The 99,233-nt window shown below is 74.6% G+C and carries 85 protein-coding genes and 3 pseudogenes; 48 read left to right on the top strand and 40 right to left on the bottom strand.

Features of this window, described 5'->3' with window-relative positions:
* Window positions 1–188: 188 nt before the first annotated feature.
* From KBZ10_RS21320 to KBZ10_RS21295, 6 genes are all read left to right on the top strand, one after another.
* Window positions 189–1,469, top strand: a complete 1,281-nt coding sequence (locus KBZ10_RS21320; RefSeq protein WP_210989280.1) for an ROK family transcriptional regulator — start codon at window positions 189–191, stop codon at window positions 1,467–1,469.
* Between the two features lie 264 nt (window positions 1,470–1,733).
* The gene (locus KBZ10_RS21315) at window positions 1,734–2,996 is read left to right on the top strand and encodes an ABC transporter substrate-binding protein (protein ID WP_210989279.1); all 1,263 of its coding nucleotides are present in this window, start codon (window positions 1,734–1,736) and stop codon (window positions 2,994–2,996) included.
* Between the two features lie 16 nt (window positions 2,997–3,012).
* Entirely contained in the window at window positions 3,013–3,996 is a 984-nt protein-coding gene (locus tag KBZ10_RS21310) for a carbohydrate ABC transporter permease (RefSeq protein WP_210989294.1), read from the top strand.
* Complete coding sequence (locus tag KBZ10_RS21305) at window positions 3,993–4,862, top strand: carbohydrate ABC transporter permease (RefSeq protein ID WP_210989278.1); 870 nt, start codon at window positions 3,993–3,995, stop codon at window positions 4,860–4,862. Before KBZ10_RS21310 ends, KBZ10_RS21305 begins: the two co-directional genes overlap by 4 nt.
* Window positions 4,863–4,874: 12 nt before the next feature.
* Entirely contained in the window at window positions 4,875–8,030 is a 3,156-nt protein-coding gene (locus KBZ10_RS21300) for a glycoside hydrolase family 2 TIM barrel-domain containing protein (RefSeq protein WP_210989277.1), read from the top strand.
* Between the two features lie 245 nt (window positions 8,031–8,275).
* On the top strand, window positions 8,276–8,785 hold the full coding sequence (locus tag KBZ10_RS21295) for a GNAT family N-acetyltransferase (protein ID WP_210989276.1): 510 nt from the start codon (window positions 8,276–8,278) through the stop codon (window positions 8,783–8,785).
* A 126-nt stretch (window positions 8,786–8,911) separates the two neighbouring features.
* Here KBZ10_RS21295 and KBZ10_RS21290 read toward each other — a convergent pair.
* The 4 genes and pseudogenes from KBZ10_RS21290 to KBZ10_RS21275 all read right to left on the bottom strand — a co-directional run.
* A pseudogene (locus KBZ10_RS21290) lies at window positions 8,912–9,241 on the bottom strand (YnfA family protein); the annotation flags it as partial.
* A 516-nt stretch (window positions 9,242–9,757) separates the two neighbouring features.
* Window positions 9,758–11,608, bottom strand: coding sequence for a DUF2264 domain-containing protein (locus tag KBZ10_RS21285; RefSeq protein WP_210989292.1), 1,851 nt, complete (start codon window positions 11,606–11,608; stop codon window positions 9,758–9,760).
* 369 nt (window positions 11,609–11,977) lie between these two features.
* Window positions 11,978–13,402 carry an RICIN domain-containing protein gene (locus KBZ10_RS21280; protein WP_374223391.1) on the bottom strand — a complete coding sequence of 475 codons (1,425 nt, stop codon included), beginning with the start codon at window positions 13,400–13,402 and terminating at the stop codon, window positions 11,978–11,980.
* 139 nt (window positions 13,403–13,541) lie between these two features.
* Window positions 13,542–14,621 (bottom strand): family 43 glycosylhydrolase, encoded by a 1,080-nt coding sequence (locus tag KBZ10_RS21275; protein ID WP_210989275.1) that lies wholly within the window; start codon window positions 14,619–14,621, stop codon window positions 13,542–13,544.
* A 312-nt stretch (window positions 14,622–14,933) separates the two neighbouring features.
* Between KBZ10_RS21275 and KBZ10_RS21270 the strand changes: the two genes are divergently transcribed.
* Both KBZ10_RS21270 and KBZ10_RS21265 read left to right on the top strand, forming a co-directional pair.
* On the top strand, window positions 14,934–16,115 hold the full coding sequence (locus tag KBZ10_RS21270; RefSeq protein ID WP_210989274.1) for a LacI family DNA-binding transcriptional regulator: 1,182 nt from the start codon (window positions 14,934–14,936) through the stop codon (window positions 16,113–16,115).
* 118 nt (window positions 16,116–16,233) lie between these two features.
* Complete coding sequence (locus KBZ10_RS21265) at window positions 16,234–17,463, top strand: sorbosone dehydrogenase family protein (protein ID WP_210989273.1); 1,230 nt, start codon at window positions 16,234–16,236, stop codon at window positions 17,461–17,463.
* Between the two features lie 480 nt (window positions 17,464–17,943).
* On the opposite strand, the gene KBZ10_RS21260 is transcribed toward KBZ10_RS21265, so the two are convergent.
* Together KBZ10_RS21260 and KBZ10_RS21255 are read right to left on the bottom strand one after the other, a co-directional pair.
* Window positions 17,944–18,738 (bottom strand): SDR family NAD(P)-dependent oxidoreductase, encoded by a 795-nt coding sequence (locus tag KBZ10_RS21260; RefSeq protein WP_210989272.1) that lies wholly within the window; start codon window positions 18,736–18,738, stop codon window positions 17,944–17,946.
* A gap of 663 nt (window positions 18,739–19,401) precedes the next feature.
* The gene (locus KBZ10_RS21255; protein ID WP_210989271.1) at window positions 19,402–20,625 is read right to left on the bottom strand and encodes a right-handed parallel beta-helix repeat-containing protein; all 1,224 of its coding nucleotides are present in this window, start codon (window positions 20,623–20,625) and stop codon (window positions 19,402–19,404) included.
* 729 nt (window positions 20,626–21,354) lie between these two features.
* On the opposite strand from KBZ10_RS21255, the gene KBZ10_RS21250 reads away from it, so the two are divergent.
* The 8 genes and pseudogenes from KBZ10_RS21250 to KBZ10_RS30635 all read left to right on the top strand — a co-directional run.
* Window positions 21,355–24,255, top strand: coding sequence for a Na+/H+ antiporter subunit A (locus KBZ10_RS21250; RefSeq protein ID WP_210989270.1), 2,901 nt, complete (start codon window positions 21,355–21,357; stop codon window positions 24,253–24,255).
* Complete coding sequence (locus KBZ10_RS21245; RefSeq protein WP_210989269.1) at window positions 24,252–24,734, top strand: Na(+)/H(+) antiporter subunit C; 483 nt, start codon at window positions 24,252–24,254, stop codon at window positions 24,732–24,734. Before KBZ10_RS21250 ends, KBZ10_RS21245 begins: the two co-directional genes overlap by 4 nt.
* Window positions 24,731–26,263 carry a Na+/H+ antiporter subunit D gene (locus KBZ10_RS21240; protein WP_210989268.1) on the top strand — a complete coding sequence of 511 codons (1,533 nt, stop codon included), beginning with the start codon at window positions 24,731–24,733 and terminating at the stop codon, window positions 26,261–26,263. The genes KBZ10_RS21245 and KBZ10_RS21240 overlap by 4 nt, the downstream gene beginning before the upstream one ends.
* Window positions 26,260–26,823 (top strand): Na+/H+ antiporter subunit E, encoded by a 564-nt coding sequence (locus KBZ10_RS21235; protein ID WP_210989267.1) that lies wholly within the window; start codon window positions 26,260–26,262, stop codon window positions 26,821–26,823. Before KBZ10_RS21240 ends, KBZ10_RS21235 begins: the two co-directional genes overlap by 4 nt.
* Window positions 26,820–27,086 carry a monovalent cation/H+ antiporter complex subunit F gene (locus tag KBZ10_RS21230; protein WP_210989266.1) on the top strand — a complete coding sequence of 89 codons (267 nt, stop codon included), beginning with the start codon at window positions 26,820–26,822 and terminating at the stop codon, window positions 27,084–27,086. Before KBZ10_RS21235 ends, KBZ10_RS21230 begins: the two co-directional genes overlap by 4 nt.
* The gene (gene mnhG, locus KBZ10_RS21225; RefSeq protein WP_210989265.1) at window positions 27,083–27,442 is read left to right on the top strand and encodes a monovalent cation/H(+) antiporter subunit G; all 360 of its coding nucleotides are present in this window, start codon (window positions 27,083–27,085) and stop codon (window positions 27,440–27,442) included. The genes KBZ10_RS21230 and mnhG overlap by 4 nt, the downstream gene beginning before the upstream one ends.
* A 143-nt stretch (window positions 27,443–27,585) precedes the next feature.
* Complete coding sequence (locus KBZ10_RS21220) at window positions 27,586–28,863, top strand: sodium:proton antiporter (RefSeq protein ID WP_210989264.1); 1,278 nt, start codon at window positions 27,586–27,588, stop codon at window positions 28,861–28,863.
* A 490-nt stretch (window positions 28,864–29,353) separates the two neighbouring features.
* Window positions 29,354–29,632: pseudogene (locus tag KBZ10_RS30635) on the top strand (Tn3 family transposase); the annotation flags it as partial.
* A 75-nt stretch (window positions 29,633–29,707) separates the two neighbouring features.
* Here KBZ10_RS30635 and KBZ10_RS21210 read toward each other — a convergent pair.
* Together KBZ10_RS21210 and KBZ10_RS21205 are read right to left on the bottom strand one after the other, a co-directional pair.
* Window positions 29,708–29,926 carry a DUF5133 domain-containing protein gene (locus KBZ10_RS21210; protein ID WP_210989263.1) on the bottom strand — a complete coding sequence of 73 codons (219 nt, stop codon included), beginning with the start codon at window positions 29,924–29,926 and terminating at the stop codon, window positions 29,708–29,710.
* A 219-nt stretch (window positions 29,927–30,145) separates the two neighbouring features.
* A complete protein-coding gene (locus tag KBZ10_RS21205) occupies window positions 30,146–31,114 on the bottom strand; it encodes a LysR family transcriptional regulator (protein ID WP_210989262.1) in 969 nt (322 codons plus the stop codon).
* A 189-nt stretch (window positions 31,115–31,303) separates the two neighbouring features.
* Here KBZ10_RS21205 and KBZ10_RS21200 point away from each other — a divergent pair, with 189 nt between their 5' ends.
* Window positions 31,304–31,846, top strand: a complete 543-nt coding sequence (locus KBZ10_RS21200; RefSeq protein ID WP_247702723.1) for a DUF6817 domain-containing protein — start codon at window positions 31,304–31,306, stop codon at window positions 31,844–31,846.
* Window positions 31,847–31,990: 144 nt separating this feature from the next.
* On the opposite strand, the gene KBZ10_RS21195 is transcribed toward KBZ10_RS21200, so the two are convergent.
* Window positions 31,991–32,830 (bottom strand): endonuclease I family protein, encoded by an 840-nt coding sequence (locus KBZ10_RS21195; protein WP_210989261.1) that lies wholly within the window; start codon window positions 32,828–32,830, stop codon window positions 31,991–31,993.
* Window positions 32,831–33,256: 426 nt separating this feature from the next.
* On the opposite strand from KBZ10_RS21195, the gene KBZ10_RS21190 reads away from it, so the two are divergent.
* From KBZ10_RS21190 to KBZ10_RS21180, 3 genes are read left to right on the top strand one after another with little or no spacing between them, the layout of a single operon-like run.
* Entirely contained in the window at window positions 33,257–34,468 is a 1,212-nt protein-coding gene (locus KBZ10_RS21190; protein WP_210989289.1) for a PP2C family protein-serine/threonine phosphatase, read from the top strand.
* Entirely contained in the window at window positions 34,465–36,135 is a 1,671-nt protein-coding gene (locus KBZ10_RS21185; protein ID WP_374223390.1) for a CHASE3 domain-containing protein, read from the top strand. Before KBZ10_RS21190 ends, KBZ10_RS21185 begins: the two co-directional genes overlap by 4 nt.
* Window positions 36,132–36,566 carry a response regulator gene (locus KBZ10_RS21180; protein WP_043468273.1) on the top strand — a complete coding sequence of 145 codons (435 nt, stop codon included), beginning with the start codon at window positions 36,132–36,134 and terminating at the stop codon, window positions 36,564–36,566. The genes KBZ10_RS21185 and KBZ10_RS21180 overlap by 4 nt, the downstream gene beginning before the upstream one ends.
* Window positions 36,567–36,620: 54 nt before the next feature.
* Here KBZ10_RS21180 and KBZ10_RS21175 read toward each other — a convergent pair whose 3' ends face one another.
* Window positions 36,621–37,448: an NAD(P)H-dependent oxidoreductase gene (locus KBZ10_RS21175; protein ID WP_210989259.1), complete on the bottom strand. Its 828-nt coding sequence runs from the start codon at window positions 37,446–37,448 to the stop codon at window positions 36,621–36,623.
* 122 nt (window positions 37,449–37,570) lie between these two features.
* On the opposite strand from KBZ10_RS21175, the gene KBZ10_RS21170 reads away from it, so the two are divergent.
* A complete protein-coding gene (locus KBZ10_RS21170; protein ID WP_210989258.1) occupies window positions 37,571–38,554 on the top strand; it encodes a GlxA family transcriptional regulator in 984 nt (327 codons plus the stop codon).
* A gap of 76 nt (window positions 38,555–38,630) precedes the next feature.
* Window positions 38,631–39,416 carry an NAD(P)-binding domain-containing protein gene (locus KBZ10_RS21165; RefSeq protein ID WP_307847537.1) on the top strand — a complete coding sequence of 262 codons (786 nt, stop codon included), beginning with the start codon at window positions 38,631–38,633 and terminating at the stop codon, window positions 39,414–39,416.
* Window positions 39,417–39,532: 116 nt separating this feature from the next.
* Here KBZ10_RS21165 and KBZ10_RS21160 read toward each other — a convergent pair whose 3' ends face one another.
* Entirely contained in the window at window positions 39,533–40,747 is a 1,215-nt protein-coding gene (locus KBZ10_RS21160; protein WP_210989256.1) for a phosphatidylserine/phosphatidylglycerophosphate/cardiolipin synthase family protein, read from the bottom strand.
* A 226-nt stretch (window positions 40,748–40,973) separates the two neighbouring features.
* Here KBZ10_RS21160 and KBZ10_RS21155 point away from each other — a divergent pair, with 226 nt between their 5' ends.
* The 5 genes from KBZ10_RS21155 (at window position 40,974) to KBZ10_RS21135 (ending at window position 43,646) form a co-directional block, all read left to right on the top strand.
* Entirely contained in the window at window positions 40,974–41,201 is a 228-nt protein-coding gene (locus KBZ10_RS21155) for a hypothetical protein (protein WP_210989255.1), read from the top strand.
* Window positions 41,202–41,503: 302 nt separating this feature from the next.
* Window positions 41,504–41,752 (top strand): hypothetical protein, encoded by a 249-nt coding sequence (locus KBZ10_RS21150; RefSeq protein WP_210989254.1) that lies wholly within the window; start codon window positions 41,504–41,506, stop codon window positions 41,750–41,752.
* A 158-nt stretch (window positions 41,753–41,910) separates the two neighbouring features.
* Window positions 41,911–42,078, top strand: a complete 168-nt coding sequence (locus KBZ10_RS21145; RefSeq protein ID WP_210989253.1) for a hypothetical protein — start codon at window positions 41,911–41,913, stop codon at window positions 42,076–42,078.
* Window positions 42,079–42,242: 164 nt separating this feature from the next.
* Complete coding sequence (locus tag KBZ10_RS21140) at window positions 42,243–42,758, top strand: DUF6098 family protein (RefSeq protein ID WP_210989252.1); 516 nt, start codon at window positions 42,243–42,245, stop codon at window positions 42,756–42,758.
* 132 nt (window positions 42,759–42,890) lie between these two features.
* Window positions 42,891–43,646, top strand: a complete 756-nt coding sequence (locus KBZ10_RS21135) for a ZIP family metal transporter (protein WP_210989251.1) — start codon at window positions 42,891–42,893, stop codon at window positions 43,644–43,646.
* A gap of 73 nt (window positions 43,647–43,719) precedes the next feature.
* Here KBZ10_RS21135 and KBZ10_RS21130 read toward each other — a convergent pair whose 3' ends face one another.
* On the bottom strand, window positions 43,720–45,048 hold the full coding sequence (locus KBZ10_RS21130) for an acyltransferase family protein (protein WP_210989250.1): 1,329 nt from the start codon (window positions 45,046–45,048) through the stop codon (window positions 43,720–43,722).
* A 280-nt stretch (window positions 45,049–45,328) separates the two neighbouring features.
* Between KBZ10_RS21130 and KBZ10_RS21125 the strand changes: the two genes are divergently transcribed.
* The 4 genes from KBZ10_RS21125 (at window position 45,329) to KBZ10_RS21110 (ending at window position 48,070) form a co-directional block, all read left to right on the top strand.
* Entirely contained in the window at window positions 45,329–45,796 is a 468-nt protein-coding gene (locus tag KBZ10_RS21125; protein ID WP_210989249.1) for a PPOX class F420-dependent oxidoreductase, read from the top strand.
* 178 nt (window positions 45,797–45,974) lie between these two features.
* Window positions 45,975–46,325 carry a hypothetical protein gene (locus tag KBZ10_RS21120; protein ID WP_210989248.1) on the top strand — a complete coding sequence of 117 codons (351 nt, stop codon included), beginning with the start codon at window positions 45,975–45,977 and terminating at the stop codon, window positions 46,323–46,325.
* A gap of 219 nt (window positions 46,326–46,544) precedes the next feature.
* On the top strand, window positions 46,545–47,483 hold the full coding sequence (locus KBZ10_RS21115) for a polysaccharide pyruvyl transferase family protein (protein WP_247702722.1): 939 nt from the start codon (window positions 46,545–46,547) through the stop codon (window positions 47,481–47,483).
* A gap of 83 nt (window positions 47,484–47,566) precedes the next feature.
* Window positions 47,567–48,070, top strand: a complete 504-nt coding sequence (locus tag KBZ10_RS21110) for a metallophosphoesterase (protein ID WP_210989287.1) — start codon at window positions 47,567–47,569, stop codon at window positions 48,068–48,070.
* Between the two features lie 42 nt (window positions 48,071–48,112).
* On the opposite strand, the gene KBZ10_RS21105 is transcribed toward KBZ10_RS21110, so the two are convergent.
* Window positions 48,113–48,334 carry a hypothetical protein gene (locus KBZ10_RS21105; RefSeq protein ID WP_210989247.1) on the bottom strand — a complete coding sequence of 74 codons (222 nt, stop codon included), beginning with the start codon at window positions 48,332–48,334 and terminating at the stop codon, window positions 48,113–48,115.
* Window positions 48,335–48,709: 375 nt separating this feature from the next.
* On the opposite strand from KBZ10_RS21105, the gene KBZ10_RS21100 reads away from it, so the two are divergent.
* Genes KBZ10_RS21100 through KBZ10_RS30360 form a run of 3 tightly spaced genes read left to right on the top strand, consistent with a single transcriptional unit; the run spans window position 48,710 to window position 52,947 of the window.
* A complete protein-coding gene (locus tag KBZ10_RS21100; RefSeq protein WP_210989246.1) occupies window positions 48,710–51,205 on the top strand; it encodes a molybdopterin oxidoreductase family protein in 2,496 nt (831 codons plus the stop codon).
* Window positions 51,202–51,702, top strand: a complete 501-nt coding sequence (locus KBZ10_RS21095) for a hypothetical protein (protein WP_210989245.1) — start codon at window positions 51,202–51,204, stop codon at window positions 51,700–51,702. Before KBZ10_RS21100 ends, KBZ10_RS21095 begins: the two co-directional genes overlap by 4 nt.
* A gap of 21 nt (window positions 51,703–51,723) precedes the next feature.
* Window positions 51,724–52,947, top strand: a complete 1,224-nt coding sequence (locus tag KBZ10_RS30360) for a PP2C family protein-serine/threonine phosphatase (protein WP_210989244.1) — start codon at window positions 51,724–51,726, stop codon at window positions 52,945–52,947.
* 28 nt (window positions 52,948–52,975) lie between these two features.
* Here the strand turns inward: KBZ10_RS30360 and KBZ10_RS21085 are convergent, their stop codons facing one another.
* Complete coding sequence (locus KBZ10_RS21085) at window positions 52,976–54,631, bottom strand: FAD-binding dehydrogenase (protein ID WP_210989243.1); 1,656 nt, start codon at window positions 54,629–54,631, stop codon at window positions 52,976–52,978.
* Window positions 54,632–54,895: 264 nt separating this feature from the next.
* Here KBZ10_RS21085 and KBZ10_RS21080 point away from each other — a divergent pair, with 264 nt between their 5' ends.
* The gene (locus tag KBZ10_RS21080) at window positions 54,896–56,110 is read left to right on the top strand and encodes an alpha-hydroxy-acid oxidizing protein (RefSeq protein WP_210989242.1); all 1,215 of its coding nucleotides are present in this window, start codon (window positions 54,896–54,898) and stop codon (window positions 56,108–56,110) included.
* Between the two features lie 315 nt (window positions 56,111–56,425).
* Here the strand turns inward: KBZ10_RS21080 and KBZ10_RS21075 are convergent, their stop codons facing one another.
* Window positions 56,426–57,079, bottom strand: coding sequence for a phosphoribosyltransferase (locus KBZ10_RS21075; protein ID WP_210989241.1), 654 nt, complete (start codon window positions 57,077–57,079; stop codon window positions 56,426–56,428).
* A gap of 79 nt (window positions 57,080–57,158) precedes the next feature.
* The gene (locus KBZ10_RS21070; RefSeq protein ID WP_210989240.1) at window positions 57,159–57,836 is read right to left on the bottom strand and encodes a dienelactone hydrolase family protein; all 678 of its coding nucleotides are present in this window, start codon (window positions 57,834–57,836) and stop codon (window positions 57,159–57,161) included.
* Window positions 57,837–58,284: 448 nt separating this feature from the next.
* On the opposite strand from KBZ10_RS21070, the gene KBZ10_RS21065 reads away from it, so the two are divergent.
* On the top strand, window positions 58,285–58,809 hold the full coding sequence (locus tag KBZ10_RS21065; RefSeq protein WP_210989239.1) for a hypothetical protein: 525 nt from the start codon (window positions 58,285–58,287) through the stop codon (window positions 58,807–58,809).
* Between the two features lie 176 nt (window positions 58,810–58,985).
* Here KBZ10_RS21065 and KBZ10_RS21060 read toward each other — a convergent pair whose 3' ends face one another.
* The gene (locus tag KBZ10_RS21060) at window positions 58,986–59,489 is read right to left on the bottom strand and encodes a hypothetical protein (protein WP_210989238.1); all 504 of its coding nucleotides are present in this window, start codon (window positions 59,487–59,489) and stop codon (window positions 58,986–58,988) included.
* Between the two features lie 332 nt (window positions 59,490–59,821).
* On the opposite strand from KBZ10_RS21060, the gene ctaD reads away from it, so the two are divergent.
* From ctaD to KBZ10_RS21040, 4 genes are read left to right on the top strand one after another with little or no spacing between them, the layout of a single operon-like run.
* Complete coding sequence (ctaD, locus tag KBZ10_RS21055; RefSeq protein ID WP_307847538.1) at window positions 59,822–61,483, top strand: cytochrome c oxidase subunit I; 1,662 nt, start codon at window positions 59,822–59,824, stop codon at window positions 61,481–61,483.
* Window positions 61,483–61,869, top strand: a complete 387-nt coding sequence (locus KBZ10_RS21050; protein ID WP_210989237.1) for a cytochrome c oxidase subunit 4 — start codon at window positions 61,483–61,485, stop codon at window positions 61,867–61,869. The genes ctaD and KBZ10_RS21050 overlap by 1 nt, the downstream gene beginning before the upstream one ends.
* Window positions 61,870–61,923: 54 nt before the next feature.
* Window positions 61,924–63,498, top strand: a complete 1,575-nt coding sequence (locus KBZ10_RS21045) for a ubiquinol-cytochrome c reductase cytochrome b subunit (protein WP_210989236.1) — start codon at window positions 61,924–61,926, stop codon at window positions 63,496–63,498.
* 42 nt (window positions 63,499–63,540) lie between these two features.
* Entirely contained in the window at window positions 63,541–64,557 is a 1,017-nt protein-coding gene (locus tag KBZ10_RS21040; RefSeq protein WP_210989235.1) for an SDR family oxidoreductase, read from the top strand.
* A 41-nt stretch (window positions 64,558–64,598) separates the two neighbouring features.
* Here KBZ10_RS21040 and KBZ10_RS21035 read toward each other — a convergent pair whose 3' ends face one another.
* The 8 genes from KBZ10_RS21035 to KBZ10_RS21000 all read right to left on the bottom strand — a co-directional run bounded on the left by KBZ10_RS21035 (window position 64,599) and on the right by KBZ10_RS21000 (window position 73,380).
* The gene (locus KBZ10_RS21035) at window positions 64,599–66,341 is read right to left on the bottom strand and encodes a glycoside hydrolase family 15 protein (protein ID WP_307847536.1); all 1,743 of its coding nucleotides are present in this window, start codon (window positions 66,339–66,341) and stop codon (window positions 64,599–64,601) included.
* A 10-nt stretch (window positions 66,342–66,351) separates the two neighbouring features.
* A complete protein-coding gene (locus tag KBZ10_RS21030) occupies window positions 66,352–68,154 on the bottom strand; it encodes a thiamine pyrophosphate-requiring protein (protein ID WP_210989234.1) in 1,803 nt (600 codons plus the stop codon).
* A 39-nt stretch (window positions 68,155–68,193) separates the two neighbouring features.
* The gene (locus KBZ10_RS21025) at window positions 68,194–68,757 is read right to left on the bottom strand and encodes a hemerythrin domain-containing protein (RefSeq protein WP_210989233.1); all 564 of its coding nucleotides are present in this window, start codon (window positions 68,755–68,757) and stop codon (window positions 68,194–68,196) included.
* A gap of 137 nt (window positions 68,758–68,894) precedes the next feature.
* Entirely contained in the window at window positions 68,895–70,448 is a 1,554-nt protein-coding gene (gene hpnR / locus KBZ10_RS21020; RefSeq protein ID WP_210989232.1) for a hopanoid C-3 methylase HpnR, read from the bottom strand.
* Complete coding sequence (locus KBZ10_RS21015) at window positions 70,439–72,160, bottom strand: enoyl-CoA hydratase-related protein (RefSeq protein ID WP_210989231.1); 1,722 nt, start codon at window positions 72,158–72,160, stop codon at window positions 70,439–70,441. Before KBZ10_RS21015 ends, hpnR begins: the two co-directional genes overlap by 10 nt.
* Window positions 72,161–72,472: 312 nt before the next feature.
* Window positions 72,473–72,826: a hypothetical protein gene (locus tag KBZ10_RS21010; protein ID WP_210989230.1), complete on the bottom strand. Its 354-nt coding sequence runs from the start codon at window positions 72,824–72,826 to the stop codon at window positions 72,473–72,475.
* A gap of 78 nt (window positions 72,827–72,904) precedes the next feature.
* Complete coding sequence (locus tag KBZ10_RS21005; protein ID WP_210989229.1) at window positions 72,905–73,141, bottom strand: hypothetical protein; 237 nt, start codon at window positions 73,139–73,141, stop codon at window positions 72,905–72,907.
* Window positions 73,138–73,380, bottom strand: a complete 243-nt coding sequence (locus KBZ10_RS21000; protein ID WP_158711015.1) for a hypothetical protein — start codon at window positions 73,378–73,380, stop codon at window positions 73,138–73,140. The genes KBZ10_RS21005 and KBZ10_RS21000 overlap by 4 nt, the downstream gene beginning before the upstream one ends.
* A 261-nt stretch (window positions 73,381–73,641) precedes the next feature.
* Between KBZ10_RS21000 and KBZ10_RS20995 the strand changes: the two genes are divergently transcribed.
* Both KBZ10_RS20995 and KBZ10_RS20990 read left to right on the top strand, forming a co-directional pair.
* Entirely contained in the window at window positions 73,642–73,890 is a 249-nt protein-coding gene (locus KBZ10_RS20995; protein WP_210989228.1) for a DUF397 domain-containing protein, read from the top strand.
* Between the two features lie 91 nt (window positions 73,891–73,981).
* The gene (locus KBZ10_RS20990; RefSeq protein ID WP_210989227.1) at window positions 73,982–74,890 is read left to right on the top strand and encodes a helix-turn-helix transcriptional regulator; all 909 of its coding nucleotides are present in this window, start codon (window positions 73,982–73,984) and stop codon (window positions 74,888–74,890) included.
* A gap of 116 nt (window positions 74,891–75,006) precedes the next feature.
* On the opposite strand, the gene KBZ10_RS20985 is transcribed toward KBZ10_RS20990, so the two are convergent.
* Both KBZ10_RS20985 and KBZ10_RS20980 read right to left on the bottom strand, forming a co-directional pair.
* Complete coding sequence (locus KBZ10_RS20985) at window positions 75,007–75,786, bottom strand: DUF309 domain-containing protein (RefSeq protein WP_307847535.1); 780 nt, start codon at window positions 75,784–75,786, stop codon at window positions 75,007–75,009.
* A 436-nt stretch (window positions 75,787–76,222) separates the two neighbouring features.
* The gene (locus KBZ10_RS20980; RefSeq protein WP_210989226.1) at window positions 76,223–76,591 is read right to left on the bottom strand and encodes a hypothetical protein; all 369 of its coding nucleotides are present in this window, start codon (window positions 76,589–76,591) and stop codon (window positions 76,223–76,225) included.
* 428 nt (window positions 76,592–77,019) lie between these two features.
* On the opposite strand from KBZ10_RS20980, the gene KBZ10_RS20975 reads away from it, so the two are divergent.
* The 3 genes from KBZ10_RS20975 to KBZ10_RS20965 all read left to right on the top strand — a co-directional run bounded on the left by KBZ10_RS20975 (window position 77,020) and on the right by KBZ10_RS20965 (window position 80,897).
* Window positions 77,020–79,011: a glycogen debranching N-terminal domain-containing protein gene (locus KBZ10_RS20975; RefSeq protein WP_210989225.1), complete on the top strand. Its 1,992-nt coding sequence runs from the start codon at window positions 77,020–77,022 to the stop codon at window positions 79,009–79,011.
* Window positions 79,012–79,218: 207 nt separating this feature from the next.
* Window positions 79,219–80,103: a DUF2382 domain-containing protein gene (locus tag KBZ10_RS20970; protein WP_210989224.1), complete on the top strand. Its 885-nt coding sequence runs from the start codon at window positions 79,219–79,221 to the stop codon at window positions 80,101–80,103.
* A gap of 341 nt (window positions 80,104–80,444) precedes the next feature.
* Window positions 80,445–80,897, top strand: coding sequence for a DUF5709 domain-containing protein (locus KBZ10_RS20965; RefSeq protein ID WP_210989223.1), 453 nt, complete (start codon window positions 80,445–80,447; stop codon window positions 80,895–80,897).
* A gap of 597 nt (window positions 80,898–81,494) precedes the next feature.
* Here KBZ10_RS20965 and KBZ10_RS20960 read toward each other — a convergent pair.
* From KBZ10_RS20960 to KBZ10_RS20925, 8 genes and pseudogenes are all read right to left on the bottom strand, one after another.
* Window positions 81,495–81,632, bottom strand: a complete 138-nt coding sequence (locus KBZ10_RS20960) for a hypothetical protein (RefSeq protein ID WP_167466201.1) — start codon at window positions 81,630–81,632, stop codon at window positions 81,495–81,497.
* Window positions 81,633–81,823: 191 nt separating this feature from the next.
* Window positions 81,824–82,879, bottom strand: coding sequence for a glycosyltransferase family 9 protein (locus tag KBZ10_RS20955; RefSeq protein WP_210989222.1), 1,056 nt, complete (start codon window positions 82,877–82,879; stop codon window positions 81,824–81,826).
* Window positions 82,876–84,615, bottom strand: a complete 1,740-nt coding sequence (gene rfaE2 / locus KBZ10_RS20950) for a D-glycero-beta-D-manno-heptose 1-phosphate adenylyltransferase (protein ID WP_210989221.1) — start codon at window positions 84,613–84,615, stop codon at window positions 82,876–82,878. The genes KBZ10_RS20955 and rfaE2 overlap by 4 nt, the downstream gene beginning before the upstream one ends.
* Before the next feature lie 94 nt (window positions 84,616–84,709).
* On the bottom strand, window positions 84,710–85,444 hold the full coding sequence (locus KBZ10_RS20945) for an SIS domain-containing protein (protein WP_210989220.1): 735 nt from the start codon (window positions 85,442–85,444) through the stop codon (window positions 84,710–84,712).
* Between the two features lie 58 nt (window positions 85,445–85,502).
* Window positions 85,503–86,744 (bottom strand): glycosyltransferase, encoded by a 1,242-nt coding sequence (locus KBZ10_RS20940; protein ID WP_210989219.1) that lies wholly within the window; start codon window positions 86,742–86,744, stop codon window positions 85,503–85,505.
* Window positions 86,741–87,706 carry a glycosyltransferase gene (locus KBZ10_RS20935; RefSeq protein ID WP_210989218.1) on the bottom strand — a complete coding sequence of 322 codons (966 nt, stop codon included), beginning with the start codon at window positions 87,704–87,706 and terminating at the stop codon, window positions 86,741–86,743. Before KBZ10_RS20935 ends, KBZ10_RS20940 begins: the two co-directional genes overlap by 4 nt.
* Window positions 87,707–88,113: 407 nt before the next feature.
* Window positions 88,114–89,103 (bottom strand): annotated as a pseudogene (locus tag KBZ10_RS20930) (glycosyltransferase family 9 protein); the annotation flags it as partial.
* Window positions 89,103–89,834, bottom strand: a complete 732-nt coding sequence (locus tag KBZ10_RS20925) for a D-glycero-alpha-D-manno-heptose-1,7-bisphosphate 7-phosphatase (protein ID WP_374223389.1) — start codon at window positions 89,832–89,834, stop codon at window positions 89,103–89,105. The gene KBZ10_RS20925 and the pseudogene KBZ10_RS20930, both read right to left, overlap by 1 nt.
* Before the next feature lie 751 nt (window positions 89,835–90,585).
* On the opposite strand from KBZ10_RS20925, the gene KBZ10_RS20920 reads away from it, so the two are divergent.
* Window positions 90,586–92,046 carry an SGNH/GDSL hydrolase family protein gene (locus tag KBZ10_RS20920; RefSeq protein ID WP_210989217.1) on the top strand — a complete coding sequence of 487 codons (1,461 nt, stop codon included), beginning with the start codon at window positions 90,586–90,588 and terminating at the stop codon, window positions 92,044–92,046.
* A gap of 136 nt (window positions 92,047–92,182) precedes the next feature.
* Here the strand turns inward: KBZ10_RS20920 and KBZ10_RS20915 are convergent, their stop codons facing one another.
* Both KBZ10_RS20915 and KBZ10_RS20910 read right to left on the bottom strand, forming a co-directional pair.
* On the bottom strand, window positions 92,183–92,389 hold the full coding sequence (locus KBZ10_RS20915) for a DUF397 domain-containing protein (RefSeq protein WP_210989216.1): 207 nt from the start codon (window positions 92,387–92,389) through the stop codon (window positions 92,183–92,185).
* A complete protein-coding gene (locus KBZ10_RS20910; protein WP_210989215.1) occupies window positions 92,386–93,222 on the bottom strand; it encodes a helix-turn-helix transcriptional regulator in 837 nt (278 codons plus the stop codon). Before KBZ10_RS20910 ends, KBZ10_RS20915 begins: the two co-directional genes overlap by 4 nt.
* Before the next feature lie 505 nt (window positions 93,223–93,727).
* Here KBZ10_RS20910 and KBZ10_RS20905 point away from each other — a divergent pair.
* The gene (locus tag KBZ10_RS20905; RefSeq protein ID WP_307847534.1) at window positions 93,728–94,312 is read left to right on the top strand and encodes an ATP-binding protein; all 585 of its coding nucleotides are present in this window, start codon (window positions 93,728–93,730) and stop codon (window positions 94,310–94,312) included.
* A 33-nt stretch (window positions 94,313–94,345) separates the two neighbouring features.
* On the opposite strand, the gene KBZ10_RS20900 is transcribed toward KBZ10_RS20905, so the two are convergent.
* Window positions 94,346–94,909, bottom strand: coding sequence for a GNAT family N-acetyltransferase (locus KBZ10_RS20900; RefSeq protein ID WP_307847533.1), 564 nt, complete (start codon window positions 94,907–94,909; stop codon window positions 94,346–94,348).
* A gap of 158 nt (window positions 94,910–95,067) precedes the next feature.
* The gene (locus KBZ10_RS20895) at window positions 95,068–95,418 is read right to left on the bottom strand and encodes a hypothetical protein (RefSeq protein ID WP_307847532.1); all 351 of its coding nucleotides are present in this window, start codon (window positions 95,416–95,418) and stop codon (window positions 95,068–95,070) included.
* Between the two features lie 261 nt (window positions 95,419–95,679).
* Here KBZ10_RS20895 and KBZ10_RS20890 point away from each other — a divergent pair, with 261 nt between their 5' ends.
* A complete protein-coding gene (locus tag KBZ10_RS20890; RefSeq protein WP_210989213.1) occupies window positions 95,680–96,606 on the top strand; it encodes an AraC family transcriptional regulator in 927 nt (308 codons plus the stop codon).
* Between the two features lie 187 nt (window positions 96,607–96,793).
* Here KBZ10_RS20890 and KBZ10_RS20885 read toward each other — a convergent pair.
* Window positions 96,794–99,233 (bottom strand): IPT/TIG domain-containing protein (locus tag KBZ10_RS20885; protein ID WP_210989212.1); only part of this gene is annotated, 2,440 nt, incomplete at its 5' end.

The raw sequence follows: 99,233 nt of genomic DNA, 5'->3' as shown, positions 1-99,233 counted from the left end.
CGCGGGGGGGGGGGCGCCGCCCGCCCCCCCCGCCACGTGCGTGCCGCCGGAGGCACCGGTGGCCCCCGGCGGCGGGCCCCGCCCGCTTCCTCCGACCCTTTTCCCAACCGCTTGTCGAACCCCGCCCCGGGCGCATAGCCTGGCGCCTCGCCGGGGAGGGCGAGGGCGCGAGGGCGGAGGGCCACGCCGTGAGACGTACGTCCCGGGACATCCGCACCGCGAACCGTTACGGAGTACTGCGGCAGATCATCGCCCACTCCCCCGTCTCCCGCCAGGAACTGGCCGCCGCCACCGGTCTCAGCCTGGCGACGGTCGCCAACCTCGTCGGGGAACTGCTGGCACTCGGCCTGCTCACCGAGGTGGGCTTCGAGGAGTCCGCGGGGGGCCGGCCGCGCGGGCTGGTCGCCGTCAACACGTCGGGCGGCGCTCTGGTCGGGGTCGACGTGGCGGAGACCTACGTCCATGTGGAGCTGTTCGATCCGGCGCTGAACGTCCTGGCCCGGGCCGACGAGGAGCTGCGCCCCGGCGAGAACGGTCCGCGGCAGGTCGCCGGCCACATCGTGGCGGCCGTCGAGTCGGTGACGGGTCAGGGCGGGAGGGGCAGCGGGACCGGCGGCGGGGACCGCCGGATCCTCGGGGTGGGTGTCAGCGTGCCCGGCCAGGTGGACCGCGAGGGCGGGGTCTCGGTCTACGCCCCCAACTGGGACTGGCACGAGGTCCCCCTACTGAGCCTGCTGGCCGGCCGTCTCCCCCACCCGCTGCACCTCGACAACCCGCTCCGCGCCTGCACGGTGGCCGAGTTGTGGTTCGGCGCCGCCCGGGACCGCGGCGACGCCGTCGTCGTCAACCTCGGTACGGGGGTGGGGGCCGGCCTCGCGCTCGGCGGCTCGCTCCACCGGGGCGTCACCAACAGCGCCGGCGAGTGGGGCCACACCACCCTCGTCCTCGACGGCCGTCCGTGCCACTGCGGCAACCGCGGCTGCGTGGAGGCCTACGTCGGCGCGCCCGCCATCATGCGCCGGCTGCGCGAGCTCGACCCCGGCAGCCCGCTGCTGCACCCGGGAGACCAGACCGCCACGATCGCGGCCCTCGCCCGGGCGGCGGGCGAGGGGGACCCGGTGGCGGTCGCGGCGGTCCGCGAGACGGCCCGCTTCCTCGGTGCCGGGATCGCCGACCTCGTCAACCTGCTCAACCCGGAAGTGATCGTGCTCAGCAGCTGGGTCGCCGCCCTGCTCGGGGAACACCTGCTCGGGGAGGTACGGGACGTGGTGGCGCGGCACGCGCTGGCCCGGCCGCTGGCCGGCACCGAGATCGTGCTCAGCCCGGTCCCCACCAATCCGGTCAGCCTCGGCGCCGCGACCTTCGCCCTGGAGGGTTTCCTCACCTCCGTGGGCCGCCGGCCCCGGAGCCCCGGCGCGCCGCTCCCGCCTCCGGGCGCACCCGCCGGGACGAGCCCGGCCGGCATCTGAACCCCGGGCGGCGCGGGGCCCGTACGGGGCGGCGGTGTGCCGTGCGCCGCCCCCCGCTCGTCCGGGATCCCGAACCGCCGTCCCGCGTTCCGGGGCCGTCGGCGCCTCCCGGCGAGAAGACTTCCTCCAACCCCTTGCCGAAGCCCTGGACGATGGCTAGCGTCCCGCACCACAACGGCAGTACCGCACCACGGCACCACGGCGACGAGCACCCCGACGTGCTTCGCGCAGCAGTGAGTTGAGCCGCTACAGACGGGACGTCACATGCCGGCCATCAGCAGCAGTCAGTGGGACCGCCGCGATCTCCTCCGCGCCGCCGGAGGGATCGCCGCCCTGGGCGCGCTGTCCGCCTGCGGCTCCGGCACCGGGCGCGGGGGCGGGGGTCCGGGCCGGTCGATCAAGCAGATGTACCACGCCTACGGCGAGCCGGGCACGCAGCAGGCCGCCCGGAAGTTCGCCGGGGCGTACAAGGACGCGGACGTCTCGGTGCAGTGGATACCGGGCGAGTACGAGAAGAAGCTGTTCACCGCACTGCTGTCGTCCGACGGGCCGGACGTCTTCGAGTTCCATCCGCAGATCCACATGGCGCGCGAGCGGCAGATCGTGCCGCTCGACGACATCCTCGAAGGCGTCGAGGACGACTTCAACGAGGCGGACATCGCCTCCCACACCATCGACGGCAAGGTCTACGGGGTGCGGATGATCGACGATCCGCAGTTCCTCTACTACCGCAAGTCCCTGCTGGAGAAGGCCGGAATCGAGCCGCCGGACACCCTCGACGCACTGATCGAGGCGGCCGGTGAGCTCACCACGGACACGGTGAAGGGCCTCTGCCTCGGGCAGACCCTGCAGCCGATCCAGAACCCGCTGATCTGGTCCACCGGCGCCGAACTCCTCACCCCGGACAACGAGATCGCCTACCACACCGGCGAGGTGGTCGAGGCGCTGCGCAAACTGCGCCGGCTGTACGCGGGCAGGGCCCTGCTCAAGGGCGCGCCCACCGAGCACTGGGACCCGGCCTCCTTCAACCAGGGCCTGTGCGCGATGCAGTGGTGCGGCATGTGGGCGATGCCGCAGATCCTCAAGGCCCACGGCGACGACGTCGGCATCATGCCGTGGCCGTCGTCCGGCGGTCCGAAGGGCCGCCCGGCGGTCTACAACGGGGGCTGGTCGGCATTCGTCTCGGCGAAGGCGAAGGACGTCGACGCGGCCAAGGCGTTCGTGAAGTGGCTGTGGATCGACCGGAAGGAATTCCAGCGCGAGTGGTGCCTGGACTACGGCTTCCACATCCCGCCGCGGAAGTCGGTGGCCGCCGGCGCGGAGGAGCTCGGGTCGGGGCTGGCGGCGGAGGGGGTCGAACTCTTCAACAGCGCCGGCATCTTCGACAACCCGTCCTGGACCCAGGCGATGATCACCACGCTCACCGATGTCATGGCCAACGCCGTCCGGAGCGACGGCGATCCGGAGGCCGAGCTCGACAAGGCGGACCGGAAGATCGGGCGTGAGCTCGACACGATCTTCGGCTGAGGGCGGGGCCACCACCATGGCGACACCCCTGCGACGGCCGGCCGGGCGCGTCCGGCGCGCCGCCCCGGACCGCCGCGGGCGGGCGGCGAGGCGGCCCCGGGAGGGGAGCGCGGCGGGGCGCGGGCACGCCCTCGCCTTCTGGCTGTTCACCGGCCCGTTCCTGGCCGGGCTGCTCGTCTTCGTCCACCTCCCGATCGGCTGGAGCCTGTGGCTCAGCCTCTTCGAGGCGCGCTCCACCGTGACACCCACGGAGTTCGTGGGGCTCGGCAACTACCTGACGATGCTCTCCGACGGCGACTTCCTGCGCAGTCTGGGCACCTTCACGGTCTTCGCCCTCTTCGCCGTCCCGCTCACCTTCGCCCTGTCGCTGGGGCTGGCCCTGCTCGTGCACCGCGTCCGCTTCCTGCGGGCGTTCTTCCGGTCCGCGTTCTTCCTGCCGACGGCGTGCAGTTATGTGGCCGCCTCGCTGGTGTGGAAGATGTCGGTCTTCAACGGGGTCCGCTTCGGGCTGGCCAACACCGTTCTCGGGTGGCTCGGCCTGGACTCCGTCGCCTGGCTGGCCTCTCCCGACCCGCCCTGGTACTGGCTGGTGATCGTCACGTTGCGGCTGTGGCTGCAGTCCGGCTTCTACATGATCCTCTTCCTGGCGGCGCTGCAGAACATCCCGCGGGTGCTCTACGAGGCCGCGGCCATCGACGGCGCGCGGCCCGGCTGGCAGACCTTCCGGTACGTGACGCTGCCGCAGCTGCGGACCACGTCCACGGCGGTGATCCTGCTCCTCCTCATCGCGGCCTACCAGGCGTTCGACGAGTTCTACAACCTCCTCGACAAGGCGACCTGGGGCCGGCCGCCGCTGGTCTACCTCTACAACCTGGCACTCGGCGAGAACCAGGACTACGGGCTCGGCAGCGCCGGAGCCCTGCTGCTGGCCCTGCTCATCTGCCTGGTCACCCTCCTCCAGGGGCGGTTCCTGGGCTTCGGCCGGGAGAGGGACGCGTGAGCGCGGCGCCGGGCACCGGCCGGGCGGCGGCACGGGGCGTACGCGGCACGCTCGGCGGCGCGGGGCTGTACGCGGCGCTGCTGGTCGCCACCGTGCTCTTCCTCGTGCCCTTCTATCTGATCGCCCGCAACGCGCTCGCCGCGGATGCCGAGATCACCGGGGAGACCTGGACGTTCTTCCCCACCGACCTCCAGTGGGGCCATGTCCGGGAGCTGTTCGCCGACCCGGCCGTGCCCTTCGCCCGGGCACTGTGGAACTCCCTGGTCGTCGGGGTGCTGCACACCGCGGGCACCCTGCTGCTCTGCTCCACCGCCGGCTACGGGCTGGCCCGCATCCCGTACCGGCACGCGCAGAAGGTCTTCTACCTGGTGCTCGGCACACTGATGGTCCCGGCGGCCGTCACCTTCGTCCCGGCGTTCGTCCTCGTCTCCTCCCTCGGCTGGGTGTCCAGCCTCCGGGGCCTGATCATCCCGGGGCTGTTCAGCGGCTTCACCGCCTTCCTCTTCCGCCAGTACTTCCTGGGCTTCCCCCGGGAGCTGGAGGAGGCGGCGCGGGTGGACGGGCTGAACCACTGGGGCGCGTACTGGCGGGTGGTGGTGCCCAACTCGCTGAACTTCTTCGCGGCGATCGCCGTCATCACCTTCATCGGCGGCTGGAACGCCTTCCTCTGGCCGCTGGTCATCGGCCAGGACCAGGAGTCCTGGACGGTGCAGGTGGCGCTCTCGTCCTATCTCACCGCCCAAACCGTCAACCTGCACTTGATCTTCATGGCCGCGGCGATATCCATCCTGCCCCTGATCCTGGTCTTCGTCGTCCTCCAGCGCTGGCTGGTGCAGGGCGTCGCCCGGACCGGGATCAAGGGCTGACCGAGGGAACTCATGGGCACATCTCAGGAACCGCTCAGGAACCCGCACGCCCCCACGGCCCCGGGAACCCCGGCCGGGCCGGCCCCGGGCCCGGCCGGCTCAGGCACCGGGCACCCGTCCGCCCCCGGACTCCCGTACTACGAGGACCGGTCGCCGGGGCGCGGCACCCTCCCGCCCCGCGCCTGGTACGCGTCCTCCGACGCCCGCAGGCTCTCCCTGGGCGGCGAGTGGCTCTTCCGGCTCTCCCCCACCGCCGGCTCCGAGGACGACTCCTTCGCCCGCCCCGGCCACGACGCGAGCGGCTGGGACCGGCTGACCGTCCCCGGCCACTGGGTGCTCCAGGGCCACGGCGCGCCCGCGTACACCAACACCCGCTACCCCTTCCCCGTCGATCCGCCCCGGGTCCCGTACGAGAACCCGACCGGCGACCATCTGCGCCCCTTCGCACTGCCGGCCGACTGGCCGCTGGGTCCCGGCTCCGGGGACACGGTGCTGCGCTTCGACGGTGTCGAGTCCTGCGCCCGGGTCTGGCTCAACGGCACCGAGCTGGGCGTCTTCCAGGGCAGCCGGCTGCCGCACGAGTTCGCGGTGGGGGCGCTGCTCCGGCCCGGCACCAACGCGCTGGCCGTCCGGGTCCACCAGTGGTCGGCCGGCAGCTACCTGGAGGACCAGGACCAGTGGTGGCTGCCCGGCATCTTCCGTGATGTGACGCTGCTGCACCGGCCGCCCGGCGCGGTGGCCGACTTCACCGTCCACGCCTCCTACGACCACCGCGCGGGGACGGGCACCCTGCGGGTGGACTGCCGGACCGGCGGGAACGGTACCGGCGGCGCGGGAAGCGGCGCGGCCGCCGCCCGGATCACCGTCCCCGAGCTCGGCCTCGACCTTGCCGCGGGCGAGAGCGGGACCGTCCCCGTGGAGCCGTGGACCGCCGAGACCCCGCGGCTGTACGGGGCCGAACTGGCCGCGCCCGGGGAGCGGATCGCGCTGCGCGTCGGCTTCCGCACGGTCGCGGTGGAGGACGGCGTCCTCACGGTCAACGGCCGCCGCATCCTGTTGCGGGGTGTCAACCGGCACGAGTTCCACCCGGTTACCGGGCGGGCGGTTGACCCGGACACCATGCGCCGGGACCTGCTGCTGATGAAGCGGCACAACATCAACGCCGTCCGCACCAGCCACTATCCGCCGCACCCGGCCTTCCCCGGCCTCTGCGACGAACTGGGCCTCTGGGTCGTCGACGAGTGCGATCTGGAGACCCACGGCTTCGCCGACACCGGATGGCGCGGCAACCCGGTCCGCGACGAACGCTGGTTCCCCGCCCTGCTGGACCGGGCCGCGCGGATGGTCGAGCGCGACAAGAACCATCCGTCCGTCATCCTGTGGTCGCTCGGCAACGAGTGCGGTACCGGCCCCGGGCTGACGGCCATGGCCGAGTGGATCCGCGCCCGGGACCCCGGCCGGCCGCTGCACTACGAGGGCGATCCGTCCTGCGCGGACACCGACGTCTACTCCCGCATGTACGCCCCGCACGCCGAGGTGGAGCTGATCGGCCGGCGGGCGGAGGAGCCGCTGGACGACCCGGAGCTGGACGCGCGCCGCCGCGGGCTCCCGTTCATCCTCTGCGAGTACGCCCACGCGATGGGCAACGGGCCCGGCGGCCTCTCCGAGTACCAGCGGCTCTTCGAGCGGTACGAGCGCTGCCAGGGCGGCTTCGTCTGGGAGTGGATCGACCACGGTCTCGCCCGCCGTGCGGCGGACGGCACCCCGTACTTCGCGTACGGCGGCGATTTCGGGGAGGAGGTCCACGACGGGAACTTCGTCTGCGACGGGCTGCTGTTCCCCGACCGCGCGCCCTCCCCCGGCCTGGCCGAGTACAAGAAGGTCGTCGAGCCGGTGCGTATCGAGGGCGACGGCGCGGCGGGCACCGTCCGGATCACCAACACCCACGACTTCTCCGGCCTGGCGCACCTGGCCTTCACCTGGTCGTACGAGGCCGGCGGCGAGCCGGTCGCGGCCGGCGTGCTGCCGGTGCCGGACCTGGGCCCCGGCGAGAGCGCGGAGGTGCGGCTGCCGGAGCCGCCGCGGCTCGCGGCGGGTGGGGGCACGGGCGGAGGTGCCGGGAGCGGAGCCGGTGCCGGGGAAACCGGCGACCGCTCTGGTGTCCGCTCCGGCGACCGCTCCGCCGACACCGAACGCCAGTGGACCGTCCGGGCCGTCCTCGCCGCCGGTACCTCCTGGGCACCGAGGGGCCATCTCGTCGCCTGGGCGCAGCTCCCGGCCGGCCGGCGCCCGCCGCCGCGGCCCGCGACCGGCCAACCGGTCCGCCGCGACGGGGGGTTGATCCCCCTGGGCCCGGCGGCCTTCGATGCCGCGACGGGCGCGCTGCGGCATCTCGACGGCATCCCGGTCACGGATCTGCGGCTCGACGTCTGGCGCGCGCCGACCGACAACGACGAGGGCGCGCCGTGGCAGCCCGAGCTGCGCCACGGCCCGCTCTGGCGGGCCCTGGGCCTGCACCGGATGCGGCACCGCACGGACGCGGTCGAGATCTCGGCCGACACCCTGGCCGTGCGGACCCGGGTGGCCCCCGCCGCCACCGACCTCGCCCTGCGTGCCGAATACCGCTGGACGGCGGACGCCGGGCGGCTCGGGCTGACGGTCGCGGTCGCCCCGGAGGGCGAGTGGCCGTGCGCCCTCCCCCGCCTGGGCATCCGCTTCGGCATCCCGGCCGCGTACGGCTCGGTCCGCTGGTTCGGCGGCGGGCCGGGCGAGGCGTATCCGGACACCCGGGCCGCCGCGATGACGGGACTGTGGTCGATGACGGTCGACGCACTGCAGACTCCCTACGTCCGCCCGCAGGAGAACGGCGCCCGCGCGGACGTCCGCTGGGCCGAGCTCACCGACGCCGCGGGAGCCGGCCTGCGTGCCGAGAGCGGCGGCCTCGGTGACCTGTTCTGGTTCACCGCGCGCCGCTGGACCACCGAGCAGCTGGACGCGGCCCGCCACACCCCCGACCTGGTCCCCGGCCCCCTGGTGTGGGTCAACCTGGACCACGCCCAGCAGGGCATCGGCTCCCAGTCCTGCGGACCGGGCGTTCTTCCCGCGTACCGACTGCGGGCGGAACCGGCGGAGTTCTCGTTCGTCCTCTCGCCGGTGGGGCGGACCTGACGACCTGGCGGACCGGGTGGCGAACGGCCCGCCGGGCTGCGGCGGGCCGGGGACACACCTGCTAACATCACGAGCAGTCATGCGCCTTCCCGGCCCGGATACCACATCCGCGGGGGAGGCCTTTTTTCGTGCTTCCGGACCGGACCGTTCGTCCGGAGACAAGTGCTGAGCGAACGTCCCGGTACCCCCGTACCACCGGTCCCGGCAAGCGGCGCCCGCCGGTTGACCACCCGTGAAGGAGTCCCGTGTCAGACCTGTCCCTTCGCCTCGCAAGCCCCGCCGACCGCCCCGCGGTGGAGCGGCTGTGGCTGATGTTCCGCCATGACATGTCGGAGTTCGGCGGGCCGCTGCCCAATCCCGACGGCACCTTCCGCAGCGATCGGCTCGACCATGCCTTCTCCCGGCCCGGCTGGGCGCCCTACCTCCTGACGAGCGGCGACAGCCCCGCCGGTTTCGCGTTCGTCCGCGCCCTGGACGGCCCGGCCCGCGTGCTGAACAGCTTTTTCGTGGTGCGCGGCGCGCGCCGGAACGGGGTGGGGCTGCGCGCCGCTCAGGAGATCGTGGCCAGGCATCCCGGTTCCTGGGAGATCGCGTTCCAGGACGCCAACACGGCCGCGGTGCGCTTCTGGCGCCGCGTCGCCACGGAGATCGCCGGCGACGCGTGGACGGAGGAACGCAGGGGGGTACCGGACCGGCCGGACCTGCCTCCCGACGTCTGGATCTCCTTCACCGCTCCCGGGGGGAGCCCCGGCTGAGCACCGGGACCGGGAGCCGCCGGGTCACTCCCGCTCCACTCCGGCGAGCCGCCCGTCCGGCTTCCCGGGACCTGGCCGCGGTCGCCGGTACGAGCCGGCCGCACCGGCCCGGCCGTCCTCGCGCGGTCAGTGGCCGTGCGGGGCACACATGATGACGGCCGTCCCCGCGAGGCAGACCAGGGCGCCGATGACATCCCACCGGTCGGGCCGGTAGCCGTCCGCGACGACGCCCCAGACGACCGAACCGGCCACCAAGACGCCGCCGTACGCGGCGAGGATCCGGCCGAAGCTCTCATCGCTCCGCAGCAAGGTGGCCGCCACCCCGTACAGCCCGAGGGCGATGGCACCGGCCCCGATCCGGGCCCGGCCCCGGTGCTCGCGGACGCCCTGCCGGACCAGCCAGGCACCGCCGATCTCGAACAGGGCGGCGACGACGAACAGGGCCGTGGAACGGGCGGCGGAGACGGCGGAGACGGCGGAGCCTTCTGCCGGAGGAACACGGAGACGTCCAGCCGATCACACCCGGGACGGGCCCCGCTGCTCCTCCGCACCCGGTTCCGGGAGCCGCCCGGGCCGGCGGCTCAGCCGCCGTTGATCAGGAAGAGCGCGACGAGCAGGATCCCGAGTCCGATGCCGCCCCACCACCACATGACGGCGTGCGGCCTGTTCATACCGTACGAACGTTGGTCGGATTCGCCCTTCCCCGGCCTCACGGTGACTGACTGACCTCTCTCGTTCCGGCGTTGTTCCCGCGTACCGCGAGGACCGTCACTGCTCCGGAAGGAACGGTCACGCCGGACGACGGCACGCCGCTCCCACGGCACGGAGAGCCGCCCGCGGTCGGGGTTCCGTCTTCCCACGACTGCGGGGATCATGCGATTGCCCTGGTCGGGGCGCCGCCAGGCGGCTCCGGTCCGCGCCGGCCCGGAGGCGCCGGGGCTCCGGCCGCGGGGAGAGCAGCCGGGCCCGGGGTCAGCCGGAGGTGGTGGTCCTCCCGGACGGGGACACCGCCCGGTGTGTCACGTGAGCCGTGCCGGCGGACAGGTGTACGCGGTGCTGTGTGCCGTCCCGCCAGCGGGCCGTGACCGTGCGCGCCGCGCTGTCGGCGCTCACCTCGACCCGCACCAGGCCGCCCAGCGGTGCCGGGCGGGGCTCGGCCGTGAGGCGGGCCGCGCACACGAACACGCTCACCGCCGCTCCCGTCCGCCCGGACACGGCGGGGGCCACCGTCTCCGGCGCGTACGCCGTCGCCACCGGTGGCAGCGGTGCCGCCGGCTCCAGCCCGTGCAGCGGCAGGAGTTCGGAAGCCGGGCCCGCGCCCGGGCCCGCCGCCCAGCCGGTGAGGCGCACCGGGGTGCCCGGCGGCGCGCCCGTGACGGCGTGGACGCGGACCTCCGCCGCGCCGTGCGCGAGGACGACGCTCACGACCCGGGCCGCGCCCACCCCGTGCCGGGACGCCGCCCAGCCCTCCCCCGCACCCAGCGGTTCCAGGCGGTGGCGCAGGGAGACGGTGCCGTGCTCGTCGAGCAGTCCGAAGTGGTTGTCGGGTTCCGCGCCGGGCGGGGTGGGGCCGGTGGCGGTGGAGTAGGCGAGGCGCGTGTAGTACGGGTCGTAGCGGGCGTCCTCGCTGCCGTGGTTGTGCAGCCGCACGACCCCGTCGGCGGACGTGGACTGGAGCAGCCAGTTCGGTGCGGGCAGCGCCGTGACGGCGTCCCCGCGTTCGGCCGGGCCGGGCTCCTCCGGGGCCGTCCACACCGGGTGGTCCGGCGGGAGCAGCAGGCCGAGGAACGCCTTGGCCGCCCAGTACGGGGAGGCCGGGCCGGAGTAGCGCTGGAGGACGCCCTCGTACGGGCCGTACCAGCCGAGGGAGAGCAGTCCGGTCGCCGGGTCGGCCGCTCCCCGGTCGAGGAAGTGGCGGAGGGTGCCGGAGGCCAGGCGGCGGGTGGTGCCGGGGCCGAGCGGGGTACGGCCGGTGAGGGCGCCGAGCCAGAGCGGGGCGGTGGTCGCCATGCGGTACGTGAGCGAGCGGCCCTGGTGCACCGGCGCGCCGTCGGCGCCGAACAGGCGGGCGTAGTCGGCCAGATGGGCCTCCAGCCGGGGGCCGCAGCGGTCCATCAGCAGGCTGTCGGCGGAGAGGTGGGCCTCCAGGACCGGGTAGAGGTGCAGCGCCCAGCCGTTGTAGTAGTCGAAGGCGCGGCCCGGGCCGTCGGTGTACCAGCCGCCGCCCGCGTACCAGTCCTCGATCCGGGCGAGGCCGCGCTCGCGGGCGGCCTCCGCGGCCTCGGTGGCGTGGCCGGCCGCGGCAAGGAAGCCGCCGACCGTGACGGGGAACAACTCCCAGTTGCAGGGCCACGGTTCGGCGGTGAGGGCGTCCGCCAGCCAGGCCGCGGCGCGGTCCCGTACCGCCGCGTCCAGCCGGTCCCACAGCCAGGGGCGGGTGAGGCGCAGCGCCAGGGCGATGGAGGCGGCCTCGACCAGCGGCTGGCCGCGGTCGGTGATGCGCGGCCAGTCCTCGGGGCCGTCGCCGCCGGGCCGGCGGGTGCCCGCCGCGAGGCCGTCGGCGTACCGGCCGAGCAGTCCGCGCGGGTCGGCGCCGCCGGCGCCCGCGATGCGGAAGGCAGCGAGGAGGAAGGTGCGGGCGTAGCCCTCCAGCCCGTCGGAGCGGCGGCCGGAGAAGCCCGGCCGGCCGTCGGGGACGTGGTAGAGCGCCCGGCCGGGGGTGGCGTACGGGGTGACGGCCGCGAGCAGCCCGTCGGCCGCGGCCTCCCAGTGCGCGCGGGTCCAGCCGGTCCGGGGGCTGCGGGCCCGGTCCTCGGGCGGCAGGGGGAACGGGGGCCGGGCCGCCGGCCGCTCGCCGCGGACGGGGCCGGGGCTGGGTGCGGGGCCGGGGCCGGGGCCGGGTGCGGGTCGCACGGAGAGGGCTCCTTCGTTCGGAGGACGGGTGTGTCCCGGTGGACTGCGGTCGGCGGAGCGCGCTGGCCCACCGGGGCGCGCCGGGCGGCCGGGCCGGGCGCCGGGCCACCCGGCCACCGTGCGGGCGGGTGCCCCGTGCGGTGGGCGCGGGACTGCGGGCCGGTCCCGGTGCGCCGCTTCCCCGTCCCCGGCCGGGGCCCGCCGCCGGCCGGGGCCCGTGCCCGCCGGTGTGCCCGGGGCTCGCCCGGGTGTGCGCGCCCCGGGGGGGGCGGCGCCCCGTCAGGTGCCCCGCCGCCACTGCTGGTTGGCGGCGCCCGAGCAGGCGTGGGTGATGATCTCGGCGGAGTCGGCGGTGGACCCGTGCATGACATCGAGGCATTCGCCGCTCGCGCGGGCCACCAGCCGGACGTACCCGCCGCCCGCGTCCTGCACCTGCCACTGCTGCCGCTCCGCGTCCGAGCACGCCTGCTGCTGCACGGCGGAGCCGGTCTCGGTGAGGCAGAGGGAGCTGTGCCGGGCCATCAGCTGCACGTGGCCGCCCCCGGCGTCCCGGAACCAGAACTTCTGGTTGCCGCCGCCGTTGCAGCCGTACTGCTTGAGCAGCGCCCCGGCCCGGAGCGACTGGCTGGTGACGTCGGCGCAGCGGCCGCTGTGCCGGGCGGTGAGGGTTTCGAACGGCCCGCCGCGGCCGGTGACCGTCCCGGCGCCGGTGTCGATGACGAGCTCCGGGTGGTAGTCCATGCTCATGCTGGTGGCGGACGGGAAGGACAGCGGGGCCCAGACGTACCGGGAGTCGTTGACCGTGCCGCCGAAGGAGTTGCCCCAGCGGTCGCCCATGTACAGGTAGGAGGTCCGGCCGCTGCCCTGCACCGGCAGGACGTAGGTGGTCTGCGAGCCGTAGGCGGTGGAGTCGCCGACGTCGCGCATCTCGCTCCACGGCCCGGAGATGCTGGTGGCGGTGGCGTACTTCTGCTGGTTGGGGCTCCAGCCGGTCGCCCCGGAGGTCAGCATGAAGTAGACGCCGCCGCGCTTGAAGAGGGCCGGTGCCTCGCGGTGGCCGCCGGGCCACGGGTTGGCGACGAGGGAGGCGACGCCGGTGTAGTCGTCGGTGAGCCGGTAGATGTGCAGGTCGTAGTTCTCGCGGGCCGCCGAGACCATGTAGCCGGTGCCGTCGCTGTCGGTGAAGACGGTGATGTCGCGTGACATGTGCTGTCCGAACGGCCGGAAGCTGCCGCGCCAGGTGTAGTTCCCGTCGACGGTCGCGGAGGTGGCGACGGCGGCGCGGGCCTCGCCGTAGTCGGAGCCGTTCTCCTTGTGCGCCCAGAGGACGTACTGGCCGGTGCGCTGGTTGTACATGACCTTCGGGCGCTCGATGTTGGCGCGCCGCAACTCGGGGTCGCTGGCCTGGGTGAGGATGTGGTTGCGGAACTCCCAGTTCCTGAGGTCGGTCGAGCGGTACGCGGAGACATAGCGGAAGGTGTTGTCCGCGTTGCGGTTCTCGCCGAACCAGTAGTAGTAGGCGCCGACTTTGAGCATTCCGCCGCCGTGGGCCTGCAGCGGGGCGCCGGACGTGTCGGTGAACTGGGTGGCGTTGACCACGGTCACCGGGGCGGCCTGCGCGGCGCCCGCCGGTAACAGGGCGCCGGTGAGACCGAGGGCGAGGCAGAGGGCGAGCAGCACGGCTCGCAGACGGTGGCGGTTCAACTCGGGCACGCTCCTTGGTGGGGGTGAACGCGGTCGGGCGGCGCGCCGGGCGGGGCGGCCGCGTGTGCGGCGCGGTGGCCGCGGGGCGGCGGAGCCCCGGGCCGGTCGCCGGCCACCGGCCGCCGTCGGCACTCCGCCGTCAGCCGTCGGCCGGCTGGCGGGAATCGGCGACCGGGACGCCGAAGTCGGGTGTCCCGTCCGGCGTCCACCCCAGTTCCTGGAGGCGGGTGTGCCGGTTGGGGTCGTTGAGCGGGTCGCCGCTGATCTCCCTGTACTGGCGCGCGTGGTAGACGAGCACATCGGTGCGGCCGTCCTCGGCGACGGTGAAGGAGTTGTGGCCGGGGCCGTACTGGCGGGTGGCGTCGCTGCTGGTGAACACCGGCCGCGGCGATTTGCTCCAGGAGGCGGGGGCGAGCAGGTCGGCGGAGTCGTCCGCGGTCAGCAGGCCGAGGCAGTAGTTGCTGTCGGTCGCGCTGGCCGAATAGGCCAGGAACACCCGTCCGTTGCGCCGGATGGCGGAAGGGCCCTCGTTGACCTTGTAGCCGACGGTCTCCCAGGGGTACTCGGGGGTCGTCAGCCGTACCTGCGGACCCCTCAGCGTCCAGGGGCCGGCCATCTCGGAGAGGAAGACGGCGGTGTTGTTGTCCATGCCGGGCTCGTGCTGGGCCCAGGCGAGATAGCGGGTGCCCCCGTGGACAAAGGTGGTGGCGTCCAGGGAGAAGGTGTCCCAGGCTGTGATGATGCGCCCGCGTTCCGTCCAGGCGCTGGAGAAGGGGTCGGCGTTCCGGTTCTCCAGGACCCACATGCGGATGCGCCAGACGTCGTCCGTGCGCCCGGCGGCGAAGTAGATGTACCAGGCGCCGTCGATGTGGTGGATCTCCGGCGCCCAGATGTGGGCTCCCATGCCGCCGCTTCCGTGCCGCCGCCAGATCACGCTCTCCGCGGCGTCCGCCAGCCCCGCCAGGGTCGGGGAGCGGCGCAGCACGATGCGGTCGTACTCGGGGACGGTGGCCGTGTAGTAGTAGTGGCCGTCGGTGTGCCGGTGGATGTGCGGGTCGGCGCGGTTGCGGATCAGCGGATTGGCGTACGGGGCGGCTGCTCGGGATTCCGCCGCGGAGGGCCCGGCCGCGTGGGCCGCGCCCGGTGCGCCGGCGAGGGCGCCCAGCCCCGCCGCCGTCCTGAGCACGCTTCTGCGATCGGGCACGGCACCACGGCTCATCCGGGTCTCCTGTGGGGTGGGAGAGAGGGGGGCCTGTGCGTCCGGCCCACAACTGAGCGATTTTGTTGGGATGTTAGGGCTTCTGGTGATTCCGGGTCAGCCCTCGGGACGACGGCGAAAGTTTCGGGGTGCCGCCCCCGCCGCACCGCCGGGGCCCGCCCCACGGCCCGGCTCATCCGCTGGGACATCGGTCTTCTGCGGTGACGCGGCGCGATCTACAGTGGTGGCCGGCCGCTGCCCGGCCGGTACCGCGGGGGGACTCGGGCTGTCCTGGGTGTGATCCGCGAGGCCGCGGAGCGGAAGGGGAAGGCGATGGCTCGTACCGGGAGCGCCGCGGGCCCGACCCTTGCGGTGATCGCCCGCGAGGCCGGGGTGTCGGTGCCCACCGCCTCCAAGGTCCTCAACGGCCGCGCCGACGTGGCCCCGGACACCCGGCGCCGCGTCACCGAGGTGCTGGAGCGCCTGGGGTACGTACGCCGTCCGCGTGCCGGGGCGCCGAGGGCGCGGCCCGCGATGGTCGATCTGGTGGTGCGCTCCCCCGACGGCCCCCGCGCGGGCGCGGTGCTGCACGGCGTCATGGAGGCCGCGCGCGAGGCGGGCCTGGAGGTGGTGGTCTCGGTGGCGGACGGGCCGGGCGGGCCCGGCGGCCCGGGCGGCCGGCCGACGGGTCCCGGCTGGCCGGAGAAGCTGGCGGCCCGCGGCTCCGCCGGGGTGCTGTTCCACCTGCCCGGACTCAGCCCGGGCCGGCATGCCTGGCTGGACGGCCACGGCATTCCGTACGTGCTCATCGATCCCGCACGCCGGCCGCCGCCCGGCGCCGCGTATGTCGGCGCGGACGACGAGCGGGGCGGGTCGGTGGCGACCGGCCATCTGCTGGCGCTGGGCCACCGCCGGATCGCGGTGCTCGCCGGCCGCCCCGGCACACCGCTCGGCGAGGCCCGGCTGGCCGGCCACCGCGCGGCCCTGGCGGCGGCGGGCATCGCGCCCCGGCCCGAGTACGTCCGCCACGGGGACTCCGAACGGGCCTGCGCCCGGCGCCGGACGCTCGCCCTCCTCGGCCTGCCGGAGCCGCCCACCGCGCTGTTCGCCTGCTCCGACGTGATGGCCCTCGGCGCCTACGAGGCCCTGGCCGTACGGGGGTTACGGGTCCCGGCCGACGTCAGCGTCATCGGTTTCGGCGATCTGCCGGAGGCCGGCTGGTCGTCCCCGGCCCTGACCACGGTGCGCCGGCCGCTCTCCGCGATGGCCGCGACCGCGCTGCGGCTGCTGGACCGGATGGTGTGCGGGGAGCGGCCGGAAATCCTCCGCACCGAGCTGTCCACGCGTCTCGTCCCCCGCCACAGCACGGCGCCGGCGGCCGCCCGGCCGCTCCGCCCCGTCCCCGCCTCCGGCCCCGCCTCCGGCCCGGCGGCCGGAGGCGGGCCGGAGGGCCGGGGGGACGGAACGGGCGGGTGTTCCGGGCCTGTACCCCGGGCCACCGCCGTGGCACAGTGAATCCGGCCGCTGGGAACGCTCCCACCCGGGTTGCCGCGCCTTCCCGCGCCCGGCCCGCCGGCGGACCACCGAGAAGCATGCCGTCACCAGGAATCCCCACCTCTTCCCAGGAGTCGATATGCCCCGAGGACAGCGGATCGGCCGCTTGCTCCTCGCCCTGACGCTGACCGCCGCCGTGGCACCGGTCAGCTGGGCGGCGGAGTCATCGTTCGGCGAGCGCCGGCACGACACCGGCCCGGCCCCCGCGACCGCCGAGGCGGCGCCGCTGGAGGACCTGACCGTCACCACCACCCGGGTGGCCTCCGGTCTGCAGCGCCCCACCGCCATCGCCTCGCCCGACGACGCCACCGGCCGGCTGTTCGTCACCGAGAAGGCCGGCACCGTGCGCGTCTACCATCCGGACACCGGCCTGGCCGCGGAGCCGCTGCTCGACCTGACCGGCCGCGTCAACGCCAACGACAACGAGCGCGGGCTGCTGGGCATCGCCCCGGCCCCCGACTTCGAGAAGAGCCAACTCCTCTACGCCGCCTACACCCGCCGCTCCGACAACGCCGTCACGCTCGCCCGGGTCGACGTCCGCGACGGCGGCGTGGAGGAACTCCTCACCCAGGAGCACGCCGAGTACTCCAACCACAACGGCGGCCACCTCGCCTTCGGCCCCGACGGCCACCTCTACTGGAGCATCGGTGACGGCGGCGGCTCCGGTGACCCGTTCGGCAGCGGGCAGCGCCTGGACACCCTGCTCGGCAAGATCCTCCGGCTGGACGTCGGCCCGGAGTGCCGCGCGGGCTCGGTGTCCTCCTGCGTGCCGGACGACAACCCCTTCGTGGACCGCCCGGGCGCCCGGCCCGAGATCTGGGCCTACGGGCTGCGCAACCCCTGGCGGTTCTCCCTCGACGAGGCCGACGGCTCACTGTGGATCGGCGACGTGGGCCAGGGCAGCTGGGAGGAGGTGGACCATCTGGCCGCCGGCGACGGCGGGGCGAACCTCGGCTGGTCCTGCATGGAGGGGCCGGAAGTCCTCAACGCGGAGCAGTGCGACCCGGACGCCGACTACACCGGCCCGGTGTTCAGCTATCCGTCCTCCGTCGCCGGCTGCTCGGTGATCGGAGGCCCGGTCTACCGGGGCGAGGAGTTCGCCGAGCTGGCCGGCGGCACCTATCTGGCCACCGACTACTGCTCCTCCACGGTCTGGGGCATCCGGCCCGGCCCCGACGGCTACGCCAACGCCGAGATCGGTGAGTTCCCGACCCAGGTCACGAGCTTCGGCGAGGACGAGAACGGCGAACTGTACGTCGCCAACGACCTCCCCGGGCAACTGCACCGGGTCTCGTTCGGAACGCGCTGACGCCTCCCGGCTCCGGGCGCGGCGCGAGGGACGGCCCGGTGCCGCGCCCGGGGCGCCGCCGGCGCCCGGACGGCGCACGCGGCCGCGCCGCGGAGCCGCTTCCGCCCGGGCCGGGGCCGAGGCCGGGACCGAATCACGGACCCCGCGGTTCCGCGCGGCGCCGGGCCACCGGCCCGCGCGGGTGCCGGACGGGGCTGGCCCGAACCGGTGGCCGTGCCGGGCGGCGCGCTGCCCGGCACGGACAGGGCGGACCGTTCCGGTCTCCGGCCGGGGATCCGGCCGCCGGAGGACGGACGGCCGGGCCCCCGGGGGCTCTCCCCGCACAGCGGTGATCCCCGCGCCCGGCGGCCCCGGGTTCCGCCGCCACCCGGCCCGGCCCCGCACGCGCGGCCCGCACGGCCCGGAAACACCCGGCACGCACGTCCGAACCGAAACGCCCGGCCCCGCACGGCCGGGCCCTTCCCGGCGCGCCGGCCGCCGTCAGCCGGCCGGGAACTCCACTCCCGTCAGCTCCGCGCAGGCGGCGAGCAGTCCGTCCTGTACACCCCGGTCGTACGCGGCGGGGTTGGCCCTCAGCTCCTGGCGCCGCTTGAAGTACCGGCCCGTCACCCTGGCCGCCGGCTCCTCGCTGGTGGCCAGCCACACCTGGGTCTCCGCGCCCTCCGGCAGCCCCCCGGTGGCATGGGGCCCGCCCATCCGGGTCCTGATCCAGCCCGGGTCGACGGCGTTGCTGAGGGTGCCGGCCCAGCGGCGCGCGACGGCGAACGCCAGTACCACGTCGAGGAGTTTGGAGTCCGCGTACGCCTTCATCCCGTCCCACGGCCTGCGCTCGTACTGCAGGTCGCCGAGGTCGGCGGTGCCGTCCGCCTCCAGCCCGGAGGTGAGGTACACCAGCCTGCCGGGCTTCGGCATCAGTGCGGTGAGGAGGTAGGGGGCCAGCACGTTCGTCTGGAAGATGCGTTCCAGCTTGTCCTCGGTGACACTGCGCCAGGCCGATCCCCCGCCGACGCCCGCGTTGTGGATCACCACGTCGAAGGGGCCCGCCGCGGCCGCCGCCTCCGCCAGTTCGCGGGTGCCCGCCAGCGAGGCGAGATCGCCGGTGACGACCCCGGCGGCCCGCGGCACCGCCGCGCGGGCCTCTTCCGCGCGCACCGTGTTGCGGGCGTGCAGCACCACCCGGTGTCCCGCGGCGGCCAGTGTGGCCGCCGTCTCCCGCCCGATGCCGTCCGCCGACCCGGTGACGAACACGCTGATCCCGGCGCCCTTGTCGTCCATGGTGTCTCCTCTTCCTCTGCGGCCGCCCGGCCGGTGGCGACCGGGTCCGCGGATGTGGAATGGCATGGCGTTGCGGAACGACGGTACGACGGACGGGATGCGCGCGGGGCGGCGCCCCGGCGCCCCGGCGCCCCGCGCGGCTCCGGCCACCGGGCGCGGCGGAGCGGGCCGGGCCGGGCGGGCCCCGCCACCGGCCACGGGACGGCTGCCCCGCCCCGCCCGGTTCGGCCGGCCGGCCCCATGGCGGTGGCCCCTCCGGGTGAGCCCGCCCGGAACAGCGGGACGCTCTCGGCGGAACCGCTGCCCGGAGCAGCCGTGCCGGTCGTTCACGGCACGCCGGGCGCCCGGTCCACCGCCGCGGAGCCCGGATTCCCCGCCGCGGAGAAGGGTTCCCGCGGTGCCCGCCCGCGGGAGCCCGTGCCGTGCGGGAGCCGGTGCCGCGCCTGCGGCATTCAGCCCGTCGCGGCGCGCGGCACTCCCCCAAGCTCTTCGAGCAGGGGGCACCCCCACCCCAAGCTCTTCGAGCAGGGGCACCCCCGTGCGCCGGCACGACCGGAAGCCCTCGTACGATCCGGTACGAGGGCTTCCGGCCGGCACCCGGCACACCGAGAGCACACTCCGGAGGCCGTGCCCCGACGGGCGGACGCTGCCTGCCGCAGCACACTAGGAACAGGTGCTCCGGCTGGTGTTGACGAGGTTGAGGTTGCGGTAGGTGATGTTCGTACCGCAGGGGCTCTCCCTGAGGGCCGAGTTGGTGACCGTCAGGTTCTGCAGGGTGATGTCGCGGGTGTTGGCGAACTCGGAGCGGGCCGCGATGCGGATGTCGCCCGGTCCGGAGACGGTGCCGCCCTGGGCCGCGATGTTCACGTTGTAGCAGTTCTCGATCAGGATGGCGTTGCTTCCGGTGTTCGCGATGTCCACCCGGTCGATGACGGCACCGCCGCTCTCCGAGACGCAGAAGACCCCGCGCCCGCCGCCGCGGGCGATGACGTGTCCCACCCTGATGTTGGCCGGGTAGCCGTCGCCGATCCGGCCGTTGCGGTTGGCCATCCGGAAGGCCGCGTAGCCGGTGCCGGTTCCGGCGCCGTCGGCGTCCACCGTCCCGACGGTCGCGTTGACCGTGTCGTTCAGCAGCAGTCCGGAGTAGCCCGTGTCGCGGGCCGTGACCGTGCCGATCGTCAGCCCGTCGACGCCGTAGGTCTCCACGCCGTGCGCGCCGGTCCCGGAGACGTACACGCTGTCGATGCGGATGTTGCGGGAGCGCACCGAGCGGTCGCCGTGGTTGTCGATGCGGATGCCCAGGCCGCCGGAGAGGCGCATGTCGATCTGGCCCAGCGTGACGTTCTCGACGTTCCGCAGGAAGATGCCGTACAGCGGGGCGCCGGTGAGGGTCAGGTGCTGGACCTCCACGTCCCGGGCTCCGCGAGCGTAGACGGGGGCCTGGTCCCCGGAGCCCGAGCCGGTCACGTTGATCGTCCCGCAGACGTCGAGCACGGTGTAGCTCGGCAGCGAGAGCCGGGACCCGGCGCTCATCGAGCCCGAGCCCCGGACCACGACACGCTGCTTGGAGGTCCGGCCGGCCGGCAGGCTGCCGACGGCCGCGCGCATCGCCGAGAGCATGTCGGTGCCGCTGTAGCCGGGTGCGGTCCAGGTGTTGCCGTTGCGGACGGCCTCGGCCTGGTAGCTGCCGCTGCCGCAGTCGGCGGCCGGGGCGGCAGCGGGTGCGGCAGGGGCAGCGGCGGCAGGGGCGGCCTGCCGTGCCGCTGCGGCCGCGCCGGCTTCGCGGGCCTGTCCGGGGGTGGCGAGCAGCAGGCCCGCCAGCCCGGCCAGGGCCGTCGCGGCGGCGGCCAGGGTTGTTCCGCGTCGTCCTCGCGGTGTCGAAGACATACCACGTCTCCTTTCGGAGCGGGTGGGGGATGGGTGGGGGGTGAGGGAGCGGTCGGCGCGCAGCCGGGGAAGCGCTTTCACGCCGCCCCGGAACGTAGCAAGGGGTCCCCGGAGCGTCAATCAGCCCCCGTCGCGGCCGAGTTGACGCGGATCCGGGGCACTCCCGCGATATCACTGCTGAGCCCGGACGCTCCGCAGCGCGCGGAACAACGGAACAGAGAGAGCGGAGCAAGCGCTTGCCATTCCCTCTCCGCCCCGGTCCGGTACGGGGGGGGCGCCCCGCGCCGCGCCGTGAACGGCGATGCGGGCGGGCCGCGCCGGTCTCCGTCTTACGGTGTTCCCGGGGCGGCGGCCGGACTGCCGTGACCGCCCTCCGCACCCGGGCCGCGGGCCCGTCGCCGGAACCCGGTGAGGTGCTCCGGAAGCGCCTGGGATTTCCCGGTGCATCCGGGAGTGTTCCGCGCCTCGGCGGGCACCCACCCGAGGGTGCCGGCACGCCGGCGCCGGACCGCATCGCCGACGGATCGTCAACGGACCGCCTCTGGAGGACTGGCGCATGGCACGAGCGGGCTACCGCACCAGCGGGCACACCGGAGTCCCGCGCTCCGGATCCCCGCTCCGGGCGTCCCGCGCCCGGCCCGGCCCGTCCCGCACATCCCCGTCCTCCGTGCGGGCCCCTTCGGCGGGCCGCGTCCGCCGGCCCCCGGTTTCCGAGGAGTGGTCCCGGCCGTGCTCCTCCTGCTGACCGCGCACGCCGTACCGGCGGCGGCACTCCCGTGGGCGGCCCGCCGCGCCGGACGTGCCATCTGGGTGATCGCGGCCCTGCCACTGCTGGCGGCCCTGGTGTGGAGCGCCGTCCGGGCGCCGGGCGTGCTCCGCGGAACACCCGTGCGGGAGAGCCTCGCCTGGGCGCCCTCCCTGGGGCTGAGCCTCGACCTGCGGCTCGACGCCCTGTCCCTGCTCATGGTGTGGGTGATCGCCGGTGTGGGAACGGCCGTCCTCGCCTACAGCGCCTACTACACCGAACGGAACACCGGCCGGGAGGCCGGGCTGCTGCTGGCCTTCGCCGGGGCCATGACCGGCCTGGTCCTCGCGGACAACCTCTTCGTGCTCTACGTCTTCTGGGAACTCACCACGGTCGCGTCCTACTTCCTCATCGCCGGTCCGGAACGCCCCCGGGAGCGCCGCCGGGCGGCGGAGCAGGCACTGCTGACGACCGTCGCGGGCGGGCTCGCCCTGCTGGCCGGGCTCGTCGTGCTCGGGGAGAGCGCGGGCACCTACCGGATCTCCGGCATCCTGGCCGATCCGCCGCGGGGCACGGCGGTGAGCACGGCGGTGGTGCTGCTGCTGCTCGGCGCGTTCGCCAAGTCCGCCCAGATGCCGCTGCACGGCTGGCTGCCCGCCGCCATGGTCGCCCCCACTCCCGTGAGCGCCTATCTGCACGCCGCCGCGATGGTCAAGGCGGGGGTGTATCTGGTGGCGCGGTTCGCGCCCGGCTTCGCCGACGTCCCCCCGTGGCGGCCGGCGGTGTTCGCCGCAGGGCTGCTGAGCATGGTGCTGGGCGCCTGGCGGGCCCTCCGCGAGACGGATCTGAAGAGGCTGCTCGCCTACGGCACCATCAGTGAACTGGGCCTGCTGGTGGTGCTGTTCGGTGCCGGTACCCGGACGGCCGCGATGGCCGGAGTGGTGATGCTGGCCGCGCACGCCGCCTTCAAGGCCGCGCTCTTCCTCGTCACCGGCATCCTGGACCACCAGACGGGCACCCGGGACGTGCGCGAACTGTCCGGCGCGGGCCGCCGGATGCCCGGCGTGTTCGCCACGGCCCTGCTCGCCGCCCTCTCCATGGCGGGTGTGCCGCCGCTGCTCGGCTTCCTCGGCAAGGAAGCCGGCTACGAGGCGTTCCTGCACGGCACGGAGCCCGGCGGCCACGTCGCGGTCCTGGCCGGGCTGGTCCTCGGGTTCGTCCTCACGGTCGCGTACGCCGGCCGCTTCCTGTGGGGCGGCTTCGCCCGCAAGCCCTGGGCGGAGCCGGGGAGCCCGGAACGGCCGGCCCCCGGCTTCCTCGCCCCGGCGGCGCTCCTGTCGGCGGCCGGACTGCTGCTCGGCCTGTGGTACCAGGGGGTGGCGGCCCCCGCCCGCGCCTACGCGGACGGCTACCCGGACGGCCCGGAGGGCCCGTACAAGCTCGCCCTCTGGCACGGTCTGACCCCGGTCCTGGGATTGTCCGTGCTGACGCTGCTGCTGGGAGCCGCGCTGTACGCGGCCGACCGCGAGCGGGTCCGCGGGACCTGCCCGCGGTGGAAGACCCTCGTCCGGCTGCCGGACTCCCGGCGCGCGTACCCGCGGACGGCCCGCGCCACGGGCACGCTGGCGCTGCGGCTGGCGGGCGCCACCCAGGTCGGCTCGCTCCCCGTGTACCTGGCGGTGCTCCTGTGCACCGTACTGGCCCTGCCGGGGGCCGCCCTGGCCGTCGCCGGGGCGGGCCCGGGCGGCATCCGGCTGTGGACCTCGTCGGTGCAACTGCCGCTCGCCCTGGTCGTGCTGGCCGCGGCCGCGGCGGTGGCGGTGACCCGGCACCGGCTGACGGGGGTGCTGCTGACGGGCGCGGTCGGCTACGGCGTGGCGGGGCTGTTCCTGCTCCGCGGCGCTCCGGACCTGGCCCTCACCCTGCTGCTGGTGGAGACGCTGACGCTGGTGGTCATGGTGTTCGTGCTGCGCCGGATGCCGGCCCGTTTCACACCCGAGGGGTCGGCTCCGCGGACCCGGGCCCTGCAGGGGGCGCTGGCCGCGGCGGTCGGCGTCCTCGTCGGTCTCTTCGCCCTGGCCTCGGCCGGCGCCCGCCGGGCTCCGGCGGCCTCCGAGGAGTACTTCCGCCTGCTGCCCGAGACCGGTGCCCACAACGCCGTGAACGCGATCGTCGTGGACTTCCGGGCCCTGGACACCCTCGGGGAGATCGCCGTGCTGCTGGTCGCGGCGCTCGGGGTGGTGAGCCTGGCGGGGGTCCGCCGGCAGGGCGGGGACGGAGCCGGGGCCGCCCGCACGGGGAACGGCGGGGCCGCCGCCGGCCCGGAGCCGGGCGACCGGGTCGCGCCCGGGCCGGCGGCCCAGTGGGACCAGCCGCACGAGCACTGGGTGCCCGGTGGAAGCGAACTGCCGGGCAGCGAACGCTCGCTGCTGCTGGAGACCGGCACCTGGCTGACCTTCCCCTCCCTCATGGTGGTCTCCGTGTTCCTCCTGCTGTCCGGGCACAACCACCCCGGCGGTGGGTTCGCGGGCGGCCTGGTGGCGGGATTGGCGTGCGTCCTGCGCTATGTCGTGAGCGGCCGGGACGGCCTGGGAGCCGCCGCACGGGTCGACGCCGGCCTGATCGCCGGCGGAGGACTGGCCCTGGCCGCCGGCGCGGGCCTGGTGCCGCTCCTCCTCGGAGCCGAACCGCTGACGGGCGTCCTGGTGAAAGCGCACCTCCCCCTCCTGGGGTCGCTGAAGTTCTCCACCACCCTCTTCTTCGACGTGGGCGTCTATCTGCTGGTGATCGGGGTCGCGCTCAAGCTGCTGTCGGCCCTGGGCGCGAACCTGGCTCCCGCCCCGCGGCGCACGCGGAAGTCGGCGGAAGGGGACCTCACGCGATGAGAACACCGGACGTCGTCCTCGCCGTCGTCGTCGGCGGACTGTACGCGGTGGGCTTTCTGCTGATGATGCAGCGGTCGCTGATGCGGATCGTGCTCGGCTTCATCCTCCTCGGGCACGGCACGAATCTGCTGCTGCTCTCGGCGGGGCGCCCGGGAGAGCCTCCCCTGACGGACGGGAGCAGCGCGGAGCCCGGCCGGTACGCCGATCCCCTGCCCCAGGCCATGGCCCTCACCTCCGTGGTGATCACGTTCGGGCTCACGGCCTTCCTCCTCGCCCTCGCCTACCGGTCCTGGTGGCTGACGGGGCACGACGAGGTGCAGGACGACGTGGAGGACCGGCGGATCGGCACCGCCCGGGAACGGGCCGGGCCGGCGGAGCCGGAAACCGGGGCCCGGACCTCCGGGGCGCGGTCCTCCGAGGCCGGCGGACAGGACGGAACGGGCGGCGCGGGGAACCGCCCGGCGGAGGGAAACCCATGAACCTGCTGCTCTCCCTGCCGGTACTGCTGCCGCTCCTCGCCGCGGGGCTGTCCATCGCCCTGCGGCGGCACCTGTGGGCCCAGCGGTCGCTGAGCACCGCGGTGCTCGTCACCGTCCTGGCCGCCGCGTTCCTGCTGCTGGTCCTGGCCGACCGGCGGGGGCCCCTGGTGCTGCAGGCGGGCGGCTGGGACGCGTCCGTGGGCATCACCCTGGTCGCGGACCGGCTGTCGGCACTGCTGCTGACCGTCTCGCTGCTGGTCGCCCTCGCCGTCCTGCTCTTCGCCATGGGCCAGGGCACGGCCGAACGGCGCGGCCGGGTGGCGTCCGCCTTCCACCCGGCGTACCTGCTGCTGGCCGGCGGGGTCGGGCTGGCCTTCCTCACCGGGGACCTGTTCAACCTGTTCGTGGCCTTCGAGGTCATGCTCGGCGCCTCCTACGTGCTGCTCACCCTGAACGCCGGGACGCAGCGGACCCGGGCCGGCATGACGTACGTCCTCATCAGCCTGACGTCCTCACTGCTGTTCATCACCGCGATCGCACTCGTGTACGCGGCCGCGGGGACCGTGAACCTGGCCCGGCTCGGCGAGCGGACGGCCGAGCTGCCCGACGGGCTGCGCACCGCCCTCAGCCTGCTGCTGCTCGTGGTCTTCGGGATCAAGTCGGCCATGGTGCCGCTGCACTTCTGGCTGCCGGACAGCTACCCCACCGCCCCGGCGCCGATCACGGCGGTCTTCGCGGCGCTGCTCACCAAGGTCGGGGTGTACGCCATGGTCCGCACCCAGACGCTGCTGTTCCCCCGGGAGGAGACCTGGATCCTGCTGGCCGTCCTCGCCGTTGCCACCATGCTGCTGGGCATCCTGGGCGCGCTCGCGCAGGACGACATCAACCGGCTGCTCTCCTTCACCCTGGTCAGCCACATCGGTTTCATGCTGTTCGGGCTCGCGCTGTCCGACATCGCGGGGCTGACCGGCACGATCCTCTACATCGTCCATCACATCGTCGTCCAGGCCACGCTGTTCCTCGTCGCCGGACTGGTCGTGCGCGGGGCGGGCACCCCCGCCCTGCGCCGGCTGGAGGTCCGCGCTCCCCCGCCGGCACTGCTCGCCCTGCTCTTCCTCCTGCCGGCGCTGAGCCTCTCCGGGATCCCACCGCTGTCGGGGTTCGTGGCGAAGCTGGCGCTGCTGCGGGCCGGGGCCGCGGACGGCGGGGCCGCCGCGTACGCGCTGGTCACCGCCGCGCTGCTGAGCAGCCTGCTGACGCTGGCCGCGATGGCCCGGCTCGGCCGCTGCGCCTTCCCGGGAGCCGCCCGGCCGGATCCGCACGGCCCGCGCTCTTCCCGGGCTCCGGCCGCGGCGCACCGGCCGCCCCGGCTGATGGCGGCCGCCACCGCGGGCATGGCCCTCACCGGAGTGGCCCTGGCGGTGCTCGCCGGCCCGCTGGCCCGGATCAGCGAACGGGCCGCCGAGGACCTGCTGCACCGGGACACCTACCGCTCCGCCGTACTCGTCACGGAGGCGAACAACCCTTGACCGGCCACCCGATCCTGTCCCGGGCCCGGGACCAACTGCCCCTGTTCTGCTGGCTTCTGGTGCTGTGGACGATTCTCTGGGGGTCGGTCCGCCCGGCGGTCCTGCTCAGCGGTGCGCTGCTGTCCGCCGCGATCGTCCGCGGCTTCGCCCTGCCCCCGCTGCTGCCCCGGGTGCCGGTCCGGCCGTGGCGGCTGGTGCGCCTGCTCGGCTACATGCTGGCCGACCTCCTCCTGTCCGGGATCACCGTGGCCTGGGAGGTGCTCCGGTCCGGGCCGCGCACCACGGCGGCGGTCGTGGAGATCCCGCTCCGGGCCGACACCGACCTGCTCATCGCCGCCACGGCCTCGCTCGCCACACTGACGCCGGGCACCCTGGTCCTGGAGATCGACCGTGACCGCCGGCTGCTGTACGTCCACGCGCTGCCGGCCCGCGACCCGCGCCAGGCGGAGCGGCGGCGCCGGGAGGTGCTCCGGGCCGAGCACCACGTGCTCTGGGCGCTGGCACGCGCCGGGGCGGACGATCGCAGCCCCGCACGCCGGCCCGGTGAGGAGAGGTCATGAGCACCGTGTTCGCCGTCACCACGGCCCTGCTGTCGGCCGCCGCCCTGGCGGCCCTGGTCCGGCTGCTCCGCGGCCCCGTCGCGCTGGACCGCATCGTGGCCCTGGACATGCTGCTGACCCTGATCGTCGCGGGCACCGCCGTGGGGGTCGCCGCCCGGCAGGAACGCTCCTTCCTCCCCGTCCTCCTGCTGCTGGCGATCCTGGCCTTCATCGGCTCGATCGCCGCGGCCAATCTCATCGAGCGCAGGGAGGGCATGCGGTGAGCACCGTCCTCGACGTCCTCTCCGCCGTCCTCCTGCTGTCCGGGGCCGCGTTCTGCCTGCTCGGCGCCATCGGGCTGCTGCGGTTCCCGGACACCGTCTCCCGGCTGCACGCGGCGTCGAAGGCCCAGACCCTGGGCGTGCTGCTCATCCTGCTGGGGACCGCCTTCCAGGTGCCGGTGTCCTACGGCCTCGTCCTTCTGCTGCTCGCGCTCTTCCAGCTGGTCACGGTGCCGGTGACGGGGCAGATCGTCGGCCGCACCGCCTACCGGACGGGGGCTGTGCGCCGCGGCCGGCTCGTCGTGGACGAACTCGGCCGGCGACTCGGCCGGGAGGACGCCCCGCCACCGCCGGAGTGACCGGCCGTTCCACCGCCGCGCCCCGGAGCCACCGCGGCGGCTCCGTCCGTGCCCACCGCCACGGTGCCGGTGCCCCGCCCCGGTCCACCGGCCCGTCCAGCGATACGCTGACCGGCGCCGAGCCGATCAAGGAGTGAGTCGCCGTGCTGCTCGCCTTCGCCGTGGTGCTGCTGATCGCCGTACTGGTGTCCAGCCTGGCCCACCGCACCATCCTGTCCACCGCCGCGCTGTTCCTGGTCGCCGGCTTCCTCCTGGGCAAGGAGACCACTGGTGTCCTCCAGCTGACGGCCGACTCGCCGCTCGTCGAGAGCTTCGCCGAACTGGCCCTGTTCGCGGTGCTGTTCACCGACGGCATGAAGGTGGGCTGGTCCGATCTGCGCTCGGCCTGGCGGCTGCCCGGCCGGGCCCTGGGCTGGGGCCTCCCGCTCACCCTCGGTCTCACCGCCGTCCTCGCCCACTACCTCGTGGGCCTGCCCTGGCCGGAAGCCCTCCTCCTCGGCGCGATCCTGGCCCCCACCGACCCCGTCTTCGCCGCCGCGCTCGTCGGCAACAAGAAGGTCCCGGCACGGCTGCGGCACGTGCTGAACGTCGAGTCCGGCATCAACGACGGGCTGGCGCTGCCCTTCGTCATCCTCTTCCTCGGCATCTCCGAGGGGTCCGGCGATCTCCATCTGGACGAGCTGGCCACCGAACTCGCCCTGGGCGTCCTCATCGGCGTCGCCGTGCCCTGGCTGGCCATCGCGCTGGAACGGACTCGTTTCTTCGCCACCTCGGCCGCCTACGAACCCCTCAACGCCTTCGCCATCGGCCTGGTCGTCCTGGGGCTGGGGCAGGTGCTGCACGCGAACCTCTTCCTGGCCGCCTTCGCCGCGGGCGTGACCGTGGCCACCTGCGGCCCCGGGCAGCGGAAGGCCTTCGACGAGTTCGGCGAACTCGTCGCCGAACTGCTCAAACTGGCGGCCCTGCTGGTCTTCGGTGCGCTGATCTCCGTGGAGTTCCTGGGCGAGATCTCCTGGAGCGGCTGGGTGTTCGCCGTTCTCGCCCTCGTGCTGGTCCGGCCGGTCGCCCTGGCCATCGCCTTCGCCCGTTCTCATCTGACCCGGCGCGAACAGGCGGCGGCCATGTGGTTCGGCCCCAAGGGCTTCGCCTCGGTGGTCTACGCCCTGCTGGTCCTCGAGGCCGGGATCGCCGAGGCCGATCTCGTCTTCCACCTGGTGGCCCTCACCATCGTGCTCTCGGTCCTCGCGCACTCCTCCACCGACGTCGTGGTCGCGCGCTCCTTCGACGAGCCGGAGGAGACCCCGCACTGGCAGGAACCCGAGGACGACCGGGAAACCGGGGAGGACGGGGCGGGGCCGGGGGAACCGCGGACCGGGTTCGGCGGCGACGGGGCCGCGAGCGGGCGCCCGGGAAGCGGCTGAGCGGCTCCGGGTGCGGGGGCCGGCGCGGGGCCGCGCCCTCGCCGGCTCCGGCCCCGGCCCCGGGCACGGCGGGGGCCGGAATCCGGTTCACGGACGGCCGGGTCACCAGTTCACCGGCTCGCCGGGTCCGTCGGCCCGCAGGGCGGCGGAGAGCGGTTCCTCGTCCCGCGCGTCCAGGGCGGTGTCCGTGAACGTGATGACGTATTCGGCGCCGTGGGCGAGGGGGGGGCGAGCACCTGCCCGGCGGTGATCCGGCCGGGCCCCCGGCAGGGGGCGGGGGTGCCGGGCCGCACCTCGCGGTGACGCCGGGAGGCGTCGGGGAGCGGCGCACGGAGCCGTAGCACCAGGGGGCGCCCGCAACCGCCGCTCAGGCCAAGGGGGTTGACAAGGTTGTCAGGAGATCCAACCATGGGAGCGCTCCCACCCCCCGCAGTGCCCCGCCTGACGGTCCGCCCCCGGCCGTCAGGCGGTCCGGCACGAGCCCATCGGCCTGCTGCGGAGGTTCGGCCGCGCGGGCCATCCGACCCCGCTGGGGGCCGCGTTCGCCCAGTACGGCCGCATCGGCAAGACCACGCACCTGCTCTCCGTGGTCGAGCCGGTCGACGGCACCCACCGCCGCCCGACGAACCGGCAGCTCACCGTCCGGGAGCCCGCCACCCCCGGCCCGCGCGATCCGCCACGGCGGCCGGGGCCGGATCCGCCGGGCGTACCGCGAGGCCCGGAGGACCAGCTCGCCGCCCTCGGGCCGGTCCTCGACGCCCTGGTGCTGAATCGTGGACAGTGGGGCGGCGGGCGCCGTCCCCGGCAGCCGGCCGGGGCGCGGCCGGTGGCGGTCAGGTGGCGGTCAGGTGGCGGCCGCGGCGAGTTCGTCGTCGAGCCGGCGGCGGGCCTCCACCAGGGCCTGGTCGATGTCGCGGGCACCGGTGGAGACGCACAGCGTGTAGGCGGTGTCCTGCATCTGACGGTGGATGTGCGGAGCGACGACCTGCTCCTTCGCCAACGCCCGCAGGGCCTCGTAGTGTTCGAGCAGATTCCGCAGCACGGTCGGGTGCGCCATCAGCATCCGGCATCGCCTCCACGCCTTCGTGGGAAAGGGACCAGCGGGGCGGCACCGGCTCGCCGGGCGCCCCTCCCCCGTGCACGCGTGATGACCCGCCGGAAGCGGGCCGCACGCGGTGCTGTTATACGGACGTTACCTCAGCGGGTGCCCTCACCGAACCCCCTTGCGCGTAACGCCTGTGTTGCGCGGGGGCGAGCCGGTGCAGGAGCCCGCCGTGGCCCGTCACTCCGCCACCTGCCCCATCCCGGGACCCCCTTGCCGTGCCGTGCCCCTTCCCGACGCCGTCTCCGCCTCCGGTCCGGAGCGTGCCGTCAGGCTCTGGTCCACCGCCTCGGCGAAGGCGCGCGCGAGCGGGCTCAGGGCGTCCCACCGCCGCACGGCCCAGCCGACCGGCAGCGGGGGCAGCGCCGGGACGGGGACGAGCCGGACCCGCCCGGCCGGCGGGGGGCCCGGCATGGCCGGCACCAGCGCGTGACCCAGCCCGAGTTCGGCCAGGAGGACGGCCGTGTCCCAGTCGGCCACGCTCGTCGCGGACGCGGACGCCGGCGGGACGCCGAGCCGGGGCAGCTGGCTGTCCAGCCGGGAGCCGGAGGTGGAGTTCCCCGGGAGCCGGATGTGCTGGATGCCGGCCAGGTCGCCCGGGCCGACGGCGCTCTTCCCGGCGAGCGGGTCATCGTCCCGTACGGCCAGCACCCAGGGAAGTTCGACGACGGGCCGCTGCTCGATGCCGCGTACGGCAGGACCGATGGTGATCCACGCCAGATCGGCGTCGTCCGCGGCGAGTGCGGCGAAGCAGCCGCTGCTGGAGTTCTCCGTCTGGAACTCCAGACTCACCCGGGGATAACGCTCCCGGTAGGCCACGACGGCCTCGGCCATGAAGTGGCGGACCGTGGTGGCGCCGGTGGTGATCCGCAGCGAGCCCGCCTCCCCGTCGAGCAGTCCGCGGAGCCGGCGCAGCGCCAGGTCGATGCCGCCGATGCCCTCGGCGGCGGCCGTGTGGAGGATGCGTCCGGCGTGGGTGGGGGTGACGCCGCGCGGGCGGCGCTCCAGCAGTCGGAGCCCGAGCTCCTGTTCCAGCCTCCGGACGTGCTGGCTGACGGCGGACTGGGTGCGGTGCTGTGCGCGGGCGACGGCACTGAGACTGCCCGCCTCGCAGACCGCGACGAAGGTGCGGAGGTCGTCAAGTGTCACCCACCCCAAGCTAGACCTGGGGCCTCTCCAAGGAAACCCTAGGATTGACTTGGAAGTTGGCCCACCCGACGATGGTGTACGGGCCCGGGCGGCAACCCGCCCCGCGCCGCGCAGACCTGCCTGAACGCTGCGACGGCTCCGGGGACGGGTGCCGACCCACCGTGCCCGGAACGGGGAGAGGGGATCGGCATGCCCGTCCTGACCGGTACCACCCATGCGATGACCCTGCTGCGCGCGCTCGGCGCCGGGGAGATGCAGCACCCCGGCGGATCCCTGCTGGAGCACGTCCGCCGGGTCGGCGAGCTGCTCGGCGACTGGGGTGCCCGTCCGGCCCTCCGGCTCGCCGGTCTCTGCCACGCCCTGTACGGAACGGACGGCTTCCCCGCCGCGCTGCTGCCGCTCGCCCGCCGTCCGCAGCTCGCGGCGGCCATCGGCGCCGAGGCGGAGGAGCTGGTGTACTTCTACGCGAGCTGCGACCGGGAGGCGTCGTATCCGGCGCTCACGGACGACCCGCCGCTGTTCCGTGACCGGTTCTCCGGTCGCGTCCTCACGCCCGCCCCGCGGCGGCTCCGTGACTTCGCGGAGCTGACGGCGGCCAACGAGCTGGACATCGCCCGGGTGAGCCCGGAGTTCCGCCGGGACCGGGGCGAGGAGCTGAAGGCGCTGCTCGCCCGGCTCCGCCCGCTGCTGAGCGAGGCCGCGTGGGCGGAGTGCCGGAGCGTGCTGCCCTGAGCCGGGGGCCGGCCGGAGCGGCGCCGGTGCCCGTCCCCGCGGGTGTGAGCCCTGCGGGGGCGGGCGGCCGCCGCCCGTGACGGCTGCCGGGGAGCGGCCGGCCGGGGAGCGCCCCCGCCGGCCGGCAGTCCGCGGAGGAACGATTCAGCCCCAGATCTCCGCGGCCCACTCCGGGTGGTCGATGAACGGGTTGCGGTTGTGCTGGAAGTCGGCGTAGATGACCTCGTTGCGGTTCTTCTCGAAGGCGTCCGGCGGGTCCTGCTCGTGCCACCGCAGCAGCACCGACAGCCGGCCCATCAGGGGGTTCGAGCCGTTGCTCACCCGGTCGTTGAGCTCCAGGTCGGCGAAGCCGTCGCCGCCCTCGTAGCGCACGGCCATGTAGAAGAGCATCCGGGCCACGTCGCCCTTGACCTGGTCGCGCGGCTCCCAGGAGTCGCTGTCCGTGTAGTTGCCGGGGGCCTCGCCGACCTGGGAGCCGCCCTCGTCGAAGTCCTTGTTGCCGCGCGCGCTGTTGACGGTGACGTCGGTGGGACGGAGGTGGTGGATGTCGGTGCCCGGACCGGTCGCGGTGCCGAAGTCCCCGTGCGACTTGGCCCAGACGTGCTCGCGGTTCCACTCGTCGACGGCGCCGCCGTTCTCGGACTTGCTCTGCGAGCGGCCGGTGTAGAGGAGGACCACCTTGGACGAGTCGGCCGGGTCCTCGTCAGTGGCCTTCAGCGCGTTCCAGACCTGGGAGTAGGACAGCTTCGTCTGGTCGCTGACGATGCCGTGCAGCGCGTCCTTGAGCGCCTGGCCGGTCTTGCCGAGCGCACCCTGGTAGTAGGAGTCGTCGTACGCGGTCGCGGCGGGGGCCCGGACTGCGGTGCCGGCGCCGGTGCCGGAGGGGGCGACGGCCGCGGTGGCCTGAGGGGCCGCGACGGCGACCGACAGGCCGCCGATCAGCAGAGCCAGCCGCTTCCAGCGGGTGACACGGGTGGGGGACATATCCGTCCTCTGCTCGGAGTCCGTGCCGGCCGCCGAGCGCAACGCGCGTAGACTTCCGACACGCCCGAACCTCCGTTCGGGTGCCCAGGAGTCTCCTCGTGATAGGTCACTATGGCGTGAACATGGCGGGGGGATCCGGAAAAGGGACCGCGACCACGCGCCCTCCGGTCCGGCCGGACCGCGACCGCGAACACCCGCCACCGGTGCCGCCATCCGCGCGTGACCGACGAAAACCAAATATGGAAAAAATCACACATAGGGCGCTAAAGGGGACACCTTCCTGGTGGCAAGGTGGACCGGACAGTATTGTCCAGCAGACGTACAGAACAGCCCGGTGGGCGGAGGGTGGGGGTTGTGAGCGGTACGAGGGATGTGCCGGGTCCTCGCCCGGAGCCCGGCAGTGGCGCGGGCGGCGTGACGACCGACATGTTCGGCAGCGCCGGCCTGACGCGTCCGCGCTGGCGCGGCGACCCGGAGTCCCTCCTCCTGGTGGAGGACGACGCGGGAGACGCCCTGCTCGTCGAGGAACTCCTCGCGGACAGCGACATCCGCACCGAGCTGACCTGGGTGCGGTCGCTGACCGAGGCCCAGGAGTGGCTGGCGGGGGCGCGGTTGATGCCGGGCTGCATCCTGCTGGACCTGCACCTCCCGGACGCCGACGGCGTGACCGCCGTCACCCGGATCCTCAACGCCGCTCCCAGCACGGCCGTCGTCGTGCTCACCGGCCGCGCCGAGGGCGAGGCCGGCCTCGCCGCCGTGGCCGCGGGCGCACAGGACTATCTGGTCAAGGGCGCGCTGGAGTCCGAGCTCTTCGGCCGCGCCATCCGCTACGCCGTCCAGCGCAAACAGGTGGAGCAGACCGCGGCCGATCTGCAGGCGGGCCGGCTCCGGGCCCAGGAGAACGCCCGCCTGGAACGCGGCCTGCTGCCCACGCCGCTGCTGCACACCGACGACCTCACCGTCGCGGCCCGCTACGAACCGGGCCGCGCCCAGGCCCTCCTCGGCGGTGACTTCTACGACGTGGTGCAGACCCCGGACGGCACGGTGCGCGCCGTGATCGGCGACGTCTCCGGGCACGGCGCGGCGGAGGCGGCGCTCGGCGTGTGCCTGCGCGTCGCCTGGCGGACGGCCGTGCTGTGCGGCACGGAGGGCGGCGACCTGGCGGAACTCCTGGAGAAGATCACCGTCGCGGAGCGGGCCGACTCCCCCGTCTTCGTCACCTTCACGACGCTCACCCTCCCGCCCGACCGGCGCAGCCTGCGCGTGGTCCGGGCCGGCCATCCGGGCCTGCTGATCCGCACCCGGGGCGAGGTGGAGCTGGTGGAGCCTCCGGGCGGCCCCGCGCTGGGCCTCGGCCTGGGCACGGTCGGCTGGCCGGAGACCGAACTCCCGCTGCCGGAGGGTGCCGAGGTGGTGGTGTTCACGGACGGGCTGTTCGAGGGCCGGACCGGCCCCGGCCGCGAACGCCTCGGCGAGGACGGGCTCTGCGCACTCGCGGCGGGCGAGGCCTGCGCCGGACTCGGCCCGCAGGACTTCGTGGACGCCCTGGTGGACGGGGCGGAACTGGCCGCGGCCGACTACGGCGGCCTCGCCGACGATGTCGCGGTCGTCAGCATCGGATGGAGGAAGGCCCTGTGACTCCCCCGCCCCCCGCGCGGGCCCCGCGCCCGGAAGGCTCGGTCCTCACCGGCCGCAGACTGACCGTGCAGGGCTGGTTCCAGCTGATCCTCTCGCTCATGCTGCTGTTCGTGCTGGGCGGCGCCGTCGTCGGCGCCCAGCTGCTGTCGAGCACCGTGCGGCAGTCCAACGACCTGGTGGAGCGCATCCAGCCGGCCCGCGCGGAGATGTACCAGCTGCAGAGCGCCCTGCTCAACCAGGAGACCGGGGTGCGCGGTTACGTCATCACCGGGGACGAGCGGTTCCTGGAGCCCTACACCGAGGGCCGGGCGCAGGAGCGCCGGTCCGTGGGACGGCTGCGGTCGCTCGTCGGGCCGGACCGGGTGATGGCCGGGGATCTCTCCGCGATCGAGCGGGCGGCCGGGGAGTGGCGCTCCACCCACGCCGTACCGCTCGTCGAGCGCACCCGCGCCGGGGAGCAGGCGACGGGCGACACTCCCGAGCTGGAGAGGAGCAGGGAGTCCTTCAACGAGCTGCGGGCGCTGTTCGTCAAGCAGAACGAGCACATAGCCGAGGCCAAGGCCGAGGCCCGGGCCGAGCTCATCTCCACCCGTACCACCCGGGACTGGGTCTACGGACTCATGATCATCACCTTTGTGCTGACCGCCATCGCGCTGACGGTGCTGCTGCGCCGCACCGTGGGCGGCCCGCTGCTGGCCCTGCGGGAGTCGTCCCAGCGGGTCGCCGACGGGGACTTCGGCCACCGCATCGCCGCGGCCGGCCCCTCCGACGTGCGGGCGGTCGCCCTGGCCGTGGAGGCGATGCGGCACCGGATCGTCCAGGAGCTGGAGGCGACCCGCAACCGCGAGGCCCGCCTCACCCAGCAGACCGGCGACCTCGACGCGCAGGCCGTCGAGCTGCGGCGCTCCAACGCCGAGCTGGAGCAGTTCGCCTATGTGGCGTCGCACGACCTGCAGGAACCCCTGCGGAAGGTGGCCTCCTTCTGCCAGTTGCTGGAGAAACGCTACGGCGGCGAGCTGGACGAGCGCGGCAAGCAGTACATCGCCTTCGCCGTCGACGGGGCGAAGCGGATGCAGATCCTCATCAACGACCTGCTGACCTTCTCCCGGGTCGGCCGCGTCAACGACGACCGCAGGACCGTGCCGCTCGACGAAACGCTGGACCGGGCCCTGGCCAACCTCTCGACGGCGATCGAGGAGTCCGGCGCCCGCGTGGAGCGCCCGGACACCCTGCCCGAGGTGACGGGCGACCCGACCACCCTGGCGATGCTCTGGCAGAACCTCGTCGGCAACGCCGTGAAGTTCCGCTCCCCCGACCGCGCTCCCGTGGTGACGATCAGCGCCGAGCGCTCCGGGGAGGACGGGGAGAGCCGGGAGAACGGGGAGGACGGGGAGGACGGGGACTGGCGGTTCTGCGTGACCGACAACGGCATCGGCATCCCGCCGGAGTTCAGCGAGAAGGTCTTCGTCATCTTCCAGCGGCTGCACGGCCGGGAGACGTATACCGGAACCGGCATCGGTCTGGCACTCTGCAAGAAGATCGTCGAGCATCACGGCGGTCGGATCACCCTGGACACCGAACGGGCCGAGGGCACCCGCATCTGCTTCACCCTCCCCGGCCGGATGGTTCCGCACGCTGTCACCGCCCACGAGGAAGCCACCGCATGAACACCCCCCGCCCGATCGAGGTCCTGCTCGTCGAGGACGACCCCGGCGACGTCCTGATGACCCGTGAGGCCTTCGAGGACAAGATCGGCAACACCCTGCACGTCGTCCAGGACGGCGAGGAGGCGCTGGACTTCCTGTACCAGCGCGGCGCCCACGCCGGGGCGCCCCGGCCCGACCTGATCCTGCTGGACCTCAACCTGCCCAAGTACGACGGGCGGCAGGTCCTGGAGCAGGTCAAGTCGGACTCGGAGCTGTCGACCATCCCGGTGGTGGTGCTGACCACCTCCGCCGCCGAGGAGGACATCCTCCGCAGCTACAAGCTGCACGCCAACGCGTACGTCACCAAGCCGGTGGACCTCGACGCGTTCATCTCGGCGATCCGGCAGATCGACGAGTTCTTCCTGACGGTGGTCCGGCTGCCGAACCGCTGACCGACCCCGTCCCACCCGCCGACCCCGTCCCACCCGCCGCCCGCCGTCCGCCGCTCACCGTTCCCCGGCCCCGCAGGGGACACGTCCGCCGTCCCGGCCCGCCGGGACCGGGTCGGCGCGGTGGACGGCCGGCCCGGTGCGGCCGGGCTCGATGTCCGGGCGCAGGACGAGGTCCTCGCCGTACTCCCCGCCCGCTTCGCGGCGGTACGGGATCGGCTCGGTGTCCGGCAGGGTGCGCAGCCGTTCGCGCAGGCCGGCGGCGGCCGCCGCGTACCCGGCCGCGTCGAGGCGGTCCGCCCCGTACACGGCGAACGGCGGGAGGGCCGCCATGCCCGTGTACCAGAACGTGCCGTGGTGCAGCGGGAAGAGCAGGCTGTCGAGGTCGCCGTTGACGCCGCGCGGCCCGAAGGCCGGTGCGGCGCCTCCGGTGGTGACGACGGCCATCGCGCGCCGGCCGGCGAGTCCGCCGTCGCCGTAGCGCAGGGTGCGGCCGTCCTCCTGGTCCCTGACGCCGTAGGCGAAGCCCTTGACGAAGACCCGGTCGAACCAGCCCTTGAGGATGGCCGGCGGTCCGAACCACCAGAGCGGGAACTGCACGATCAGGGTGTCGGCCCAGCGGATCTTCTCCTGCTCGGCGCGGATGTCGGCGCTCAGCCGCCCGGAGAGGTGGGCCGCCTCGGAGGCGGCGGAGACGAGCAGGCGGCGGTCCGGCTCGTGGCCCGGGAAGTCCCGCCGGTCCACGACGGGGTTCCAGCCCATCGCGTAGAGGTCGCTCTGCCGGTGCTCGTGGCCGAGTCCGCGCAGGGCGCGCAGGCCCTCGTCACGGAGGGCGGCGCTCAGGGAGCGCGGCTCGGGGTGGGCGTGGATCCACAGCACTCTCATCTGACGGTCCTTTTCCGGGTTCGCGGCGCTCCCGCAGGGGCGCCCTGGTCCGCCGCCGATTCTTCGGTCCGGGTGTCGCCGGGACGAGTGGCCGGACGGCCGGTATGTGCAAGGATCGCGCCATGACCGTCTTCCGGTACCCGGACCGTCATCCGGTCGCCGTCCTCGTCCGGCCCGGCCTGCTGCCCATGGAACTCGGCCTGGTGCACCAGTTGTTCGGGCGGGCCGAGTCGGCGGGCGGCGAGCCGCTGTACGAGGTGGTGACCTGCGCGCCCGAGCCGGGCGACATCCGCACGGACGCCGACTTCCCGGTCCGGGTCGGCCGCGGTCCCGAGGCGCTGGGCGGGGCCCGCACGGTGATCGTCCCGGCCTCCCGGGACGACGACGAGGCGCACGCGGCGGGGCACCTCTCCCCCGCGGTCGCCGCGGCACTGGCACGGGTCCGGCCGGGGACGCGGATCGCCTCCGTGTGCACCGGCGCCTTCGTGCTCGCCGCCGCCGGGCTGCTGGACGGCCGCAGGGCGACGACCCACTGGAAGTCCGCCGCGCGCTTCCGGGAGCTCTTCCCCGATGTCGCCCTCGATCCCGGGGTGCTCTACACCGACGACGGGGACGTCCTGACCTCCGCGGGCGAGGCCGCGGGGATCGATCTGTGCCTCCACATGATCCGCCGGGATCACGGCGCGGCGGTGGCGGCGGCGCTCGCCCGGCACACCGTCGTACCGCCGCACCGGGAGGGCGGCCAGGCCCAGTACGTGCCGCGGCCCGTGCCGGAACCGCGGCTCTCGTCCACGGCGCCGGCCCGGGCCTGGGCCGAGGAGCACCTGGGCCGGCCGGTCGCGCTCCGCGAGCTGGCCGCGCGGTGCTCGATGAGCGTGCGGACGTTCAGCCGCCGCTTCCGGGAGGAGACCGGGCTGACCCCGCTGGAGTGGCTCACGCGACGCCGGGTGGAACGGGCCCGGGAACTGCTGGAGGAGACCGATCTGCCGGTGGACCGGATCGCGGCGGAGGCGGGATTCGGTACGGGCGCCTCACTGCGGCAGCATCTGCGGGCGGCGCTGGGCGTGTCGCCGAGCGCCTACCGCGCCACCTTCCGGGGTCCCTGAGCGGCGCGCTGCCGGCTTCCCCGGGCGGTGGGGTCCCGAGGACGGCGCTGGAGCCGCCACCGGAGAGCCGGGAGGCGTGGGAGGGACCGGAGAACGCCCGGGAGGCGCGGGAGGCCGGTGGGCCAGGTTTCCGGGGACGGGGCACGGGCACTCCGGGCGTGAGGCGCGTATCGCCCGCGTGCCCGCGGAGCGAAGCGGCCTGCGAGAGCCCGCGAGAGAGGGACACGCTATGCGGATCGGAATCATCGGCGCCGGGCACATCGGCTCCGCCCTGGCCCAGCACTTCACCCGGGTCGGCTACGACGTGGCCGTCAGCAACTCCCGGGGCCCGGAGACCCTCCGGGACCTGGTGGCGGAGCTCGGCCCCCGGGCCCGGGCCCTGACGGTCGAGGAGACCGCGCGGTTCGGTGACGTGGTCGTGGTGTCCATCCCCTTCGGGAGGTACCACGAGCTGCCGTCCGCGTCGCTGAGCAGGAAGATCGTCATCGACACCTGCAACTACTTCCCCGAGCGGGACGGCCACGATCCCGATCTCGACCAGGACCGCATCACCTCCAGCCAGAAGATCCGTGCCCACACCGGGGCCAACGTGGTGAAGGCGTTCAACGCGGTCTACTGGGAGAACCTGCGGGCGGGCAGCCGCCCGAAGGGGGCGCCGGACCGGATCGCCGTTCCGATCTCCGGCAGTGACGAGGACGCCAAGGCCGTGGTCGCCGGCCTCATCCGGGACATCGGCTTCGACCCGGTCGACGCCGGGAACCTCGGGCAGGGCGGCCGCCGGCACCAGCCCGGCACCAGGGTCTTCGGGGCGAAGATGACGGCCGAGGAGATGAGCGGGCTCTTCCACGCGGTGCAGCGCTGAACCCGGCGCCCCGGCGCCCCGGCGCCCCGGCGCCCCGGCCGCGGGCGCCCCGGCCGCGGGCGCCCCGGCCGCGGGCGCCCCGGCCGCGGGCGCCGCTGCCGGGCGCGGCCCGCTTGTCAGAGGAACCGGCGGAGGGGGGCGGTCAGCGCCTCCCGCAGCCGCTGGGCGGCCGGGCGCCGCTTCCAGCGGCCCTCCACCATCCGTTCACTGGCCTTCAGGTCCTCGTCGAAGTCGGCCTTCAGCCTGCCGGTGAACGTCTCGTCGAGCACGGTGAGCATGACTTCCTCGTCGTGTTCGAGGGAGCGGCGGTTGAAGTTGGTGGAGCCGATCAGGGAGGCGATCCCGTCGACGGTGATCACCTTGGCGTGCATCATGGTCGGCTGGTACTGCCAGATCCGCACCCCGCAGGCCAGCAGATCCTCGTAGTGGCGCTGCCCGGCGAGCTGGCACACCCGCTGGTCGGTGTGCGGCCCGGGCAGCAGGATGTCGATCCGGACCCCGCGCCGGGCGGCGGCGCACAGCAGGTCGACGAAGTAGCGGTCCGGGGCGAAGTAGGCGGTGGCCAGCCGGATGTGCTCCTCTGCCGATTGCAGGACCACCCGGATCAGGGTCTGCATGTCCTGCCAGCCGTAGCTCGCGGAGCCGCGGACCACCTGCACCACCGCGTCACCGGGCGCGGGCTGCGCGGTGAACCGGTCCCGCTCGTCGTAGAGCAGGTCGTGGCATTCGGCCCAGTTCTGGGCGAAGGCCGCGGCGATGCCGTCCACGGCCGGGCCGGCGACCCGCACATGGGTGTCGCGCCACTCGTTCTCGTCGCGGGCATCGCCGCACCACTCCTCGGCGATGCCCACACCGCCGGTGAACGCGACCCGCTCGTCGACGACCAGTGCCTTGCGGTGGCAGCGGTGATTCTGCTTGAACGGCGAGATCCACAGCGGTCTGCGGAACCATGCCACCTGTGCGCCGGCCCGGTCCATCATCTCCAGCAGGTCCTTCTCGATGGGGCGGCTGCCGAACCCGTCGAGCAGCAGCCGCACCCGCACGCCGGCCCGGGCCCGCTCGGAGAGGGCCTCGGCGAACCGGCGGGCGATCTCCCCGCGCCAGTAGACGAAGGTCATCATGTCCACGGTGTGCTCCGCGGAGCGGATGGCCTCCAGCATCGCGGGGAAGATCCGGTCCCCGTTGCGCAGCGGCACCAGCTCGTTGCCCTCGGTGGCGGCGATCCCCAGCAGCCGTTCCAGCCTGCGGCGCAGCCGCTGCTTGCGGTCCGCCGTCCCGCGGTTCTCCGGGCGGGGGACGGCGGGCTCGGGTCTGTCCTGGACGGTACTCATGGGGCGGGCCTCGGTGCTGGTCGGGGGCCGGGGACTCCGGCCGGCTGTACCGAACTGCTGCCCGAATCCGGCGGGTCCATGACCGGGTGGCCCGCCGTTCGCGGTGCCTCCGGATACCGCCGCGGCGGGAGCGCGGATCGCCGATCCGGCCGCCCGGACCTACCGCTCGGAGGTGATGTCGTGCCGTGTTGCTGCGCGGCAGGCGGCCGTTTTGCAGAATGGTGCGATGGACAACACCACCTACGGGCAGTGGATGAGCACGGACCAGCCGGGGCTGACGGTACGGCGCGGCCCGGAGGGGCTCGTCTGTCTCAGCACCCCGGACGGGGAATGCGCCACGCTGCGTCATCTGCTGGAGCCGATCGCCGACGGCCTGGCACGGGGCGAGGGCGCCCTGGAGGGTCTCACCTCCCAGCAGGCGCGCTCCGCGCTCCAGGCCCTCCGCCTCGCCTGACCGCGCCCCCCGGCTGCCCTCCCCCCGGCCGCGCCGCCCGGATGGGCCGGAGCCGCACCGCCCGCCCGGTTCCGGCGCCCTGCCGCCGGAGGCACCCCGCCGGAGCGCCCGCGCCCGCTGCTTCCGTCTCCCGTCCGTGTCCGCCGTCGAGGCATGGGGCGGCGTCCTGCGGACACCCGGCCAAGGCGGGCCGCCGGGGCCCGGTGGTTCACCACCGGGCCGGCGGTCATACGGAGAAGCGGGGCGGGGCACCAAGCTCCACCGCCCCACGGCGACGGGGAACCCCGCGGAAAGGATCACACGTGATCACCCATGAGCATGTCCGGGACCTGCTGCGCTCCCCGGAGCAGCAGCCCGTGCTCGTCCTGCTGGAGGGCCGCGAACGCGTCGTGCCCGCCGCGGAACTGGGCGGCGAGCGCTACCGGGGAGCCGTGGAGATCATCTCCCGGGACGCCCTCACCGCGCTGGTTCCGGACCCGGACCCCTCCGACAGTGAACTGACGGAGGTCGCGAGCCGGCTGCAGACCGTGGCGGCCGAGCGCGGCGCCTGACCCCCGGCCGGGGCACATGGGCATCCGGTCCCCGGGTACCCGGACCCGTCACGACGCGCCCGCCCGGCACGGAAGCCGGGGGGTGCCGTGGACCGGTGCCCGGGCCGGGGAACCACCGCGGCCCGGGCACCGGGACACACGACAAGCGAGGAGAGCGCATGACCACGCCGGAGGAGAACCGGGAGAAGACCACGTCCACCGATGACGTCCTGGACGCGTCCGCGGAGGGTGCGACGGAACGCACCCGGGACGGCGCGGGCCGCACTATGCGGGAGGCCCTGGAGGAGGCCGGGATCTCCCCCGAGGACTACCGGGAGGAACACTGAGCCCGCGCACCGGGCACGTGGCCCAGCCGCACACGGCGTGACCACCGGGGTCCGCCGCGTGCGGCCGGGGGGCGCGGCCGGCACATCCGGGCCCTGTTCCCCGGTCGGCCCAAGCACGCGTGGCCCGGATTGCGGTGGTCCGGCCTCGGGTAACCGATAGCGTCATGACGTCAGCAGAGCTTCCGGTCCTCACCTCGCTCCGCCGGTTGACGGAACTCGTCGAGCGCGTGGATCCGGTCTTCGTCCGCTGGTCGCGCGGGCCGCAGACGGATCTGCGGCGGCACAGCGGGGTGAGCAGGGACAGTCTGACGGGGGTTCCGCTCGCCGGGCTGTCGGCCAATCCGCTGCGTGTGGAGGCCTGGTGGGGGGACCGGCCCACGCTGCTGTGGGTGGCGCGCCGCCTGTACGACTACAGCCATCTGCGGGAGGCGGAGGGGTCCCGGGTACGGCCCTGGGTGCTCACGGGCGAGGAGACCGGGCGGGGCCCCGACAACGAGCCCCTGGTGAGGCGGGTCCGTCCGGTCGCGTGGATCGCCCCGGAGGTCATCGCGGAGGCGCGGGCCGAGGTCTCCCGGCAGCGGGGCGCGTGGGGACCGCTGCGCAGGCCGCACGACTTCGCGGACGGGAGCGCGAAGCCCGCCCCGGGCGATGCCCCCGGCGCCGCGCGGGGCGGGGCCTGATCCGGCCGGGCCCCGGCGGGCGGTCCGGTCCGTTCTTCCGGCGGTGGCGGCGGTTCCGGACGTCCCGGCGGTGCGGCGGTCCGGCCGGGCGGGTCCGCCGACGACAACGACGGGGAGGGCGGCAGGAAGAACATGCCAACAGTTCTGGAAGCGGGATGGTGGGGCCTGGTCGCCGGTTCCGCGCTGCTGATCGGCGCGCTCCTCGGCTACACGCTGCGCGTCCCCCGGCTGCTCATCGCCTCGGTGATGGCCTTCGGCGCCGGTGTACTGCTGTCCGCGGTGTCGTTCGAGCTGGTGGGCGAGGCATACGACCGGGCCGGGCTGGCCCCGGCCGCCATCGGCACCATCGGCGGCGCCGTCGCGTACACCGCGGGCAACGTCGTACTGGCGCGCCGGGGGGCGCGGCACCGCAAGCGGTCCGGCCACCACCGGATGCAGCCCTCGGAGTCGGAGCAGTCGGGTTCCGGCCGGGCGCTGGCGCTCGGCGCGCTGCTCGACGGGGTGCCCGAGTCGGCCGTCATCGGGGTCGGTCTGCTGGAGGGCGGGGCCGTCGGTCTCGTCACCGTCACGGCCGTCTTCATCAGCAACCTGCCGGAAGGTCTGTCGAGCGCGGCGGGCATGAAGGCGGCCGGGCGGAGCAGGGGCTACGTCTTCGGCGTCTGGGGCGCCATCACGGCCGCGAGCACGGTCTCGGCCGTCCTCGGCTACACGGTGGGGGGCGGTCTGTCCACCGCGGTGGTCGCCACCGTGACGGCGGTCGCCGCGGGCGCGATGCTCGCGATGATCGCCGACACGATGATCCCGGAGGCGTTCGACCGGGCGCATCTGGCCATCGGGCTGATCACGGTGTGCGGGTTCCTGGTGTCCTTCACGCTGTCCCACGCCTGACCGCCGGCCACCGGCCGCCCCCGCCGCCCACCGTTCACCGTTCACCGTCCGCGGTCCGCCGTCCGACGGGCTCTCAGGGCGTGTTCGCGGAACCGGAGTTCCCGCCCGTCCGCGGGTCCGCGCCCGGGCCCGGCGCCGCTCCGGCCTCCGCGTGCTCCGGCCGGGACTCCGGAGCCGCGGACCCGGCGGAGCCGGAGGCCGGGGCGGTACCGGCCAGGCGGCCGGACGGGTCTCCGGCTCCGGCCGGGCCGGTTTCCGCCCCCGCCCCCGGTGCCGGCTGCGGCTCCGGGCCCTTCCCCGCGGCCGCCCGGGACCGGTCGGGAAAGGCCCAGTCCAGTTCCGGTTCGACGACCGGGCGGAAGAGGCGGCGCACCGGGGGCGAGGTGAGCAGCAGGGCGAGCCCGACGCCGAACACCGTGACCAGCAGTTCACCGGCGGGGGTGTGCCAGAACCGCGGCTCGTACCAGCCCTCCCAGGCGGCCGTGCGGATGATCAGGCCGTGCAGGAGATACGCCACCAGCGTCCCCGCGCCGAAGGCGGTGAACCAGTGCCGCCGGCGCGGCACCCAGGCCAGGAAGGACGCGGCCAGCAGCAGCGAGCAGACGAACAGGGCCAGGCTCATGGCGAGTCCGGCCGGCCAGTCCGCGCCGAGCTGCTCCCAGGTCTTGCTGCGGACCGCCCACTCGGAGGTCACCCGGTCCCGGGCCCAGTAGGCCGTGACCGCCGCCGCCGCGAACACGGGGAGGGAGACGATCCGCATCCACCGGGACCGGACGAGGTCCCAGTGCTCCGGGCGCATCAGCAGCCCGAGCACGAAGAACGGCAGGAACTGCAGGACCCGGTCGAGATTCAGGACGGGGTCCGCGTCGAAGGCGGCGCCGAGCAGGGCGATCACGACGGACAGCCCGATGGCCAGCGGCGGGCGCAGCAGCAGCCACAGCGGTGCGGTGAGCCGCCAGACGAAGAGGGCGATCAGGAACCAGGTGAGGTACCAGGGCGTCAGCAGGCTGATGTCGTTGCCCCGGTCGTCGACGGCGTTGCCGTAGAGGGTGTAGACGGTCTCGAAGACCGCGTACGGCACGAGGACGGCGGCGACCAGCCGCTGGACCTGCCGCGGCCGGCCGCGGAAGGTGCGCGAGAAGTAGCCGGAGAGCAGGATGAAGACCGGCATGTGGAAGGTGTAGAGGAAGAAGTACGCGGCCCAGACGGCGCGGCTGTCCTTGAGCGGCTGCCAGGCGTGGCCGACCACCACCAGCACCATCGCGAGCAGTTTCGCGTTGTCGAAGAAGGGGTCCCGCGCGGAGCGCCCGGAGTCCGGGACACCCGGCGGGCCCGAACCGGGCCGGCCGGCCCGCCGCGCGTCCCGGTGGCCCTCCGCCGGAGCCTGCGGCACTCCCGGCATGCGTACACCTCCAGCGTTGCGTCGTCCCGCGGTCAGCGGTGGTCCCGTCCTGCACGGTACATACCTTCGTGCCGCCGTCCCCCCGTAACGGCGCGGCGGACCGTCCGGAGGCGCCGTCCTGCCCGGGCCGGCTCCGGGGAGGCACGGGAACGGGCGGGGGCGGGCGGATTTCTGAGAGCATGGCCGGGGCCGCCGGCTCCCTCCGTCCGGCGGGCAGGCGGAACGGCGTACCGGACGCGGTGCCCTCGCGGCCCGTACCCGACCGACCTCTGGAGAGAACGTGCCCCGTTCCATCGCCACCGCCGACCGCGTCAACCGCGACGAGCTTCTCGCCTTCCTCCGGCCGCGCCACCGCGCGGTCCTGCTGACCCGCAAACGGGACGGTTCACCGCAGATGTCCCCGCTGACCTGCGGCGTGGACGCGGAGGGCCGTATCGTCATGTCGACGTATCCCGGGCGGGCGAAGGCCCACAACGCGCGCCGGGACCCGCGAGTCTCGCTGTGCGTCCTCTCGGACGAGTTCAACGGCCCGTATGTGCAGGTCGACGGCACCGCGGAGGTCATCGACATGCCGGAGGCCCTGGAGCCGCTGGTGGAGTACTTCCGCTGCATCTCCGGCGAGCACCCCGACTGGGAGGACTACCGGGAGGCGATGCGGGCCCAGAACAAGTCGCTGATCCGGGTGACGATCACCGGCTGGGGCCCGGTCGCGACGGGCGGCTTCCCGCCCCACCTGGCCGGCGACTAGGGCCACAGCACCGACACCCCGCGCCCGCCCGCCGCGGACGCCGCCGGGCCCGGGGCCACCGGAACGGGGCACCGCGTTCCGGCGGCCCGCTTCCGGCATCCTTGAGCCCGCGTCCCGTTTCGGCGATCACCACCCGGGAACCCGGAGGTTTTCCGAGGACGAACGCAGGAGGCTGCCCATGAGCAAGCACGACGGCGAGGCGCTCCCGCTGGCCGACTACGACGCGTTGTCGGTCGGCGCACTGGAGCACCGCCTCCGCACCCTGGACTCCGCCGAGCTGGAGGTCCTGCGCCACTACGAGCACGAGCACGCCAACCGGACCCGGGTCCTGGAGATGATCAATACACGTCAGCTCCAGCTGGCCGGTGGCGGCACTCCCTCGCCGGGCGGCGAGGATCTCCGGCAGGAGGCGCGGCACGCCGCGGGCAGCGGTTCGCGCGTCACGCCCGCGACCTCCCCCCAGCCGATCCACCCGCCGCCGCACGGCACGCCCGACCAGCGCGCCAAGCCCAAGGGCAACCGTCCGTAGCGGCTTTCGCGGGCCCGCGCCGGGCGAGGCCCCCGGTGTGACGGAGCTGTCGGGACCACACCACGCCGGGGGCCTCAGCAGTCACCGTAGTCCTCCGGGGCCCGCCGGTGCCCTGTGCGGACGCACACGCCCCACACGGACGGCCGGACGGCCGCCGGCAGCCGTCCGGGAAGACCGGCCGGGAAGACCGGCCGGGAAGACCCAGGGGAGGGACACCGCTTGAGCACACCGACGGACGGCCCGGGTGCCGCACCGGACAGCGGACGGGTGCTGCTGACCGGCTGGTTCAGCTTTCTGCACGGTGAGGCCACGGTGGGTGACCTGCTGTCGCTGGACCGTGTCCGGGAAGCGCTGGACCGGCGCGGCATCCCGTACGACACCGCCTGGAGCGGTGGCTTCCGTCCGCGGGAACTGCGGCTCGACGAGGCCGACCCCGGCCGGTACCGCGCGGTGGTCTTCGTCTGCGGCCCGCTGCACGGGCCGCAGATCGAGGAGCTGCACCGGCGCTTTCCGCGCTGCACGCGCGTCGCCGTGGGCGTGTCCGTCCTGGACCCGGCCGATCCGGCGGTCCGCGGCTTCCACCGGGTGCTGGCCCGGGACGCGCCCGGCGCGCCGCCCCACCGGGACCTGGCCGTCTCCGCGCCCCGCTTCCCCGCCCCGCCCGTCGTGGGCGTGGCGCTCACCCGCGGCCAGGGCGAGTACGGCGGCCGGCGCCGGCACGAGGCGGCCGGGGACACCCTCACCGGCTGGCTGAACGGCAAGGACTGCGCACGGCTCGAACTGGAGACCCGGCTCGACCCCGGCGACTGGCGGCTCTCCGCGACCGCCGCGCAGTTCGAGGCGGTCGTCGCCCGGCTCGATCTCCTCGTCACCAACCGGCTGCACGGGCTGGTCACCGGGCTGCGCGCCGGCGTGCCCGTGCTCGCCGTCGACGCCGTCGCGGGCGGGGCGAAGCTCACCGCCCAGGCGCGGGCCTGCGACTGGCCCGCCCTGGTCCCGGCCGAGAGGGCGGAGACGGCCGAGCTGGACCGCTGGTGGGACTGGTGCCGGGGCCGGGGCCGGGACCTCGCCCGGCAGCGGAGTGCGGAATTCCGCTCGGCCCCCGAGCCCGGCCTGCTCACCGGCCTCACCGAGACCCTGGCCGGAGCGGTGCGATGAGCGGCAGCGGCGCGGACCGGCGGGTCGCGGCGAGGACGGCCGGGCGGCAGGAAGGGGCCGCGGACACGGCGGGCGGCGAACCCCTGCGGCTGCTCCTGATGGCGGACACCCACCTCCCCCGGCGCGCCCGGGAACTGCCCGCCCCGCTCCTGGAGTCGGTGCCCGGCGCCGATGTGGTCGTGCACGCCGGGGACTGGGTGGACACGGCCACGCTGGACCTTCTGGAATCCCGGGCGCGCCGGCTGATCGGCGTGTACGGCAACAACGACGGCCCGGAGCTGCGCGCCCGGCTGCCCGAGGTGGCGCACGCCGACCTCGGCGGTCTGCGCATCGGCGTCGTCCACGAGACCGGGGCGGCGCGGGGCCGGGAGGAACGCTGCGCCCGGCGGTTTCCCGGACTGGACGTCCTGGTCTTCGGCCACAGCCACATCCCGTGGGACAGCGAGGCGCCCGGCGGGCTGCGGCTGCTGAACCCCGGTTCACCGACCGACCGCCGGCGTCAGCCGCACTGCACGTTCATGACGGCCGGGATCTCGGGGGGACGGCTCACCGGCGTACGGCTGCACCGCCTGCCGCCCCGGCGCTGACGCCACCGGCGGGCGCCGCGCCGGCGGCGCCCCGGCCCGCGGTCACCGGTGCCGGTCCCCCGGGTCGCGCTGGGCCTCGACGTTGGTGGTCAGCGCGTCGCCGCTCTCGCCGTCGCGCCCGGCGGCGTCCTCGTCCGGGACCACCCGCCTCTGGGCTTCCAGGACTTCCGCCTCGACCTCCTCGGCGGCCGTGGCGGGCTTGTGATCCGGCCCGTGCCGCTCGTCCCGCTCGTGCTCCTCGTTCCGCCGTTCGCGTTCCGTCATGCCGGCTCCTTCCGGGTCCTGTCGGTGCCGCGGACCCGACCGGGTCCGCGACCGGGTCCGGCCCGGTCCGCGACCGGGGGACCTCCGGTTCTCCTGCTCGCCGCGCCGGGGGATATTCCGGCGCCGCGCGCTCCGCAGCCGCGCGTTCCGCACCGGTCCCCCGCCGTGTCCGTGCGCGTGGCCGGGACAACCCGCCCTGCCGCCGCGGGCCGTTTCCCGCTGTCCGCCGGCCGGGGCATCGGCCGGGTGGTCAGGCGTGGCAGGACCCGGCACGGACGGTGGTGCGGCTAGCGTCGGTCCGTCCCCCGGAGATCGCGGCCGGTGACCGCAGCCCCGAGAAACAGCCGCCCGCACCACAGCCGACCGGAGCGTTCCGTGACCGACCGCACCACAAACATCTGGGGAGCCCGCACACCGTTCGCCGCCGGCCGGCGCTGGCCCGAGCGCGTGGACCGCCATCTCACCGTGGACGAAGCGGAGGTCCACGCCTGGGTCCCCTCGGTCTGCGTCCTCTGCTCCACCGGCTGCGGCCTGGACATCGCCGTCTCGCACGACGGCCGCATGGTGGGCGTCCGGGGCCGCGCCGGGGACCGCGTCAGCCACGGGCGGCTGGGGCCCAAGGGGCTGTACGGCTGGCAGGCCGTCAACTCGCCCGACCGCCTCACCCGCCCCCTGGTCCGGGCCGGCGGCCGGCTGGAGCCCACCGACTGGGACACCGCCCTGCGCACGGTCACCGACCGATCCCGGCGGATCCTCGCCGAGCACGGGCCGCTCGCCATGGCCTTCTACACCTCCGGGCAGCTGTTCGCCGAGGAGTACTACGCGCAGACCGTCATCGCCCGCGGCGGCATCGGCACCCCCCACCTCGACGGCAACACGCGGCTGTGCACCGCCACCGCCGAGTGGGCCCTGATCGAGAGCTTCGGCAGCGACGGCGCCCCCGGCTCCTACACCGACATCGACCTCTGCGACACGCTCTTCCTCGTCGGGCACAACGCCGCCGAGACGCAGACCGTGCTGTGGTCCCGCATCCTCGACCGGCTGCACGGACCGGACCGCCCCCGCCTGGTGGTCGCCGACCCCCGGCTGACCGACACCGCCCGCGAGGCCGATGTCCATCTGGCGCTCCGTCCGGGCACCAATGTGGCGCTGCTCAGCGCGCTCCTCCACGAGATCGTCGAACACGGCCGTCTGGACCGGGAGTTCATCGAGGAACACACCACCGGTTACGCGGAGCTGGCCGCCACCGTCGCCGGCTGGCCCCCCGAGCGGGCCGCCGGCGTCTGCGGCGTGCCGGCCGGGGACATCCGTGCGGCCGCCCGGATCCTCGGCACCGGCGAGCGGCTGGTGTCCACCGTGCTGCAGGGCGTCTACCAGTCCCACCAGGCGACCGCCGCCGCCGTCCAGGTGAACAATCTCCATCTGCTGCGCGGGATGATCGGCCGCCCCGGCCGCACCGTCTTCCAGATGAACGGCCAGCCGACCGCCCAGAACACCCGCGAGACCGGTGCCAACGGCGCCCTCCCGGGCTTCCGCAACTGGCAGAACGCGGCGCACGTCCGCGAGATCGCCGAGGCGTGGAACGTCGAACCGCTCCGCATCCCGCACTGGGCGCCGCCCACCCCCGCCCCGGAGATCTTCCGGTACTGCGAGGAGGGGTCGGTGAGGTTCCTCTGGGTGACCGGCACCAACCCGGCGGTCTCCCTTCCCGAACTGCACCGCATCCGCTCGGTGCTCGGCCGGGACCGGCTGTTCCTCGTCGTCTCCGACGCCTTCCGCACGGAGACCGCCGAACTCGCCGACGTCGTGCTGCCCGCCGCCCTGTGGGGCGAGAAGACCGGCTGCTGCACCAACGCGGACCGGACCGTCCACCTCTCGGAGAAGGCCGTCGAACCGCCGGCCGGGGCCCGCTCCGACTTCGACATCCTGCTGGAGTACGCGCGGCGGATGGACCTGCGCGGCAGCGACGGCGGGCCGCTGCTCACCTGGCGGGGCCCGGAGGACGCCTGGCGGGACTTCACCGCGCTCACCCGCGGCCGTCCCTGCGACCAGAGCGCGCTGACGTACGAGCGGCTGCGCGGCTCCGGCGGCATCCAGTGGCCCTGCACCCCGGAGGCACCGGACGGCACCGAACGCCTCTACACCGACCACGTCTTCCCCACCCGCGCCGGCCAGTGCGAGGACTACGGGCACGACCTCACCACCGGGGCCCAGTACGAGGCGGACGAGTACCGCGCCCGGGACCCCGCCGGACGGGCCCGGCTGCGGGCGGCGCCGTACCTCCCGCCGCACGAGCCGGTGGACGACGCCTACCCGCTCCAGCTCACCACCGGCCGCACCGTGCACCACTGGCACACCCGCACCAGGACCGGCCGGGTGCCCGAGCTGCGGCGGGCCGCCCCCGACGTCTGGGTGCAGCTCTCCGCCGAGGACGCCGGGGAACTGGGCATCGCCGACGGCGACCTGGTGCGGGTGGTTTCCCGGCGGGGCGAGATCGAGGCACCCGCGGTGTGCCGGGGGACCCGGCGAGGGGTCGTCTTCGCCCCGTTCCACTACGGCTACTGGGACCAGACGGAGCCCGGCCGGCACACCCGCGCCGCGAACGAGACCACCCGCACCGAGTGGGACCCGGTGTCCAAGCAGCCCCTCTACAAGTACAGCGCGGTCCGGGTGCAGAAGATCTCCTCGGCGGCGACCGCGCTCGCCCACGGGACGGCCGACTCCGACCGGCAGACCGACGCCCCGCCGCCCGGCACCCTGGCCTCGGAGCCCGGCGCGGCCACCGCGGAGCACCCGGGCCCGGGGACCGGAGGCACCGCGGGGACCGGGAGCACCGCGGCCCGGCCGGCGGGGAAGGACGGGGCACCGTGACCACCCGGACCGGAACGCTCCTCGCCGAACTGCACGGAGCCGAGGAGGCCCTGGCCCGGGAGTTCCACCGGGTCGCCGAGCGCCAGGCCGCCGACCACGGCACCCACTACCCCTGCCTGACCCTGGCCGGCCGGTGCGAGGAGCACGCCGCACGGCTGCGGGCCGCCGCCGGACGCCGCGGACAGGACCTGTCCGCGCCCCACCACAGCGAGACCCTGGCCCACCTCGTGGACGCCGCGCGGCAGAAGTCCTCCGGACGGCGGGGCCACCACATCTCCGCCGGCCGGCTCCTCCTGCGCGATCTGCGCCATCTGTTCCTCGCCGCTCAGGAGGTGAGCCTTCTGTGGCTCCTGCTCGGCCAGGTGGCGCGGGCCGTTCGCGACCAGGAGCTGCTGGACGACGTGGAGGAGCTGCACCGCGAGACGCTCGGCCAGATCCGCTGGCTGACGACGCGGCTGAAGAACGCCGTCCCCCAGGTCATGGCCACGGCCGACTGAACCACGCGGACGGGGAGCACGGTGCCGACGAGCGACAGTCCCGGGCCCACGGCGGTGTCCCCCTGGCAGCCCGCGTCCACGCGGCGGCGGGACGCGCTGCTGGAGACGCCCGTTCTGCTGCTGATGGTCTTCCTGGTCTCCCTCGTCCTCTTCACGGTCGGCCGCATGGTGGAGGCCGAGGGGCGCGTGGTGTCGCTCATGGCCTTCCTGCCGCCCATCGTGGCGGTGATCGGTTCCGTCCGGCAGACGGTGATCACCGCCGCGTGGAGCACCGTCGTGCTGTTCCTCGTGCTCCTCGGCATCCACCTGAACGTCGAGGAGGTCATTCCGCCGACCTTCGGCGTCGCCCTGATGAGTGCCCTGAGCATCGGGGCCTGCCGGTACCGCATCCACCGCAACGCGGAGGTCAGCCGGCTCCGGTCGGCGGCGGCCGCGCTCCAGCGGCAGCTGCTGCGGCCGCTGCCGCTGCGCACCCCCGAGGTCGTCATCGACGGGCTCTACCAGCCGGTCGAGGAGGACAGCATGGTGGGCGGTGACATCTACGAGATCGCGATGTCGCCGTACGGCACCCGGGTGCTGATCGCCGACGTGCAGGGCAAGGGACTGCCCGCCATCGGCACCGCGTTCTCCGTGCTCGGCGCGTTCCGCGAGGCGGCGCAGCGCGAGCCGGGGCTGCTGGGCGTCGTGGACGCCCTGGAGTCCGCCGTCGAACGGCACAACAGCTTCGCCAGCCGGACCGGGGAACCGGAGCGTTTCGTCACCGCGCTCGTCCTCACCTTCGACGAGCGGTCCTGCGGCCTCGTCGTCAACTGCGGGCATCTGCTGCCGTACCTCGTCTGCGAGGATCCGGAGCAGAGCGGTCCCGTGCCGCTGGCGGAGCCGGGGGTGCCGCTCGGGCTCGTCGCACTGTCCCCGGAGCCGCGCCGCATCGAGGAGCTGGAGCTGCCGGAGGGCGACACGCTGCTGCTGTTCACCGACGGCGTGACCGACGCCCGCGATCCCTTCGGGGTCTTCTACCCGCTGCGGGACCGGGTGCGGGAGTGGTCCGGCATCCCGGCCTCCGAGCTCGCCGCGGCGATCTCCGCGGACCTCCAGCGGTTCACCGGGAACAACCAGCGGGACGACATCGCCCTGCTGGCCCTGCACCGCGTCCCCGCCCGGGGGGACACGCAGCGGGAGGGCCCCGGCCCGGCCGCCGCCGGGGCAGACCCGGGCCCGCGCGGCGGCGCCGGCCCCGGCTCCTGAGGGCCCGCCCCGCCGGGCCGGTGGTGCCTCAGCCGGTCTCGCGCGCGGCTTCCCGCCCGGCGGTGCGGCCGGAGAAGAGGCAGCCGCCGAGGAAGGTGCCCTCCAGCGAGCGGTAGCCGTGCATCCCGCCGCCGCCGAAGCCCGCCGCCTCGCCGGCCGCGTACAGGCCGCCGACCGGCTCGCCCATCGCGCCGAGGACGCGGCTGCCGAGATCGGTGTGCAGGCCGCCGAGGGTCTTGCGGGTGAGGACGCGCAGCCGTACGGCGATCAGCGGGCCCGCGGCCGGGTCGAGGAGGCGGTGCGGCGCGACGGTGCGGATCAGTTTGTCGCCGAGGTAGCGGCGCGCCCCGTGGATGGCGGTGACCTGGAGGTCCTTGGTGAACGGGTTGGCGATCTCCCGGTCCCGGGCGGTGATCTCGCGGCGCAGCTCCGTCTCGTCGATGAGCGGCTGCCCGGCGAGCCGGTTCATGCCGCGCACCAGCGCCGCGAGGTCCCGTTCGACCACGAAGTCGGCGCCGCGGTCCATGAACCGCTTCACCGGGCGCGGCACGTCGGTGCGGGCCCGCCCGAGGACGTCGCGGACGCTCCTGCCGGTGAGGTCCGGGTTCTGTTCGGAGCCGGAGAGGGCGAACTCCTTGCCGATGATCCGCTTGTTGAGGAGGAACCAGGTGTAGTCGTAGCCGCTCCGCATGATGTGTTCGAGCGTGCCGAGGGTGTCGAAGCCGGGGAAGAGGGGCACCGGCAGCCGCCGGCCGAGGGCGTCCAGCCAGAGCGAGGAGGGGCCGGGCAGGATGCGGATGCCGTGCCGCGCCCAGACCGGGTTCCAGTTCTCGATGCCCTCGGTGTAGTGCCACATCCGGTCGCGGTTGATCAGGCTGCCGCCGGCCCGTTCGGTGATGTCCAGCATCCGGCCGTCGACGTGCGCGGGGACGCCGGAGAGCATCCGCGCGGGCGGGGTGCCGAGCCGCTGCGGCCAGTGGCGGCGGACGAGTTCGTGGTTGCCGCCGATCCCGCCGGAGGCCACCACGACCGCCCCGGCCCGCAGCTCGAACTCCCGCACCGCGGTGCGGGAGCTCGCCTGGCCGCGCTCGGCGGCGCTGGGCGCCAGCAGCGTGCCGCGGACGCCGTCCACGCGCCCGTCGCTGACGGTGAGTTCGTCCACCCGGTGCCGGAAGCGCAGCTCCACCGGACCGCGCTCCGCCGCCTCCCTGACCCGCCGCTCGAACGGCTCGACGAGCCCGGGGCCCGTGCCCCAGGTGATGTGGAAACGCGGTACGGAGTTGCCGTGGCCGCGGGCGTCGTAGCCGCCGCGCTCGGCCCAGCCGACCACGGGGAAGAGCCGGACGCCCATGCTGTGCAGCCAGGACCGCTTCTCCCCGGCGGCGAAGTCGACGTACGCCTCGGCCCAGCGGCGGGGCCAGTGGTCCTCGGGCCGGTCGAAGCCGGCCGTGCCCAGCCAGTCCTGCCAGGCCAGGTCGCGGCTGTCGCGGATCCGCAGCCGCCGCTGCTCGGGCGAGCCGACGAGGAACAGCCCGCCGAAGGACCAGTGCGCCTGGCCGCCGAGCGACGCCTCCGGCTCCTGGTCGAGAAGGATCACGCGGCGGCCCGCGTCCGCCAGTTCGGCGGTGGCGGCCAGCCCGGCCAGTCCCGCTCCCACCACGATCACATCGGCGTCGTACGCCACTGCGGCCCACCCTTCCGCGCTGCCCTCGGTACGGCGCGGCCCTCCTGCGGGCGCGCGCCGGCTGCTTCCCCCTGCGACCTCCGCGGCAGCCCTGGTCGGGCGGGCGTGCCGCCGGAGTGCGGACCGTTCTATCAGCCCTGGTCCGGCGTGGGAATGGCGGGGGCCGCAGGGGTCTTCCGCCGGGGCACCGTCCGGTCGGTACGGTGTTCCCCCAGCCGGACGCGGGCCGAACGCCCGGCCGAAACCAGGGAAGGACTCCCGGACATGAGCCAGGACCCCCCGCGTAACCTCGCGCACGCGCAGCCCGCCTTCGCCGCGTACCAGGACGAGATCTATCTGCACGGCCTGCTGACGGGCGAGGCGCCCCGCTTCCCCACCGGTGCGGCCGAGCTGGAGGCGGCGGCCCGGGAGCGGATGACCGCCGAGGCGTACGGCTACGTCGCGGGGGGCGCGGGCGGCGAGGAGACCGTACGCGCCAACCGGGCCGCCTTCGCGCGGCGGACGATCGTGCCGCGCATGCTGCGCGACGTCGGCACGCGCGATCTGTCCTGTTCGCTGCTGGGGGCGGAGCTGCCGGCGCCCGTGCTGCTGGCACCGGTCGGGGTGCTGTCGATCGCGCATCCGGACGCGGAGCCGGCGGTGGCCCGGGCCGCGGCCGGGCTCGGACTCCCCCTGGTGCTGAGCACCGCGTCGTCCGTCCCGCTGGAGGAGGCCGCGGAGGCCTCCGGGAACGGGCCCCGCTGGTTCCAGCTGTACTGGCCGAAGGACCGCGAGGTGACGCTCAGCCTGCTGCGGCGGGCCCGCGCCGCCGGCTACACCACCCTCGTGCTGACCCTGGACACCTGGCTGCTGGGCTGGCGCCCGCGCGATCTGGACCGGGCCTATCTGCCGTTCCTGCAGCGGACCGGGATCGCCAACTACCTCAGTGACCCGGCGTTCCTCGCCGGGCTGGCCAAGCCGCCGGAGGAGGACCCGCTCGCCGCGGTGGCGCACTGGGCGGGGATGTTCGCCGATCCCACCAAGACCTGGGACGACCTGGAGTTCCTGCGCGCGCACTGGGACGGGCCGATCGTGCTCAAGGGCGTGCAGCACCCGGACGACGCCCGCCGCGCCCGGGACGCGGGCATGGACGGGGTGGTGGTCTCCAACCACGGCGGCCGCCAGGTGGACGGGGCGGCCGGCTCGCTGGACGTGCTGCCGGCGGTCGCCGGGGCGGTGGGCGACGCCATCGCCGTGCTGTTCGACAGCGGGGTGCGCGGCGGCGCCGACATCCTCAAGGCGCTCGCCCTGGGCGCCCGGGCCGTGCTGGTGGGACGGCCGTATGTGTACGGGCTGGCGCTGGGCGGCGAGGAGGGAGTACGGCACGTGCTGCGCTGCCTGCTGGCGGAGCTCGACCTCTCGCTGGCGCTCACCGGCCATGCCCGGCTCGCGGAGCTGGGGCCGGGGGTGCTCGGCACGGGGCCGGCTTCCCGGCCGTGAACGGGGCCGGCTTGCCGGCTCGGCCGGTCGCACCGGTTTCCGCTCTCCCGCGCGGCCGGCTTCCGCGTCCGGGGTGACGTCCACCACAGGGGTGCGGTGCGGGGCCGTTGGCGGGGCCCCGCACCGGGAGCGGCACGGCGGCGTCCGCCCGGTCGGCGCCGCATGAGCCGTACCCCGCCCCGCGAGCCGGTTCGTGCCGTGCGGGCTCGCGAACGGATGCGGAGGGCCCCCCGGGGCCGGAAGACGCGGCCTCCCGGGTGTGAGCGCCCGGGAGGCCCCGCACGACCGGGCCGGACCGCCGTGCGGCCGGAGGCGTCAGCGGGTGGTCAGCGACTCCCGCAGGATGGCCACCACCTCGTCGTCGCGGGTCTGCGCGAAGTCGTCGTAGAACTGCCCGACGGCCTGGAAGTACGGGGGCTGCCACATGCACACCACGTCGTCCGCCTCCGGGCTCAGCGCGGCGACCGCCTGGGGCGAGCCGACCGGGACGGCGAGGACCAGCCGGGCCGGGTTGCGGCGGCGTACGGCGCGCAGCGCGACCCGTGCGGTGCTGCCGGTGGCGAGCCCGTCGTCGACGACGACCGCCGTGCGGCCGGCCAGGTCCACCGGCGGGCGGCCCTCGCGGTAGAGGTGCTCGCGGCGCCGGATCTCCCGGCGTTCCTCCTCCACGCGGGGGGCCAGCCGCTCGGGGGTCAGGTCGAGCATCTCCAGCGTCTGCGCGTCGTACCAGGGCTCGTCCTCCCCCGCGACGGCCCCGACGGCGAACTCGGGGTTGAACGGGGCGCCGATCTTGCGCACGACGACGATGTCCAGGGGGGCGCGGAGTTCCCGGGCAACCTCGGCGGCGACGGGCAGCCCGCCCCGCGGCAGGGCGAGGACCACCGGCTTCGCCAGCCGTCCCGCGCGCCCGCGCTCCGTGAGTTCCGTGGCCAGTTCGCGCCCGGCCGACCTGCGGTCGTGATAGTTCATGATCGCTTTCCTTCCGGTTCCCGGGCGCCGGCCGTGGCCGCGGCGCGGGCGTCTCCGGCGTGGGAGGAGCCGGTGGCCGTCACGGGCCGGCTCCCGCCGTCGTCGGCCGCTTGCCGGCCACCGTGCGGACGAACCAGCCCTGCGCGGCCGCGGCGGCCTGCTCCAGCGTCCCCGGTTCCTCGAAGAGGTGGGTGGCGCCCGGGACGACGTGCACGGTGGCGGTGCCGCCGAGCCGCTCGGCGGCGTCCCGGTTCATGCGCAGCACCTCGTGGTCCTCGCCGCCGACGATCAGCAGGACGGGCGCCTGGACCCGGGGCAGCGCGGGGCCCGCGAGATCGGGGCGCCCGCCGCGCGAGACGACGGCCCGCACCCGGTCCGGCCGCTCCGCCGCCGCGATCAGCGCCGCGGCGGCGCCGGTGCTGGCGCCGAAGAGGCCGACGGGAAGCCCGGCCGTGGCCGGGTGCCGCCCCAGCCAGTCGACCGCGGCGACCAGCCGCCGGCCCAGCAGCGGGATGTCGAAGCGGAGTTCGGCGGTCATCGCGTCGACCCGGCCCTCCTCCTCGGTGAGGAGGTCGAAGAGGAGAGTGGTCAGCCCCGCCTCCTGGAGGACCCGCGCCACCTCCTGGTTGCGCGGGCTGTGCCGCGAGCTGCCGCTGCCGTGCGCGAACGCCACGACCCCGTGGGTCGGTTCGGGGGAGACGAGATCGCCTCGGAGATCCGCCTCGCCGGCGTCGATGAGAACGGTGTCGAAGACCATCGGCCCACCTCCTGCTGTTCCGGGGTTCCGGGCCGCCGGGACGGTGGCCCTGCGCCACCCGTGCGCGGGGTACCCGCACCGCATGCCGGTATGCGCCCCTTCGCGCCCCGGCCCCGGCCGGCCGCCCTCCCGGGGCCCGCCCCGGGATTGCCCCGGGACAACGCCTCCCTGCCCGGCCCGGTCCGTACCCGCTCCGGTCCGGTCTCGTCCGTTCTCCTCCCCGGTCCGCTCGCGCCCGGTCGGGCCCCGGCCCGTCCACCCCCGCCGCCCCACGGCCACGGCCCGGCCGGAGGCCGCACGGGGCGCTGGAGTGACGGGCGTCATGCCGGACCGGCCGGGGTGCCGGATACCCTGAGGTCCCGGCGGCGTCCGGGCCCCGCCCGCGCGGCGGAGCCACCCCGTACGCCCCGGTGTCCTGTGCCCCGCGGACCGAAAGCGCGGATGCCCCATGCCCGCCGGACTCTCCTCCGTCATAGCGGCCACCACGCGGTGGCTCACCCGCTCCTATCCCGCGGCGGGCGGCGCGCTCAACGCCGCGTACGCCGAGATCCAGGCCCGCCAGGCCGTTTCCGTGGCCGCCATGCTGCGCTACCCGACCGAGCTCGACGCCGGGCTGCTCGTCCTCACGGGCCCCGGCGGCTCCGGCCGTCTGGACCGCGTCACCGGTGCGGACGCCGCGGAGCCGGATCCGGCGGACCACGCCTGGCGCACCTGGGTCGACGAAGTGCTCGCGAGCTGGGCCGCGTGCCTGCTGACGGACCCGGAACTGGCCGGCGCAGCGGTGGCCGCGGCGGCGGAGGGCGAGCAGCTGTCCGGCCTTCCGTACCGCTTCCGGAGGCTCACCGAGCCCGACGACGGCGACCGGCGCGCCGCCCCGCTGATGCGCCATCCGGACCTGCTGGAACCGGTCGCCGCCCTGCACCGGGGCCCGCTGCTGGCGCGCCTCCGGGACGGGCTGGCCGAAGCCGCCTGACCACGGCGCGCGGCGAGCGGCCGCCGGAGGGCCGAGCTCCGCGCCGCGGCCGGTACCGTGCGCGGGTCCGTCCGTACGGCACCGCCGTCCGTGCCCCGGTGCGGCGCACCGGCGCGCGGACGGCGGTTCTCCGCCCCGTCCCGGGCCGGTGGGACCGGGCGGGGCGGGGCGTCGGCTCAGCCGCCGGGCCTCACCTCGTACAGCGGGCCCAGGTCGGTCCGGCCGGTGTCGGGGACCTGGCGGGCGAGCCGGTGGGTGGTGACCAAATCGTGCATCAGCACCAGGGCCTTCTCGTGGGACATCCGGGCGGTCCGCGCGACCTCGTCGAGCGCGACCCCGCCGCCGTGGGTCTCCTCCGCCTCCACCAGCGCGCGGAAGAGCACCTCGTGGTCGTCGGTGTACGGCGGCCTGCCCCGTCCCGCGAAGGCCGACTCGGTCTTCTCCGGTCCGGGCGGCGCACCGGCGGCGCGGTCCTGTTCGCCCTGCCACCGCTGCTTGCCGTGGTGCGGGGTCCCCAGCCGCTCCTCGTGCGTACGGGTGGACCGGTCCGTGAGGTGGGTCCGCTGTTTGGAGGCCCCGGTCGTCGCGCCCCGGGCGCTGGGGGTCTCCCCCGCCCGGTGTGCCGCGCGGCCGGCGGCCCGCCGCTGTTCCTCGTCGCCCTCGACCTTCTTGCGCACCATGCGAAAGCCTCCTTGCGCCGATCGGGAAGGTGACACCCGGACCGGGTACCCGGGGACGCGCCGTGAAACAGCCGGACGGGGGCGGCCGGTTCCGCCGCCCGCAGAGCCGGCCCCGGCGGCGGGCCGGGCGTACCGGCCATCTCGGGGGGTGTGGACGGCGCGGCCGTATTTCCCCGGCACGACCGGGCATACATGACTCCGCTCCGGGCACCGGAGGACCACGGCGGCGGGAAGAAGCAGGGAGGAAACGGGTGGAGGCCAGGCGGGGTGTGCGGCAGGAGGGGCGCCCGGAAGAGGAGGACGAGGACCCGGCGCCGTCGGCGCAGCGGCGGGTGAGCACGGGCCGGCGGGTGCTCGGCTGGCTGACCACCACCGACCACAAGGTGATCGGGAACCTGTACCTGGTGACCTCGTTCGGTTTCTTCCTGGCGGCCGGCCTGATGGCGATGCTGATGCGGGCGGAGCTGATGCGGCCCGGCATGCAGTTGATGACGCCGTTTCAGTACAACCAGCTCTTCACGATCCACGGCACGATCATGATGCTGCTCTTCGCGACGCCGACCTTCGCCGGTTTCGCCAATGCGATCATGCCGCTCCAGATCGGCGCCCCGGACGTGGCCTTCCCCCGGCTCAACGCCTTCACCTACTGGGTGTTCCTCTTCGGCGGGCTGACCGTGGTCGCCGGGTTCCTCACCTCCGAGGGCGCGGCGCCCTTCGGCTGGTTCTCCTACACCCCGCTCAGCCGGGCGGCGTACTCGCCGGGAGCGGGCGGTGACCTGTGGGTGATGGGGCTGATCGTGGCCGGTCTCAGCACCATCCTCGGCGCCGTCAACTTCATCACCACGATCATCACGCTCCGCGCCCCGGGCATGACGCTGTTCCGGATGCCGCTCTTCACCTGGAATGTCCTGTTCACCTCGATCCTGGTGCTGCTGGCCTTTCCCGTGCTGACCGCCGCGCTCTTCGGGCTCGCCGCGGACCGCATGTTCGGGGCGCACATCTACGATCCGGCCAACGGCGGGGCCCTGCTGTGGCAGCACCTGTTCTGGTTCTTCGGCCATCCCGAGGTCTACATCGTGGCGCTGCCGTTCTTCGGGGTGGTCACCGAGATCATTCCGGTCTTCAGCCGGAAGCCGGTCTTCGGCTACCTCGGGCTCATCGGCGCCACCATGGCCATCACCGGCCTGTCCGCGACCGTGTGGGCCCATCACATGTTCGCCACCGGCGGGGTGCTGCTGCCGTTCTTCTCGCTGATGTCCTTCCTCATCGCCGTGCCGACGGGCGTGAAGTTCTTCAACTGGATCGGCACCATGTGGCAGGGCTCGCTCTCCTTCGAGACCCCCATGCTGTGGTCGCTCGGCTTTCTGGTGAGCTTCCTGCTGGGCGGCCTCACCGGGGTGCTCATCGCCTCACCGCCGCTGGACTTCCACCTCACCGACACCTACTTCATCGTCGCCCATCTGCACTACGTCCTCTTCGGCACCATCGTCTTCGCCACCTTCGCCGGCTTCTACTTCTGGTGGCCGAAGATGACCGGCCGGATGCTCGACGAGCGGCTCGGCAAGATCCACTTCTGGACGCTCTTCACGGGGTTCCACGGCACCTTCCTCGTCCACCACTGGCTGGGGGAGCAGGGCATGCCGCGCCGCTACGCCGACTACCTCCCGGCGGACGGCTTCACCGCCCTCAACACGGTCTCCTCGCTCAGCTCCTTCCTCCTCGGCCTGTCCACGCTGCCGTTCCTCTACAACGTCTGGAAGACCACCCAGTACGGCGAGAAGGTCACCACGGACGACCCCTGGGGCTGGGGGCGCTCCCTGGAGTGGGCGACGAGCTGCCCGCCGCCCCGGCACAACTTCCACGCCCTGCCCCGGATCCGGTCCGAGTCCCCCGCCTTCGACCTGCACCATCCGCAGACGTCGGGGGTGGGCCACCGTCCGCCCACCGCCTCCGCCGGACACCCGGCGGAACGACCGGAAAAGGAGGACCGGTGATGAAGGCGGAGGCCCTGGTCTTCACCGGTGTGGCCGGCTTCTTCGCCGTCCTCACCGTGCTCTACGCCGTCTGGGGGTCCGTGGAGCCGGCCGGCACGGCGGTCCTGCTGCTCTCCTTCGTGATGTCCGCCTTGGTCTCGCTCTTCCTCTGGATCCAGTACGCGCAGCGCGGCGCACGTCCGCAGGACCGCGGGCACGCGGCGGTCCACGAGTCCGCCGGCCCCCTGGCGTTCTTCTCCCCGCGCAGCTACTACCCGGTGCTGACCGCCGCCGGCACCGCCCTCCTGGGTGTGGGAGTCGTCTACGGCCTGTGGCTCTTCCTCGTGGGGGTGGGGGTCCTGATCCCCGGCATCGCCGGATTCGTCTTCCAGCACAACGACCGCTGAACCGGCACCGCCACGGCAGAGAACGGCAGAGGACAGGAAGAGGAGAGGACACGGATGCTCTTTCCGCGGAAGAAGGCCGGGCTCCGGGCCAGGGCCGGGGCCGCCGCCGAGAGCGGCTTCACCGCGCTCGACAGCCGTCTGCCCCTCGCGGAGGGGGGATCGCTGCTGCGCAAGGCCTTCCCGGAGCACTGGTCCTACTTCCTCGGCGAGCTCGCGCTCTACAGCCTGGCGCTGCTGGTGCTGACCGGGTCGTATCTGACCCTCTTCTTCGACCCGGAGATGACGGAGGTCCACTACACCGGGTCCTACGAGCCGCTGCAGGGCGTCCTGATGTCCGGGGCCTACGCCTCCACCCTCGACATCAGCTTCGACATCCGCGGCGGCCTGCTGATCCGGCAGATCCACCACTGGGCGGCGCTGGTCTTCGTGGCGGCCATCGGCCTGCACATGCTGCGGATCTTCTTCACCGGTGCCTTCCGCAAGCCCCGGGAGGTCAACTGGGTCATCGGCGTGACCCTGTTCCTGCTGTCGGTCGTCGAGGGCTTCGCCGGCTACTCGCTGCCCGACGACCTCCTGTCGGGCACCGGGCTGAGGGTGGTGCAGAGCCTGCTGCTGTCGATCCCGGTGGCCGGCACGTACCTCAGCTTGTTCCTCTTCGGCGGCGAGTACCCCGGGACGGAGATCATCCCCAGGCTCTTCATCGGGCACGTCCTGTTCATCCCCGCCCTGCTCATCGTCCTGGTCGTGGTCCATCTGAGCCTGGTGGTGTATCTGAAGCACACCCAGTGGGGCGGGCCGGGGAAGACCAACCGGAACGTCGTCGGCAAGCCGTCCTTCCCCCAGTTCGCCACCACCTCCAGCGGGCTCGCGCTGACGGTCTTCGGCATCCTGACGCTCCTGGGCGGCCTGGCGCAGATCAACCCGGTGTGGAACTACGGCCCGTACCGGCCGGACCAGGTCAGCATGGCCTCCCAGCCGGACTGGTACATCGGCTTCCTGGAGGGTGCCCTGCGGCTGATGCCGCCGTTCGAGACGACGCTGTGGGGCCATACGTTCATGTGGAACGTCCTGGTGCCCACCGCGATCCTGCCCGCGCTGCTCTTCCTGGGCCTGTACCTCTATCCGTTCCTGGAGAAGTGGGTGACCGGCGACTCCGCCGAGCACCATCTCTGCGACCGCCCCCGCGACCGGCCCACACGCACCGGTCTCGGCGCCGCCGGGATCGCCTTCTACGCCGTCCTGCTGATGGCGGGCGGCAACGACGTCATCTCCCTGACCCTGGAGATCCCCCTCACCTGGCTCACGTGGATCTTCCGCTTCGCCCTCGTGCTGCTTCCGGTCCTCGTCTTCGTGCTGACCAAGCGGATCTGCCTGGGGCTGCAGGACCACGACGCCAAGCTGCTGGAGGAGGGCGAGGAGACCGGCGAGGTGCGGCAGACCGTGGAGGGCGGTCTCACCGAGGGTGCGGAACCCGTCTCCCGGGAGCAGCGCTACACCCTGCTGATGAACCGTCAGCGGACTCCCCGGCCGCTGCGCCTGGCGCCGCCCGGGGACGGCGGCCTCCCCACCCGCCGCGCCCGGCTGCGGGTGGCCCTGAGCCGCTGGTTCCACCGCGACCGGGCCCGCTGACACGACGTGCACACGACGCGCCGCAAGGAAAAGGAGCAACCCGTGGCAGAGAACACCCGCCGCCCGGTGGCCGTCGTCACCGGTGGCACCGCCGGAGTCGGCCGGGCCACGGTCCGCCGGCTGGCCGCCGACGGCTACGACGTGGCCGTCCTGGCCCGGGGCCGGGCCGGTCTGGAGGGAGCCGCCGGCGACATCCGCGCGGCGGGCCGCAGAGCGCTCGCCGTACCGGTGGACGTGGCCGACGCCGGGGCCCTGGAGGAGGCAGCCGACCGGGTGGAGCGCGAGCTCGGGCCCGTCGCCATCTGGGTCAACGCGGCCTTCAGCGGCTTCCTCGCCCGCTTCCTCGACGTCTCCGACGAGGAGTTCCGGCGGGTCACCGATGTGACGTACCACGGCCAGGTCAACGGCACCCGGGCCGCGCTCCGCCGGATGTGCCCCCGCGACCGGGGCGTGGTCGTCAACGTCGGCTCCGCCATGAGCGCCCGCAGCATCCCGCTGCAGAGCTCCTACTGCGGGGCCAAGCACGCCATCGTGGGGTTCACCGAGTCGGTGCGCACGGAGCTGCGGGCGGACGGCAGCCGGGTGCGGGTCTGCACGGTCCAGCTCCCGGGGCTCAACACCCCCCAGTTCACCTGGGTGCTCAACCGGATGCCCGGGCGGCCCCGGCCGGTGCCGCCGGTGTACCAGCCGGAGACGGCCGCGCGGATGATCGCGTATGTCGCGCGGCATCCGCGCCGCGACGCCTGGACCGGCGTCTCCACGGCGTACACGATTCTCGGCAACCGGCTCGCCCCCCGGTTCGTGGACTGGTACCTGGCCCGTACGGGCATCGACAGCCAGCAGACCGGCGAGGAGACACCGGACCGGCCGGCCAACCTCTTCCGCCCCGGCGACGACGAGACGGACGCCGGGGCCCGGGGTCCCTTCGGCGACGAGGCCCGCGAGCACGACACCCTGGGCTGGCTCGGCCGGCACCGCAAGGGCCTCGCCGGTGCCGGCGGCGGCGCCCTGCTGACCGCCGCCGGCCTGGCGGCCCTGCGCCGCCGCACGGCGGCCTGAGACGGCGGGCGGGGAAACCACCGGCCGTACCCACCCGGCCGTCAGCCGCCGTGCTGCGCCAGCTTGACCGCCGTCTCCAGGAACAGGGCGTGCACGAACGCCTGGGGCAGATTGCCGCGCAACTGGCGCTGGGTGACGTCGTACTCCTCGGCGAAGAGGCCCGCCGGACCGCAGGCTGCGCGGCTCCGCTCGAACCAGCGGGCGGCCTCGGCCGGCCGCCCGTCGGCCAGGCAGGCCCCCGACATCAGGAAACCGCAGAGCAGGAAGGCGCCCTCGGCCTGCCCGAGCGGCCGCTCCCCGTGGCGGAAGCGGAAGACGTAGCCGTCCCGGGTCAGCTGCCGCTCCACCTCCCGGCGGGTCGGGGCGAGGCCCGGATCGTCCGCCGGCCAGTCGCCCCGGACCAGCGGGCGCAGCAGCGCGGCGTCGGGCCGGGGGTCCTCCGCCGTGCGCCGCCAGCCGCCGGAGGGGCGCCGGCAGCGGCGCTCGGTCTCGCGCAGGATGGCATCGGCCAGGTCCCTCCAGCGGGGGGCGGCCGGGTGCCGGAGCTCCCGCGCGGCGGCGCGCAGCCCCATGACGGCGGCCAGCCGGGAGTGGGTCCACCAGGCCGTTTCCAGCTCCCAGATGCCGCTGTCCGGCCGCTGCCAGTGCTCCTCGACGGACCGTACGGCGATCTCCACGGCGCGCACGCCGTCCCGGTCCAGCCGGCCGTGGCGCGCCGCGGCCGCCAGCAGGTCCAGGGCCTCGCCGAAGACGTCGAGCTGGAACTGGTGGCCGGCGCTGTTGCCCACGCGGCGGCCCCCGCCCGGATAGCCGCGCAGCGGCAGGGTGCGCTCGGCGGGGACCGGCCCCCCGTCCACGGCATAGGCCGGGCGCAGGCCGGGGCCGTCGGCGAGGACGCGTTCCGTGATGAACCGCACGTGCCGGTCGGCGGACGGCCCCGCCCCGTGTCCGGCGATCGCGATGCCCGCGTAGCACTGGTCGCGGATCCAGGCGTACCGGTAGTCGTAGTTGCGGCCGCTCTCGGCGCGTTCCGGGAGGGAGGCCGTCGCGGCCGCCACCATGCCCCCCGACGCGCTGGTGAGACCGTGCAGCACGGCGTACGCGTGCCGGGCGTCGCGGGGGGCGGCGGTGTCCTCGCAGTCCGGGACGGAGCGGGCCCACTCGGCCTCGGTGTCCGCCCACAGCCGGCCGGGGTCCGGTGCCGGCCCGGGCTCGGATTCGGCGAGTTCCAGGACGAGGTCGTGGGTGCCGCCCTCCGGAACGGTGATCCGGGTCATGAGGGCTCCGCCGGGCTCCGGCGCGGCGTCCGGCACGCCGGACAGCCGCAGCCGGAGCGGTCCGCTGCGGGCGTGCCACTCCCCCGCCCGGAGACGCGCGTCGCGCATCGGGTGGGTGCCGAACCCGGCCCGGACGTCGAGCCGGACGCGGACCCGGGCATCGCCGCTGACGGCCCGGATCCGGCGCAGCAGGACGGCCCGCCCCGGCTCGGCCGGCATGGCCAGCGCCTCGCGGCACTCGGTGATCACGCCGCCGCTCTGCACCCACCGGCTGACGCGGATCAGGGTGCCGTCCTCGTAGGAGCCCCCCCAGACGTTCCACGGGTCCTCCGGGGTGACGGCGAATCCGCCGGGGCCGCCCATCAGTCCGGAGAACACCGCGTCGCTGTGCCAGCGAGGCGCGCACATCCAGGCGATGTCGCCGCGGGGGCCGATGAGGGCGCCCCGCTCGCCGTCCGCGAGCAGGGCGTACTCCCGCAGCACCCAGGGCGCGCCGGTCTCCGTCACGGGTCTCCCGTCATCCGCCGTCCCGCCCCGGCAGCCGCTCCGCGTACTCGGTGAGCTTCTGCCGTACGCCGCGCCTGACGATGCCGGTCCGCTCGGGGTCGTGGACGGCGGCCTCCGCCGCCTTCTTGCCCTGTTCGAGCATGATGTGCGGCGGGATCGGCGCGATCTCCGCGTCGACCTTGAACTCCAGCACGACGGGGCCGCCCGCGGAGAGCGCCTCGTCCCAGGCGCTGCCGATCTTCTTCGGTGACTCGCAGCGGATGCCGCGCAGGCCGAGGAGTTCGGCGTAGGCCGCGTAGGGCACGTCCGGGAGGGTCTGGGAGCCGGGGTACTTGGGGTCCCCGCCCATGGCCCGCTGTTCCCAGGTGACCTGGTTGAGGTCCTGGTTGTTGAAGACGCAGAAGACGAACGGCGGGCCGCCCGCGAGCCGGTCCAGATAGCGCTTGACGGTGATCATCTCGTTCATGCCGTTCATCTGGAACGCGCCGTCCCCGACGAAGGCGATCACCGGCCGGTCCGGGTGGGCGAAGCGGGCGGCGATCGCGTACGGCACCCCGGGCCCCATGGTGGCGAGGGTTCCGGAGAGCGAGGCGCGCATGCCGTCGCGCAGCCTCAGGTGACGGGCCCACCAGTTGGTTCCCGACCCGGAGTCCGCGGTGACGATGGCGTTGTCCGGGAGCCGGGGGGACAGTTCGCCGGCGACGGCCTGCGGGTTGATGGTGCCGTCGAAGTGCTGTCCGGCGCGCTTGTCGCAGATCCGGTTCCACTCCCGGACGTTCTTCTCGATCTCCGCCCGCCAGTCCCGGTTCTCCTTCCGCTTGAGCAGCGGAATGAGGGCCCGGAGGGTCTCCTTGGCGTCGCCGACGAGGTGGGCCTCCATCGGGTAGCGGATGCCGATCATGCGCCCGTCGATGTCGATCTCCACCCCGCGGGCCTGTCCCTCGTCGGGCAGCCACTCCGAGTAGGGGAAGCTGCTGCCGACCATCAGCAGGGTGTCGCAGTTCTGGATCATCTCGTCGCTGGCCTTGCTGCCGAGCAGGCCGATGGGGCCGGTGACCCAGGGCAGGTCGTCGGGGAGGACGTCCCGGCCCAGCAGCGCCTTGGCGACCCCCGCGCCGAGGAGTTCGGCGGTCTCGGTCACCTCGCCCTCGGCGCCGGCCGCGCCCTGCCCGATCAGCATCGCCACCTTCTCGCCCTCGTTGAGGACGGCGGCGGCGCGGCGCAGTTCGTCCTCGTCGGGCAGCATCCGGGACGGGCTCCAGCCGACGCTGGAGAAGACCGAGCCGTGCGCCTTGGGCGGCGAGGGCTGGGCGTCGGCCTCCTGGATGTCCTCGGGGATGATGACCGTGGCGACGCCGCGGGTGGTGAGGGCGGTCTTGAAGGCCCGGTCGAGGACGTGCCGGGCCTGCCCGGGGTGCACCACCATCTGGCAGTACTCGGAGACGTCCGCGAAGAGCTGTTCGAGGGCGATCTCCTGCTGGTAGTGGGAGCCGAGGCAGAGGGTCTTCTGCTGGCCGACGATCGCGACCACCGGTTTGTGGTCGAGCTTGGCGTCGTACAGGCCGTTCAGCAGGTGGATGGCCCCCGGACCGGAGGTGGCCGCGCAGCAGCCGACCTCGCCGGTGAACTTGGCGTGGCCGACGGCCATGAACGCGGCCATCTCCTCGTGCCGGGTCTGGATGAACTCCGGTTCTCCCTCGGCGCGGTCGAAGGCGCCGAGCAGGCCGTTGATCCCGTCGCCGGGATAGCCGTAGACCCGCTGGACACCCCATTCGGTCAGTCGGTTGAGTACGTAGTCGGCGACCTGGCTCATCGGTTCTCCTGTGGTCTGGCGGCGGGCCGCGAGGGAGGGTCAGCTGCTCTTGCCGCGTCCGGTGAGGGCGTCACGGGCGCGGTCGACGAGTCCCGTCCCCGGGGCGAGCAGCTTGTTGGCGGGGGGTGTGGACGGGGCGGACGGGTGCGGCCGGGTGGGGGCGGTCTGCTTGGCCTGGCGGACCTTCTCGCCGAGCCGGTCCAGCTCCTCGGCGTCCGCGGCCGCGCGCAGCCGGGGGAAAAGGGTGGTCTCCTCGTCCTCGACGTGCAGGCGGATCTCCCGCATCAGGGTGGTGACGAGGCGGTCGAAGTCGGGGTCGTCCGCCTCCAGGCTCTCCAGCTGCTTCATGGTCCGCTCGGCGGAGGAGTGGTCCTCGATCTCCTTGTCGGCGATGGAGTCGCCGTCCGGCAGGTACTGGCGCACCGCGGGGTAGAGGTGCATCTCCTCGGCGACGGAGTGCCGGACCAGCTCGATGACGGCCTCGTCGGCGAGCTCCTTGCGCCGGGCGTCGCCCGGGGGCAGTGCCTCGATCCGGCCGAAGATCTCGTCGGCCTCGCGGTGGTCGGTGGTCAGTTCGTCGATGACGTTCCCGCCGTGTCCCATACCGGTCTCTCCTTCTGGCTGTCATCACGCGGTCGTCTCGCGTTCCCGGCCGGTGCCGGGTCCGCTCCGCGTACCCAGGCCCGCCGGGGCCTAACGCCCGTGCGGGGAACACCGGGAGGCCGGAGGCCTGGCGCCGTTCAGCCGGCCGGGGCGCTGCCGTCCGTCCCGGCCGGCGCGGTGCCGTCCCGTTCGGCGGGGGCGGCGTCCTCCGCCGTGCGGGTCCGTACGGGCCGGGTGTGGACGTAGAGTTCACGCCGCCCGGGCGTGGTGGTGCGGCGCTCCGGCAGCGGCAGGTGGTAGCGGACCGGGCGGGCGTGGTCGGCGAGTTGGCGGTCGGCGTTGTAGACCTTGCCGAACTTCCACAGCATGCGGGCGAAGTTGGTCTGGCCGCGGGCGAGGTTGCGGCCGAGGACGCCCAGCGCGCCGAGCGCCGTGCGCAGGCCGAGGTGCTTGCGGTTGATGACGGCCTGGGTGCGGACGAGTTCGCGGTAGAAGGCGTCCAGCGGGAGGGTGGTGGGGACGACGGCGTGCTGGATGTCGAAGAGCCGGTAGTCGCGGGTGGTGAGCTGCCGCGCCTCGGTGTGCCACACCTCGGTGCCGGGGTACGGGGTCATCACGGTGAGGTGCACGATCTCCGGCACGGACAGCGCGAACTCCCGTACCACGCGGAAGCGTTCGGCGTCCCAGGCGGGGTCCACGATGAGGTTGATGGCCACGGTGATGCCGAGCTTGCGGGCCCGCTCCAGGGCGCGGAAGTTGTCGTCGGGGCTGACGCGCTTGCGGTAGAGGTCCAGCCCCTCGGCGTCGATCGCCTCCATGCCGAGGAACATGTACTTCAGTCCCAGCCGCCGCCAGCGAGCGAAGACCTCCTCGTTGCGCAGCAGGACATCGCTGCGGGTCTCCAGGTAGTAGCGCTTGCGGACCCGGCGGCGTTCGAGCTGGGCCGCGATGGCGTCGCCGTGCTCGGGGCGGATGAAGGCGACGTCGTCGACGATGAAGACGTTCGGCTCCCGGATGGAGGCCATCTCCTCGGCCGCGCCCTCGGGGGACGCCTTGCGGTAGCTGCGCCCGTAGAAGGTCCAGGCGGAGCAGAAGGAGCAGTCCCAGGGGCAGCCGCGGGTGAACTCGATGGAGGCACAGGGATCGAGCTCGCCGATGAAGTACCGGCTCCGGTTCCGCATCAGGTCCCGGGCCGGGCGGGGCTCGTCGAGGCTGTCGAGGAGCTGTGGTGCCGGGCCGCGTCCCGCGGTGGAGACGAGGCCCGGCACGCTCGTCAGCCCGCCGTCGCGGACGGCGGCCATGAGCGGGGCCATGGCCGGTTCGCCCTCCCCGCGCACGACGGCGTCGACGGCTCCGTCCGCCTGCTCCAGCACGTGGCCGGCGATGAACGAGACGCTGTGCCCGCCGAAGAAGACGAAGCAGTGCGGGAGCACCGTCTTGGTCATCCGCGCGATCTCGATGGCCTCGGGGATGTTGGCGAGGTAGTTCAGGCCGATGCCGAGGACCTCGGGCGCGTAGGAGACCAGTTCGCGGTCGAGCAGGTCGCGGGAGAGCACCTGGAGGTCCACGACGCGCACCTCGTGCCCGGCGTCGCGGATCGCGGCGGCGACCCGTTCGAGCCCGAGCGGCTCCAGCCGCAGGAAGAGCTCCGAGTACATCAGGGCGCTCGGGTGGACGAGCATTACGCGCATGTCATGTCTTTCACCGGCGGAGCGGGGATCTCGGCGCGCCCCGCCGGGGTGAGCGCGGCGGGACCGGGACGGACGAAGGCGGCGCGCAGCGCGTGGTACGGGTCGGTGTCGGAGAAGAAGGCGCGGCGCATCCGCTCCTGCTCCTCCTCCCGGTGGGCGCGCAGTGGCCGGATCTCCTCGGCGCGTTCCCGGGCGGGCTTCTTGTCGGCGATCCGCGCGCTCAGCCCCGGGTCGCCGGCCAGCTCGGCCGCCATCCGGACCACTTCACCGCCGAACTCCTTCGGCGCGCAGTCCAGGACGCGGTCGGCGAGCCCCGTCCGCCGGGCCCCGGCCGCGCCGACCGGCAGGCCCTCGGCCATGAGGGCGGCGGCGCGGTCGGCGCCGGCCCGCCGGGGCAGGGTGTACGTCCAGAACGCGGAGCCGTGGAGCCCCATGCGCCCGTAGTGCGGGTTGAGGACCGAGCCGGAGCGGCACCACACCTCGTCGGCCGCCAGGGCCAGCATCGCGCCGCCCGCCGCGGCATTGCCGCCGACGGCGGCCACCACCAGCCGGTCGGTGGTGGTGAGCACGGCCTCCACCAGGTCGTTGAGCGCGGTGAGATTGGCCCAGGACTCCTTCGCCGGGTCGTCCGCGCCCTCGATGACGTGGAGGTGCAGGCCGGTGGAGAAGAAGTCCCGGGCGCCGCCGAGGACGATGACGGAGGTGGGGCGGTTGCGGGCGAAGCGGAAGGCGGCGAGGAGCCGCCGGCAGTGGGAGGTGCTCATCGCGCCGCCCGGGAAGGAGAACCGCAGGTGGCCGACCGGGCCGCGCTCCGCGTACTGGATGTCGGTCCAGGTGCGGCGCTGGGCGGGGAGCCGCAGCGGCGCGTGGACCTCGGGGAGGTCCGGGAGGAAGCCGCCGAGCGCCAGGGTGGCGGGGCGCCGGACGGCCGCCGGTGCGCCGGGCCGCCGCTTGGGACGGAGTTCGGGGATCCACACGGCACCGTCGGTGGTGGCGCGGCAGATGGCGCCGGCGCGGGTGGCGAGCAGATGGCCGGGGCGGCCGGCGAGCCGGTCCTCGGGGTGGCCGCCGTGCAGGAACCACTCGCCGCCCAGGAGTTCGTCCAGGACGCCGGGGCGGGAGTCCGCGCCGCGCAGTTTGGCGAGCACGGTGGCGGTGGAGTCCCGCTCCCAGTCGATGCGGCGGAGTTCCTGCGTGAAGGGGGGACGGCGGACGACCCGGGTCTCCAGGGACGCCTGCGGTACGGGGCGGTGCGTTCCCGAGGCCCATCTCGCGACGGCGAGCAGCACCGCCTCGGCGGCCGCGTCGGCGATCTCACCGCGCAGGAAGTCCCCCTTGCCGGCCGCGGGGACCTCGCAGGGGACCGAGGCCCAGATGTCGCCCTCGTCCGGCTCCCCCGCCGCCTGCAGAACGGTGACGCCCCACCGGTCGGCGCCTTCCCGCAGCGCCCAGTCCAGCGGGGACGGACCGAGGTCGCCCGGCGGCGCGGTGCGGACGAGCAGGCAGGTGTGGGCGGAGCGGATGTCTTCGGGGAGCGGCGGGGCCGGGTCCGGCGCGATGACGAGCTGGGGGGCGCAGCGGCGCACGGCGCGGCGTACGGCTTCGTCACCGTCGGGTGCCAGCCGTTCCACCGTGTGGCCCTGTTCCAGGAGCTCGGTGAACAGCCTCTGCGCCAGGCTGTTGAACGCGCTCGCGACCAGCAGAATCTTCATGACGCCTCCTGATGCCCGGTTCTGGGCGGACGTCCGGGGGCGGACGGCCGTGACGGACCGCACGATCCTGACCCGGAGGAGGCTCCGGGCGGCGGCGACCCGGCGGACGCGGCGGGAAGTGCGTCCGCTCGGGGGAACGGCGGGGGCCGATCCGCGGGGCGCGGTGTTCCGGCAGGCCGGCGGGCGGCGCGGGGACGGGCGGGCGCGGGGCGGTACGGCCGGTCCCTCCCGGGGCACGACGGCGTCCGGGGCCCGCCGTGCCGTGCACGGCGGGCCCCGGGGGGAGCGCGGGGAGGGCGGGGAGGGCGGCGGTCAGGGGCCGCCCTCCTTCTTCTGGCGGCGGACCGCCTCGTAGTCGCCGGAGGCCGGTGCGGCGCCCCGGGGCGGCGGGTCCTCCGCGACGGGCGGCCGCCACGCCGCGTGCTCCTTCTCGCCGGGCTGCACGCCGGGCACCGGCCCCTCGGCGATCTCCGGCTGCTGTTCGTCGCTGCCGGCGACGTTGGGCGTGTCGGCCTTGCCGATCGGGAGATCTCCCCGGGCCGCGGCGCCGTCCTGCTCCGGCGTCGCCTCGGGGCGGATGTGCTGCTCCTCGCGCCGCTCCGCGTCCGCGCGCTGCCGGTCCTCCACGGAGTCCGGGGAAGCGGCATCGGGCTGTCGGTCGTCCATCGTTCGCCTCCTGGCACGTGGTGGGCGGGCTGCCACCCGCGTACCCGGGGAGAACCGGTCGTAACGGCCGGACGCAGGTCAGGAGGTGGGCGAGGCCCGCCAGAAGCGGTGGACGATCTCCCGGAAACCGGTGTGCCCGGGGCCCAGGGCGGCGTGCCGGGCCGCCCACTCGTAGACGGCGCCGGCCTCGTCGGCGGCACCGGAGGAATGGGTGCAGCTGGTGCACTCGACCTCGTACACGGCGGGCGGGGCCTCGGGGGCCGGCTCCCTGCGCAGCACCCAGTCGGCGTGGCGGTGGATGGTCTCCGCGCTCATACGGAACCTCTCTGCTGCGGATACGCGCTGTGGGCCGCGCCCTCGGCCGCTTCTCGGGGGGTGGCCGGTCGGACGTCCTGGGGGGCCGCTTCCCACTCGCGGCCGCCCTCGGGGCGCCGCAGGTACATGCGGCCGCCTTGGGTGTCCATGACGACTCCTACCCGCCCCTGCCTGGCGTCCAGGGCGAGCTCGCCGATGGCGCAGCTCGAAGCGGGCTTGCGGTTGCTGCTGACGCTCACCACTCCTCTGTGCTCCGCCGGTCGGTCTCCGCGCGCCGGCGACGGCCTGCTAGGGGCGTGCTCGGACACGGCCGCGCCGCCGGCGTCCCCCGCCCGCCTTCCCCGGCGAGCGGCGCGGCCGTGTCCGGTCTCACTATCGCCGGAGTCGCACAGTCACTGCAAGTACATCTGCAAGAACACTTGCAATTGCATTCCGGGCCGACTTCAGTACGGGGTGACGGTAGGTCACGCCCGTGCCCGGAAAATCAAGAGAAGAGGCGAATGGTGCAACAGCAGTACGAGAACGGTGTGTCGGCGGCGCGGCTGGTCGGGGTGGCGTGGCAGAAGAGCCGCCACAGCAACCCCAGCGGCAACTGCGTGGAACTGGCCAGGCTTCCGGGAGGCGGCATCGCCCTGCGCAACTCCCGCGACCCGGAGGGACCGGCCCTCGTCTACACGCTCGACGAGATCGCCGTGTTCCTCCTCGGCGCCAAGGACGGCGAGTTCGACGGTATGGTCGGCGAGAAGTGACGACCCGCCGCGCAGTGACGCTCTGTTGCTGTACGAGACGGGCCCCGTGGTGGAACACTGGGCACTCGCCCATTCGCTCAGGGGAGCCAGCATGACCGCCGCTCGGCCGGGCCTTGAACCATCGATAAGGCGCTTTCTCGAGCATCCGCAGGGTGGACCGACCGTCCTGCGGATCGTCCTCGGCACACAACTGCGCAAGCTGCGCGAGGCGCGGGGTGTCTCCGTGAAGGCCGCCGCCGACGCGATCCGGGGCTCCCACGCGAAGATCAGCCGGCTGGAGCTGGGGCGGGTCGGCTGCAAGGAACGCGACGTCGCCGATCTCCTGACGCTCTACAACGTCACGGACGAGAACGAGCGACAGGACTTCCTCGCCCTCGCCCGCCGGGCCACCGAGCCCGGCTGGTGGCACCAGTACAGCGACATCCTGCCCGGCTGGTTCGAGACCCACCTCGGCCTGGAAGAGGCCGCCTCCGTCATCCGCACGTACGAGAACCAGTTCGTACCCGGCCTGTTGCAGACGGAAGGGTACGCACGCGCCGTCACCCATCTCGGGCACCCGCGTGCCGCCGCCTCGGAGATCGAGCGCCGCGTCCGGCTGCGGATGACCCGTCAGGAGCTGCTGCACCGGCCGGGCGCGCCCCGGCTGTGGGCGGTGCTCGACGAGGCCGCGCTGCGCAGACCGCTCGGCGGCAACGCCGTGATGCGGGAGCAGATCGAACACCTCATCGACATGTCGCGGCAGCCCAACATCGTGCTGCAGGTGGCCCCGTTCAGCATCGGCGGCGTCTCCGCCGCGGGCGGCCCCATCACGATTCTGCGGTTCCTGGAGCCGGACCTGCCGGACATCGTGTACCTGGAGCAGCTGACCAGCGCCCTGTACCTGGACAAGCAGGAGGACCTGGACAACTACCTGGCCGTCATGGACCGGCTGTGCGCCGAGGCGGACCAGCCCAGCAGCACGGTGCCCTTCCTGGAGAAGATCCTGGCGGAGCTCGGCTGATTCCGGCTCCCCACGGGTGGGCGACCCGCGGGGACGGGCCGGCGCACGGCAGGGCCTGGGCGTACGCGCCGAGGCCCTGCCGTGCGTCCGGACCGGATCCGGGAGCCCGGTGGGGATCAGCCCCGGGCGCCGATGTCGCCGGCGCCCGCCGCTCCCCCGGTGCCCCCGGCCGGTCCCGTCGTCTCGCCGCGCGCACCGGCCGTCTCGCCGCGCGCACCGGCCGCGCGGAGACGCGGGGGTGCGGCGGGGCCGGGCGGCGTCCCCTCCGCGGACAGCCGGGCGGCGGACCGGCGGGCCCAGGCGGTGAGCCCGGCCGCGTCGACGCCGAACGGCGGCGCGGCGGCATAGGGCTCGATGCCGTCGGCCGCCCGCCCCAGCAGGGCCACCGCCCCCTTGATGTTGCCGCGGGCCGCGTGGGTCATGCCGACCGCCAGCTGCGCCATGGCGCGCCACAGCGGCCGTTCGGGGCGCTCCCCGGCCGCCTTCCAGGCGTCCTCCAGCACCTCGTGGGCGTGGAAGGGCTTGCCCTCGTCGAGGAGCCGCTGCGCCTCCTCCAGGGTCCGGCGGGGGGTGCGGAGGACCCCTTCGGGCTGGCGCTCGACGCCCGGTGCGCCGTAGGGCAGGGGCCTGCCGAGCCCGTCGCGCGGGCGGGCGTTGCGCGCACGGCCCTCCGCGTCGCGGTCGCGGTCGTCCCCCGCGCCCCCGCCGCCCCCGCCCCCGCCGCCGCGGGACGGGTCCGGGAGCCGGGCCGGCGCGCCGGTGCGGGCGCGGCCGGGCGTGCCGCAGTTCTCGCAGACGGCGGGATCGGGTCCCTCGCGCATGCGGCCGCACTCGTCACAGACCCGGTCGAGCCAGCACGCCGGGTCTCCGCCCTCCTGCTGTCGTTCAGTCTCCATCCGCCGATGGTGCACCCTTCCGGCCGGTACGGCTCCACCCGGGTCCCGGTCCGGCCCGTGGGGCGGCCGGACGCGCGGACGACGGCGCGGGGCGGCGACACGGCGGCGGGGCGCACGTCCCGGAGCGCGGCCCCGCGGAAGCGGTTCGCGGCGCTGGGCGGCTCACACCTCCGCCGGCCCGCTGCGGGGCGGTGTGCGGCCGCGGCGCCGAACGGGAAGGTCCCGGCCAGGACGGGGGGACCTGACCGGGACCGTACGGGGAGCGCCGTCCCCGCGCCCGCCTCGCGGCGAGCGGAACCGTGTTCCTGCCGGCCGACGGCGCTCCACATAGTTTAACAACGAATCAGTAGTGCTCTTCTCCCCCATCGGCACCGGGGGCGCCGCGAGCGGGGCCGGGCTCCCGGCGGCGCGGGCGGGACGGCGCGCCGCCGCCCGCTCAGTCGCGCGGGGTGATGCGCAGCCGGATCTCCATCTCCTGGTCGCCGGAAGCGCTGCCCTTGTCCTCCGCGTGGAAGCACTCCTCCAGGGCCTCCCGCACCTTTCCGACGGCCTGGTAGCCGCCGGAGAGGTCCGCGATCACGGCACCCCCCAGCGGGCCGCCGTCCACATGCCCGCCCGACCGGGCCACGTCCACCGTCGTCGACCACACCGTGGGGCGGCCGTCCACCGCGCCGGCCCCGTGGCCGGCCGGTTCGACGACGAGCGGGAACGCCCGGCCGAGGGCGGCGAACACCGCCTGCGCGTCGTCCCGGGCACAGTCGGTGAGCTGGACGCTGACATGGGTCGGCCTCTGCTCGGTACTCATCGGCGGCGCTCCTCTGCCCGTCGGGATGTGCTTGCTGCGGGCCCTCACCACGAACCGTAGGAGACGCGGGGCGCCGGTGCGCGCGGACGCCGCCCGACCCGCAGGGGCCGTGCCGCGTGCTCCACCGGTTCGGATCAGCCGGGCGGCACGCGCGCGGCCCTCTCCCCGCGTGCCCCGTTCCCCGTGGCGTATCCCCCGCGCGCCGCCCCCGGGTTCGGGGCTCCCGCCCCGGCCCCGGCGGTCCGCGGCGGGGCTGGACCGGTACGGCGAACTCGCGCGGCGCGGCTCGCGCGCCACCGGGTGCCGGACGCCGCCTGTGATACCGATTTCCCGCGAGCCCCCGGCCGATCCGCACCGCGGCGGGGTCCGCGCCCCCGGCCTCCTGGAACCCGCTCCGCAGGGAGCCCGACGAAGGGCAGTTCCCCCCGATGACCGGACACCATCTCCTCGTACACGACGGCACGTTCGCCGCGGTGAACGACTCCGGCGACATCACGGAGGCGCGCGGCGCCTCACCCGACGGGCTGTTCGCCCGGGACGGGCGCCACCTCAGCCGCTGGCGGCTCACTCTGGAGGGCGCGGCCCCGGAGGTCCTCGTCCCCGCCCGGCAGGCCGGGCCCGACCGGCCGCTGGCCGCCGTCCTCACCCCGCCGGGCAGCCGCGCGGAGCCGCCCTCGTACACGGTCTTCCGCGAACAGGCCGTCGCCGAACGGTCGTTGCTGGAGCTGCTGCGGGTGACGAGCAACCGCCCCGCGCGCACCGTCGCACGGATCGCGCTCACCGTGGACGCCGACTTCGCCGACCAGTTCGAGCTGCGCTTCGAGAACCGCGTCTACGAGAAGCCGGGCGCGGTCCGCTCCGCGCTGGAGCGCCCCGACGGCGTGGAGTTCGGCTACGAGCGGGTGGCGCCCTCCGGTGAGCCCTCCTGGCACTCCCGGACCGTGGTGCGCGCGGTGCCCTCGCCGGAGGCGGTGGCCCGGCCCGGGGAGGGCACCGCGCGGATCCTGGAGTGGCGGACGGAGCTCCCGCCGCACGGGGAGGCCGAGATCCTCGTCCAGGCCTGCGCACTGCCCTCCGGCACGACCCCCTCCTCTCCCCCGCACATCCGCCCGCCGGGCGACGCGCTGGCACGGGTCGCCGCCGACAACGCGTCCTTCGCCGGCGCCTATCCGCGGCCCCGCGACGTCATCGGCTGGACCGAACTGGCCCGCGCCTGTGAGCAGGGGCTGGCCGATCTGGCCGGGCTCCGGGCCCCCGCGACCGGTCCGGACGGCGAGCCGCTGCGGGTGCCCGCCGCGGGCATCCCCTGGTATCTGGCCCTGGTCGGCCGGGACGCCCTGCTGACCTCGCTCTTCGCCCTGCCGTACCGGCCCGGGCTCGCCGCCGCGACCCTGCCGGCGCTCGCCGCCGCGCAGGGCGGGACCTACGACCCCGAGCGGCAGGAGCAGCCCGGCCGGATCGTGCACGAGCTGCGCCACGGTGAACTGTCCTGCTTCCGGCAGGTGCCGTACGGGCGCTACTACGGGGCCGTCGACTCCACCCCGCTGTTCCTCGTCCTGCTGCACGCCTACACCGAGCGCACCGCGGACACCGGCCTCGCCGTGGTGCTGGAGAAGCCGGCGCGGTCGGCGGTCGAGTGGATGTTCCGCGACGGCGGGCTGTCCGGGCTCGGCTGGCTCGCCTGCGCGGCGCCCGGGGGTGTGGACGGCACCGCCGCGGCCGGCCGGAGCTGGAAGGACACCCCCGGCGCGCTCTGCTTCGGCCGGGGGGTGCGGACGAAGGGCCCGGTGGCGGTGGCCGAGGTGCAGGGGTACGCCTACGACGCGCTGGTCCGCACGGCAGCCCTGGCGCGCACCGTCTGGGAGGACCCCGGCTTCGCCGGGCGCCTGGAGACGGCGGCGGCCGCGCTGCGCGAGCGGTTCCACCAGGAGTTCTGGATGGACGGGAAGGACTTCCCGGCGCAGGCGGTGGACTCGGCGGGGCGGCGGGCCGAGGCCCTCGGCTCGGAGGCGGGGCACCTGCTGTGGTCGGGGATCCTGGACCGGGAGCACGGCAAGGCGGTCGGGCGGCGCCTGCTGGAGCCGGACTTCTTCAGTGGCTGGGGCATCCGGACGCTGGCGTCGGACCAGTCCGCGTACCACCCGCTGTCCCACCACAAGGGTGCGGTGCGGCCGCACGACAACGCGCTGGCCGTCCTGGGACTCGCGCAGTACGGGCTGACGGAACAGGTGCTCCAGGTGACCCGGGGGCTGGTGGACGCCGCGGCCGCCCACGGCTGGCGGCTGCCGGAGGTCATGGCGGGATACGACCGGGGGGACCAGCCGGCACCGGTGCCGTACCCGCACTCCTGCCGGCCGCAGGCCTGGGCCGCCGCCACTCCGCTGGCCCTGCTGACCGCGGTCAAGGGACAGGTGGGCTGAGGACGGCCGGCGGCACCTCAGCCGCATCACCCGTATGGCCCAACGTCCGGCAGAAAGCCCGTCCCGTATCCGCCCACGGACATGCCGGTGTGGAGATGCGGTACGGGGAGGGCCGCCGGGCTGCGGTCGCAGGGGTGTGCGAAGCGGGGCGCAATGGAGAAGAGCACGTCTGCTCGTCCCGCAATCGCACGGAAGGAGTACGCAGCGATGACTGCACCGCACGGCACGGGCCCGCAGGAACTGGCCGGCCGCCCGCTGTACGACAAGGACGGCCAGAAGGTCGGATCGGTCCAGCAGGTGTACCTGGACGACGCCTCCGGCGAACCGGAGTGGATCACGGTGCGCACCGGCATGTTCGGCACCAAGGAGACCTTCGTGCCGCTGGGCGGGGCGCAGGTCTCCGCCGACCGGCTGCAGGTCCCGTACGGCAAGGACGACATCAAGGAGGCGCCGCGCATCGACGCGGGCGGCCACCTGGATCCCGCCGAGGAGGAGAACCTCTACCGGCACTACGACCTGAGCGTGTCCGGCGACCGTCCTGGACGGCGCCCCGAGGACACCGCGGGCAGCCCGAGGACCACCGGGCCCGGGCGTTCCGCCGGCACGCCGGCCCAGGCCGGAGCCCCGGCGCCCGCCACCCGCGAGCGCGAGACCGCCCGCGTCCGCGGCACGCCCGAGGTCACGCGTTCCGAGGAGCGCGCGTACGTCGACACCGAGCAGCACGAGAGCGGACGCGCCCGGCTGCGCAAGCACGTGGTCACCGAGGACGTGCACACCACGGTCCCGGTCAGCCACGAGGAGGTCCGGGTCACCCGGGAGCCTCTCAGCCCCGAGGAGCGCGGCCGTTCCTCGGCCTCCCCGATCGAGGAGGAGCAGGTGGAGATCACCCTCCACGAGGAGCGCCCCGTGGTCCGCAAGGAGACCGTGCCCGTCGAACGGGTCCGGCTGGAGGCCGAGAAGGTCACCGACGAGGAAGAGGTGAGCACCAAGATCCGCAAGGAGCAGATCGATTACGACAGCGGCCGGGGGAAGGACACCGCGGAAGGGCCGGAACAGCCCGGTCGCGGCGGCCGCGGCGATCGTTTCTCCTAGGACCTCCGTCCGGGTCCCGGACGGGCCCGGACGCCGCCCGCCGTCTGCCCGGAGGCAGACGGCCGGAGACGCCGGTCCCGGTGGCGGACCGGACCGCGCACCGGGCCCGCCGCTTCCGGACGGTCCCGCGCCGCCGCCCGGCGGCCCGGCGCGGGCCCGTCCCTCCCCGTGCCGCCCGGTGCCGCCGCGTCCCTCCCCGTGCCGCCCCGTGCCGCCGCGTCGCCGCTGCTCCGCGCGCCGTCCGGCCGGGCCGCGCGCCGCATGACCGCGGCTCGCGCGGGCACCCGGGCGGCGTGGGGGGAAGACCGGGGGACGGACACACCATGGAAGGAGCCGGTGCCGTGACCACGCCACACGACCCTGCGGTGGATCCCGAGGACGAGGGCATCCCCGACCTGCAGGACGGCACCCCTCAGCAGGAGCGGGCGTCCGACCCGCAGCAGATGCCGGTGCCGGGCGACCAGCCGACGTTCGCCGAGTTCCGCGAGACGACCCCGAACGAGGTGCGCGAGGGCGAGACGCTCGACGAGCGGCTGTCCGACGAGGTGCCGGAACCCGACCCGGCGGAGCTCGCCGAGCCGCGCGGGGCCGTCGCCTGGGAGGACCCGGAGGCCGACTACCGGGCGCTGGACGAGGACGAGAACGGCGAGGAGGACCCGCGCGCGGGCCTGCTCTACGACGAACCCGACCCCGACCGCCCCCGCGAGCAGGACGTGTACTCGCAGGAGGGCTCGACGCACGGGCTCTCGGCGGAGGAGGACGCGGTGCACATCGTCGACGACGACCGCATCTGAGCTCCGGTCCGGGGCCTTCCGCGGAGCTCCGGTCCTGCCTCTGCCCCGGAGCGGCCGGGCCCCGCGTCCGCTCCGGGGCAGGGGCATGGGCACGGCCCCAGGAGGTTGACGGCGACGAGGTTGACGGCGACGAGGCCGTTGCGGCCCGCGCCGGTCACCACGGCGTCGCCGGGCCCGGCCGCCCCGCGGTGCTCCCGGCGCCACGGCGGCACGGCGGGGCGTCACGTGCGTTCCCCCGGACCGGTGGCGAACTCGCGGACCGGGGGCGAACTCGCGGGCGCGGCAGCCGCCGCAGCGCAGTGCGGCGGCGGCAGCGGCGGACTCCTCGATGGTCTCCTCCGCCGAGCGCCGGGGCTGTCAGCCGAGTGTCAGCCGAGTTGCCGAGTTCGGTGCGGGCGCGCGCGGTGTGCCAGTCCATCAGCGGCATGCGCAGCACGGCTCGGCCTCCACAGGAGCCCGTCCGGGGTGCGGAGGAGGCGGAACCGCCGGGCGGCGGCCGCCGCGGTCAGCACGGGCCGGGCGGGCACGCCGGACCGGGCGGCCCGCTGCCGGTCCCGGGCGGCCCGGTCCGTCGCCCGGGGGGCCGGTGCGCCTCCGTCACTCCTCGTCCTCGTCGTCCCGTTCGCCTTCCGCCTGGGAGGGCGTGGTGCGCGGTGTCATCTCGTGCTGCTGCTCGAGCGGGTCGTCGTCCCGGTCGCCCTCGGCCTGGGAGGGGGTGGTGTAGGTGTCGCTCATCGTCCGGTCTCCTTCCGTTCGCCGGCCCGGATGCCCGAGGCCGGTGGGGGACGCCGTGGCGGCCGGGGCTCCGGCGGGGCCGGCGGTCCGGTCCGGTGGCGGTGTGCCCCTGGGTGCAGGTGCCCCGAAACGGCGGTTTCACGACGGCCGCCCGGCCGGCCGGCCGCCCGTCGTCCGCCGCCGCCCGCCCCTCAAACCGCGGGTGCCGCGGCGGCCGGGGGCCGGTCCCCGCCGCCGGGCGGCGGGCTCGCCGCGCGGTCGGGCAGCGCCGCCAGGGCCGCCAGGACCTCTTCGGCCGAGATGCGCAGCAGCCGCTCGTCGGGCCGCCGCCCGTGGGCGTCGCCGGGCCGGGCGCCGGGGCCGTCGGGGTGCCACAGCACCCGGTGGCGCGGGTCGGCCGGCGGGCCCCACAGCCGCGGGGCGACGGGACCGAACAGCACGACGGACGGGGTGCCCAGCGCCGTCGCCAGGTGTGCCAGGCCGGTGTCGCCGACGACGACCGCGCGGGCCCGCGCCACGAGCGCGGCCAGGTCCGGGAACGGCACGTCGGCGTCGCCGCCCAGCACGGCGGAGGCGGGCAGTCCCGCGCGGGCCGCGACCGAGCGGGCGAGCGCTCCCTCGCCCGCTCCGGCGGTGACGACCACGCGCTGCCCGGCCTCGCGCAGGGCGCGCGCCACGGCCCCGTACCGGTCGGCGGGCCAGCAGCGCGCGCCGGCGTCCGCGCCGGGGTGGAGGACCACGGCCCCGGGCGCCGGCGAGGGTCTGCCGGGGAGGGGGATCCGCAGGTCGTCCGGGTCGGCGGGGATGCCGTACCACTCCAGGAGCCGGCACCAGCGGGCGCGTTCGTGTTCGTCGTCCCGCCATTCCGGCCCGCCGGCGGTGCCGGGGTGCGCGTACGCCATCAGCCGGCCCGGGTTCAGGGCCTGCAGCGGCCGGTGGCTGGCGGGTCCGTTGCCGTGCAGGTCGACGGCGATGCCGGGGGGCGGGCCCGTCCACGCGAGACGTTCGGGCACCGTGCGCCCGGGCGCGGCGGCGGGCAGCAGGCGGTCGACGGCGCCGGTGGCGAAGGCGGCCTCGGCGAGCCGGGCCGGCGCGGCGAGCACCAGTTCGTGCGCCGGGTGGGCGCGACGCAGGGCGCGCAGGGCGGGCACGGCCGTCAGCAGGTCCCCGAGTCCCAGGGCACGCAGCACCAGCAGGGACGGGGTGCCGGGCGGTGCGGTGATGTCGATGATGTCGCGGGAGGTCATCCGGCGGCTCCCGGGGATGAGGGCGCGAGTGCGGCGCGCCGTGCGATCTCGGTGGTGGAGCGGCCGTCCAGGTAGGGCAGGACGAGGGCCTGCCCGCCCCACCCGCGCAGGACGGGCGCCTCGGGGAGTGCCTCGACGCTGTAGTCCCCGCCCTTGACCCAGAGGTCGGGGCGCAGGGCGCGCAGCAGTTCCTCGGGTGTGTCCTCGTCGAACACGGCCACCGCGTCCACGCAGCCCAGCCCGGCCAGGACGCGGACCCGGTCGGCCTGGTGGTTGAGCGGCCGTCCGGGGCCCTTGAGGCGGCGGACGGAGTCGTCGGAGTTGACGCAGACGATGAGGCAGTCGCCGACGCGCCGGGCGTTCTCCAGCAGACCGACGTGCCCGGCGTGCAGCAGGTCGAAGCAGCCGCCGGTGGCGACGACGGTGCCGCCGCGGGCGCGTACGGACTCGGCGAGCGCGAACGGGTCGTCCGGACCGCCGGGCCGGTGGGCGGCGGCCGGGCGGCCGCGCCAGAGCGCGGGGTTTCCGGCGCCGCCGGCGGCGACGAACCCGGCGGCCTCGGCGACCGCGCGCTGCACGGCCTCCTCGGGAAGGGCGCCGTCGGCCAGCGCGGCGGCGGCCGCCGCCGCGAAGCGGTCGCCGGCCCCGCACGGGTCGCCGCCGGAGGTCTGCGGTGCCGGGACGAGCATCGGGCTGTCGCTGCCGGGGCGGGTCAGCAGGGCTCCGCGGGCGCCGAGCGTGACGGCCACCGTGGCGGCCCGCCAGCGTTCGGCGAGACGGGCGCCGCGAAGACCGTGGGTGCGGAGGGAGTCGCCGCCGGGGGCCGTGGCGGTGCGGCCGGTGGTGGCGTGTCCGGTCACGGTGTACCCGGTGGTCTCGCGGCCGGCCGTGCTCCCGGCGGCGGGGTCGGCGGAGTCCGGGCCGGTGTCCGGGCCGTCCGTGCCGTCACCTCGCGGGCGGTGAGCCGCGGCTGTACGCCCGTCCGGGCCGGGACCCGGCGCCCCGCCGGGCGCCAGGGCGCGGGCCTCGGCGGCGTCGGGGGTGGCCGGCCGGGCGCCGGGCACCGGCTCGTCCCCGCCGTCCGCACCGGCTTCCGTACCGTTGACCGCGTTGCCCTGGAGCGCGGTTGGCAGTGCGCCACCCGGGCCGGGGTCCGCCCCGCCGGGCGCCAGGGCGCGGGCCTCGGCGGCGTTGGGGGTGGCCAGCCGGGCGCCGGGCACCGGCTCGTCCCCGCGCGGATGCGGGTCCCACACCAGCGGTACGCGCCGCGCGGCCTCGGCGAGGTACGGCCGCAGGGCGGTGGCCGTGCCGCGCCCGTAGTCGGCGACGAGGACCGCGCCCGCCGCGCGCAGCGCGGCCCGTGCGGCGTCATCCGGCTCGCCCGGGCTGCCGCCGCCCCGGTCGATGCGGACCAGCGGACGGCCGTCGGCGCGAATCCGGATCTTCTCGGGGAGGGTGCCGTGCAGCGGCAGTTCGACGAGCCGCACGCGCGGGGCGAGCGCGGCACGGACGGTGCGGCTCGCCGGATCGTCGCCGAGGGCCGTGACGAGCACGACCTCGCGCCCGTCCGCCGCGGCGAGGACGGCGGCCAGTCCGGCGCCGCCGGGGCGGCTGCGGTCGTCGGCGACGTCCACGACGGGCGCGGGAGCGTCGGGCGCCAGCCGCTCGGCGGTGCCGTCGATGTCCCGGTCGAGCAGGACGTCACCGACGACGACGAGAGGGGGACGGTGGTTCATGATCACCTCGCAGCTGGGCTGTGCGGGTCCGGCGCGGCGGGGGGCGCCGCTCCGGGTGGGGTCCGGCCGGCCGCGGCGCCGCGGGCGGCGGCCCTCACGCGATGTCCCGCCAGGGGTGGACGGCCGCGGTCCGCACGCCGTTCACGTGTCCGTTCACGTGTCCGTTCGCGTGTCCGTTCGCGTGTCCGTTCCGGGCGGCGCGGGACGCGGGGTCCGGGTCGGCGGGCACCCCGGCCGCGGCCGCGGTCGCCGGCACCGCCGCGGCCGAGTCGAAGGCCGCGCACAGCAGGTGCAGCGCCACCAGGTGGGCCTCCTGCACGGTGGCGGTGGTGTCCGCGTCGATGCACAGTGTCTCGTCGGCCCGGGACGCGAGGGGGTTGGGCCGGGGGCCGGTCATCGCCCACACCCGGAGTCCGGCGGCGCGGGCGGTGCCGGCGGCGGCGAGCAGATTGGAGCTGCGCCCGGACGTCGACATGAGGACGAGGACGTCGCCCGGCCGTCCGTGCGCGGCGACCTGGCGCGCGTACAGCTCGTCGAAGCCGTAGTCGTTGCCGATGGCGGTGACGGTGGACGTCTCGGCGTGCAGGGCGATCGCCGAGTACGCCGGTCGTTCCCGCTGGAAGCGGCCGACGAGTTCCGCGGTGAGGTGCTGGGCCTGTGCGGCGCTGCCGCCGTTGCCCGCGGCGAGCAGCCGGCCGCCCACGGGGAGGACGGCGGCGAGGTGTTCGCCCCAGGCGGTGATCAGGCCGAGGTCCCGGTCGCGGAGGCGGCCGAGGGCGTCCTGGAGCGACTGGCAGTGCTCGTGTGCTGCGCGCAGCGTGTCCGTCATGCGTTCGTCCTCCCAGAGGAACAAGAGTTCGGTGGCGCGGCCGTGGGGGCGGCGCGGTTCAGGCCGCTCCGGTGACGGCGGCGGGACGCAGGGCGAGCACGTCCCGGTAGACGGTCTCGGTGGCGGCGGCGATCCGGTTCCAGCCGTAGCGGAGAAGGGTGCGGCGGCGTCCTGCGAGCCCGCATGCCGCACGCGCCTCGTGGTTGCGCAGCAGTGCGGAGGCGGCGGCCGCGAGGGCCGCCGGGTCGCCCGGCGGGACGAGCCGCCCGGTGCCCGGGTCGGCCACGGAGTCCATCTGGCCGCCGACCGCGCTGGCCACGACGGGGGTTCCGCAGGCCATGGCCTCCAGCGGCACGATGCCGAACGGCTCGTAGTCGGCCGGGCAGAGGACGAGGTCGGCGCCGCGCAGCAGCGCGGGCACGTCCTCCGGCTGCACTCCGCCGGTGAAGCGCACCCGGTCGGCCACACCCGCCTCGCGGGCCAGCGCGCGCAGCCGGCGCACCTCCGGGTCGGCGCCGATGCGGTCCGGGGACGGGCCGCCCGCGATGACGAGTTCGGCGCCGGGCAGCAGGGCGAGCGCGGCGATGGAGACGGCGGCGCCCTTGCGCGGGACGAGCCGCCCGATCTGCAGCAGCCGGTGCGGCAGCGGTCCGCGGGGCGCGGCGGGGCCGTCCGGGGTGAACCGCTCGGTGTCGACCCCGCAGGGGACCACGGAGATGCGCCCGGCGGGGACGCCCAGGGCGGTCAGTTCGGCGACCTCGTCGCGGCAGGTGGCGATGATCCGGTCACTGCTCTCGCCGATCTCCGTCTCCATCAGGACCCGCCCCGGCGGGCTGGTGTCGGCGCTGCCCTGGTGGCGCCTTTTGACGGCGCCGAGGGCGTGGTACGTGTGGGCGACCGGCACACCGGTTTCCCGCGCGGCCTGGAGCGTGGCCAGTCCGGACATCCAGAAGTGCGAGTGCGCCAGATCGGGCGGCGCGAGTTCCCACTCCCGGGCGAGATGACGGCCGAACTCCGGCATGTACGGCAGCAGTTCGTCCTTGGGGATCTCCCGGGCGGGCCCGGCGGGGACGTGGCGCACCTCGACGCCGGCGCGCAGCGGCACGCGGCCGGGCAGGCCGGGCGCGTCGCGCCGGGTGTAGACGGTGACCCGGTGGCCGCGGTCGGCGAGGGCGCCGGCGAGGTGCGCCACATGGACGTTCTGGCCGCCCGCGTCAACTCCGCCGAGGACGGCCAGCGGGCTGGCGTGCTCGGATATGAGCGCGATGGCGAGGGCGCCGTTCCGGACGGTGACCGTCATCGGGTGACCTCCTCGATCAGGTGCTCCCAGTCGCTCAGGAACCGTTTGAGCCCGTAGCGTTCGAGAGCCGCGGTGCGGGCGCGTGCCCCGTCCGCGGCGGCCGCCGCGGGGTCGTCGAGATACGCGCGGGCGGCGCGGGCCAGTTCCTCCGGCCGGGTCGAGACGACCCCGGCCCCGGCGGGGACGGCCTCGACCGCCTCGGTGGTGGCGAGGGCGACCACCGGCATCCCGAGGTGCATGGCCTCCAGCAGGGAGAGCCCGAGGGAGGTCCAGCGGATCGGGTGGAGGTAGAGGCGCCGCCGTGCCATGGCGGTGTGCAGTTCGCTCTGCGGGAGGTCCCGGACCCGGCAGCGCTCCTCGTCCAGCCGGAGGTGCGCGGGGAGCCCTTCGGTGCGCATGCCGAAGACGTCGAGAGGCGCGTCGGCGCTCAGGTCCGGCAGCAGGTCGGTGCCGGTGGTGCGGCCGCGGCGGACGGGCTCGTTGACGACGACGGCCGCGCGTGCGATCTCTCCGGTGTAGAGGTGCCCGGGGTCGACGATGCCGTGTTCGATCACGGCGGTGCGGGTGGAGCCGTTGTCCCAGAACAGCCGGTTGAAGTGCGTGACGTGGACGAGGGTCAGGTCGTCCCGGCCGGCGGCGGGGTGGCGGGTGTGGGGGGCGTCGCCGTCGGGCGCGTTGTGTTCCAGGTAGACGGCGGGGACGTCCCGGCCGGGCCGCCGCCCGCCGAGCCAGCGCTCGGCCAGCTCCGCCTCGTGCGGCCGCTGCAGGACGACGAGGTCCACGGGCTCGTCGCGCAGCTGCTCCGGGGTGCGTTCGAGGACGGAGTCCGGCCAGGTCCAGGTGCGGGCCCGGCCGAGGCCGTCGGGGCCGCGGCCGGGCAGGACGGGCACCAGATAGGTGTGCGGGCCCTGGACGAACGCCGTCGTCCAGGAGCCGTGCACATGCCAGAGCAGGATGTTCATGCGGTCCTCCACTCCGGGTCTCCGGTGGCCGGTGCGGCCTGCCCGGCCGGGCAGGCGGCCGGCGCCGTGGGCTGCGGCGGTGCGGCCGGTGCGGCGGGCACCGCGGAATCGCGGGACGGGGCGGGGCCGGGCGCGGCGGCGGCTTCGGGGCCGGGCGCGGCTTCGGGGCCGGGCGCGGCGTCCGGTTCGGACAGGGCTTCCGGTTCCGGGGCGGCGTCCGGCCCGGTTGCGGCGTCCGGCCCGTGGGCGGCCACCAGCTCGGGGTCAGCCGCGGGCTCAGAGGCGGCCGCAGGCCCGGGGGCGGCCACGGGCTCATCGGGGTCAGCCGCAGGCCCGGGGTCAGCCGCAGGCCCGGGGTCGGCCGCGGACGGCCCGTACGGCGCCGGGCGTTCTCTCGACACGTCCACCAACACGTCCACCGCAGAGAGCAGTTCGGTGTCCGTCACCGAGTCCAGACACGGATGCCCCGGTACGGGGCACTCACGGGCCCTGGTCCCGGCGCAGGGCGCGTCCTGCCGTCCCAGCAGCACTTGCGGCACCCGGTACGGGGCCCAGCGCTCGGCGGGCACGACCGGTGCGAAGAGGCTGACGACGGGCGCGCCGACGGCCGCCGCCAGATGGGAGGGCCCGGTGTTGCCGGTGACGACCGCCCGGGCGCGGGACAGGACACCGGCCAGCTCCCGCAGGTCCGTGCGGCCACCGAGGTCGAGCCCGCACTCCCCCGCGACGGCGGCGGTGAGCTCCTTCTCCCCCGGACCGCCGGTGACGACGACCCGGTGCCCGGCCGCGTCGAGGGCGGCCACCGCGCGCGCGGCCCGCTCGGGGCTCCAGGCGCGGGCCGGCACCGCGGCTCCGGGGTGGACCACCAGATACGGGTCCGCACCGGTGAGGTGCGTGGTGTCCGCCGCGCCGCACACCCGCAGGGTCCCGTCGTCGCCGGGCGGCAGGGCGAAACCGGCCGCCTCGGCGAGCGCCAGCGCGGCCCGCGCCTCGTGCTGGGCGGGTGCGCGCCGGTGGCGCAGATCGAGCAGCGATCCGGGGTAGTGCTCGCTGTCGGCGGCGATCCAGCGCACACCGGCCATGCGCAGCAGCAGCGCGATCGGCAGCGGGCTCTGGTGGTAGGAGGCCAGGATCAGCGCCCGGTCGAAGCGTCCCGCCGACACGGCGTCGATCAGCGCCTCGTGGTCGCCCCGGCGCACCGGCGGCGGCTCCAGACCGACCCACGGCGCGTCGTACACCAGGACGTCGTCGACGCCGGGCAGCAGCCGCGCGGCCTGTTCGCCCTGCGGTCCGCAGAGCATCGCGGTGCACGAGGAGCCGTGCGCGGCGGCACGGACGGCCGGCCCCGCGAGCAGGACGTCTCCGGCGCTGTCGAGACGGACGACCAGGGTGCGTATCACGCGGCGCCCCCTTCGCCGGGCGGGCGGTGCCCCCGGGAGGGGCCGTCCTCGCCGGACGGCAGGTGCCCTCGCGACGGGCGCTCCGCTCCGGACGGACCGCCCGGCCCGGCGGGCCGGTGGCCGAGGGCCGCGCGCACCGCCGCCAGCAGGTCGGCGGCGCGCTCGGGGGCCGCGTCGACCTCCTCGGCGCGGGTCACGGGCGTGGGCACCAGAACGCCCCGGGCCCCGGCCGCGCGGGCCGCGCCGAGATCGGCGCCGATGTCGCCGATGACCACCGCCTCCTCCGGTGCCACGCCGAGCCGCGCGCAGGCGGCGAGCACCAGCCCGGGCGCCGGCTTCCGGCAGCCGCAGCCGTCGCCGGGCCCGTGCGGGCAGACGGCCCACACCCCGAAGGGGCCGAGGAGTTCCTCGACGCGCCGCCGCACGGCCACGACCTGCTCCCGGGTGAGCAGCCCCCGGGCCACGCCGGACTGGTTGCTCACCACGCCGACGGCCGCTCCGTGGGCCCGTACCGCCTCCAGCGCCTCGCGGGCGTGCGGCATCAGCCGGACGAGCGTGGGGTCGCCGTTGTACGGGACGTCCTCGACGAGCGTGCCGTCGCGGTCGAACAGAACGGCTCGCGTGGCGCCCGCGGGCGCGCGAGGGGTGCGCTGCGGCGCGCCCGGTGCGAACAGCCACGGGCCCTCGGAGAGCGCCGGGGCTGCGGGGGGGATGGTGATGATCGGCACGACGGCGCGGGTAACCCGGGAGCCGCTTCACAAACACGAGGAAACGCCACGAAGAGTCACTGTGGCCGGATCGCTCTGTCCGTCGTTCCTGGTCACGACAGTGACTGGGTTCAGTTCCGGACAGGTGCCCTTCCGCGCCCGGCCGGCGCGCCCGGAACACCGCGCCGTTCCCGGAGACCGCTGCGGGCCACCGTGCCGCGTTCGGGTACGGCCCGGCCGGGCGGTGATGCGAGAGGTCCCGGGCCGCCGGTCCCGGACGAACGGCGCTACGGCGGGGCGCGAGCTCCGCGGAGCGCGGTCCGGCACAGATCCGGCGTACGCGCGAGACGCGGCGGTGCGGGCGGGACGCGGCGTTACGCCGGGCGGCCGGACCGCGGCACGGCGGTGCGGCCTCACGGCACGACGGCGGCGCCTTCCGCCGCCGCACCGGACCCCGTACCGGGGCCCGTACCGGAGCCCGCGCCGTCCTGCCGTCCTGCCGTCCTGCCGTCCTGCCGTCACCTTGACCGCCCGATCGGATCGGTGCTTGCATCTGGCCACACCAACACGCCGTGTTCCGGCGTGTGTTGACGACCCGGGGTCAATCGCACCCCGAGGAAGAGCACCGGCAACCCCAACACCGTCGTGTCAGGACGGCAGCAGGAGCACCCCAGACAACGTTGTCGCGGGCGGCACCCCGGTCGCCCGGCCCCGCACCACCCGGCACGGCACCGCCCCGCACCCCTGCGCCACCCCGCCGAGGAGGACCCCCATGAACTCCCCCACCCGCTCCGCCCCCTCACCCCGCGGCCCGGAACGGAGACCACGCCGGAGATTCCGCGCGGGGGAAACCGGGCCCGGCCGGGCCGAGCCCGCCGCCCGGCGAACCCCGGCTCCCGCTTGCGGCCGCCTGCTCCGCCCCCTGGCCACCGCCGCCGTCCTCGCCCTGGCGATGGCACTGGCCCCGGCCGCCACCCGGCCCGCCGCCGCCCATGGCACCCACCCCACCGGCCACCCCACCGGCCACACCGACGGCCGGACCGGGCCGGGCACGAGCCGCGGCTGGGTCGCCGCCTGGGGCGCGAGCCAAGTGGCCGGCAGCGACATCCCCTGGAGCGACTGCCCGGCCGGCAAGGGCCTGGAGGACCAGACGGTCCGCAACGTCCTGTTCGTCAAGGGCGGCGGCAGCAGCGTCCGGGTGCGGATCACCAACACGTTCGGGACGCAGCCCGTCGCGGTCGGCAAGGCGACCGTCGCCCTCCAGGACGAGGGGGCCGGCGCCGTCCCCGGCACCCTGCGCACCCTGACTTTCGGCGGCCGCGAGGCCACCACCCTCGCCGCGGGCGAGGAACGGTTCAGCGACCCGGTCCGGCTGCCCGTACGAGCCCTGTCCACCCTTCTCGTGAGTGTCCATGTCGACAAGGCGACCGGCCCCGTCACCAACCACCCGTTCACCGCGCAGGGCAACCACCTGGCCGACGGAGACAAGACGGCGGATCCCTCCGGCGACGGCTACGCGGACACCCCGTGCTGGATGCTCGTCAGCGGCGTGGACGTGCGGGCCGACCACCGCACGATCGGCTCGGTGGTGGCCTTCGGCGACTCGATCACCGACACGGCGAGCACCACGGGCAACGCCAACCAGCGCTACCCCGACCACCTGGCCCGCCGCTTCCAGGTCCGCACAGGCCCGACGCTGTCGGTGGTCAACGCGGGCCTGGGCGGCAACCGCCTGATCGCCGACCGCGAGGGCGAGCCGTACTACGGCGTCTCCGGTCTTTCGCGGATGGAGCGCGACGCGTTCACGCAGAGCGGCGTCCGCTCGGTCATCCTGATGGAGGGCATCAACGACATCGGCTACGACGCCACGGCGGACGAACTCATCGCCGGCTACAAGGCGTTCATCGAGGAGGGTCACCGCCACGGCGTGCAGGTCCACGGCGGGACGCTGCTGCCCATGGCGGGCTCGTTCATCTGGACGGAGCGCCGCCAGGCCGTCTGGGACGCGGTGAACGACTGGATCCGCACCTCGGGCGCGTTCGACGGCGTCATCGACTTCGCCGCGGCCACCGCCTCCCCCGACGACCCGCTGACGCTCGACCCGGCCTACGACAGCGGCGACCACCTCCACCCCAACGACGCGGGCACCCGCGCCATGGCGGAGGCGGTGGACCTGGACATGCTCCTCGCGGCCGCCCGCGACCGCACCCCGGGTGCCGGCCGGCCGTCGTAGGCCGGCTGCCCGGAATCGCCGTCGCGGCCGCGTGAAGCCGAATTCGGGGCAGCGCAGCCACGGATCACCCGGGCAGACCCACGATGCCGCCGGTACCAGGCCGGGCCGGTACCGGCGGCATCGTCACGCCCGTGGTTCAGCGGCGGGCGGCGAACTCCACGAAGGCGGACCACTCGTCGGCCGCGACCGCGAGCACGGGTCCCCTCCTGTCCTTGGAGTCGCGGACCCGCACGGCGCCGGGGCCGACGGCCACCTCGACGCATTGGCCGCCTCCGCTGCCGCTGTAACTGCTCTTCCGCCAAATCGGCGTACCTATGGGCTCGGTGCTCTTCTCAGCGCTCATGCTTCTCCCAACAGCTTCGTAATGAAGGCCAGCGAATCGTCCGGGGTGAGAGCCTGCGCCCGGATGATTCCATACCGTGCTTCGAGCGCGTGGACGGTTTTCCGGTCGGTATGGAGCCGGCTCGTGTCCTGGACCTCCACGTAGGCGATCCTCTGCCCGTCGGTCGTCTCCATCAGGGTGAACGGGCCGTCCAGACCGGCGTGGTCGGACCGGTCCGTCGGCATGACCTGGATCACCACATGCCGCATCTGCCCGAGCACCAGCAGCTGTTCGAGTTGGCCGCGAAGGACGTCCCGACCGCCGATGGGACGGCGCAGCACGACCTCCTCGATGACGAAACTCAGCAGCGGCACCGGGCGCCGGGAGAAGATCTCCTGCCTCTCCATGCGGGCGCCCACCCGCTGTTCGATGAGTTGTTCGTCCACCGGCGGGCGGTACATCGTGAGCACGGCACGCGCGTACTCCTCCGTCTGCAACAGGCCGTTCATCACCTGGCAGTCATAGGCATTCAGCTCCACGGCTCCGGCCTCGATCTTCGCCGCGTCACGGAAGTATGCCGGGTACCGTGCCCGCAGCACCTCTCCCTTCATCGCCGTCAGCAGCCCGCCCCCGTCGAGCACCTCGTCCGCCTTGTCGATGAACTCGGGCCGCGCGATGCGCCGTCCCTGCTCCACCGAGGAGATCAAGTCCTCCCCGTACTTCATCTGCTGACCCAGCTCGGCCTGGGTGAGTCCGGCCCGGGTGCGGAGTACCCGGATCTGGGTGCCGAAGCTCCTGAGGAAGGAGCCGGTTCCGTCGCCGTCCGGGAGTTCCGGCCGTCCCGTAGCAGCCATGCGTGTACCTCCAGTGCGTATGTGCGCTGACTGACCGCCGACCGCCACGGTTCGGTCAGCGCTGACTGACCGCCGACCGCCACGGTTCGGTCACCCGTAACCGATTCCGCGTTTCCGCACTCGCTCCCGGCCGTCATCGCCGCCCACTCCGCGCACCTGTCGGTAACCGTCCGTCCCTGCGGTCGCGCGGTCACGTTATGCACATCGGAAGGCCGATCGGCCGGAACTGCCGGAACCTCACCCGTCCGAAGGATCCGAACTTGCCGCTGCGTCAAGCTCCTTGAGTCACGGCAGCGTCCCGGGGGTCCGTCCGGGCGCGCGGAGTCCTCGCCCCATGCGGTGGAAACCGGTGGGCGTCGCGGAGCGATCGGCGGATCTCCGGCTTCCCGCCGGGCCCCCGGGCCCTCCCGGGCGGATCCGACAGCGGCCCCGGTCACCGGTACAGGGCTGTACGTCGCATCGTCGCTGCTGGTCAGAGCGGGTGCGAAGGGACAGCCTCGTCGGCATGACACAGGAAACACCCGTCTCCCACGGGGAAATGAGCACGCCGCCCCCGGTCGTCCGCTCCCCCGGCTCGCCGTCCACCCGCGCACGGGCGCGGCGGCCCCGGGCAGGGGCACCGGAACGAACAACGGCGGTCGCGGGGGCGCGGTCCGCCGGGATGCGGTTCACGTCCACGCCGCGCGGCGCCCGGCTGGCCCGGCTGCTCGTCTCCCAGTGGCTCGACGAGTGGGGGCACCCGTACCAGTCGGAGGCGAACCGCACCATGGCGCTGATCGCCGCGGAGCTGGCGGCGAACGCCGTGCGCCACGGCCGGGTGCCGGGACGGGACTTCGCGGTACGGCTCAGCCGGACCGCCGACGTGCTGCGCATCGAGGTGAGCGACACCCGCACCGAACGCCCCGTGCCCACGGACGAACCGGAACTGCCCTCCCCTGGCGCCGAGTCGGGCCGCGGCCTCTTCCTCGTCTCAAGGCTCGCCGTCCGCTGGGCGGTGACCCCGCGTCGGGACGGGCCGGGCAAGACGGTCTGGGCGGAACTGCCGTTCGCTGCCGGTCGTGACGCCGACGGCGGCAGAGCGTTCGCGTAGACCTGGGCTGCCCGCCCCTTTGAGTGTGTGCCTTCAGACATTCGCGCGTCGTATGTGCAGGTGACCGTCCACAGGGAAGGACGGCGGCATCGCGGGCAGGACGCTGTCGAAGCCGTATCCGCTCTTCTGCGCGACCCTGCACGACGCGGGGTTGTCCACCTGGTGCAGGAGTTCGAGGCGCTCCAGTCCGTCGGCTGCGAAGGAGTTGAAGGCCCAGGCGGTGAGTGCCTCCAGAGCTCGCGGGGCCACTCCCCGCCCGCGGACGTGCGGTGCGGTCCAGTAGCCCACCTCGGCCGCCGGTTTCCCGGAGGCGATGTGTTTGAGAACCACGTTGCCCGCCAGTGCCGCGGACGCGCCCGGTGGTGCCTCAAGGACGGCAAAGCTGAACCGGTCCCCCGCCGCCCAGCCCCGCTCCTGGGCCCGGACCCAGCGTGCCCCGTCGGCATCGCCCTCCGGGACGTGGCTCGTCCAGCGGCGCAGCACGGGATCCCGGTACACCTCGACCAATGCGGGCACGTCCTCCATGCGCCAGGGCCGGAGAACGAGAGCGGGAGAGGCCGGCGTCGCGACCGCCTGAAGAGTGACGGAAGTATTCACCAGCCGATCCTTGCACGGCACTCGCACCCGATCGCCGCGTCGGCGGCTTCGCGAGCCCATGGTGGTACGGCTGAGGAACCGGCGCCCGGGCGGCCCTGGTCTCGTCGCCCGGCTGAGGGACGCCAACCGGACGCCACAGCATTTCCTGCGTCTCGTCATCACCTGACCGCGCTGATGACGATGAGAGTGAGCGTGGGCAGCGCAGTGGCCGCGGCGCTCAGCAGCCAGTACGCGCCGGGCGCCAGCGGAGTCCAGCGCCGGAGAAGGGCGTTGGCCAGGCCCCAGATCAGACCGAACAGGCTGATGACCGGCACGGCCAGCATCACCCAGGGCAGGACCCCGTCGTTCTCCGTGGGCTCCCGATCGGTCCAGCCGAGTTCCGCGAGCGGCCAGTTCGAGGCGAAGTACCAGAGCAGGAAGGCCGGTACGACGGCGGGGATGCCCAGCAGGAGATTGACCGTCAGGGACAGTCCCGCGCGGGGCCAGGCGGGTGCGGTGCTCGTCTTCACTCGGCCTCACTCCGGGCGCGCGACGGCTTGATGTGGTCCCCAGGAGCCTATACAGCCCGGTCGGCCGGCGTCCGCAGTGCCCGGCGCCGGAGCGTGCGCCTCTCAACCGAGCGGGTCGTTCCGCGCCGGACGGAGCCGGAGAGGGCCGGACTTGACGGGACGGAACCGGACGGGACCGGACCGGACCGGGCACAGGATGTCGGGTGCGGCACGGTGGGTCCTCCCTAGCGTGAACGGTGTCAGAGGGAAGGAGATCCGGCGGTGCTGGAACGGCTCAATCAGGCCCTGGAGTACATCGAGCGCCATCTCGACCGGCCCATCGAGTCGGCCGAGCTGGCGCGGATCGCGGCCACGTCGGAGTACCACCTGCGGCGGCTGTTCTCCGCGCTGGCGGGGATCGGGTTGTCCGAGTACATCCGGCGCCGGCGGCTGACCGTCGCGGGTGCCGAAGTGCTCGCCGGGGATGCCACGTTGCTCGAAGTCGCCGTGCGCTACGGCTACGGCTCCGGGGAGGCGTTCGCCCGGGCGTTCCGCGCCGTGCACGGTGTCGGGCCGGGCGAGGCCCGGCGGACCGGTGCGGTGCTCAGCTCGCAGCCCCGGATGTCCTTCCGCCTCATCGTCGAAGGGAACAGCAGCATGCGGTACCGGATCGTGGAGAAGGGCGGGTTCGCCGTGGTCGGGAAGAAGGCGCGGGTGCCATTGGTGCACACGGGGGTGAACCCGGAGATCGCCGCGTTCATCCGCGGCATCGGTAAGGACACGCTGCGGCGGCTGGAGGAGCTGCCGGGCGGCCAGGAGCCGCGCGGCATCGTCGGGGTCAGCGACCGGCTGCCCGCCGACCCCGGCGAGCGGGTGGAAGGGACCGAACTCGACTACTACCACGCCGTGGTGACGGACTCCGGCGCCGAGGTGCCGGAGGGGATGGATTCCCTGGCCGTGCCTGCGGGGATGTGGGCCGTCTTCGAGAGTTCGGGCGAGTTCCCGCAGGCTCTGCAGTACCTGTGGCGGGACGTGTTCACCCAGTGGTTCCCGTCCAACCCGTACCGGAGCCGGCCCGGTCCGGAGCTGCTGCGGACCCGGCTGTCGGAGGACGGGGCGACGGCGGACGCGGAGTTGTGGATCCCGGTGGAACCGGAGCGAGTGGAGGGGCCGGAGAAGCCGGAGGCGGCGCGGGGAGCTGTGGTCTGAGCCGCCGAGCCGCTCCCGGGGGCGTGCTCCGGGACGGCGGCCGGGCTCCCCGGCAGCGGGCCGTCCGGAGACGGACGGCGGGGCCGTGCCGGAGAAGGTCCGGCACGGCCCCGCGGTGGAAGGGGTGGGTATCGGGGGGCTGAGGGCTCAGCTCCGAGCCGTTGCGCTCAGCCCCGTGCGGGCAGGGTCAGGGGAGGAGGGGGAAGGGCTGGAAGGCGATGCTTCCGGTCGCCGTCGACCCGGTGTAGACGGGTGTTCCGGCGAACACCGCCTGGTACGTGGTGGCCGTGATGACGCTGTTCGGCACCGGGGTGTCGGGCAGGGTGGCCGTGCCGGCGGCATCCGTGACCGCGGTGCCGAGCACGTAGGGCCCGCTGGTCGTGTTGGCGGTGAAGGTGATCGTCTGCCCCGGCACCGGCGTTCCGCCGCTGGTCAGGGTGGCGCTCACGTTCCGGATGAGCAGGGTCCCGTTGGCGCGGAGCCGGATGGTGGCGGGTGTCGCGGTCAGCGTGGTGGGTGCCACCGGGGTGATCGTCACACTGACTGTCCCGGAGGACGTGTCGAAGCACCCGTCGCCCTCGTAGTCCGCCGTGACGACGGTTGTCGTTCCGGCGGGAAGGTCGGAGGTGCTGATCTGCGCCTGGCCGCCGACCAGTTCGGCGGTGCCGAGGACACCGAGGCCGGGGGCGCTGAAGGTGACCGTGCCGGTGGGCGTGCTCGGATGGCCGGCAGGGCCGGCGACGGTGGCCGTGAGCGTCACGCTCTCCGTGGGGCCGGCCGGGTTCGGGACGGCGACCACCGTGGTGGTGCTCGGCGCCTTGCTGACGGTGAACGGCGTCACGGGTGAGGCGGAGCTCAGGTAGGCGTCGTCCGCGGGCTCGTAGACCACCACGACGTGGTGGAGCCCCACCGGCAGGTCCGGGAACGTGGCGGTGGCCTGACCCGCCGCGTTCGGGGTGAGGACCTGGATGGGCCCGTTCTCCGTGACGAGGAAGGTGAGGGTGCCCGTGGTGACCGGACCGCTCGGCGAGGTGACCGTCGCGATGATGACGACGTCGTCTCCGCAGTACGCGGGGACGGTCTCAACGGTCACGGTCGTCGTGCTCTGTTCGGTGACGTACGTGAAGACGGCCGTGCTGCTGCCGGTGCCGTACAGCGTCGTCACCGTCACCGGGCCACTGGCGCCGAGGGCGCCCGGCGCCGTGACGGCGGTGATGCTGGTCGGGCTGTTGACGGTGAACGACGCGACCGGCACGCCGCCGATGCTCACCGACTGCACGTCGGTGAAGTCGGTGCCGGTGATGCTCACCACGGTGCCGCCCGCGGTGGTGCCCGACGTGGGCACGAACCCGGTCACGGCGGGCGCCGCGACATAGGTGAACGACGCGGCGGAACTGCCGCTGCCGGACGCCGTGGTCACCGTCACCGGGCCCGAGGCACCCGCGGTTCCGGGGCTGGTGACGGCGGTGATGCTGGTCGGGCTGTTGACGGTGAACGAGGCGGCTTCCTCACCGGCGATGACGACGGACTCCACGTTCACGAAGTCCGTACCCGTGATCGCCACCGTGGTTCCGCCGCCGACCGGTCCGGCAGCCGGCGCGAAGCCGCTGACGGTCGGGGCGGCGACGTAGGTGAACGAGGCGGTGGACGTCCCGGTGCCGCTGAGCGTCGTCACCGCCACCGGGCCCGTGGTCCCCGCCGGAGCGGCGGTGGTGACGGCCGTGATGCTGGTCGGGGAGTTGACCGTGAACGACGCCACCGGCTGACCCGCCACCGTCACACCGGTGACGTTGGTGAAGTCCGTACCCGTGATCTCCACCGACGTCCCGCCCAGCGGCGAACCCGACGTCGGCACGAACCCGGTCACCGCCGGAACGGCGACATAGGTGAACGAGCCGGTGGAACTCCCGGTGCCCGACGGCGTGGTGACCGACACCGGACCGGTCGTCCCCGCCGGCGCCGCAGCCGTCACGGCCGTGATACTCGTCGGATCGTTCACGATGAACGACGCCACCGGTACCCCGGCCACGGTCACATCCGAGACGTTCACGAAGTCCGTACCCGTGATCTCCACCGTCGTCCCACCCGCAGGCGGACCCGCGACGGGCACGAAGCCCGTCACCGCCGGAGCAGCGAGGTACGTGAACGAGGCGGAGGACGTCCCGGTACCGCTGAGCGTCGTCACCGCCACCGGACCGGTGGTCCCCGCCGCGGCCGCAGTCGTCACCGCTGTGATGCTCGTCGGAGAGTTGACCGTGTACGACGCCACCGGCTGACCCGCGATGGTGACAGCCGTGACGTTGGTGAAGTCCGTACCCGTGATCTCCACCGACGTCCCGCCCAACGGCGAACCCGACGTCGGCACGAACCCGGTCACCGCCGGAACGGCGACATAGGTGAACGAGCCGGTGGAACTCCCGGTGCCCGACGGCGTGGTGACCGACACGGGACCGGTGGTCCCCGCCGGCGCCGCAGCCGTCACGGCCGTGATGCTCGTCGGATCGTTCACGATGAACGACGTCACCGGCACACCCGCCACGGTCACATCCGAGACGTTCACGAAGTCCGTACCCGTGATCTCCACCGTCGTCCCACCCGCAGGCGGACCCGCGACGGGCACGAAGCCC

This window comes from Streptomyces sp. F63, from assembly GCF_018070345.1.
GTDB lineage: Bacteria > Actinomycetota > Actinomycetes > Streptomycetales > Streptomycetaceae > Streptomyces.
This window is presented reverse-complemented; position numbering and strand designations above follow the sequence as displayed.

Coding starts and splice junctions, on each gene's coding strand:
- KBZ10_RS20920 (WP_210989217.1), top strand. CDS start 90,586: ATGAACTCCCCCACCCGCTCCGCCCCCTCACCCCGCGGCCCGGAACGG.
- KBZ10_RS21120 (WP_210989248.1), top strand. CDS start 45,975: ATGAGCAAGCACGACGGCGAGGCGCTCCCGCTGGCCGACTACGACGCG.
- KBZ10_RS21315 (WP_210989279.1), top strand. CDS start 1,734: ATGCCGGCCATCAGCAGCAGTCAGTGGGACCGCCGCGATCTCCTCCGC.
- KBZ10_RS21010 (WP_210989230.1), bottom strand. CDS start 72,826: ATGGACGACCGACAGCCCGATGCCGCTTCCCCGGACTCCGTGGAGGAC.
- KBZ10_RS21300 (WP_210989277.1), top strand. CDS start 4,875: ATGGGCACATCTCAGGAACCGCTCAGGAACCCGCACGCCCCCACGGCC.
- KBZ10_RS21245 (WP_210989269.1), top strand. CDS start 24,252: ATGAGAACACCGGACGTCGTCCTCGCCGTCGTCGTCGGCGGACTGTAC.
- KBZ10_RS21160 (WP_210989256.1), bottom strand. CDS start 40,747: ATGAGTACCGTCCAGGACAGACCCGAGCCCGCCGTCCCCCGCCCGGAG.
- KBZ10_RS20960 (WP_167466201.1), bottom strand. CDS start 81,632: ATGAGCGACACCTACACCACCCCCTCCCAGGCCGAGGGCGACCGGGAC.
- KBZ10_RS21045 (WP_210989236.1), top strand. CDS start 61,924: ATGCTCTTTCCGCGGAAGAAGGCCGGGCTCCGGGCCAGGGCCGGGGCC.
- KBZ10_RS21140 (WP_210989252.1), top strand. CDS start 42,243: ATGACGTCAGCAGAGCTTCCGGTCCTCACCTCGCTCCGCCGGTTGACG.
- KBZ10_RS21065 (WP_210989239.1), top strand. CDS start 58,285: ATGCCCGCCGGACTCTCCTCCGTCATAGCGGCCACCACGCGGTGGCTC.
- KBZ10_RS20945 (WP_210989220.1), bottom strand. CDS start 85,444: ATGACGGACACGCTGCGCGCAGCACACGAGCACTGCCAGTCGCTCCAG.
- KBZ10_RS21015 (WP_210989231.1), bottom strand. CDS start 72,160: ATGAAGATTCTGCTGGTCGCGAGCGCGTTCAACAGCCTGGCGCAGAGG.
- KBZ10_RS21030 (WP_210989234.1), bottom strand. CDS start 68,154: ATGAGCCAGGTCGCCGACTACGTACTCAACCGACTGACCGAATGGGGT.
- KBZ10_RS20910 (WP_210989215.1), bottom strand. CDS start 93,222: ATGGCTGCTACGGGACGGCCGGAACTCCCGGACGGCGACGGAACCGGC.
- KBZ10_RS21210 (WP_210989263.1), bottom strand. CDS start 29,926: ATGCTGATGGCGCACCCGACCGTGCTGCGGAATCTGCTCGAACACTAC.
- KBZ10_RS21265 (WP_210989273.1), top strand. CDS start 16,234: ATGCCCCGAGGACAGCGGATCGGCCGCTTGCTCCTCGCCCTGACGCTG.
- KBZ10_RS21060 (WP_210989238.1), bottom strand. CDS start 59,489: ATGGTGCGCAAGAAGGTCGAGGGCGACGAGGAACAGCGGCGGGCCGCC.
- KBZ10_RS20985 (WP_307847535.1), bottom strand. CDS start 75,786: ATGGAGACTGAACGACAGCAGGAGGGCGGAGACCCGGCGTGCTGGCTC.
- hpnR (WP_210989232.1), bottom strand. CDS start 70,448: ATGCGCGTAATGCTCGTCCACCCGAGCGCCCTGATGTACTCGGAGCTC.
- KBZ10_RS21310 (WP_210989294.1), top strand. CDS start 3,013: ATGGCGACACCCCTGCGACGGCCGGCCGGGCGCGTCCGGCGCGCCGCC.
- KBZ10_RS21255 (WP_210989271.1), bottom strand. CDS start 20,625: ATGTCTTCGACACCGCGAGGACGACGCGGAACAACCCTGGCCGCCGCC.
- KBZ10_RS21145 (WP_210989253.1), top strand. CDS start 41,911: ATGACCACGCCGGAGGAGAACCGGGAGAAGACCACGTCCACCGATGAC.
- KBZ10_RS21005 (WP_210989229.1), bottom strand. CDS start 73,141: ATGAGCGCGGAGACCATCCACCGCCACGCCGACTGGGTGCTGCGCAGG.
- KBZ10_RS20915 (WP_210989216.1), bottom strand. CDS start 92,389: ATGAGCGCTGAGAAGAGCACCGAGCCCATAGGTACGCCGATTTGGCGG.
- KBZ10_RS21025 (WP_210989233.1), bottom strand. CDS start 68,757: ATGGGACACGGCGGGAACGTCATCGACGAACTGACCACCGACCACCGC.
- KBZ10_RS21070 (WP_210989240.1), bottom strand. CDS start 57,836: ATGGTCTTCGACACCGTTCTCATCGACGCCGGCGAGGCGGATCTCCGA.
- KBZ10_RS20990 (WP_210989227.1), top strand. CDS start 73,982: ATGACCGCCGCTCGGCCGGGCCTTGAACCATCGATAAGGCGCTTTCTC.
- KBZ10_RS20940 (WP_210989219.1), bottom strand. CDS start 86,744: ATGACGGTCACCGTCCGGAACGGCGCCCTCGCCATCGCGCTCATATCC.
- KBZ10_RS21200 (WP_247702723.1), top strand. CDS start 31,304: ATGCCCGTCCTGACCGGTACCACCCATGCGATGACCCTGCTGCGCGCG.
- KBZ10_RS20905 (WP_307847534.1), top strand. CDS start 93,728: ATGACACAGGAAACACCCGTCTCCCACGGGGAAATGAGCACGCCGCCC.
- KBZ10_RS21275 (WP_210989275.1), bottom strand. CDS start 14,621: ATGAGCCGTGGTGCCGTGCCCGATCGCAGAAGCGTGCTCAGGACGGCG.
- KBZ10_RS20955 (WP_210989222.1), bottom strand. CDS start 82,879: ATGACCTCCCGCGACATCATCGACATCACCGCACCGCCCGGCACCCCG.
- KBZ10_RS21050 (WP_210989237.1), top strand. CDS start 61,483: ATGAAGGCGGAGGCCCTGGTCTTCACCGGTGTGGCCGGCTTCTTCGCC.
- KBZ10_RS20935 (WP_210989218.1), bottom strand. CDS start 87,706: ATGAACATCCTGCTCTGGCATGTGCACGGCTCCTGGACGACGGCGTTC.
- KBZ10_RS21170 (WP_210989258.1), top strand. CDS start 37,571: ATGACCGTCTTCCGGTACCCGGACCGTCATCCGGTCGCCGTCCTCGTC.
- KBZ10_RS21135 (WP_210989251.1), top strand. CDS start 42,891: ATGCCAACAGTTCTGGAAGCGGGATGGTGGGGCCTGGTCGCCGGTTCC.
- rfaE2 (WP_210989221.1), bottom strand. CDS start 84,615: ATGAACCACCGTCCCCCTCTCGTCGTCGTCGGTGACGTCCTGCTCGAC.
- KBZ10_RS21230 (WP_210989266.1), top strand. CDS start 26,820: ATGAGCACCGTGTTCGCCGTCACCACGGCCCTGCTGTCGGCCGCCGCC.
- KBZ10_RS21270 (WP_210989274.1), top strand. CDS start 14,934: ATGGCTCGTACCGGGAGCGCCGCGGGCCCGACCCTTGCGGTGATCGCC.
- KBZ10_RS21130 (WP_210989250.1), bottom strand. CDS start 45,048: ATGCCGGGAGTGCCGCAGGCTCCGGCGGAGGGCCACCGGGACGCGCGG.
- KBZ10_RS20975 (WP_210989225.1), top strand. CDS start 77,020: ATGACCGGACACCATCTCCTCGTACACGACGGCACGTTCGCCGCGGTG.
- KBZ10_RS21190 (WP_210989289.1), top strand. CDS start 33,257: ATGTTCGGCAGCGCCGGCCTGACGCGTCCGCGCTGGCGCGGCGACCCG.
- KBZ10_RS20980 (WP_210989226.1), bottom strand. CDS start 76,591: ATGAGTACCGAGCAGAGGCCGACCCATGTCAGCGTCCAGCTCACCGAC.
- KBZ10_RS21105 (WP_210989247.1), bottom strand. CDS start 48,334: ATGACGGAACGCGAACGGCGGAACGAGGAGCACGAGCGGGACGAGCGG.
- KBZ10_RS21175 (WP_210989259.1), bottom strand. CDS start 37,448: ATGAGAGTGCTGTGGATCCACGCCCACCCCGAGCCGCGCTCCCTGAGC.
- KBZ10_RS20995 (WP_210989228.1), top strand. CDS start 73,642: ATGGTGCAACAGCAGTACGAGAACGGTGTGTCGGCGGCGCGGCTGGTC.
- KBZ10_RS21155 (WP_210989255.1), top strand. CDS start 40,974: ATGGACAACACCACCTACGGGCAGTGGATGAGCACGGACCAGCCGGGG.
- KBZ10_RS21080 (WP_210989242.1), top strand. CDS start 54,896: ATGAGCCAGGACCCCCCGCGTAACCTCGCGCACGCGCAGCCCGCCTTC.
- KBZ10_RS21240 (WP_210989268.1), top strand. CDS start 24,731: ATGAACCTGCTGCTCTCCCTGCCGGTACTGCTGCCGCTCCTCGCCGCG.
- KBZ10_RS20970 (WP_210989224.1), top strand. CDS start 79,219: ATGACTGCACCGCACGGCACGGGCCCGCAGGAACTGGCCGGCCGCCCG.
- KBZ10_RS21180 (WP_043468273.1), top strand. CDS start 36,132: ATGAACACCCCCCGCCCGATCGAGGTCCTGCTCGTCGAGGACGACCCC.
- KBZ10_RS21075 (WP_210989241.1), bottom strand. CDS start 57,079: ATGAACTATCACGACCGCAGGTCGGCCGGGCGCGAACTGGCCACGGAA.
- KBZ10_RS21195 (WP_210989261.1), bottom strand. CDS start 32,830: ATGTCCCCCACCCGTGTCACCCGCTGGAAGCGGCTGGCTCTGCTGATC.
- KBZ10_RS21260 (WP_210989272.1), bottom strand. CDS start 18,738: ATGGACGACAAGGGCGCCGGGATCAGCGTGTTCGTCACCGGGTCGGCG.